Here is a 115,343-nt window from a genome sequence, read left to right as displayed (position 1 = left end):
ACGAGCGAGTGCGATTGTGGATAGGGGGGCAAAAGGTGCTCGACACCTGGGACGGTACTGGCCAGCTACAGCCACCGGCCTATATAACGCTGGCCGCCGGCGAAACCACAACAGTGAAGATGGAATACCACAGCGAAGAAGGGAACGCGCACGTGCAGCTGCAATGGCTGCCTCCTGGCCAGGCACGGCAGGCTATTCCAGGCCAATTTTTTTCTTCGGAGAGCGGTGATGTTGTAGCCGCAAAGGCACCGGGCACCGGCGCCAAGCAGCAGAATGCCGCTGCCAAACGCAAACCAGCCCCCGCTACGACTCAGCCAGCAAAGACGGCCCAAGCTAAAGCCGTGCCTACCACCATGCCGGCTCCCGCAGAGCTAGCAGGTATATTCACGCTGAAAGCTCGCACCACCGGTCAGCCACTGGCCGTTGCCGATGAGCACCAGCCTAGTACCGATGCGGCAGCGGCTGCGCACTGGCGTATCGAGCCAGCCGGCCAAGGCTACTACCGGATAGCAGTGCAAGGTGGCACTAAAGTGTTGGAGGTGCTAGGTAGCTCGTCTTCCAACGGTGCTGCCCTCAACCTATGGCCTTACTACAGTGGCAATAATCAGCTGTGGCAAATTAAGGAGGTAGGCGACGGCTACTACACGCTGGTGGCTAAGCATAGCCGGAAAGCCCTCACGGCCAAAGCGCCTGCCGAGGGTGGCGTACAGCAGTGGCGTGCAAACGGCCACGAAGACCAACAGTGGCGGCTGGATCCCGTGAAAGAGAAGGTAACCCAGCCGGCTACCACCAGCACACCGCTTATGGGCAATGGTACCTACAACGTGAGCTTGTCGCCTAACCCTGCCAACAGCCTCTCACAGCTGCGCTACCAACTGCCAGATGCTATACCAGTGGGCTGGGTACTCTACGATGCGCGTGGTATTGTGGTGCGTACCTCCGATTACCGCCGGGCAATCAGCGGTGTGCATCAGCAAACGCTAATGTTATCGGCCCTACCCAACGGTAATTACCAATTGCACCTCACTGTGGGTACCATCACCACCACTCAACCTATCCTGGTGCGCCATCCATTGGCCGAAACACAAGCTCAGGCTGAATAAGCAACCCAAGAAAAGGCCAACTGGCTACAATCGTAGCTGGGTAGCAGAAGTAGGGTAGCGTTTCACTGGATGTTATCCAGCTTGTATGAGCCATCTGCCGCTGGAATAGGTATAGCATCATATTATTAAATAAGCTATATCAAGCATATTTGTAATTAATAGTAAAATTATAAGCATTGAATTGTTGTATGCGACTTTGGCTTGGTTTTTATTGTGTTTGATAAGCTTTGAAATAGACGTAACAGAGGTAGTATTTATTAATAAAATACTATTTTAACCAAATTCCGTACATTCTTCTCCTATGATGCGACACTTACTCTACTGTTCCTTGGTGGGGATGCACCTGTTTAGCCATACCGAAGGTGCGTTTGCTTCTGCTAAAGGAGCGCCAGGCAAAGAATTTCAGCAGTTGGTAGCGCCAGCGCAAAACGGAACGCCGGGCCTCACGGGTTGGTATTTCGGTAACAGCACGCTGGCTGGTAAACCCATCCGCCAGCAGCAGGACGCCGCACCCAATTTCCAGTGGGGAAAAGACGCACCAGCCCCTACCATACCAGCCGATTATTTCTCGGTACGTTGGGAAGGCTTCCTGACGGCTCCTACCACTGGCTCCTACTCGTTTGCCGTGCGCGCTGGGGAACAAGTGCGGTTGTGGATCAACGGACAGAAAATTCTGGATACTTGGGATGGCCAGAGCCTCACCGAGTCGGATATTTACGTGAACCTGGCCGCTGGCGAATCAACGCCGATTAAGCTGGAATATCACAGCGAAGAAGGCGACGCGCACGTGCAGTTGCAGTGGACATCGCCGAAGCAAGCACGCCAGGCTATTCCGGCTGAAGCCTTCTCGGCCGAAGGATTTGTGATGGCCGCTGCTCCGGCGCCTGCACCAGCAGTATCGCAACCAAAAGCAACAGTAGAAGCTCCTAAGCAAACTGTAGCGCGTAAATCTGGCATGCGCCTACCCAAAGGCGCCGTAGCCGCTCCAGCGGTAGCCTCCATGTCGGGAGTATATCGTTTGAAGGCCCGCAACGATGGCCAAACGCTGGCCGTGGCAGAGCAGCAAGCGACCGGCAAAGCCGCCGCCGATGCCGCCGCACCCGAATGGATGATTGAGTCGGCAGGAAATGGCTACTACCGCGTGTTTGTACAGGGTAGCAACAAAGCGCTGGAAGTGCTCGGTAATTCCTCTTCCAACGGCGCCGCCCTCGACCTGTGGCCTGCCTATAAGAGCGACAACCAGCTATGGCTAATTCACGAGGCGGAAGATGGCTACTACTCGCTGGTAGCCAAGCACAGCAGCAAAGCCCTAACGGCGAAAGAAACGTCGGAAGGTGGCTTGCAGCAGTGGCGCTACAATGGCGGCGCCGATCAGCAGTGGAAACTGGAGCCCGTAGCGGGTGCCAAGGTTAGCACCAAAGCTACCCCGCTCGTGGGTAATGGCGATTATAAAGTGCACGTGTACCCCAACCCCTCCAATGGCATCTCACAGCTACGCTATCAGCTGCCTGGCAATATGCCCGTGGGCTGGGTGCTTTACGATACCCGCGGCGTGGCTGTGCGCTCTTCCGACGCTCGTCAATTGACCGACGGGGTGCACAACCAGACGCTGCCCTTCCTGGAACTGCCCAACGGTAACTACCAACTGCACCTCACGGTGAATGGCGTAACCACCACGCAGCCCGTCATGATTCGTCATCCCAAAGCAGAGCCCCAGGGCGAAGCACGGGTCCAAACAGCAGAACCGATGCAAATTGTACAGATGCAGGCTAGCCGGTAAGTCTAATAGTCTGCAAACGCTTGGAGGGGTAGCAATGGTCACAATATGCGTGACCATTACTACCCCTCCAAGCGTTTGCGGACTGCTGGGTTTTATTGAAGTTGTTTAGAGAATCGTGTGCCGGTCCGATGCCGTAGGCGTCCAACCGGCACACGATTCGTGCGTAAGTCCGAATAAAGAGAAACGAAAAAAGAACGTCATGCTTGATCTGGCGTCCGCTTGCCAAAGCATGACCGGCAGATTCTAGCGCCCATTTCTGATTTGGAAACAGGTCTATTAGCTGTAGTAATCTACTAACTGAGTAGCAAGGCGTGCGGGTGCAAATTGCGTGTGGGCGTATTGGTAGCCCTGTTCCCGCATGTGATTCGCATGTGCTGAATCGGTCAGGACTTTCTCTATAGCGTGCGCGAGCTGCTCGGGACTAGTGGGGTCTATATAGCACGAGGCTGGACCGCCTGCTTCTGGTAGAGCAGAGGTGGAAGAGGCAATAACAGGCGTTTTGCACAACAGTGCCTCGGCTATGGGTAGCCCAAATCCCTCGTACAGTGAAGGGTAGATGAGAGCCGAAGCCCCTTGGTACAGCGCCTGGAGTTGCCGAATATCCACTACGTTTTCCAACCAATACACTACATCTTCCAAATTTGCTTGACTTAGTAGCTGTTGCAACTGCTGTTTATGACGCTTCCCCTTACCCACCAAAACAAGCGGTACCCGCAAATCGACTGGCAAGTGTTGGTAAGCGCGAAGCAGTGTGGCAATATTCTTACGGGGCTCTAAGCTTCCTACCCCTAAGACATAAGGCGTTGTTACGCCCAATTGTGCAACCGTGCGAGCCGCCTGTTCAGTGGGTTGCCGCTGATAGTATACAGGGTCACAGGCTTGATAAATGACTTTGATTTTGTCTGGCTCTACCCGGTAATACTCTATCAAATCACGCTTCGTATGCTCGCTGATGGCAACTATTTTAGCCGCGTGCCGACAGCTGTAACGTACCTTCTGGTCGTAGATAATGCGCTCTACAGCACCGTACCACTCCGGATGAACTTTGGAAATGACATCGTGCATGGTGACCACGCCCGGAATGCCCGCACGCGTAAGGCCTACGGGTAATTCGTGGCTTAGCCCGTGGTATAGTTCAATACCGTCTCGTTTCAATTGTTTTACTACGCCGTAGGTGCGCCACAAGGACCGGATGAAGCCACTGGGGGGCACAAACGTGGTATACTGAGTGCTTTCCAGAAAGGGTTGTGTTACTGGATGTTGCCGGATGGCAGGCGTGTATAAATGGTAATCGTGTTCGGGATGAAAACGCGCCACATCCTGCACCAGAGTCCGGCTGTAGTTTCCTAAGCCAGTAAAATTGCCAAACAGGCGTTTTGCATCATATCCAATCCGCATACCGCAGGGGAAAAAGACTAGGATAGCAACACGCTTACTATCCATGAAAATACAGGCAGCGTACGCTTTCCTGGTAAGTGTTAGACATTGTAGCTGCTTATTTGGCTTTGCTACCCAGCCACGCGTTGCGGTAGGCTTTCATCTTCTTCGTGACGGTGCGCTTGTCGGCTTCGTAGGGTAGGACCTCCAAGATAGGATCTTCGGTGAGGGTTAGTTGAGCAGTGCGCTGTTGCCCCCGCGAACGGTACACTACTGGCACCACGTCGCCGGGCTTGTGACGGGCCAGTAGGGCGCCGTAGGCCGTACGGTTGGCAACGGGCTGACCATCCAATTTCGTGATGACGTCCTCGCGGTCGAGGCCGGCTTGGTAGAGCGGACTACCTACCAGAGGAGTAACTGGGATAGTGAGTGTGCTATCAGCGTTGAACGACAGCCGATTGGCGCCCAGGCTGGCTTGGCCGGCGTGGGCTTTGCGCACCAAGAGGCCAGCCGGAGCCAGCAGCTTTTCAAAATCGGGTAGGGTATGCCCGTAGATATGCTGGCGGAAAAACTGTCCGGCAAAAGCCGTATCGCGGGCTACTTCGCCCAGCACGCGTTGTAGGTCGGCGGTGGTGTAGGGGCGGGCAGGAGCATAGTTCTGTTGCTTGCTGCCGTACTGTTGCCAAAGCGCCCGCATGTAGGTGTCGAGGTCGGTTTTGTGGTCCTGGCGCAGCATCATATCCAACGCCAAGGCATTAGCCGCCCCAATGTAGTAGTAGGAGAGGTAGGTGTTTGCCCGGTTGTTGGGGTCGATGCTAACGGCGGCATCCACAAAGGGTGCCTGTTGGCTCATGTATACCGGCGAGTAGCGCGCCGCTCCGGGCGAGTTCAGCATGGCATTCACCACACCCGACAACGCCTCCTCGCAATACTGCTGGTCGGTGCTGAAGGCACCGGAGCGGCGCAGGAGTAAGTCGCCGTAGTACTGCGTAAAGCCTTCGGCAAACCACAGGTTACTGCTCATATTGGCCTGTTCAAAATTGAACGGCTCCAGGTCCTGCGGGCGCAGGCGCTCCACGTTCCAGCTATGGAAAAACTCGTGCGACACCGTGCCCAGGTTATCCAATGCTCCCTGCCCGCGCAATGGACGGCTGCTGGTGAGCGAAGTGGAGTTGCGGTGCTCCATACCGTCGCCGCTGGTTTGAGGCAGGTAGTTGGCAATGAAGGTATAGCGACCAAAATCGTAGTCCGGCAGCGTGCCGAACACGGCGGCGGCTTCCTTCACTACACCTTTAGTTTTGGTTGCAAAATCATCTAGTTCGGCGGCGGTGCCATCATGCAGTACCTGCATTTCAATGGTCTTACCCTGCTCCTGCCAGCTGCGCACCTGCTGCGCCCCCAGGGAGGTTGGCGAATCCATGAGGTACTGCAAATGAGGCGCATAGTAGGTGTTGCCGGTTGGCTCAGGACGCAGCTGGGTAGCGGCCTTCCAGTCAGCGGGCGCGTCAAACTTCACTTCTACCGGGCGTTGCTCCAGGCCTCGGGCAAACGCCAGGGTAGCGGGCATGTTCAAGTGGGCGTGGCGCCAGTCGATGCCGGCGTAGGTGCCATCGGTCCGGTCGCCGAACAGGGTATAGGTGAACGTGACGGTGCCATCGTGGCCGGCTACATCCCACCCGTAGGGGTCGGGGTGAGTCACGGTCAGCAGCTGGCCTTTGGAGTTGGTCGCACGCACATCGTACACGTTCTTGGCAAACTCATGCAGCGCATAGCGTCCCGGCGAGGAACGTGCCATCCGTACCTGCAAGGGTGTGGTAGGCAGGTTGGTAAACGTAGCAGTTATCTGGGCTTCGTGGTGCACGGCATTTGGGAAAGCCACAGTGTAGCGCACGGGGACCGAGGCAGTTTGCGCCGCCGCAGACTGGCATAGCGCCAGCGGAAAAGCCAGTGCCAGAAGAAGAGTAACGTGTTTTCGCATGAACGAATAGTCAGGAGTGGAGGTAGTAAAAGTAAGCGTTCCGCTCAGAACGGCGCTTTCTCAATCGGCATCCGGCTCCGAAAATACCGTTGCCTCCATCATCCGCCCAAAGAAGAAGGCCTTATGTTGTGGCCGCAGCCCCACCTGCGCCAGTGCCTCGTGCATAGAGGGTAGGGCACGGGCTGAGATGCCCGTGGTGAGCTGAAAGAAACGGTACATTAAAGCCAGCAGCCCGTGATGCCACCAGCGGGTAGGGGTCGTGAAATCGGCAAGCAGCCAGGGCGCGCCGGAGCGCCGGACTGTGTTAAGCTGTTGCACTACCCGCTGCAACTGGTTGGGTGCAAACAGGTCGAGAAAGAAAAAGGTGAGTACCGCATCAAACTGCTCCGCTGGACGCAATGCGGCTTCAGTACCTAACCGAAATTCCACTTGTATGGCCCGCTGCGGCTGATGGCGGTGTTGCCACGCGCGGGCCTGCACCAGCATCTGGCTTGAGGCCTCTAGGTAGAGCACGCGGGCCTGCGGACACTGCCGCCAGATGTCACCCAGAATCCAGCCCGTGCCGCCCCCGATGATGAGTACCCGCGGCGTGCCCACTGGAAGCCCCGCCAGAGCTGCTTGCTGGGTGCGGCGCAATGCCCGACCAAATACCAGCTGCGCCAGCGCATCATAAAACGGCGCCACGTAATCGAAGCCTTTCAGAAGGGTAGAGGTTGAAGGTGAAAGAAGGCGGTTTCCGACCAACGATTGGCGAGTGCCCGTATCTGCAATAAGCTATGGGCAATGCCAAGGGCTACCCTGTAAAGATGGTTCGAAGAAGCGTTACTATCTTCGATAGGGTTTAATTCTATTTGAATGACTACTTCACTCCGGCGCCTGCTGGCGGGCATTACACTGTTTATCACCGAGTTTACGCTTACTCTGGGACTGGGCGCGCTGGGCACTGTGGCGTTTCTGGCGATTGGGCGCGAGGTGTTCAACGAGCACGCTGCGCCCTTCGACGAGGCAGCTTTCCGTTGGACGCGCGACTTATTTGGCCCTACCCACCAGCAATGGGTAGAGGTGCTGACGTTTTTTGCCTCGCGCAACTTCATTGTGGCGGCGGCGCTGGGGCTGATTGGGTATTTTCTGTTGGTGCGGCGGCACCGGTGGTATTCGTTGCTGGTGCCGGTGGTGGCCCTGGGTAGCATCACGCTCAACTTATTGCTCAAAAATTTCTACCACCGTCCGCGGCCGCTGTTGCCGCTGGTATCGGCTTCGGGCCTGAGCTTTCCCAGCGGCCACGCCATGATTTCGGCTTCTTTTTACGGCTTGCTGATCTACCTAACCTATACTCACATAGCGCGGCCTGCCCTACGTTGGGGGCTGATGACGGGGTTAGCGGTGCTGATTCTGCTTATCGGCCTTACCCGTGTGTACTTGCGCGTGCACTACGCCACCGATGTGCTGGCAGGCTATGCAGCCGGTATTGTGTGGCTGCTTGTTGCCATTCCCTTGCTGAAACGCTTGGAAAAAATTGTAAAAAAGCGCTTTAAACATAATCCGCAACTCGTTGAAAAACAGCTTATGTGATGCGAAAACACGGTTTTTGACGAATTATTTTGAAGAAAATGTTGCGCAAAGCAAATTCACCGTTGTATCTTTGCACCATCAAACGACTACCAACAGGGTGATTTTCTGATAAACGTGTTGCGCTTGTGGCGAAATTGGTAGACGCGCTGTCTTCAGGCGGCAGTTCCGCAAGGTGTGAGAGTTCGAGTCTCTCCGAGCGCACTGAAAGCCGACCCCTCACCGGGTCGGCTTTTTTGTTTTCAGACCAAAGTGATTGCGCCCCAAAGTATCAAGTGCGGTGAGTGGTGCGTAGGATAGGCGATATGAGAAAACGTCTGCATAAGCGCCTGACTACGCTGGCCGAGCTGATTACGTTGGAAGTGGCCCTGGCTGGGTTATTCTTTCTACTAGCCTTCGGGGTGTTTTTTTACCTCACGCGCATCGTGTTTGTGCAGCATTCCGCTGCGTTTGACGATTGGGCGTTTGCTCAAATGGATGCCTTGCGGGCGGCCGCGCCGCGGCTCACAGCCTGGGTACGCGGCATCACGTTTTTCGCCTCTATGCCCTTTTTGGTAGCAGCTGCGCTGCTTATACCGGGCTTTTTGCTGTGGCGGCAGCAGCGGCGCGAGGCCCTGATGGTCTTTCTGGCCGTGGTAGGTGCTACATTGTTCAACCAATTGCTGAAGCTCCATTTCCAGCGCACTCGCCCCGGTTCGGCTTTAATTCCGCAGCCGGGCCTGAGCTTTCCCAGCGGCCACGCCATGATTGGCAGTTCCTTGTACGCGGCGCTGGCATGGCTAGCGTGGCGCCACGGTCAGCGCGGCCTTGCCGTGGGGCTTTTGGTATGGGCCGCCCTCATTGGCCTCACGCGTGTGTACCTGCATGTGCACTATGCCACTGATGTGACGGCCGGTTTTGCAGCGGGCGTAGTCTGGATGCTGGTTCTGCGTATTATCCTGCGCTGGCGCAAAGGGCTGGGGCAGCCTGGGTAAGAGGAAAAGGCGTAAAAAAGCCACCCCGGTATGTGTTCGGGGTGGCTTTCGTTTCTAAAACGGCAGCGCCGTTCACTTACATAGTGGTAGCACCTGTAGTACCAGCTGTGCCGGCGGTGGTAGTAGCCGTGCCAGTTGTGGTAGTGCCAGCCGTGGTGCCGGTGGTAGCGCCGTTCATGGTACCGCTGCTGCCAGTAGACATACCAGCAGTGGTAGTGGCCGCGCCAGCATCCGACATGGTAGAAGTGCCGTCAGATGGCATCGTCGACATGGTAGTATCGGCATTCATGCCCGTATCCGAGTTCATGGTCGGGTTGGAATCCATTGCGCCGCCGGCAGTAGTCGAGGTGTCGGTAGTAGTTGAATCGTTGCCACAGCTAGAGAGCGACAGGGTAGCAGCAGTAAGAGCCGCGGCAGCGAAAAAGAATGAGCGTTTCATGAAAAGAGAGTTTCTGGTGAAAGAGTAGATGATAGCGGGTAACAAAACTAAGTGGCCTACAAAGGCCGGTAGTCTTGCAGGTTGCAAAGCGCTGGCTTTTGTGGCCGTGCAAATCCGTAATCTTAACGGCTGGCAGGTAATTCGGTTACTCATTTGAAGTACATAATTGCTTCATTATGAATTTGTTGTTGAGCTACATGCCGTGAAAATACGTTTCCTGCCTATTCTAAGAGCATTATCGGCGTTTCAGCCAGTAGCTTTACAACTTCCTCTGCACCATGCGGAGTAATTTATTTTCGCCCATGTCCTACTCTCTGCTTTTGTTTGATTACGATGGTACGCTCTGCAACTCAGAGGCGGCTATCCTTCATAGTCTGCACCAAGTATTTACGCATTACCAAGTGCCGGTGCCGCCTCAAGCCGAGCTGGAACGAGTGGTAGGCCTGGGCTTACCCTCACCCGACGCCCTACAGGCATTGCACCCGCAGTTGGCCGGGGCCGAGCTAGCGGCGTGGCTGCTCACCTATCGGAGCATCTACACCAACGAGGGAGAAGAGTTGGTAAAGCCGTTTGCGGGCGCCCGCGAGGTGCTGGCCGCCGCCCGCGCCCGAAATATTGCCGTAGCCGTAGTAAGCAACAAAGGCGCTGTTACGTTGGAAACTTCCCTAACGCGCCTGGGCCTGCGCGCCGATGTGCAACTGCTCGTCGGCGATGGCAGCTACCCCGACCAGCAACTGCCTCTAAAGCCTAGCCCCGTGCTCTACGAGCAAGTTGTGCGGCCCTACTTCGCGCCGGTGCTGCCAGCCGCTACCCTCATGATTGGCGATACGGCCGCCGACCTGCTGTTTGCCCGTAACTGCGGTATCGACGCTTGCTGGGCGCGCTACGGCTTCGGCGACGCCGACGCGTGCCGGGCCTTGGAACCCAAGCACCAGATTGACAGCCTGCGCGACGTGCTGGGCCTGATGGTGCGTGAGAAAGCGAAGTAGCGAAACCAGTCCGTTTCCTCTTGTTGCGTTCATCACTGCCTGTATTCTACTTGATGCCTCTACCCGAAGAAAGTGCGCTGGAAGTAGCCGTAGTGCGCGGCCAGTCGGTGCTGACGACGTGCCGTAGCGTACAGCCGCTCAAGATTTTGCAGCCTCGTTCTGCCGCTCGGGCCTGCTACGCGGTGCTGTCGAGCTACGGCGGTGGCTTGGTTTCCGGCGATGCCATTCGGCTGCGGGTGGGAGTAGGGGAAGGGGCACATCTGTTTTTGGGTACGCAGGCCAACACCAGAGTATACAAGGCAGTAGGCACGCAGGAAACCCTGCAACACACCACCGGCACCCTGGCCGAAAACGCGCTGGCGGTGGTATTTCCCGACCCCTTGGTGCCCCAGGCCGGCAGCCGCTACCGCCAGCAGCAGCACTGGCAACTACAAGCCGGCGCTGTGCTCCTATTGGTCGACTGGTTCCACGCCGGCCGCACCGACAGTGGTGAACGATTCGCCTTCACGTCGTTGCACACAGAACTACGGGTAGAGCGACTGGGCAAGCTGGTGCTGCTGGACCGCTTTCAGTTTCGGCCTGAGGAGCACATTGCCGCCTCACCTGCGCACTTTGGCCCCTACCAAACCATGCTCTCGCTCTATCTGGTAGGCCCGCCCAACGACCCGCGTTTCCAACGGCTGGCCGAGGTGCTACTGGCCCAACAACTACCCGAGCGCCGCGACCCGCATTTCACGCTGGCGGCCCGTTCTTATATAGTATCCGTGGCGCAAGCCCGCGAAGATGTGTACGTGTTGCGCGCCCTGGGCCTAAGTCGGGCCGACTTGCAGCCGCTTTGCGAGGAAATAATGCGCGTGCTGGCCTCCAGGGAACTGCTGGGCTTCAACCCGTGGACGAGGAAATTTTGAGGAGGTGAAGTAGTGAACTATGCATGCGATGAGACGCATATTTGCGTCTCATCGCATGCGCCATGTGGACGAAATCGTTCAACGATGAGACGCAAGTATGCGTCTCTACATCCTTTTCAACGGCTCACCCGCCCCTAGCGGAACCGGCACGTATACGTAGCAACAGTCCAGCTTCGAGTGGATTCCTGTTTCATCTTCTCTCTTTTCCTGTGTCCGAGTTCCCTACTCCTTTCTACCGTTGGCCCTACCTGATGCGGCAGCGGTGGAGCCAACTGCTATTTGCGCACTGGCCGGTAGCGCCGGAAATGCTGCGACCCTACCTGCCGCCGCGCCTAGAGCTGGATCTGTTTGAGGGTCAGGCGTGGTTGGGCGTAGTGCCGTTCACCATGAGCAACATCCGGCCGTTGGGGCTACCCGCCGTGCCAGGCTTCAACCACCTGCACGAGCTGAACGTGCGCACTTACGCTACCCTCGATGGGGTGCCGGGCGTGTGGTTCCTTTCCCTTGATGCCACCCAGCCGCTGGGTGTGTGGGCGGCCCGCACGCTGTTTCACCTGCCCTACCTCCACGCTCGGATGCGCCTCACGCAGCAGGGCAACACGCTCCAAGCGGTGGCCGAGCGCACCCACGCCGGCGCTGCGCCCGCCACGTTTGCCGCCACCTGGACGGTAGGAGCACCATTGCCGGCCTCACAGCCGGGTTCCCTGGCGCATTTTCTCACCGAGCGCTACTACCTCTACACCGCCGGCCCCGATCTGCAATCCGATATCCACGGCCCCAACCTGTGGCGCGGCCAACTGCTGCACGCGCCTTGGCCACTCCGCGAGGCTACGATAAATAGCTGGCAGTCAACGGTAGTGGAAAGCCACGGCCTTCCTACCCCTACCGGCCAGCCGGTGCTCTACGCCGCCGACCCGCTCGACGTGTGGGTGCAGACACTCCGGCGGGTGTAGCTGAAAAGGCTTCCGCGCAAAGATGGTCAGCCTACCTTCGGTCTTCCCGCACGGAGGCTAGCGCTTTGGTTTTGGCCTCTTTGATGTGGTCGATGATAACATCGAGATTGTAGCCATCCAAGGCGCGGGCAAATACGAAGGGGCCGTCGCCGCGCATCTTCTTCGAGTCGCGCTCCATCACGCCCAGATCGGCGCGCACCAAGTGTGCAATATCTATCTTATTGATAACCAATAGATCGGCTTGCGTGATACCGGGGCCGCCTTTGCGCGGAATCTTGTCGCCGCCCGATACATCGATAACGTAGATGGAGTAATCAACCAACTCGCGGCTGAAGTGCGCGGCTAGGTTGTCACCGCCACTTTCCACGAACAGGAAGTCGAGCTTGCCGTTGAAGCGCTGCATTAGGCCTTCAAGGGCGTTCATGTTCAGGGAAATATCTTCCCGGATGGCGGCGTGGGGGCAGCCGCCGGTTTCTACCCCCACAATGCGGTCTTCGGTGAGGGCGCTGTGGCGAATGAGAAAGTCGGCGTCTTCGCGGGTGAAGATATCGTTGGTGACTACACCCAGCTCCAACTCGTGGCGCAGCCGCTCGCAGAGCGCTTTCAGCAGGGCCGTTTTGCCGGTGCCCACCGGCCCGCCAATGCCCACCGTGAAAGCTCGCTTGCGGAAGTTACGGTAGGAGGGTAAGCGGCGCGTCTCTCGCTCGTTGTAGTCGCCCGGCGACTCATAGGCTTCGTGCGGGTTGTGGCCGTGGAGGAGAAGAGCGAGTTTATCAACAAAAGCCATGGTGAGGGGCTGGGTGTGAGGGTAGGAGAGTAAGAGAGTGGGAAGTCTGTCATCCTGAGTGGAGCGAAGGACTTTCTCACGTGTGAACAAGTCGTTGTTGCGGCTGTCGTTCACGCGTGAGAAGGTTCTTCGCTCCACTCAGGATGACATTCATAACCCCTAGTTCTGAAATAATTTAGAGTAAATATCCTCGTGAAACAGTTGCGTTACCTCCAGCAAAAAGCCGGAACGCGTGGCCTCCTGGTAAGAAACGGACGTAGGCGCAGCCAGCAACTCTTCAAAAATAGCGTAGAAATCATGTTGTAGTCGATGACCTTCCATCGGCCCCAGCACGCCCAGCCGGATAGCCGCGCTGATTTGGTCGCGTAGGGCCATGTGCAGGTAGGCCGTCCGTGCTTCGTCCAGCCCAAACCCTACCCGCCGCAACGACAACGCAAACGCCGGTACGAAATGCAGCGGCAGCCCAGCAAACCAGCTGCTCAATTCCGCCAGGCCGGCTGTGGGGTAGAACGACACCAGTAGCCGCAGCCAGTTGCTGGCCTGCACCAGGCTGGCGCGGTGCAGCGGCGGCACCAGCAGCTGGGCATCGTACTCAGCGGCCAGATCGTGTAGCGCCTGCGTGTTTTCGGGTAGGTGAAAGCAGGAGTTGAGAAACGGAAATTCCAGGCTGACTACCTGTTGCAGAAACGAATACAAGTAGTTGCGCAAAGCACCGGAATCGGGCAACAGCCCAAATGTGGCGCTGCTCTCCAACCCGTAGGAGTATGCAAATGAACCCGTTGGCAGGGCCGAGTCCGTGAGGTGGAGCAAGCGGGCGAGGTGCATATGGGTACCCCACCCCCCGGCCCCCTCCCCTCCGGGAGAGGGGGAGCCTGACGGTAGGGGATGTTGAGCGTTAACTATTGAATGTTGTTCAACGGTCATTCATATTTCATAATTTCCATTAGGCTCCCCCTCTCCCGGAGGGGAGGGGGCCGGGGGGTGGGGTGCTGTTAAAACAAATTATACAGCTGCCCCAGCGGCAGCTTGGTGGCAGGCTCGCAGGTCAGATGCACGCCGTCTACCGTCACTTTGTACGTCTCCGGGTCTACCTCAATGTTGGGTAAGTAGTCGTTCAAGGCCATGTCGTGCTTTGTGACGGTACGGCAGCCACGCACAGGCACCACGCGCTTCTGCAAGCCGTAGGTGGCCGCCACGTGCTCAGCTGAAGCCTGCGACACAAACACCACCGACGACTGGCCCACGGCCCCACCCAGCGCCCCGAACATCGGCCGCGAGAAGGAGGGCTGCGGGGTAGGGATGGAGGCGTTGGCATCGCCCATCTGGTTCTGCACGATGATGCCGCCTTTCAGGATGGTTTCGGGGCGGGAGCCGAACAGGGCGGGTTTCCAGAGCACCAAGTCGGCCAGCTTGCCTACCTCCACGGAGCCAATTTCGTCGGCGAAACCGTGGGCGCGGGCGGGGTTGATGGTGTACTTGGCCACGTAGCGCCGGGCGCGGAAATTGTCGTGACGGCCGGGCGCGTCTTCGGGGAGGGGGCCGCGCTGCTGCTTCATTTTGTGAGCCGTTTGCCAGGTGCGCGTAATCACCTCGCCTACCCGGCCCATGGCCTGCGAGTCGCTGCTGATGATGCTGAGGGCACCCATGTCGTGCAGAACATCCTCGGCGGCAATGGTTTCGTTTCGGATGCGGCTTTCGGCAAAGGCCACGTCCTCCGGGATGTTGCGGTCCAAGTGATGGCACACCATCAGCATATCCAGGTGTTCATCGATGGTATTCACGGTGTAGGGCCGCGTGGGGTTGGTGCTCGACGGAATCACGTTCGGCTCCTCGCAAATCTTGATGATGTCGGGGGCGTGGCCACCGCCCGCGCCCTCGGTGTGGTAGGAGTGAATGGTACGCCCCTTGAACGCACCCACCGAGTTTTCCACGAAGCCGCTCTCGTTCAGCGTGTCCGTGTGGATACACACCTGCACGTCGTACTCCTCGGCCACCGAGAGGCACTGGTCAATGGCGGCGGGGGTAGTGCCCCAGTCCTCGTGCAGTTTGAAGCCTAACGCCCCGGCCTCAATCTGCTCGCGCAGCCCTTCGGGTTTGGACGAGTTGCCTTTGCCCAGAAACCCGAAGTTGAGCGGGTAGGCCTCCGTCGCCTTCAGCATCATCTCGATGTAGAACGCGCCGGGTGTACAGGTAGTAGCCGTAGTGCCCGCGGCCGGACCCGTGCCGCCGCCTACCATCGTGGTCAGGCCCGAGGCCAACGCCTCCGGAATCTGCTGGGGGCTGATGAAATGAATGTGGCAGTCGATGCCGCCAGCCGTAAGGATTTTGCCCTCGCCGGCCACCACCTCCGTCGTCACGCCCACGGTCATGCCGGGCGTCACGTTGGGCATAATGTGGGGGTTACCAGCCTTGCCGATACCCACAATCCGGCCGTTTTTGATGCCGATATCGGCCTTGTAGATGCCGATGTAGTCCAGCACTAGGGCGTTGGTGATGAGCAGATCCAGCGCCTCGGCCTGCGGAATGCCAGCGGCCTGGCCCATGCCGTCGCGCAGCACCTTGCCGCCGCCAAACTTGCATTCCTCGCCGTAGGTGCAGTAGTCTTTCTCTACTTCAATCAGCAAATCGGTGTCGCCCAGGCGCACCCGGTCGCCGGTGGTCGGGCCATACATATCGGCGTACGCGCGCCGGGAGAGGGGGTAGGGCATAGTATGAAAATGCTATTAGAAACGTTGCATTAGCTCAGCGATTAACTGCGCGGAATTGGCGCTCAAGCGGCGATAATGCCCTTGCAGCGAAACGACGGAGACTTTGCTATCGGCGCTAATGTTCAACGGCTTTTCCTGCCCGACTTTGGGGCCGAACTGTAGCTGACGAACCAGTTCTGATGGCACACCGAAATCAAACCGTAGGCCGGTACCTACGCCGGTAGCTACATGGTCAACGCAGGTGCGCGGGATGCGATGGCCCAGTGCCGGGTGCTGTTGTAGAAGCTGCGGAGCGGAAGTATCCCACATACCGTCCAGCTTTTGGATGGTGTGAGCAGTCAGATAAACTTCCGCTTCGTCGATATGCTCTACCTGTAAGCGGCCAAGAATGAATAACTCACCGCCTCGGATGGCTACCGGATAAATCAGGTCACCAGCCTTAACCTTACTAAGTGAAGGAACGGAGGTATGTGGTCCACCATACGCAACTTGCAGTGGACCTAGGTCACCGGCTTTTTGCAACCGCTTACACCAGTCGTTAGGCCAGAGAACAAAATAAGCGTTCATATTCATCGGCAAGTTCAGGACTGTATTTTTCCTAACGCCCTACCCTTATTCTCCTCCTCCACCTTCCCATCCGTCCAGCCATTGCCACCATACACAATCCTTTCCCCCGCCAGCGCCACTAGCGTCACGCGCTTTCGTTCGCCGGGCTCGAAGCGCACGGCCGTACCGGCCGGGATGTTGAGGCGGTAGCCAAAGGAGGCAGCGCGGTCGAATTCCAGCGCGGCGTTGGTTTCGAAGAAGGGGTAGTGCGAGCCCACCTGCACGGGCCGGTCGCCCTGGTTGAGCACGTCCAGCTCCACGGTGTCGCGGCCTTCGTTGAGAATGAGGTCGTCCTCGGCCAGCAGGTACTCGCCGGGCTGGGCGTTGATGACGGTATCGGGGCCGGCGAGGGGTGGGCGGCGCGTGAGGCCGGAGCCGTAGAGCGCCAGCTCCGGCGAGCCATGCTCGCGGCAGATGGGGTAGTGCACCGTCACGAGTTTGGTTCCGTCGGGGAAGGTACCCTCGATTTGCACCTCGGGTAGCAGATCGGCCACACCGGGCAGCACGTCGGCGTGGCCGAGGAGCTGCTTGCCTTTGTCCATGAGCACGGCCACGCTCTCGCCATCGCGGATGAACTCTAGTAGCTGAGTAGCGAGTAGAGCCGTGGCCTCGGGGTAGTTGAGGCGCAGGCCGCGGGCGTAGCGCTTCTGAGCCACAAAGCCGGCTTGGTGCAGCACCAGCTTATCAAGATCTTTGGGGGCGAGGTGCATACGGTGAGGGGTGAAGTTGTGAGATTGCGAATACGTCTGTCATCCTGAGCTTGCGAAGGACCTTCTCACCCATGAACGACAAGCGTACAAACGACTCGCTCATGCGTGAGAAGGTCCTTCGCTCCGCTCAAGATGACAATATAGGGAGGGTGGCAATGTATCCTAGTAAGCATAAACAAGCTACGTCAGCACGTTCGAATATATCATCCATCCCCCATACCCAATACTCAGCAGCGACGTGACGACCACCACCGAACTCGTGAGCACGCGGCTGATGCGCATGCGGGGCGTGAAGGGAATGTTCATGAGAGCCGCCGCGCCGAACATACCCACCACCGAACCTAGCCCGAACAGCAGGATGTAGGCCAGGCTGTGAAGCGGGTCGCGTAGCTCGCTCATCACCAGCAGAACCAGTGCGCCGCTACCCGCCAGGCCGTGCAGCAGGCCGATGGCGTAGGCGAGCTGGTGGCGGTTGCGGGCTACCAAAGTGGGTAGGGTATAGTTCTGCTTGTTCACCAGGCGGCCTATCCCCATCGTGATTAGGAGCACGCCCACAGCCGCCTCGAAATAGCCGCTGGACAGAAACGTGACTTTGCCCAGCAGCACCAGCCCGCCAAATACCACCAACGTAGTGGTGTGGCCCAGGCCCCAGTACAGGCCATCTTTCACAGCCAGCAGGGTAGAGTCGCGGCGGGCTACGAGCTGGCTGACGGCCAGCAGGTGGTCGGGCTCGAAGGCATGGCCGATACCGATGATGAATGCGAATAGAATGGGTAGGAAAGCATGCATAGATAGTGAATGCAAGGATAAAAGGAGGCTAAAGCTAGCAAGCTATTTCCCCTCCTTTTTTAAGGAGGGGTGGCCGCAGGCCGGGGTGGTAAAACCGTGAGAACGATTACTAGAACTAGAATGCTAAGAACTAAGAAAACTAACTCTAGATGCCGTTCAACGACTTTACCACCCCGCCCTGCGGGCACCCCTCCTTAAAAAAGGAGGGGAACTAGCTTGCTAGCGCTAGTTTCTAGTTTGTATATAGCGCTAAATATAGACAGCGCGACTATACAGCGGCAAAACAAGCACTGCCCCAACGGAGTATCTTTACCAGAAGTCCGGACGGTTCCGGATGCATCCTCCCGTTATTTAGCAGCTCTATGGCCTCGTTCCGTCAGAAACTCATGAAATTCCTGTACCCGCTGATTATGCGGCTGTCGAAGTCGAGCAGTAAGGGTAAGGTGGTGACCAGCAATCAACAAGCCGGCGCGCCGGTATCCTTTTATAAGCTGGCGGGCCAGCGCAACAATGGCGAGTCCCTACCCTTCGAGGAGCTGAAGGGCAAGAAGGTGTTGCTGGTGAATACGGCTTCCAACTGCGGTTTCACCAACCAGTACGAGGAGCTGCAACAGCTCTCGGAGCAGTTTGCCGACGAGCTGGTGGTGCTGGGCTTTCCGGCCAACGACTTCGCCGAGCAGGAAAAAGCCGACGATAAAGCCATTGAGCAGTTTTGCCAGATGAACTTCGGCGTATCGTTCCCCTTGATGAAGAAAAGCGTAGTAGTAAAAAATAGTGCGCAAAACCCGGTGTATCAGTGGTTGAGCCAGGCCCAACAAAACGGCTGGAACGAGCAGGCGCCCGACTGGAATTTCTCAAAATACCTCGTCAGTGAAGACGGCCGTCTATTGGGCTATTTCGGGCCGGCCGTATCGCCGCTGAGCGACGACGTTACCGGCAGTATCTGGGGCTAGCGGCGTGGTGGGCCGACCGCGGTGGCCCACGCAAAACCGCGTATCTTTTGGCCCTTGCTTGTTCAGCTTCCCTACCTTAGTATATGAAGAATTTTTTCCTGGCTGGTGCAGCGGCCTGCCTCTTATTCAGCTGCTCGGAGCAAAACAAGAAACCGGCCGAAACGGCCGATGCCTCTACCTCTGTGCCCAAACCAGCCAGTCTACGGGCGCTCTACAGTAATTACTGGGAGCAACAGTCGCGCTTTTTCCCGCTGGAAGCCACGGGCCAGGGCGACAACCGCTTCAACAACCGCCTACCCAACGACCAGACGCACGCCTTCCGCGACTCGCTGCGCACGTTCTACCAAACCTCCCTCGACCAGCTGCATTTGTTCCAGCGCGATTCGCTGGCCGAGAACGACAAAATCAGCTACGACATCTTTGAGTATGAGATGCAAACCCGCCTTGGTGGGTTGAAACTGAACACCTGGCAGATGCCCTTCCAGCAGTTTTGGGGCCTACCCCTCACGATGGGCCAGCTGGGTGCGGGCACTGGTAACCAACCTTTCAAAACCGCCCAGGACTACGACAACTGGCTGGGCCGTACCAAGGGCTTTGCGGTGTGGGCCGACTCGGCCATTGCCAACTTCCGGGTAGGGATGCGCACGGGCGTGGTGCTGCCCCGGCCATTGGTTGAGAAGATGATTCCGCAAATGCAGGCCTTTGTGGTGAGCGACCCCACCAAAAGCCTGTTTTTTGCGCCGGTGAAGCAGTTCCCGGAAGGTGTGTCGGAGGTAGACCAGCAGCGGCTGGTGGACTCGTACAAGGCGGCTATTCTCACGCAGCTGGTGCCTACCTACCGCAAGCTAGCCGATTTTCTGAAAAACGAGTACCTGCCCGTATCCCGCACCACCACCGGCATTTCCGAAATTCCGGACGGTGCCGACACGTACCGCTACTACGTGAAGTACTGGACCACTACCGACAAAACGCCGGAGGAAATCTACCAGACTGGTCGCGCCGAGGTGAGCCGCATTCGGGGCGAGATGGAGGATATCAAGCGCAAAGTGGGCTTCAAAGGCGATTTGGCGGCGTTTTTTGAACATCTGAAAACCGACAAGCAATTCACGCCCTACCAGAACTCCGAACAGGTACTCGACGCTTTCCGGGGCATTCAGGCGCGCATCGAGCCCAACCTGAAAAAGATGTTCGGGCGCACGCCCAAAACGCCGTTCGAGATTCGGCAGACGGAGGCTTTTCGGGCTGAGTCGGCCTCGGCTGAATACAACCAGGGTAGCCCCGACGGCGCGCGGCCGGGCATTTTCTACATTCCGATTCTGAACGCTCGCGAGTTCAACATCACCTCGGGCATGGAGTCGTTGTTTCTGCACGAGGCCATTCCGGGCCACCACTATCAGATTTCGTTGCAACAGGAAAACGACAGCCTACCCAAGTTCCGGCGTTTTGCCTGGTACGGCGCCATGGGCGAGGGTTGGGCGCTCTACACCGAAAGCCTAGGCAAAGAGCTGGGCCTCTACACCGACCCCTACCAGCGCATGGGCGCCCTGGGCGACGAGATTCACCGCGCTATCCGGCTGGTGGTTGATGTGGGCATGCACACCAAGGGTATGACCCGCGAAGAAGCTATTCAATACATGATGGAAAACGAGGCCATCAGCGAGCAGGGCGCCACCGCCGAAATTGAGCGCTACATGGCCATTCCGGGCCAGGCGCTTTCCTATAAGGTAGGGGCGCTGAAAATTCAGGAGCTGCGCGCCAAGTACCAGAGTCTACTAGGCGCTACGCAGAAGCTGCGCGCCCGCAACCGCCGCGAGCAAACCAGCCATTTCAGCCTCAGCGCCTTCCACGATGAGTTGCTGAAAGACGGCGTGATGCCGCTCTCGGTGCTGGAGCGCAAAATGGACGCCTGGGCCGAAGACGAGCGGTAGGGTAGGGGTGAAGGAGTACAGCACGCCAACCAGAACATTATTCTGACCAATCAGAACGTCATGTTGAGCGAAGGCGTAGCCGTGGTCGAAACATGACGTTCTTTTTTAACCTTTCTACCCATGCCCCACATCACCGCCGCCGATATCGAATCGTACGAGAAGATCTACCGGCTCAACCTCATCAATGCCATTACGGGCTACAAGCCCGCCAACCTCATTGGTACGGCCTCGCCCGATGGGCAGACCAACTTGGCTATTTTCAGCTCGGTGGTGCATTTGGGCTCCAACCCACCGCTACTGGGTATGGTCACGCGCCCTACCTCGGTGCCGCGCCATACCTATTCTAATATTCAGGATACGGGCTGCTACACCATCAACCACGTGCCGGCCGCCTACGTGGCGCAAGCGCACTACACCTCGGCCAACTTCCCGGCCGAAGAATCGGAGTTTGACGCGTGCGGATTTACGCCCTTGTACCGCGACGATTTTCCGGCGCCCTACGTGCAGGAAAGTCAGATTAGCATTGGCTTGCGCTTGCAGGAAGAAATCGAAATAAAAGCCAACGGCACGCGGCTACTGGTGGGGGCAGTAGAGCACATCTACCTGCCCAACGAGGTGCTACAGCCCGACGGCTCCTTGCACTTGGCCGCTGCCGCCGACATCTGCATTTCCGGCCTCGACGGCTACCACAGCGTGACGCCGCTGGCAGCCTTTGCCTACGCCCGCGCCGGGCAGGGCCCGCAGCCGAAAGAGAAGTAGCCACAATTCTTTGGGCAGGATATTCGTCCGGGTAAGAAGTTGCGCCGTTAAAGAAGGTAGGAAATAACTCCCTCCATCTTTCTACTGAATCATGAAAAATAAATTCTGGCAAACGCTGGGGCTGGCTACCGTGGCTAGCATGCGCAGCATGTTGGCTCCGGCCTTGTTGAGCAAATCGTTAGTGAAGCACAACTCGCCCTACCTGGGCAATTCGCCCCTACGCTTCATGCAGTCTCCCATTACGGCCAATGTGCTATCGGTACTAGCTGGGGCTGAGCTGATTGGCGACAAGCAGCCCGATGCCGCCGACCGCACTTCTGCCACCGTAATGCCCAGCCGGGCCGTAGCGGGTGCCTTGCTGGGCGCTACGTTGTACAAATCACAACAGGGCAGTGCCCTCGTCGGTGCCCTGATTGGTAGCGTAGCAGCCGTAGCCACTAACTATGCAACCCTGGCTTTCCGCAAACAGCTCATTGAAAGCACTAATCAGCCCATTTTGGCTGGTATTATTGAAGATGGTATTGCTGTAACCAGCGGCTTAGCCATCCTGAAAGGCCGCAAAGGCACCAAACTCACCAAAGCTGATAAGAAAGCCAACAAAGAAGCCAAGCAGGCCGCCAAGGCTAGGCAGATGGCTTAAAAACACTGTAATTCTATAACAGCAGAACGCCCCTCGGAACTGGTTCCGGGGGGCGTTCTGCTGTTATAAAAGGAGGCAGTTAGTTGCTGCCATTCATGGCGGGTGGATTCTGACCGCCTGGTGCGTCCATAGCGCCATTGTTGCTGGTAGGCGGCGTGTCTTTGGTGGCTTGGTCGGCGGCCGAGCCTAGGCCCTGGGGCTTGGTTACGGTTTGCTCGGCATTCACGCTATCGAGGTCCGTATCGGTGGCGCGGGCTTCGGGGGCTTCTGCGAAGCTGTCGGGGTAGCGCTGGGTTTCGTTGCCGGGGCCTTTGCTATAGTCGCAGGAAGAGAAAGACAAGGTAGCGGCTACCAAGGCCGCGCTTAGGAAGAAAGAGCGTTTCATCGGGAGTTAGTCATGTAAGTGGAGTCAGAAAGGCTATACGTAAACTACCCACGAAACGGCCGGCTTAGCCAGCAGAATTGGCGGGCGCGTATCTTCGGCCAATGGCAATTTCGATAACCATGAGCTGGAGCGGGGGTAAAGATTCGGCCCTCGCGCTCTACCACCTGCTGCGCGACGGCCGCTATCAGGTAACTCACCTGCTCACCAACGTAAACGCGCACTACGGCCGCGTATCCATGCACGGCGTGCGGGTAGAGCTGCTAGAGGCGCAAGCCCAACGCCTGGCCTTACCCCTACACCAGGTGCGCCTACCCGAAGCGCCCAGCATGGCCGAGTATGAGCACCAGACGCAAACAGCCTTGCAGGAATTGCAGGCGCAAGGCACGATGCACGTGGCCTTCGGGGATATTTTTCTGGAAGATTTGCGCGCCTACCGCGAGCAGCAGCTTACCCAGCTGGCTATGCAGGCACTGTTCCCGCTGTGGCAACGCCCTACCGCCGAGCTGCTCCACGAGTACCTGACGCTGGGCTTCCGGGCCGTGGTGGTGTGCGTAAACGAAGCCTATCTCGACCGCAGTTTCTGCGGCCGCCTGCTCGACGCCGACTTCCTCCGCGACCTACCCGCCAGCGTAGACCCCTGCGGCGAAAACGGCGAGTATCATACCTTCCTCTTCGACGCACCCTACTTCCAGCAACCCGTTCCCTTCCAACGCGGCGACATCGTGCGCCGCACCTACCCCGCGCCGGTTGGCGAAGCGCCACTGAGTGCGTTTTGGTATTGTGATATTTTGTTGGGAGAAATGGTGAAGTTGTGAGATAGTAAAATGGTGAGTTAAAAAGCCGTCTGTCATCCTGAGCTTGCGAAGGACCTTCTCACGTTAGAACGACAAGCGTAACAACGACTCGTTCAACTGGCATAAGGTCCTTCGCAAGCTCAGGATGACAGACGGTTTTTAATTCACTATTTCACAACCTTACCACTACGGCGCGCAGCCGCACAGCACCTCGCGGCTGGGCTTGGTGGTTTTATAATTGGGTAAGCTTACCTCCTTCATATAGATAACTTCCAGTTGCTTAAGCCGTGGATGCTTAGGATTTTCGCCCCAGATACGCATCAGATAATTGCAGTAATAAGGGCGCATAAACGCGTTGCTGACAAACAGATAGTTCTCAGAATACTTGCGCCACCGGTCATTGGGGAACAGGCTCACAACGGAAGCCGGCTTGGCATAGGTGAGTGGTGCCCCACCTCGGTTCAGGTCTATCTTACGACCTGCAGCAGTAGTGCCTTCCAGAATATACCAGCCATCATCCTTGAACACAGCCGGTGCAAACATGCCCCAGTGCTGATCGATGCGAAACAGGTAGCCTAGCCACTGCATTCGCTCCGGCATGGCCCAGCGCTTGGATGTAACAGTATCGAAATTCCACCAGCAGATATACACTAGCAGCACGCCTACCACGGTGTTGCGCACGGCCCGAAGCAGCGTTACGCTTTGTGGCGCGTGCTCGATGTGGGCAGCCAGATGCACCCGCACCGGGCTGCGCCAGGTAGGAGCCTTCCACCGCCAGCCGGTGCGCCATTGCCCGAAACGCGTGCCGAGGCGCTGGGCATGCGGCACCAGCTTTTGCTCCAGCCAGTCCATTGCCGCGGGCGGGAGCAGACCGGGTAGGGAAGCCCAGTTGATCAGGAAAAACAAGCCCACAAAAAGCGTGAGGCTGATTCCGAGATGAAACAACACGAGCACCCCAATAAACAACCCGCGCCACCACGCCACGCGCCACGGAATAAACAGCGCGAAGGGCAGCAATAGCTCGGTGTAGTAGGTGGCAAACGTTAGCCCACGCATCAGCTCGGGGTAGGGGTAGAGCAGCCGGCCAACCGGGAGCAGCATTTGGTCGAGGCTGAGGGCGTAGTAGAGCGCGGTGCCGGTCTGCGTCCATTCGGCCCCGCTTTTGAGTAGGGCCGTGCACCAGTAGAGCAAAGCCAGTTGCACGATGTAGGCAACGGTGGCGGCGCTGCACGTGGTGAGGCTGGTAGGTGGCGGCTGCCGGCGGCTATCCAAGGAGTACACGCGCCCCCAGGGAAGGAAAATTCCCCAAAAGAGCAGCATCCGCAGCAAATCGTCGCCGCCCTGCCCAATCAGTGGGTTGCGATTCTGCACCGATACCAGCAGCACCCACGAGATGATGGTTACTAGCCGGGTGCGGTAGCCCAGCAGCATGGCCACGGCGGCCGCGGCCGCCAGCAGAAACAACACCGCCTGCACCTGCCACAGCCCACTACTGGTATGAAACGAAAACTCGTAGGGGTTCCAGTTGTGCTCGTAGAGGACGTGCAGCGGCAGCACGCCCATGTTGGAATAATGCGCCTCCAAATCAGTTGCGCGAATGGCCAAGTCTACTACTACCACAGCCGCCAACGCTACCCGCAATAGCGCCAATGCCCGCAGATCCAACACAAACGGCTGCCGAATAACAGCTACTACACGATTCATAAGGGGAGTAAGGCTAATCAACACCACCGACCACATGCGTAGATGCTACCACGCAGGGCCGGCCCTACCATACGCAAAAGCGGCCGAAAGCGCTATCCAAGGGATAAAGCTTCCGGCCGCTTGTAGGCCATTAGGCCCACAAAGGTTGCATCGCGTCGGGGACTACTGGGGAGTGCCAGTCGTCGTGCCGGTTGTGGCAGTAGTTGTACCCGTTGTGGTGCCCGTGGTAGTCGTACCAGTTGTGGTGCCCATCGTAGTACCCGTCGTGGTACCCGTCGTGGTTGTGCCTGTGGTAGTCATACCCGTAGTGGTACCGGTAGTCGTTGTGCCCGTGGTGGTGCTCATCGTACCGGTGGTGGTAGCATCCGTGGTGCCGGTCGTCGTGCTCATCGTGCCCGAGGTAGTGGCATCCGTACCTGTGGTGGTAGACTCAGTGCCGGTGGTGGTAGTGCCGTCCGTCGTACCCATTTCCGAGGTCGTGTTGCAGGCACCTAAGCCCAGGCCGCTAGCCAGCACAGTAGCTGCCAACAAAGCGAAGCGATTCTTCTTGATCATCTTTTTGGTGAATTGGTGAAAGAGTGCGTGCGGTGCCATTCAAGGCAAATAGCTCCCTTGTACGCTTAGTAGTGGAATAGAGGTTACATAAATGGTAGAAAAAGCAGATATTTTATACATTTTGTAATATGACAAAGATAAATTTCAAGGAGTGATTACTGATGAGGTTGCGCCGTTTCACAAGCAGACATACTACCCATATTGTGTGATAAACAGCGTTTGCTGATGAGCGGAAGTAACCAAAGTTGCGTTTAACCGTGTCAGGAAGTACACTTAGGAAGACCCTGCGCCAGCCATGCCTCAACCACCCGCCGTTATTCTGTTTGATGGAGTCTGCAACCTGTGCAATGGCTTCGTGCAGTTCGTTATTGCCCGCGACGCGCAGGCTCGCTTTCAGTTTGCCTCCTTGCAATCGGAGGTAGGGCAGACGTTGCTGGCCGCGCACGGCATCGTGGTGGTGGCTACACCTGAGTCGGTGGTGTTGGTAGAAGATGGGCGCGCCTACACGCACTCGCAGGCCGTGCTGCGCATCCTGCGGCAGCTGCCCGGTTGGCGGTGGGTGTATGCTTTTCGGATAGTGCCACGCTGGCTGCGCGATGCGGCCTACCGGTGGGTGGCCCGCCACCGCTACCAGTGGTTTGGCCAGCAGGAAGAAGCTTGTTGGCTCCCTACCCCGGCGCTGCAAGCCCGCTTTCTGTAGGCATTTCCGCTATTTCTTTGTTCTCATAGCTCACCACAATCCAGTTTATGCAAGCTCTTGTCTTGGATGGGGTCAATCAGCCCCTACAACTTCGCGAAGTTCCTACCCCTACCCCAGGCCCCGGCGAGGTGCTCATTCGGCTGCACGCCGCCGCCCTCAACCACCGCGACGTCTGGATTCAGAAAGGCCAGTACGCCGGCCTGAAGTTTCCCTGCATCTTAGGCTCCGATGGTGCCGGTACTGTTGCGGAACTAGGCGAAGGCACCGATGAGAAGCTACGCAACCAATCCGTGCTCATCAACCCCGGCATGCAGTGGGGCGATAATCCCGCCGCGCAGGCCAAAGACTTCCAGATTTTGGGTCTACCACACGATGGCACCTTTGCCGAGTACGTGTGCGTGCCGGCCCGCTACGTGCATTCCTTGCCCGAGCATCTAAGTTTTGCGCAAGCCGCGGCGCTGCCGCTAGGTGGCCTCACAGCCTACCGGGCACTTTTCACCCGTGCCAATTTACAGGTCGGCGAGCGGGTGCTGGTGTCGGGGGTAGGGGGAGGAGTGGCCCTGCTGGCCCTGCAAATGGCCGTGGCCAGTGGCGCCGAGGTGTGGGTAACATCTAGTTCAGCCGAGAAAATAGAGCAAGCCAAGTCCTTGGGTGCCAAAGGCGGCATCAACTACCAAGACGAAAACTGGCCCGCTACCCTCACCAAGCAAGCCAACGGCGGTTTCGATGTCATCATCGATAGTGCGGCCGGGCCGGGTTTCAATAACCTGATTGATGCCGCCGCGCCCGGCGGGCGCATCGTGTTCTACGGCGCTACCCAGGGCGATATTCCAGAAGTGCCGGCCCGCAAGATTTTCTGGAAGCAGCTGTCAATACTGGGCTCTACCATGGGTACGGAGCAAGACTTTGCCGGGCTGTTGCAGTTAGTAAATGACAAAAAGCTAGAGCCCATCATCGACAAAACCTTTCCGCTGGCGGAAGGCGAAGCCGCCCTGCGCCACATGGACGACGGCGCCCAATTCGGCAAAATTGCTCTGCAAATCATACAAGAGTAACTGGTAGCCAGCAGCAAACGGTGCGTTTGCTTTATGTAAAAAATACTACTAAATGCCTTAGCAAAATCGAATGATTTGGCTAAGGCATTTGTTCTATAAGCAACCCAGAAAACGTACACACATTCCACTTACTATACCGTATGAAATCAGCTGCTGAGTACCTCGAAGCCCCGGTTTTCTATCTGACCTACCCCACTGGCGAAGAAGCCGAAAACGTACCGGTAGTAGCCTACGACGAAGCCGTGCGCGCCATAGAATCCGCCCTGGCCGACGCGGCAGAGTACAAATATTTTTTGCTGCGTGCGCTGCGCCGGCAAGCGACGCCCGAAGCCGAAATAGCACCTGCTACCGAAGCTACCGTGCGCCCCCTATTTCCAACAGACGACAACCAGGAGTTGGCCGCATAACTACAAAAGGCCCCGGCGATACGCGTATCGCCGGGGCCTTTGCTATTGAAAGTAGGTAGGCAGCAGGGTTACATATACTGGTTGGGCACCAGATAATTCTGCACATAGTCGGCAATGCCATCCTCCAGCCGCGTGAAAGGACGGTCGTAGCCGATGCTGCGCAGCTTCTCCATATTGGCCTGGGTGAAGTACTGGTACTTGTCGCGAATTACCTCAGGCGTATCCTGAAACTGGATGTCGGCAGTACGACCGAGGGCTGCGAAGGTGTTTAAGGCCAGATCGAGGAAGGTGCGCGCTTCGCCGGTGCCCAGGTTGTAGATGCCAGAGTGCTGGCGGGTCTGCATCAGGAAGTAGCAAACCTCCACCACGTCTTTCACATAAACGAAATCGCGCTTCTGCTCGCCATCGGCATAATCAGGATTGTGGGAGCGGAACAGCGTCATGGAGCCCGTTTGCTGAATCTGCTGGTAGGCGTGCAGAATCACCGAGGCCATGCGGCCCTTGTGGTATTCATTTGGGCCGTACACGTTGAAGAATTTCAACCCAGCCCAGAAAAACGGCTTTTCGGGTTGCGCCACGGCCCACTTGTCAAAGTCGTTTTTAGAGTCGCCATAGGCATTCAATGGCTGCAACAGGTGCAGTAGCGCTTCATCATCATCGTAGCCCACCGTGCCCAGGCCGTAAGTAGCCGCCGAGGAAGCGTATACCAACGGTAGCTGGTAGCGGCAGCACGCCTGCCACATTTGCTTGGAGTAGTCGAGGTTGAGTAGATCCAGCACGCTCCGGCTTTGCTCGGTAGTATCGGTGCGGGCACCCAGGTGAAAGATGAACTCCACCTGCTCGTAGTTCTCGTCCAGCCAGTCGAAAAACTCGTTGCGGTCCACATACTGCTTTAAGCGCTTGCCGCTCAGGTTAGGCAGCTTATGCTCCACGGCAAAATTGTCGACCACCACGATGTCGTTGAAGTTGGCGGCGTTGAGGCGGGTGACGAGGCAGCTGGCAATGAAGCCGGCCGCGCCAGTAACTACGATCATAAGAGTAGAATTTGCGACAAAAGTAAGAAAGTAGCGCAGAGTGCTACCGTAACGGAATCGGCGTCCCGAAGTTGACCTCCGCCGCGGGCTCCTTACTTTTACCGTATGTCCCGCTGCTTCCTGCTTTCGCTTCTGTTTCTGCTGGCCTGCCAGCCCGACCGGCCACCAGCCACTACCGCTGCTGCACCCCAGCAACTTCACGATGATTTGGGCCGCCCCGTTACAGTGCCGGCCCAGCCGCGCCGCATCATGTCCCTGGCCGCGTCCATGACCGAAATGCTGTTTGCCGTGGCCGATACGGCTACCATCGTAGCCCGCACGCAGGTGTGTGACTACCCCGCGGCGGCCCTACGCAAGCCCATTGTCAACAGCTACCCCCTGGATCTGGAGCGGCTGGTGGGCTTGAAGCCCGACGTGGTGTTCACCGTGGAAGGCATCACCTCGCTCGACGACGCGGCCCGCTTGGAAAAGCTGGGCATTCCCGTGTACTACCAGCGCTATGAGAAAGTAGACGACATTCTGCGCGGCCTGCGCGACCTGGGTCATATCCTGCACCGCGACGCCGCCGCCCGCCACCTCACCGACTCGCTCTCGGCCGCCCTGCAAGCCGTGCAACAGTTGCCCGCGCCTACCTTGCGCCCGGCCGTGCTGGCCATTACCTGGCAAGACCCCATCTACGTGTATGGCCAGAATACGCTATTCACGGATAAAATTCGACTAGCGGGCGGGCAGAATGCGGTACAGGAAAAGTTTGCGCAGCCCTACCCAGCCCTCACCCGCGAGTACATTCTGAAGCTGAATCCCGCTATGTTGCTGGGCGGCCGATTCGGGAAAATGGACAGCACCTTTTTCAAAAATTATCCCGAGCTGCGCCGCATCCGGGCCTACCAGCAAGGCCGCGTATACGACGCCACCGACGACCTGATGAGTCGGCCCGGCCCGCGCGTCGTAGAATCGGTGCGGGAGCTTCGTCGGCTGATCTGGGCGCCGCCTGCCGTATGAGCCGCCGCCCCATGCCTTGGCTGCTGGGTAGTCTGCTCCTGCTGCTGGTACTGATAACGGTGGGCCTTCGCATCGGCAGCTATGATACCAGCTACGCCCTTATCGGCCGCGCTCTACTCCACTATGACCCCACCGACCCCGCCCAACTAGTGCTGGTGCAACTGCGCCTACCTCGCATTTTGCTGGCTCTGCTAGCCGGTGGTGGTCTGGCCTTCAGTGGCTACCTCATGCAGGCCATGGTCAACAACCCCTTGGCTGATCCCTACCTGTTGGGCACCGCCTCTGGGGCTTCACTGGGAGCTATTTTGTGTTATGTGCTGGTGCCTACCCTCACGGTAGCTGGAGTTTATCTGCCACCTCTGGCGGCCCTAGTAGGCGCTCTGGCGGCCACCCTGGTAGTGGTGCTGCTGGGTACCCGCCGCGGACAGCTGCTACCCGCACAACTGCTGCTGGCGGGCGTAGCAGTGGGTTCGCTTACGACGGCTATTGGGGGCGTACTCACGTTTATGGCCAGCAGCCAGGAAAAGCTACGCACCGTTGTTTTCTGGGCGATGGGCAGCTTCGAGCGGGCGGGTTGGGAACTGCTTCCCTACCCGGCAGTGGCATTGGCCGGGGCCTTGCTGCTGTTCTCGTTCCGCCGCCACGAGCTGAATATTTTGCTGCTAGGGGAGGAGCGCGCCGAGGCGTTGGGTGTGCCAGTGGCTCGCACGCGTTGGTTGCTGCTACTCACAGCCTCAGGGCTTACCGGCTGTGTGGTAGCGCTTTGCGGGCCTATTGGCTTTGTTGGGCTGATGGTTCCGCATATCACGCGCTGGGTGCTGGGCGTCACGGGGCCTTTAAACCTCCTATTCTGTGCCATCATAGGGGCTGATTTTCTGCTGGCCTGCGACTTGCTAGCTCGCTTGCTCTACCCACCCGCTGGCCTACCTGTTGGGTTGGTCACGGCCCTGTTCGGCGTACCGTTCTTCGTATATTTGCTGCGAAAAAAAGGGTAGTAGAGTCTTGTTACGAATATTCTATTGCGTGTATTGCGCTTCGGATACGTCAGAAAAACCGTGCGCCCAGTTACACCGCGTCCAAGACCCTAAGCTTCCAAGAACCCAAACCCATGATATACATCAGCCGCCAGGAGCACTTCAACGCCGCTCATAAACTGTACAACCCTAAGTGGAGCGACGAGCGCAACCACGAGGTATTCGGCCCCTGCGCCAACGTAAACTGGCACGGCCACAACTACGAATTGATTGTGACGGTACGCGGCAACCCCGACCCCGATACAGGTTTCGTAGTAGACCTGAAAGCCCTGAGCACGCTCATCAAGCAGCACATTATCGACCAGGTCGATCATAAAAACCTCAACCTGGATGTTCCCTTCATGGCCGACAAAATGGCTAGCACCGAGAACTTGGTAATAGCCTTTTGGGAAATTCTGGCCCGTGAGCTACCCCGTATCACTACGGCTCAGCTACATTGCCTCAAACTCTACGAAACGCCCCGCAACTTCGTCGAATACTACGGCGAATCCGAGTAATTTTTAATTAAGAATTACTAATTAAAAATCGAGCTATTGTCTTTTCAATTACGGTCAGATTTTAATTAACAGTTCCTAATTAATAATGCCTAATCGTTAATTAAAACATGAAGTACTACCTAATTGCGGGTGAGCGTTCCGGCGATTTTCACGCCTCCAACCTAATGCGGCAATTGCAGCAGCAAGACAGTGCCGCAGACTTACGCTTTTGGGGCGGCGACCTAATGCAGGCTGCGGGTGGCACGATGGTGCACCATTACCAGGAGATGGCCATTATGGGCTTTTGGGAGGCCGCTACCAGCCTGCTTAAGTTTCGAGGCTACCTCAAGGAGTGCCAGCGTGATATGCTCGAATACAAACCCGACGTAGTAATCCTAGTCGACTATGCGGGGTTCAATATGCGCGTGGCGAAGTTTGCGAAGGAGCAAGGCATTAAGGTATTCTATTATATCTCGCCCAAGATATGGGCCTGGAACCAAGGCCGCGTGCACAAAGTGAAAGCCTTGGTCGACCGGATGTTTGTTATCCTACCCTTCGAGGAGGAGTTCTACCAACGCTTCGGATACAAGGTCGACTACATCGGCAACCCAACGGCCGATGCCGTAGCCGATCATCCTGCCGCCCCCGACTTCTATCAGCGCAATAACCTCGATCCGCAGAAGCAAATCATTGCTGTACTACCCGGTTCGCGCAAGCAGGAGATTGAGGAAATGCTCTACGAGATGGTGGCTATTCTGCCGCCTTTCCTCAACTACCAGTTCATTGTGGCCGGTGTTGATAACCTCGACCCCAATTATTACGCGCACTTCGAGCGCAACAACGTTCGCATCCTTTTCAACCAAACGTACGATTTGCTGGCGCATGCCACGGCTGCCCTTGTCACCAGCGGCACCGCTACGTTAGAAACGGCTCTTTTCGGCGTGCCGCAGGTAGTGTGTTACCGTACCAGTGCGGTAACCTATGCTATCAGTAAAGCCCTTATCAAAGTGCGTTACATCTCGCTAGTTAACCTCATTGCAGACCGCGAGGTAGTAAAAGAGTTGATCCAAGGCGAATTCAACTCCCGCAACCTCGTTACGGAATTAAAGAAAATTACGGCAGATGAGGAATTTATTGCTCAGCAGAAAGCCGGCTACGCCGAATTACGTGAGAAACTAGGCAGGAACAACGCAGCAGCAAAAGCAGCAAAGTTGATGGTAGGGTATTTGAGCCAGAAATAAGCTAAACCATATTCGTTACTAAAACAGTAGCGCTTCAGGTTCAAAAAACACCTGACAAAGAAAAAGCGAAGGTCGGAAAACAAGCTGTTTTCCGACCTTCGCTTTTTCTTTGTCAGGTGGCGTGTTAAGCCGCCCGCAATTGCTTCAACGGCGACTGCTCAAACTTGCTGCGTGCATAATCTGCGTCAATTACCAGCTCGCTTGCATCCGCATCCGATGGCATGTCGAACATAGCATCTGTCATGATGCTTTCGCATATGCTGCGCAGGCCGCGGGCACCAAGGCGGTACTCATCCGCTTTCACTACAATATATTCTAGGGCATCTTCCGAGAAGCTCAACTGAATGCCTTCCATCTCGAACAGACGCTGGTACTGCTTCACGATAGAGTTCTTGGGCTCCGTCAGAATTTTGCGCAGGGTAGCGTGATCCAGTGGGTTGAGGTGCGTGAGGACAGGTAAGCGGCCAATCAGTTCGGGAATCAAACCGAATGCTTTTAGGTCCTGAGCCGTTACGTAGCGCAGGAAGTTCTGCGTGTCGATATTCTCTTCTAACTGCGTTTTGGCAAAGCCAATCGGCTTGGTATTCAAGCGGTTTTTGATGATGCGCTCAATACCCACGAAGGCACCGCCGCAGATGAACAGAATATTCTCGGTGTTCACCGTAATCATCTTCTGCTCGGGGTGCTTGCGGCCGCCATGCGGGGGCACGTTCACCGTAGTGCCTTCCAGCAGCTTCAGCATGGCCTGCTGTACACCCTCGCCGCTCACATCGCGCGTGATGCTGGGGTTGTCGCTCTTGCGGGCAATCTTGTCGATTTCGTCGATGTAGACAATGCCGCGCTCGGCTGCCTCCACGTTATAGTCAGCGGCTTGCAACAGACGCGTCAGGATGCTTTCTACATCCTCGCCTACGTAGCCGGCTTCGGTGAGCACCGTGGCATCGGCAATGCAGAAGGGCACTTGCAGAATGTTGGCCAGCATGCGCGTCAAGAAGGTTTTGCCGGTACCGGTTTCGCCTACCATGATGATGTTCGACTTCTCAATCACCACATCATCCTTCTGCGGTTTCTGCATCAGGCGCTTGTAATGGTTGTATACGGCCACCGACATCACCTTCTTGGCCTCATCCTGCCCTACCACGTACTGATCGAGATAGTCCTTCATCTCGCGTGGCTTCACCAGATTGAACTTGGGTGCTTTGCTGTTCGAGCGAATCTTGTTTTCCTCGTTCAATATCTGCTGGGCCTGACCCACGCACCGCTCACAGATGTGCGCATTGATGCCGGAAATCATGACCGAAACTTCTTTTTTGGCTTTGCCGCAGAAGGAGCACGTTATATCTGCCATTGTAGGACTCTCAGAAATAGGGGGTAGAACCGGTAGAAATGCAACCGGTTATCAAAGGTACGAAAAGGCCAACGCCTAGCGAGCAAAAAAAAGTTGCCGCAAAAAGGAAATCTGCCCGAAGCAAAAAGCCCGCCGATTGACCCTGAGGCCAATAGCGGGCTTTTATTTCATGACGCCAATAGAACGTCAGGTTGGTAGAAAGTCATAGCATACGTGTCGGACCATCACTTTCTATGTAGTGCGAACCGGAAAAGTTAATCTTTCTTCTTTTCCAACACTTCGTCAATCAGGCCGTATTCTTTGGCCTCATCGGCGCGCATCCAGTAGTCGCGGTCCGAGTTATCGTGGATTTCCTGGTAGGTTTTGCCAGTGTGCATGGCCAGGATGTCGTACAGCTCCTTGCGCAGCTTCAGAATCTCACGGGCCGTGATTTCAATGTCCGACGACTGACCTTGCGCGCCACCCGAAGGCTGGTGAATCATCACGCGGGCGTGGGGTAGGGCCGAACGCTTGTCCTTAGCACCACCAGCCAGCAATACGGCACCCATCGAAGCAGCCAAGCCGGTGCAGATGGTAGCCACATCAGGATTCACATACTGCATCGTATCGTAGATACCCAGGCCGGCATACACCGAGCCGCCGGGCGAGTTGATATAGAGCAGGATATCCTTCTTCGCATCGGCCGACTCCAAGAACAGCAACTGCGCCGTGATGATGTTGGCGATATAATCGTCTACGCCCGTGCCCAAGAACACGATGCGGTCCATAATCAGGCGCGAGAAAACGTCAATTTCAGCGAAGCGGGTAGGACGCTCTTCAATTACTGAGCGCGTCATGCCGGTAGGCAACATCAGCCCGTTGCGGGTTTGGCCCTCTACGTGCTGGATGTATTGGTCAACGCCCAGGCTGCTCATGCCTTGGCCTTTCACAGCAAACTTGCGGAATTCTTGTTTATTCAGCATGGGAAAAATAAGGTAGTATGAGTTCAACGAAAACTAAGGGTCAACAAAAAAGCCCTCACGGCAAGTAAGGGCTTTTTTATTGACCTGAAAACCTAGAGCGGCAAATTAGCTCGCTTGTTGGTTTTGATTGCGGAAGTCCTCGGCCGTAATCGGTGTTTCGTTAACAACAACTTTGCCGCGCAGGTTTTCGAGTACTTTCTCTGCCAGAATGGCTTCATACTCGTCCACGTAGTTTTTACCGTTGTCTTGGCGCAGGTAGTTATCAGCAAAGCTGCGCATCGAAGCTTGCAACTCCTCGTTCACCTCGGGCAGGTTGAACTGGCCCATGATTTTCTGAATGGTACGGTCTACAATTTCGTCGTTCGACACCTTCAAGCCTTCCGTCTCCACTACCTTGTTGCGCACCATCGACCACTTCAGCTCACGCTCGTAGTCGTTGTAGTGCTCTTCTACTTGCTCAGCCGTCAGTTTGCCCTGATTGGCACGCACCAGCCACTTCTTGAAGAACTCTTTGGGTAGCTCAACTTGCAGGCTATCAATTACTTTGTCGATAATCTGACGGTTCACCAGGTTGTCGGATTCACGGTCGTAGTTCTCCTGAATGGTAGTACGCACCTTCTCGTCGAACTCTTCTTTCGAAGTCACAACGTCTTTGCCGAACACTTTATCAAACAGCTCCTGGTTGAACTCAGCAGCGTCGGTGCGGTTGATTTTCTCTACCGTTAGCGTATAGTCACCGCTTACCTCAGCAGCTTCGTCCTTGCTCAGACCCGAGAAGTTGGCAACAGCCGATACGTCACCGTCAAAAGCATCCTTCAGATCGAAAGTGATGCTGTCTTCTGGCTTCACACCGATGAAGCGCTCCACACCATTCTTCACCTTGTTGATGGGTAGCAATACCACATTGCCTTCTTCCTCAGCGTCAGCCTTTTTCAGGCGGCCATAGAGGTAATCGTTAGCTTCCGAAACCTCGGGGTTGGTGCTCTCGCCAAACTGGCGACCAATCTGGTCGTAGGTCTCAGTGAGGGTAGCCTCGTCGAGCGACACTTGGTTGCGGTCTACCGTAATGCTCTGATCAGCAGGTAGCTCGATTTCGGGCAGCAAGCCCAACTCAAACTGGAAGCTGAAATCTTTCTGGTTGTCAAAGTCAACATCCGTCGGCACTGGAATTGGCTCGCCCAGAATGCGCAGGTTGTTCTCCTTAATATACGCGTCTACCGATTTGCCCAACCGCTCGTTGATTTCATCGGCCAGCAAGCCTTTGCCGTACATTTTGCGCACCAAGCCAGCAGGCACCTTACCCGGCCGGAAACCTTTGATTTGCGCTTTTTTAGCGTAGTCCTTAATCTTTTGGTCTACGTTGGCAGCATAATCGGCTTCCGTCAGGTTTACTGTCAGGATGGCACTCAGCTGGTCGTCTTTCTTGTCGAGGGTAATGTCCAAAACAGGTCGTCGGTTAGAAGTGGGGTAGGAAGCCGTAGTATGCCCGGCCCTTTCCCCACGGCGGATGAATACGTGGTTGAAAAAGAAAAGCCCCCAACGGGTGGGTTGAGGGCTTCTGTTGTTGTTTCTAGTGCAAACCAGAAACGAATACTATAAAATAAGTGCGGATGGAGGGACTCGAACCCACACGCCTTGCGGCACCAGATCCTAAGTCTGGCACGTCTACCAATTTCGCCACATCCGCGTACCTCGGCCTTCTGCCTTGGGGGCGCAAAGCTACGCAACTGTTTTGAAAATCCAAAAGCAAAATAAAGTGTTTGTGTAATACGAGTGCAGACAAAAGCATCGCAAGCCGAAAAGACAACCTTTTACAGGCTCTCCGCTGTTGGTCTATGTTGTACCTTCGTTTCTTACTCTGCCTACCCGGAGCGGTGCTCCACTTGCATCTATGGCTACCCCTATCGACCCCGAAGCAGAACGTAATGAGATTCTGCGTCACTACCGTCGGCTATTACGCACGGCAAAGCCTATTCTCAAAGAAGGCGATGCCAAGCTGATTAAAAAGGCATTCAATACCTCGCTGGAAGCGCACAAAAACATGCGCCGTAAGTCTGGCGAGCCATACATTCTGCACCCGCTGGCCGTGGCGCAGATTGTGGTAGAGGAAATTGGGCTGGGTACTACCAGTATCGTGTCGGCGCTGCTGCACGATGTGGTAGAGGATACGCCGTGGGAAATCAGCGACGTAGAGCGCGAATTTGGCTTCAAAGTGGCGCGCATTGTAGACGGGCTAACCAAGATATCGGGCGTGTTCGACTATGGTACGTCTGAGCAGGCCGAGAACTTCCGCAAGATGCTGCTCACGCTCTCGGAAGATGTGCGTGTCATTCTCATCAAGCTCGCCGACCGTTTGCACAACATGCGCACGCTCGACTCGATGCCGCGCCATAAACAGCTCAAGATTGCTTCTGAAACCATTTACCTCTACGCGCCGCTGGCGCACCGCCTAGGCCTTTATGCCATCAAGAGCGAGTTGGAGGATCTGTACCTGAAATACACGGATACCGATATTTATAATGAGTTGCGCACGAAAGTGCGCCAGAGCCAAAGTGTCCGCAACCGCTTCATCAAAGAATTTGTAGCGCCTATTGATGAGGAACTGGATGCCCAGGGCTTTCATTACGAAATCAAGGGTAGACCCAAATCCATCTATTCCATTCTGCGGAAGATGCGCAAACAGAATGTCTCCTTTGAGGAGGTGTATGATTTGTTTGCTATCCGCGTGATTCTCGATGTACCCTATGAGCAGGAAAAAGCGGCGTGCTGGCAGGTGTATTCCATCGTGACGGACTTCTACCAACCCAATCCCGACCGCCTGCGCGACTGGGTGAGCACACCCAAAACCAACGGCTACGAGTCGTTGCACACCACCGTGATGTCGCGCTCCGGGCAATGGGTAGAGGTGCAAGTACGCACCAAGCGCATGGACGAAATTGCTGAGAAAGGCTATGCCGCCCACTGGAAATACAAAGACGCCGCTACCTCACAGGCTGAATCGAGCTTGGAGGCTTGGATAAACAAAGTGCGCGAAATGCTCGAAACCAACAACTCCAGCGCCTTGGAGTTCATGGACGAGTTCCGGCAGAATCTATTTGTGAAGGAGGTTTACGCCTTCACGCCGAAGGGTAAACTCATCATCCTACCCGACAAATCAACGGCGCTGGACTTTGCCTTTGAGATTCACACGCATATTGGCTTACAGTGTCTCGGTGCCAAAGTCAACCAAAAGCTGCAACCGCTCAGCTACCAGCTCCGCAACGGCGACCAGGTAGAGATACTTACCTCACACAAGCAGCGTCCTACCGAGGAGTGGCTGCAATATGTGACGACTTCCAAGGCGCGCTCCCGCATCAAAGAATACTTGCGCGATGATAAAAAAGCCAAATCAGAAGATGGGCGTTACCTCGTGGAGAAGCGCTTGGAGCTGCTTGGCGTTGCGAATACAGCTGAAAACCTACACCGGGTCCTGACACATTTTCACGTGCACAGTTTGCCAGAGTTGTACTACCGCATCGCTATAGGCAAGCTAGACGGCCGCGAAATCAAGGAAGAGCTATTTCATGAGGAAGCAACGCCGCAGCAGTCTTCCATACTCGCACCCAAGTCTTTCGACCACGAAGTGCAGAAAGCGCGTGGCGTACGGGCTGATATGCTCGTCATTGGTGAACATACCAATACTTTCAATTACACCATTGCTCCCTGTTGCAATCCTATCCCCGGCGATGATGTGTTTGGGTTCGAAACGGCTGACAAAGGCATTGTCATTCACCGCACATCCTGTCCACAGGCGGTTAAGCTTATGTCGAACTATGGCAACCGCATTGTGCGCGCCAAGTGGACGGATCAACTGGAGCTAGCTTTCCTGGCTGGAATTCATATTAAAGGCTCCGACCGCATGGGTTTGATTAACGATGTGACCAAGGTGATTTCCAACAGCTTGAAAGTAAACATGCGCTCCATTACCGTTGATAGTAACGACGGAATGTTCGAGGGGCAGATCATGGTGTTTGTGAATGACACAGATCACCTTAACAAAATGATTCAACGCCTCAGCAAAGTACGGGGCGTGCTGGGCGTCGAGCGGTTTGATACAGTTCGCTGAAAAGCGCATAAAAGCATAAATAAAAATCGAAAGTCTAAAAAGGTATAAAAGAAGTAGGGTTGAGTTGAGAAGTGGATGACGAATAGAATGTTGAAGTCATGTCATAATTATCAATTCAACCTACCTTCCTAAGAGGGCCATTCAATGCTTGACAAAGAAAAATTTGAGGAAGTGAAGAAAATCTTCACCGCCTACCTTGAAAATAAAGGATTGCGCAAAACGTCGGAGCGTTATGCCATTTTAGAGGAAATTTACTCCCGCACAGGTCACTTTGATGTGGAAGAATTGTTCGCGGGTATGAAGACAAGAGGACTGCAAGTAAGTCGCGCTACTGTCTATAACACACTGGATTTGTTGGTAGAACACGGTTTGGTGAGTAAGCATCAGTTTGGCCGCAACTTGGCGCAGTATGAGAAGTCCTACGGCTACCGCCAGCACGACCACGTCATCTGCACAGAGTGCCACAAAGTAGTCGAGTTCTGCGACCCACGTATTCACGGTATCCAGACAATGGTCGGCGAACTTTTGAATTTTCATATCTTGCACCACTCCTTGAACCTCTATGGGGTGTGCGGCGACTGCCGTGCAAAAGCCGCAGCCCACTCTTCAGCCGAATGAACAGTAGCTCTGCCGTCGAAGATGGCATTTTGTACCTGCGCCTCTCCGGCGACCTGCTTGGGAGTCCCGATTCCCAGCAAATCCTGCAAATCGTCAACGGATACCTGGGGGAAGCTATTCGCTTCTGTGCCATCGACCTGTCCGCCGTGCGTTTCATCAATAGCACCGGCATCGGTGTGCTGGTATCCGTTTTGACCAAATTTCGCAATCAAGGCGGCGAGTTGGTTTTAATAAAGCCTTCTGAGCAGCTGCAAAAGCTTCTGCTCATCACCAAGCTAAACGCCATTTTCACTATTGCAGCCGACGAAGAATCGGCCGCTGAACAATTGAAAGCTGCAAACTAATGCCAGTTGACGTACTCGTAGGACTACAGTGGGGAGATGAAGGGAAAGGGAAGATTGTCGATGTGTTGGCCCCCACGTACGATGTAGTTGCCCGTTTTCAGGGTGGCCCCAACGCAGGCCACACCCTATTTTTCGACGGTGTAAAGCATGTATTGCACCAAGTACCATCCGGTATTTTTCATCCGCACATTATTAATGTAGTCGGTAATGGAGTAGTGCTCGACCCAGTTGTATTCCGCGGCGAACTGCAAAAGCTGACGGATCGTGGTATTCAGTGGGGCGACAATCTCTTCATCTCACAGAAGGCCCAGCTTATCCTGCCCTCTCACCGCGCCCTCGATCGAATTTTAGAAGAGGCTAGGGGAGGGGGTAAGATTGGCTCTACCCTAAAAGGTATTGGCCCTACCTATCAAGATAAGGTAGGCCGCACAGGTCTGCGGGTTGGCGATGTATTGCTACCCGATTTCAAAGAGCGTTACACAGAAGCTGTTGCCCGTCATGCCCAACTGGCCGCATTCTACAAGCAAGACTTGGCAATAGAAGCTCACGAAGACGAATTTTTCTCTGCCATTGAGTTCCTGCGTACCCTTCAGTTAACGAATACAGAGTATTTGCTGAATGACTTGCTACAACAGCAAAAGCGCATTTTAGCGGAAGGTGCCCAAGGTGCTATGTTGGATATAGATTTTGGTACGTATCCCTTCGTCACCTCCTCTAGCACTATCGTGGCTGGCGCCTGTACCGGCCTAGGCATAGCGCCTCATCATATAGATAAGGTATATGGTATAAGCAAAGCGTACTGCACACGAGTAGGTAGTGGGCCATTTCCTACCGAGCTGCATGATGAAGTAGGAGAGCAAATACGCCAAGCTGGTCACGAGTTCGGTTCTACTACTGGGCGTCCCCGCCGTTGTGGCTGGGTCGATTTGCCTGCTCTACGCTATAGCATCATGCTAAATGGTGTAACAGAAATTCATTTGATGAAAGCGGATGTGTTAGACGAGTTCGATGAAATTCGAGTTTGCACGCACTACCAGCTACCAAATGGTGAGACTACCGATCAGTTTCCAGACTATGGCACATTACAAAATGTAACCCCAGTCTACCATTCACTACCTGGTTGGCGCACTACTCTCCAGGAAATCACAGAGCCAGAAGCGCTACCTCAACCTCTAAAAGACTATTTGCACTATCTCGAAGAAAACTTGCTAGTGCCAATCCGCATCGTGAGCGTAGGACCTGACAGAGTAAGTACGTTGCATCTGAATTAATAGCATCAGGCAAAAAAAGAGTGCGGCACAAGCTACATAGCTTGTGCCGCACTCTTTTTTTGCCTGATAAATAAGATCTTACAACTTGTATTGAGTTTTTTGAGTTAGTGTATTTGGAAAGTTGTGGGGCAAGCCGCACTTTTGCACTCCCAAACCGAAACGCGGTAGGGTTGAATCGAGCAGCACGTCTCCTGGCTTTGAGCGAAGAGCAGTCCAGACAAAAAAAAAGTTTTTGTCGGATGCTTGCAACTTCAAACAAGCTGCTTACTTTTGCACCCCGCTTCCACCGGAAGCGTCTGCTACGAGGACACTGAAAAAAAGTTGTCTTTAGTAGTTGGAAAGTAAGAAAAGGTTGTTACCTTTGCAGCCCGCTTCAACCGGAAGGGATAGCAAGCCAGAACGAAAAAAAAGTTTTTTCGAACGGCTTGCGAAGTAAGAAAAAGCAGTTACCTTTGCAGCCCGCTTCAACAGGAAGGCTGGTAAGCACAGCGAGTTACAAGCCACGAGAGTGGCGCAGGGTTTCACCAACAGGGTGAGGCACACGTTCTTTGAATGACAGGAAAAGACAAATGGTAAGGGCCGCCTTCGGGGGGTCCACGACAAGCGTAACAGACGAAGAGAACTCGTCACAACAACGAGTCGGATCAGCACTTGACATCAGCTAGGCTTCGGCCTAGTGTAGAAGATTTTTTACAATGGAGAGTTTGATCCTGGCTCAGGATGAACGCTAGCGGCAGGCCTAATACATGCAAGTCGAACGGAGGGTAGCAATACCCTTAGTGGCGCACGGGTGCGTAACGCGTAACCAACCTACCCTTGACTGGGGGATAGCCCGCCGAAAGGCGGATTAATACCGCATAAGACGATAGCGGGGCATCTCGTAGTCGTTAAAGATTTATTGGTCAAGGATGGGGTTGCGTAGCATTAGCTAGATGGCGAGGTAACGGCTCACCATGGCGACGATGCTTAGGGGAGCTGAGAGGCTGATCCCCCACACTGGCACTGAGATACGGGCCAGACTCCTACGGGAGGCAGCAGTAGGGAATATTGGGCAATGGCCGAGAGGCTGACCCAGCCATGCCGCGTGCCGGATGAAGGCCTTCTGGGTTGTAAACGGCTTTTCTCAGGGAAGAAAAAGGGGATGCGTCCTCAACTGACGGTACCTGAGGAATAAGCACCGGCTAACTCCGTGCCAGCAGCCGCGGTAATACGGAGGGTGCGAGCGTTGTCCGGATTTATTGGGTTTAAAGGGTGCGTAGGCGGCCCGTTAAGTCCGGGGTGAAAGCCCACTGCTCAACAGTGGAACTGCCCTGGATACTGGCGGGCTTGAGTCCAGACGAGGTTGGCGGAATAGATGCTGTAGCGGTGAAATGCATAGATAGCATCTAGAACCCCGATTGCGTAGGCAGCTGACTAGGCTGGCACTGACGCTGAGGCACGAAAGCGTGGGGAGCGAACAGGATTAGATACCCTGGTAGTCCACGCCGTAAACGATGGATACTCGCTGGTAGCGATATAGGGTTACTGGCTTAGCGAAAGCGTTAAGTATCCCACCTGGGGAGTACGCTCGCAAGAGTGAAACTCAAAGGAATTGACGGGGGCCCGCACAAGTGGTGGAGCATGTGGTTTAATTCGATGATACGCGAGGAACCTTACCTAGGCTAGAATGCGCGTGACCGGTTCAGAGATGAGCCTTTCCTTCGGGACACAAAGCAAGGTGCTGCATGGCCGTCGTCAGCTCGTGCCGTGAGGTGTTGGGTTAAGTCCCGCAACGAGCGCAACCCCTATGTTTAGTTGCCAGCGGATTATGCCGGGGACTCTAAACAGACTGCCTGCGCAAGCAGTGAGGAAGGCGGGGACGACGTCAGGTCATCATGGCCCTTACGCCTAGGGCTACACACGTGCTACAATGGGCGGTACAACGGGTTGCTACATAGCGATATGATGCCAATCTCGAAAAACCGTTCTCAGTTCGGATCGGAGTCTGCAACTCGACTCCGTGAAGCTGGAATCACTAGTAATCGCGTATCAGCAATGACGCGGTGAATACGTTCCCGGGCCTTGTACACACCGCCCGTCAAGCCATGGAAGTTTGGTAGACCTGAAGCTGGTGCTCGTCACAGAAGCCAGTTAGGGTAGAACAAGTAACTGGGGCTAAGTCGTAACAAGGTAGCCGTACCGGAAGGTGCGGCTGGATCACCTCCTTTCTGGAGCTGGATCCGACTCGGTGATTGAGTCATAACTCGCGCGGTGCGCTTGTACACCATTTGTCTTTTTCCTGCCGTTCAAGATATTGAATCGGATTCGACTGATCGAGTCGACCCGGGCTTGTAGCTCAGGTGGTTAGAGCGCTACACTGATAATGTAGAGGTCCCTGGTTCGAGTCCAGGCAGGCCCACTGCCACAGCGGGTGTTGCCGGCTGCGGACTGGAATGGGGGATTAGCTCAGCTGGCTAGAGCACCTGCCTTGCACGCAGGGGGTCAACGGTTCGAATCCGTTATTCTCCACCAAGTACTAGCGAGCCAATTGGGCTGCTAGGGTGAGAATACTAATAAACAGAAGCAGAATACGGTGACGTTTTCTCTTCGCATTGACTCCGAATGAGGAGTCAGATGTTCTTTGACGTAGTGTAACGAGTAAGAAGAAAAAAGAAAGTCGAATATGCCTTTAGGCGTATCTGACCGGAGCTCAACTTCTCTTTTAGAGGAGTTGTTACAGAAGTAACAAAGGGCACACGGGGGATGCCTAGGCTCTCAGAGGCGACGAAGGACGCGATAAGCTGCGATAAGGCGTGGGGATGGGCACATACCAGGTGATCCACGCATTTCCGAATGGGGCAACCCACTAGCATGCAGTGCTAGGGCCTATGCTTTTAGTAGTATAGGGGCAAACGCGGGGAACTGAAACATCTAAGTACCCGCAGGAACAGAAAATAACATATGATTCCCCAAGTAGTGGCGAGCGAACGGGGAGGAGCCCAAACCGGGTTGGTTACGGCCAGCGCGGGGTTGTAGGACCTCAACATCTGATTATTTGATCTTAGCTGAACGACGTGGGAAAGTCGATCATAGAGGGTGAGAATCCCGTAAGCGAACTGATCAAGTACGGTAGAGGATTCCTGAGTAGGGCGGGGCCGGAGAAACCCTGTCTGAATCCAGCGGCACCATCCGCTAAGGCTACATACTCCTGAGAGACCGATAGTGAACTAGTACCGTGAGGGAAAGGTGAAAAGAACCGGGAATACCGGAGTGAAAAGAACCTGAAACCGTGTGCTTACAAGCAGTTGGAGGGCTTTAGTGGCCTGACAGCGTGCCTTTTGCATAATGAGCCTACGAGTTACTCCTCTCTGGCAAGGTTAAGTGTCTGAAGGCACGGAGCCGCAGCGAAAGCGAGTCTGAATAGGGCGCAGAGTCAGAGGGGGTAGACGCGAAACTTTGTGATCTACCCTTGGGCAGGTTGAAGGTTGGGTAACACCAACTGGAGGACCGAACCAGTTTCCGTTGAAAAGGATTTGGATGACCTGAGGGTAGGGGTGAAAGGCCAATCAAACTGAGAAATAGCTCGTACTCCCCGAAATGTATTTAGGTACAGCGTCGGTGTAGAGTTACGTGGAGGTAGAGCTACCGATAGGACTAGGGGGTGTCACAGCCTACCGAATCCTGACGAACTCCGAATGCCACGTAATATAACCGGCAGTGAGGCCTGGGGTGCTAAGGTCCCCGGCCGAGAGGGAAAGAACCCAGACCATCCGCTAAGGTCCCTAAATTCGGACTAAGTTGAACAAAGGAGGTCCACTTGCTTTGACAGCCAGGAGGTTGGCTTGGAAGCAGCCATTCCTTTAAAGAGTGCGTAACAGCTCACTGGTCGAGCGAGAGGGCATCGATAATACGCGGGCATCAAGTCCGGTACCGAAGCGATGGATTTACGCTCAGCGTAAGTGGTAGGGGAGCATTCTAGCCGCGGTGAAGGTGTCCTGTCAGGGATGCTGGAGCAGCTAGAAAAGCAAATGTAGGCATGAGTAACGATAAGGCGGGTGCGAAACCCGCCCCCCGATAGACTAAGGTTTCCTGCTCAACGCTAATCGGAGCAGGGTTAGTCGGGACCTAAGGCTACGCCGAGAGGCTACGTCGATGGACAGCTGGTTGATATTCCAGCACTTATTTTATGGAGTGATGTAGTGACGCAGGAGTGAAAGTAGCGCGGGCGGACGGAAGTGCCCGTTGAAGGGTGTAGATATAGGGTTGGTAGGTAAATCCGCCGACTTTGTCGAAACCTGATAGTACCTAGCGGCTTCGGCCAATGGGATAGTCTACCTAACCAGACTGCCAAGAAAACCTACTAAGCGTTTACTGTAAGATAACCCGTACCGCAAACCGACACAGGTAGTCAAGGAGAGCATCCTGAGGGGCTCGAGTGAATCACGGCCAAGGAACTCGGCAAAATGGTCCTGTAACTTCGGGAGAAGGGACGCTTCCTGGTAGCAATACCAGAAGCCGCAGTGAAAAGGCCCAGGCGACTGTTTAACAAAAACACATGGCTTTGCGAACGCGTAAGCGGAAGTATAAGGCCTGACACCTGCCCGGTGCCGGAAGGTTAAGAGGGGGACTTAGTCGCAAGGCGAAGGTCTGAATCGAAGCCCCGGTAAACGGCGGCCGTAACTATAACGGTCCTAAGGTAGCGAAATTCCTTGTCGGGTAAGTTCCGACCTGCACGAATGGTGTAACGATCTGGGCGCTGTCTCAGCCGTGAGCTCGGTGAAATTGTAGTCTCGGTGAAGATGCCGAGTACCCGCCACGGGACGGAAAGACCCCGTGCACCTTTACTATAGCTTGCCATTGACGCTGGCTAACACATGTGTAGGATAGGTGGGAGACTGTGAGCCGGTATCGCTAGGTATCGGGGAGTCAACGTTGAAATACCACCCTTGTGTTCGTCGGTGCCTAATCTGGAAACGGAAACAGTGGCTGGTGGGTAGTTTGACTGGGGTGGTCGCCTCCAAAAGAGTATCGGAGGCTTTCAAAGGTCCGCTCAGGCCGCTTGGTAACCGGCTGTAGAGCGCAATAGTAGAAGCGGGCTTGACTGTGAGGCTTACAAGCCGAGCAGGGTCGAAAGACGGATATAGTGATCCGGTGGTTCCGCATGGAAGGGCCATCGCTCAAAGGATAAAAGGTACGCCGGGGATAACAGGCTGATCTCCCCCAAGAGCTCATATCGACGGGGAGGTTTGGCACCTCGATGTCGGCTCGTCACGTCCTGGGGCTGGAGAAGGTCCCAAGGGTTCGGCTGTTCGCCGATTAAAGTGGCACGCGAGCTGGGTTCAGAACGTCGTGAGACAGTTCGGTCCCTATCTGTGGTGGGCGTTGGAGATTTGACAGGACCTGTCTTTAGTACGAGAGGACCGGGATGGACCAGCCGCTCGTGCACCGGTTGTGGCGCCAGCTGCAGCGCCGGGTAGCGACGCTGGGATGAGATAAGCGCTGAAAGCATCTAAGTGCGAAACTCACCTGAAGATGAGATCTCCCAATATTAAGAGTCGTGGTAGACGACCACGTTGATAGGCGCCAGGTCTAAGGCTAGAAATAGTCGAGCTGAGGCGTACTAATGACTCGAGCGCTTCTGCAAACCAAGCTTCACTTCACTTCTTCTTACCCGTTACCTGCGTCAACGATTTTAGTTGTTGTGCTCACGAACACGAGCCAACCACACCAGTAATGGTGGCTGTAGCCCGGGTGTTCACCTCTTCCCATTCCGAACAGAGTCGTTAAGCCCCGGAGCGCCCATGGTACTGCCTTCACCGGCGGGAGAGTAGGTCGCCGCCAACTTATCAGCAGCGAGGCCCCGGTCCGCGTCCCCTCACCCGGGGATGCGGCCGGGGCCTCCCTCATTTATGCCCCTACACGTTGGCGGCATTAGAGTATCGTTTGCCATCTCCGTGCACTTAATAAAAGCAAAAGCCCAAGACCTATACGGTTCTTGGGCTTTTGCTTTATTAAGCATCGTTATCTAATTAGTCCAGTTGCTACTTCAATCATGTCTTCGAGATAAAGGTATTGCCCACCGAAGTGGTAGAAATGTTTAGACAAGCTCAGCATAACCGTATGACGACTTTCTAACAGCTTTATTATAGGTTGTTTACAACTAACCGAATCCGAAAGTGAGTAGAGGCTTTTACGAGATGTTGTTTCGTTAGAAATGGTTGTGACTTAGTTGAAGCACTCCAGTAATTTTTTGCTTAGGAAATCTTCTTGATTGAGAAACGTTAGCTTTGAGAAGCAAGCACGTTGCTGCTTTGATTAGTTTCTCGACAAGAATGACGTTAACCTACCCCTGGTTTTTAATAGGGTTGCTAGCACTAGCAATTCCAATTTTCATTCACCTTTTTGAGTTACGTAGGCCACAACGTATAGCTTTTACCAACGTTGGGTTTATCCGGGAAGTGAAGTTGGTTACGGCGAGGCAGCGTAAAGTGAAACATTTACTCATTTTGCTCTGTCGTCTGCTTTTCCTGTCTTTTTTGGTCTTAGCCTTCTGTCAGCCCTTTATTCCGGCAACAAAGGAGGGAAAAGCAAGCAGTGGGAATGTGCAAGTACTGTTAGACACATCGGCCAGTATGCAGGCGTTAGGTCAGGATGATCAACCTTTGTTTGAACAAGCTGTACAACAGGCGCGTGATTTACCTACCGCATATACTTCATCAGTACAGTTCTTTTTGAACAACACCCGGACTCCGCTGTCCACTGAAGCATTTCAGAGTGAAATAGAACAGTTGAGGCCAGTAGCTAATGGGAACACAACCTCAACATTATTAGCACAGCAACAAAGTAGAGCCGCGAATAAGGCTTCACAGGTATTTGTACTATCTGATTTTCAGAAAAACAATTTTTCTGCTAAAACTCTCAGTAGTTTAGACTCAAGCAAGCAAGTGTTTTTGGTGCCGTTGGCGGCAACTCCTACCCACAATGTATATGTGGATAGTGTCTGGATTGAGGATGCCTTTGTGCGGGCCGCGACTGATCTGCCTTTGCACATTCGGTTGCGAAATGGGGGTAGTGTTACGGCGCCAGCGTGTCGGGTGAAAGTGTTGATAGGAGAGCAGCAAGCGGCTACGTTGCAGATGACAGTGCCAGCAGAGCAAGACGTGACAGCCACTGTACAGATTCGACTCAAGAACAATGAGCAGCAGTTGTGTCGGGTAGAGGTGGAAGATTTGCCTGTGACATTCGACAACACTTATTTTTTCGTGTTACAAGCGTCTCCTCGAATTGCAGTACTGGATGTAGCCGGCACTGCACAGCCCCCTACCCAGCGGCTATATGCGAATGAGGTCTTGTTTGCTTATACCAGTACGCAACCTACGCGACTACAATATGGGCAGTTGGCTAGCGCTGATGTAGTGTTACTACAAGAGTTACCGCAGATAGAAGCCGGATTGCGTGACAATATTCGGCAAGCAGTAGCGCAGGGTAAATCGGTAGTGATTATTCCGCCTGCTATAACTTCGGGTAGGGCTTCCTATACTCAACTGTTTCAGGAATTAGGTATTGGCAACATTCAATGGGAGCCTGCGGCCACAGGCTTGCCGGTGTTACGGGACGTAGCTATGCCTGACTTACAAAATCCGTTTTTCCGGGGCGTATTCACTGGCCCCACACGGCAAACGGTGATGCCGAAGGCTGCACCAGTGCTGCGTTGGTCTCGCTCAGGTAATGAAATTCTGCGCCTGCGGGATGGAGATGGATACTTGGCGCAATTTGGAAGTGGTCGTGGCTCCGTGTATGTATTTGCGGCCCCCTTTAGCGGTGGTTATTCGGACTTTGCTAGTCAAGCGCTGTTTGTGCCGGTGATGTACCGGCTGGCTATGCAGAGCTACCGGCAGACTACACAGCCTGCTTACCGGCTCAACCAAGCGGTAGTAACCGTAGCAGTACCCAATAGCACACAGAGCAGCGCTGATCAGGTATTAAAGCTTACGAAAGACAGTCTGACATTTATTCCAGCGCAGCGGAGAATAGAAAACACGGTGCAGTTGGAGGTGCCGCCAGTCATGAGCCTACCAGGTTTCTACTCGCTCACGCGTAATGGACAGCCGATTGCCACTTTGGCCTTCAATGTAGACAAGCACGAGTCGGAATTGGCGAGCTACTCAGCAACTGAGTTGCGGCAGCTGATCGGGCCTAACCGCCCAAATATACAGGTGTACAGTGCCGCCAACGGTGAGTCGGTGGCGGCGCGTTACCGAACGGAACGGGTGGGCACGCCTTTGTGGCGCTACTGTCTGTGGGCTGCTCTAGCTTTTTTGCTGGCAGAGATACTAGCAGTCCGATTACTGGGAAAAAGAACGGTAGGTAACGCACCAGCCCGCGCCGTTGCGGCCTGAGGCTAATCGAAGATACAAACGGGCATTTCTTGCGAAAGACTTCTATCTTGCCGCTTTCCTACGAATATTTCCGTGCAATCCTCTTCTTCTCTTTCACATCCAGTGCTACGCACTGCGCTACGATTTGGAGTAGGTGCTGGCTTACTGAGCGTAGCTTGGGTGGCAGCGCTTTACTTGCTAGGTGTCAATCCATTTGGGGGTAAGAGACTTCCTACCATGTTATTCGTGGTAGGGGCAGTATTAGTAAGCCAATGGTGGGTGCGGCGCCATTTTCAGCCAGAGGGGCCAGGATTAGGCCGCTCGTTTGGGGTTGGTATAATGACAACTGTCTTATCTGCCGCTATATCAGCTACGGGGTTGTACGGTATTGCGCAGGTAGCAGGGCCAGAATCCATGCAGCGCCACCTAACAGAAATGCGGCAGTTGTTGGAGTCGAATAAAGAGGCGTATCTACAACAGCGCAACGGACAAGAACAGTATGAGCGTACGTTGCAAAATTTGGCCAGTACACCGCAGGGACTAGCCGCCGACGATTTGAAGAACAAGCTACTTTTTGGCTTGCTTATTAGTTTGCCAGGGGCAGTGTTTTTTCGCCGATAATACTATCACACCTATAACTGATTTGAACATGGAAAACAGCTCTACTTCCACTGTTACAACTGCCAACGCAGGCGTACGTTACGGGCTGCTGGCAGGTATTGCTAGCGCTATCTTATCCCTGGTGCTGTATGCTACCAATTTAGAGCAGAGCCCAGTGCGTTGGGTGAGTATGCTTGTACTGGCCGGTGCTATTTTCTTAGCGCAACAGTTCTATAAGCAGAATAACAGTAGCTTTATGAGCTATGGGCAGGGCCTTGGTATTGGTGCTATGGTAGGGGCAATTTCTGGTTTGGTTAGCGGTGTTTACACATTTGTCTATACCCAGTTCATCAATCCCGATTTCATGGCAACTGCCTTGAATAAAGCTCGCACTGATATGGAAGCGCGGGGCAATCTATCAGATGAGCAGATTGAACAGGGCCTGCAAATGTCGTCTAAGTTTATGGATGGGCCTTTCCTGTACATCGGTGCTATATTGGGCACGCTATTTTTTGCGTTTTTGTTAGCCTTGGTAATATCAGCCTTCACTAAACACAAGCGACCCGAGTTTGAGTAAGCGTAGTTCCTACTTTCCTGTTGAGCTTTCCATTGTCATCCCCCTGCTCAACGAGGCTGAATCTTTGCCAGAACTAACGCGCTGGATTCATCGTGTACTCACGCAGCACGGGCTTACCTACGAGGTACTGTTGATTGACGACGGCTCGACGGACGACTCGTGGGCGTTGATTGAGGAACTGGCTGAGACAGATTCGCACTTGCGGGGCATCCGCTTCAACCGCAACTATGGCAAGTCGGCAGCTTTAAACGTAGGCTTCAAGGAAACGCAGGGTAGGGTAGTGTGCACCATGGATGCAGACTTGCAGGACTCGCCGGAGGAACTACCTGAACTCTACCGCATGATTACCCAGGACGGCTACGACCTGGTAAGCGGTTGGAAGAAGAAACGCTACGACCCGCTCAGCAAAACCATTCCTACCAAGCTGTTCAATGGCGTGACACGCAAGATTTCGGGCATACAACTGCACGATTTCAACTGCGGTTTGAAAGCGTATAATCAGCGTGTGGTGAAGAGTATTGAGGTCTATGGCGAAATGCACCGCTATATTCCGGTCATTGCCAAGTGGGCCGGCTTCCGCAAGATTGGCGAGAAGGTAGTGCAGCACCAAGAAAGGAAGTACGGTACTACCAAGTTTGGGCTGGAGCGTTTCGTATATGGTTTTCTGGATCTGCTGAGCATCACTTTCGTGAGTCGGTTCCGGAAGCGGCCGATGCACTTTTTCGGCACCGTCGGGGCACTATCGTTTCTGATCGGTATGCTGATTACGCTATGGCTGGTAGGAGAGAAGGTGTACTTAGCTGCCTTGAACCTGCACGCCCGCGACGTAACCAGTCAGCCGCTGTTTTTCCTGGCATTAGTAGCCGTGGTGGTAGGTGTGCAGGTATTCGTGGCGGGTTTCCTGGCGGAGATGATTCAGTTGAACGGGCCGCGTAAAAATCAGTACCTTATTCGAGAGAAGCTGAATATCAATTCATAGCGAATGAACGTCGTCATCATTGGTCCGGCCTACCCCTTGCGGGGCGGGCTGGCTACTTACAACGAGCGGCTGGCCCGAGCCTTCCGCGAAGCCGGTGATGAAGTGCGGCTGGTCACGTTCTCGTTGCAATACCCTAATTTTCTTTTTCCGGGTCAGACGCAATTCAGCACAGAACCAGGCCCTGACGACTTAAATATCGAAGTCAGCATCAACTCCGTGAATCCGCTATCGTGGTGGCGGGTAGGGGAGAAGCTGCGCCGCGAGAAGCCCGATTTGGTCGTTTTTCGGTTTTGGTTACCGTTTATGGGGCCGGCGCTGGGCAGCATCGCCCGCCGCATTCGACGCAACCGCCACACGCGCCTCGTGGCCATCACCGACAACGTAGTCCCCCACGAAAAACGCACCGGCGACCGGCCCCTCACGCGCTATTTCCTGAAAGCCTGTCACGGATTTGTGACGATGAGCCGAGCCGTGCTGGCCGATCTGCGCCGCTTACACTTCCGCCAGCCGGCGCACTATCAACCCCACCCGCTTTACGATAATTTTGGTGCGCTCCGTACCAAGCAAGAAGCACTGCAAGCACTTGGACTTGCTCCAGAGTTCGGCTATTTATTGTTTTTTGGTTTCATCAGAGCCTATAAAGGTTTGGATATTCTGTTAGAAGCGTTTGCCGATGAACGATTGCAACAGCTACCCATCAAGTTGATTGTTGCGGGCGAATTTTATGAAGACGCTGCGCCATACGAGTCGCTTATTAAGCAACACAACCTGGAAAATCGCCTGGTTCGGGCTACTGACTTTATTCCGAATGAACAGGTAGCAAACTACTTCTGTGTGGCCGATATGGTGGTGCAGCCCTACAAGCATGCCACCCAGAGTGGCGTTTCGCAGATTGCCTACCATTTCGAGCGGCCTATGCTGGTAACCGACGTAGGAGGCTTGGCCGAACTGATTCCGGATGGGGAGGTAGGCTATGTGGTAAAGCCCACGGCCAAGGCTATTGCTGATGCGTTGGTCGATTTCTACCAGCACCAGCGGGAAACGGAATTTGCCGCGGGCGTATGGGCGCGCAAAAAACAATTTTCGTGGAGCGAGATGGTGAAGGCGCTGAAGCAGGTGGCTGTTGAGTAGGCTGATAGCAGCTGGCCGTTAGCTAATAACTTTTTTCACCGAATGATAGCTACTAGCTAACGACCAACTGCTATCAGCTAACCGTAATGCTTTCCTGTACCGCAGTAAACACCCTCTCCGCGGGCAACTCCTCCATGCAGCTGGTGCCTAGTTTGCAAGTGCCCCGGTAGAAGCACACGCACGGGCGGTCGGGTTGCACAATCTGGCCGCGGCCGTAAAGGTCAAACTCGTAAGGATTGAAGATATTGTTCATCAGCACGGTAGGCTTGCGCAGGGCAATGCTGATGTGCATGGCCATGGTCACCTGCGTCACGATGACGTCCATTTGGTGGAGCAGGTTGATGAACTGCTGCAACGGAAATGTGCCGGGGTAGGTGGCGCCGGTGGCAGCGTGTAGGCGGCGGTTGCGCTCGTCTTCGGCTTCGCCGCCGAGCAGCACGGGCGCGTAGCCGGCTTGTTGCAACTGCGTGATAAGGGCAATCCATTTCTCATCCGACCACAGGCGCGTGGTCCATCGGTCGCCGCAGCCGGTATTGAGGCCGATGCGCGGGCTACCCTGGGGTAGGGCGTTCCAACGGTATCCTTTGTCTTTGTGCGTGTCGAACACGTACTCTTCGCCCCGAAACTCAAAACCGCACAGCTCAAAAATTTCCTGCACGTAGGGCTTCCGGTTTTCTAGGCTCAACTGATCAAACACGCCCGTCAGAAATTTGTGATTGGCCAACTCGTTGCCGGGCCACGCCACGCCGTACTGCGGGTGTAGGCGGTAGCCGAATTTTTGGGTAGCACGAATGGTGTCGTGCAGCGCGCAAGCTTCTTTGTCCTTATCGAGATTGAAGAGTAGGTCAAACTCCCGCGCCTGCAAGTGAAGCGTAGCCGGTAGGTCGAGCTTCAGCACCTCATCAATTTCGCCCTGTGGTAGAATGGCGGGCGTGAGGGTGAGCCACGTAATCTTTGCCGCAGGATACTCCTGGCGTAGGCGCCGGAGCAGCGGCGTGGTACGAATCACGTCGCCAATAGCGCCGAGCTTGATGATGAGAATGCGCTGCTGCACGGGCGCATATGCCGGACAATCGGCGCACAGATAGCCGTGTTCTTTATTGGGACGGCAGGGAATATCACCCCGGAAATGGCGGCAGTCGGGACGTACCACAACGCCGGCTAGAAGCTCAGACACAGGAGAAAACAGGAGGTGGAAGCGGTAAAAATAGCAGGCGAAACTTGATAAACCGGCGCACAAGCCACGTGGTCAAATCAAATCAAAAGCCCGCGCATATTGCGACAGGTCGAAAAAGGTGTCGGCGTGCAGCTTTTGCTTGATATTGCGGCGGTGCGTTTCTACGGTACGTTCAGAGATAAACAGACGCTCGGCAATGTCGGCAGCACTGTGGCTTAGCGCCAATAGGTGCAGAATTTCCCGTTCGCGCTTAGTTAGTTGCGCAAAACGCTGGTGATGCTGGCGCAGAAAATCGCGCTCGTCCAACAGGCGCTGCATCTTGGGTGTCAGGTGCGTGCTGGCATCCAGTGGACTGGCAAAGCAGAGTAGCAGCAACGGAAGGCCATCGTAGCCACGCAACAACAAACGCATGGTAGTCAGGTGCCAGTGCCAATCGGTGCTGGGGTTAGGACGAACCTGCTGAAAGAACGTGATGATCTGGTTCGAGTCGTTTTTAGCTACCAACTCCGAAATACGCGGCACATACTCCAACGATTCCTGCTGATTGAAGAAACGAGTGTGATAGGCGGGGCCAATGGCTTGCAGCTCGGGTAGGGTAGTCTGCAACAGGCACAGCCCTGCCTTCGACATATACTCGACGCAGGTAGTCCGGGTATTGATAATAATGATAACACCCGGATACAAATCGGCCGAAGCAGCTATTTCGGCCACTTTTGCTTCTATCAACGCACGACACATGCTGGAAAGGGTATGGTAGAAGAACAAGTAGGCTATTACAGCACTCAACAGTAAGATGAAGCGCTATATTAACATACTTATTTTTATCTATATACCCACATAATTCGTCGGTGAAATAGCGCGCAATTCCTCCTTCACGCCCTCAGAGACTTCCAGTGTATCAATAAATTCGCGGATGGTATGCTCCGTGATGGGACCGTGGGTGCGGGTGAGAGCTTTGAGGGCGTTGTAGGGGTCGGGGTAATTTTCGCGGCGCAGAATGGTTTGGATGGCCTCGGCCACTACCGGCCAGTTGGCTTCTAGGTCGCGGTGCAAAGCGGTTTCGTCGAGGGCCAGCTTGTTGAGGCCGCGTTGCAGGGCCTGTAAGGCAATGAGCGCATGGCCAAGTGGCACGCCCAGGTTGCGCAGCACGGTAGAGTCGGTGAGGTCGCGCTGGAGACGGGAAATAGGCAGCTTGGCCGCCAAATGCTCCAGCACGGCGTTGGCTATGCCCAAATTGCCTTCGGCATTTTCAAAATCAATAGGGTTGACTTTGTGTGGCATGGCCGACGACCCTACTTCCCCGGCCTTAATAGTCTGCCGGAAGTAGCCCATCGAAATGTACTGCCACACATCGCGCGCCAGATCAATAAGAATGGTGTTGAGGCGCTTGAGGCCGTCACAGAGCGCGGCCAGGTGGTCGTAGTGCTCAATCTGGGTGGTAGGGTAGGAGCGCGAGAGGCCCAGCGACTCTACAAACTGGTTGCCGAACTGGTGCCAATCGGTGCCAGGGTAGGCCACGTGGTGGGCGTTGAAGTTGCCGGTAGCGCCGCCAAACTTCGCCCCAAACGGCACCTGCGCCAGCAGCGCTACTTGGGCATCAAGCCGAGCCACAAACACCTGAATCTCCTTGCCCAGACGGGTAGGTGAGGCCGGCTGTCCGTGGGTGCGGGCCAGCATGGGCACCGCGGCCCAGTCCTGCGCCCGCGCCGCCAGTTGGTTACGTACGGCCGCATAAGCGGGTAGTAGCGTTTCCAGCAGGCCTTCGCGCAGGCTCAATGGAATAGCTGTGTTGTTAACGTCCTGAGACGTGAGGCCGAAGTGGATAAACTCCAGATAATTAGCTAGTCCTAAAGCTGTAAACTGGTCGCGCAGGAAGTACTCTATGGCCTTTACGTCGTGGTTTGTCACCTTTTCGTGCGCTTTCACCGCTTCGGCATCCTCAGTCGAAAAATTCCGGTAGATGGCGCGCAATTGCTCGAATAATTGGCTATCAACCCCACTAAGCTGGGGTAGGGGCAGCTCGCACAACGCAATGAAATACTCTACCTCCACCAATACGCGGTAGCGAATCAAAGCCAGCTCGGAGAAGTAGGGTGCCAGTGGCGTCGTGGCGCGGCGGTAGCGTCCATCGAGGGGTGAGAGGGCCGTGAGGGGCGAAAGCGAGAGATAGGCAGAGGAAGTAGACATGCAGAAGAAAAATAACCCGGTGGGGCCAAAGGTAGTAAAGCCCATCAGGATGCCGATGCGGCACACCTGCCTTTTCGTACCTTTGTATCTTCCTTGTACCTGAGTCCGGCACGAATCTAGTGCGCCGGTCTACTCAGTTTATCTCTCCGAAACGGTCGCGTGACTCCAGCAACGAAGAAAAAAATCGGTATTGGTCTGGGCATCCTAGTGGTGCTATTGGCCGGTGCATTTGGCGTGTTCCTTCTCAAGCGTCAGCAGCTGCTACAGTATGCCATGCAGCAGGTGAAAAGCAAGGTAGAGCGCAAATATCCCCTCACGCTGGCCTTTGGTCCGGCCCGGTTCACAGACTGGAACTCAGTGCAGATTGATGGCGTGAGCTTGGTGCCCGTAGCCGGTCCGACAGTGGCTGCCGATACGCTACTGCAAGCACGCCTGATTAAAGCGTCGGTAAGCCTACGGTCGTTGTTTGCGCTACGGCCCGTGTTCAGCAACCTCGAAATCAATGATGCTCGCCTCACGGCCCGCAAAATGCCAGCTAAGGATAACTTTTCTTTTCTCTACAAAAAGAAGAAAGGAGAGCCAGTAGTGAAGCGCGACACCACCAAAGGCACGAATTACGGGCTGCTGGCCAATCAATTGCTGGAAGCCGCTTTCGATAATGTGCCCGGCCAAGCCAGCTTCCGGCGCTTTCTGGTTACCTACCGGAGCCCCAAGCACGATGCAACCATCGAAATGCCGCAGCTGGTGATTGAGGATGGCGACATCAGCGGGCAATTGCTGACAAATATCGACTCGGTAGCAAACCAATTGGGCGTACAGGGCCACATTGAGCCCGGCGACTATGAGTTGAATGCTTCGTTGTTTGGCCTGAATCAGCAGGCTGTCACGCTCCCCTACCTGCAACGGCGCTTCAATGCTCGGGTGCAGTTCGATACGTTACAGCTGAGCCTGGACGGCAAGGACTACAGCAGCGACGCGCTGACGGTGCGCGGCGCGGCATCGGCGGTCAACTTCAAAGTGTACCAGCCCAAAATTGCCGCGCGCGACATTGTCGTGCGTCACGGCGGCCTCAATTTTATTACGACGCTGGGGCAGGCCTCGTTTGAGTTGGAAAAGGGCTCCAAAATTCGGCTGAACCAAATGGAGCTGTATCCTGAGTTCAGCGTGCGCAAGCTGCCGCTCAAGCAGCGGGTAATTGGGAAGAAAGTAAACGGAGTAACCTCGCGTAACGACCTGCTGGCAGGCTTACAAGTGGCTATTGACGTCAACTCAGCCGAAACCAAAGCCAACGACTTCTTTGCTTCCCTACCCGAAGGCATGTTCGAATCCTTGGAAGGTATGCAAGGCGAAGGCACGCTTACCTACAGCCTGCACACAGCCCTGGACATGAACCAAGTGGATAGCCTGCAATTCAACTCGTCGCTGAAAGGGCAGAACTTCCGCATCACGAAGTTCGGCGCCGAAAACCTGAACAAGCTGAACGAGGAATTTGCCTACACTGCCTACAACGACAAGGGCGACTCCATCAAAACCTTCTTGGTAGGACCATCTAATCCCGATTTCACGCCCTACAATCAGGTTTCTAATTACCTGAAAGGCGCTATCCAGACGGCTGAAGACCCACGTTTTTTCTCGCACAAGGGCTTCATGGAGAAGGCGTTTGTGAAATCGGCTATTCAGAATATCAAGGAGCGGCGCTTTGCGCGCGGCGGCAGCACCATCTCCATGCAACTGGTGAAAAACGTGTTCTTGACGCGGCAGAAAACCGTGGCCCGTAAGGTAGAGGAGATGCTGATTGTGTGGCTGTTGGAAAATACCCGCATCGTATCGAAGGAGCGGATGTTTGAGGTGTACTTGAACGTTATCGAATGGGGACCGAAGATTTACGGCGTGAAAGATGCCGCCCGGTTCTACTTCGCCAAGCAACCCGCCAACCTCAACCTGTCGGAGAGCCTGTACCTGGCCAGCATCATTCCCAAGCCTAAGTTCTACCGTTACTCCTTCGACAGCTACGGCAACCTGCGCGGCTCGGCCCGCTACTTCTACCGCCTGATTGCGGGCCTAATGGCGCGCAAAGGCCTCATTCCGCAAGAAGACTACGACAACCTGTCGCTGGGGGTAGCGCTGAACGGTCCGGCCCGCAAATACATCGTAACGGCCGTAGACACCGTGCGGACCGTAGTGCCCGCTGATACTGCGCAGTTTGAACCGCTGGATCTCATCGATTTGCTCGGTGGCGGCACGCCCCGCACCCCCGACGAGGGGGCCAACACGGCGCCGCCTACGACTGCACCTCCGCAAGTTCCGTAAGGCTATCTATATACAAAAAAGGCGCGCTCTTCATTAGGAGCGCGCGCCTTTTTTGTGGTGCTTTATTGAAGTGGTTTTTCAGTCTTAGGAAACAGAACGGATAAGAGGACAGAGCCAAACAGAATGACGCCTACTGTACCCAGTGCCACGCCCATAGGAATATGCACATACTCACTAAGTAACAGCTTGCCACCAATAAAGACCAGAATAAGGGATAAGCCATAGTGTAGGTAGTGAAACAAACGCATCAGCCCAGCCAAGGCGAAGTACATAGCCCGCAAGCCTAATAGCGCAAACACATTGGATGTGAATACAATAAATGTATCACGCGATACGGCCAAAATAGCTGGAATAGAATCGGCGGCAAAGACTACGTCGGTGGTTTCTACCATTACTAGTACCACAAAAAGTGGGGTAGCAAACAGAACCCCATTGCGACGTAGAAAGAACTCAGGGCCATCGATGCGGTTGGTGATGGGAAGGTGGCGGCCCAGAAACTTAACGATGGGGTTGGATTCGGGGTCAATTTCGGGGTCGTTGGCACTGATGGCCATTTTGACGCCCGTGTACACGAGAAAAGCCCCCAGCAGGTAGAGCAAGAAGTGAAACTTCGCTAGCAACGCCGCGCCAGCCAGAATAAAGGCTGCCCGCAGCACCAGTGCTCCAATTATTCCCCAAAATAAAATCTTGTGTTGATACTGCGGCGGAACTTTGAAGTAGCTGAAAATCAGCAAAAAGACAAACAAGTTGTCGACGCTCAACGACTTCTCGATAAGGTAGCCGGTAAGGAATTCCAGGCCAGCCTGGTGACCCATTGTGCGGTACACCAGATAGTTAAAGCTTAGGGATAAGGCTATCCAAAAGGCGCTCCAGCCTAATGCCTCGCGCATGCGCACAACGTGCGCTTTGCGGTTTAGCACCAGCAAATCGAGCAAAAGCATAGCTAGCACGAATACAACGAAGCCGGCCCAGAATAAAGGAGAATTTTCCATGCGTAGCTCAAGATACGAGGCTGCGCATATTTTTATAGTTAGCTGGTTGGAATCGATCAGTAAGCATTAGCGACTTTTGGCGGCAGATGACAAAGCAACTTCCTCATCGTGCGTAGCTGCCTGGTCTGATGCTGGGTTGAAACGCCGAAACCAACTCGACGCTTTCATTTGCAACACCCCAAAAAAAGCTTCCTTGAAAATGCCCTTGCTCATTTTGGAGGTGCCCCGTGTGCGGTCGGTGAATATAATGGGCACCTCCTTGATGCGGAACCCATGTTTATACGCCAGCCACTTCATCTCAATCTGAAAGGCATAGCCCACAAACCGGATACGATGACGGACTACCGTACGCAACACCTTGGCTGAGTAACACTTAAAGCCCGCAGTTGCATCCATAATGGGCATGCCGGTAACAATGCGCACGTAAGCCGAGGCAAACCACGACATCAGTACACGATCCATGGGCCAGTTTACCACATTCACACCCTGAATGTAGCGTGAGCCAATAGCCAGGTCGTAGCCCTGGTGAGTGCAGGCTTCGTACAGCTGAATAAGATCTTCGGGATTGTGCGAGAAATCGGCATCCATCTCGAAAACGTAACCGTAGTTGCGTTGCAGCGCCCACCGAAAACCGTGGAGATAGGCCGTGCCTAGTCCTTGCTTACCCGCACGCTCCTCTAAAAACAACCGGTCTGGAAATTCCTGTTGTAACTGCCGGATCACATCGGCGGTACCATCAGGTGAGCCGTCATCAATAATGAGCACGTCAAAAGTTGTCGGCAGCGAAAATACTTTTCGCACGATCAACTCTGCGTTTTCGCGCTCATTGTAAGTAGGAATCAGGACAACCCCTTCGTTCATGCGGCAAAGGTAGGAGGATGCGGGAAATGGTAAGGTTATGCAGGGAAAAGTTGCGGATAGGGTAGCATTTTAGTGGAAAAGAGCTTGAGGCAAGCTAAGTGTTCTCCAACTCACGGCTCAATTTACGGGCGTGACGAATACAGTCGGGGACGCCTACTCCGGCCAGCCAGTTGGCGGCCGTGTAGATGTGCTGCTCAGCTAAAGTAACAGCGGCCGCGTGAGCTGGTACAATGCGGGCATCGAACTGCGGAATAGCCTGCTCCCAATAATAGCGGAATTGCCACGTGGGCTGGCCCTGAATGCCATACAGCTGGCTCAACTCCTGATGGACAGCGGCTTTTTGGGCCGCTTCAGGTTGGCGGGCTTGTTCTTCGTATTGAGCACCGCCCACAAACGTCGTGAAGAGCACTTCGTTGGCCGGCGCGCGGTCTGAAAACAACGAAGTAGTCCAGACGCTGCCGGCGGCGTAACGGTTTTCCTTCTTGGGGTGCAATGCCCCAAAGCCATCGAGCGGGTGCGTAACTGCCAAACGGGGGTAGGCCGAATAAATGGCGGCCATAGGCGGATAATACACATTAGCCAGGGCCGCAGCTTCCGGCGCAAACTGTGGTTTGAGCAGAGCCGCGGCGGCGTATGCGGGCAGTGCCAGTACTAAAGCCGAGTAGAGGGTAGGCAACGTCCCGGCCGACGTGCTTAGCTGATACGTGCCGTCGGGCTGCTGATTGATGCTGGTGATAGCCTGACCGCTATGATAATGGGTGAGGCGTTGCGTGAGCGTGTTGGTTAGTGTCTGCAACCCGCCTTGCAATGAAACTATACGTCGCCGTTGCCCACCACCGCTTTTGGCGAAGCCCTTCAACACGGAGCCGTGCGCTTGCTCCAGTGCTGCCAATTGCGGAAATGTCTTGTGCAGAAGCAACTGCTCCGGATCGCCAGCATAAATACCGGAGATAAATGGATTCAGCGCATAGTCAACCAGTTCCTGATCGAAGCGGCGCCGGATGAAACCGGCCAGCGTTTCGTTGGGGTCGGTAGGGGCAGCCGGACGGCTCAACTCCCGCAGGATGTGGTAGCGGGCTTTTAGGCTGAAAAACCCATCAAACAGCAACTGTTGGGGCTTACCGGGTAGCTTGCGGTAGCGGCCATTGCGCAGCACATAGCGGTTGGCACTCACGGCGGCCGTATCCTGAAGCTGCTCGGTGAGGCCGAGGTCCTGCACTAAGTCGCGCAGGTCGTCGCTGAGTTGCAGGGAGTTGGGGCCGGTTTCGAGCAGGTAGCCTTCTGTGGGCTGGGTGCGGATGGTGCCACCCGCCCGGTCGCTGGCTTCAAACAGGTCGTAGGCGACGCCAGCCTGTTGCAGATACCACGCTACGGTGAGCCCTGAGATACCGCCGCCGATAATGGCTATAGCCATAAAGTGAGAGGAGAAATGCTGAAATGGTCTAGTAAAACCCCGTTTCAGCATGCTTAGTTTAGAAGTACAGCAAGGTAAACCCCGTGGATTACCTGCTTCTGTGCAAAAGACGCAAATTTGTGCTTGTCTTTGCTTTCACCACGTACCATTCATCGCATTTCCTTATGTCGCCTACCCTCAACAAAGCCATTTTCCTGGACCGCGACGGCGTGCTGAACGATGAAATCGGCGACTATATTCTGGAACTGAATAAATTCGTCGTGTCGCCGGGCGTGCCCGAAAGTCTGGCCCGATTGAAAGCCGCTGGGTACTACCTTATCGTGGTTACTAACCAAGCTGGCATTGCCAAACAGCTCTACGATGTGCAGCACGTAACTGCCTGCCACAACAAGCTGCAAGATGCTTGCAATCAAATAATTGATGCGTTTTACTACGCGCCAGGTCATCCGTCGGTGAGTGAGTCGCTCTCGCGCAAACCCAACTCGCTAATGCTGGAAAAAGCCATGGCCCGGTTTCGCCTCGACCCCGCACAATGCTGGATTATCGGCGACCGGCTCCGCGACCTGGAAGCGGGGGCACGGGTAGGCGTGCGAGGCATTTTGGTTGGCCATTCCGAAGCTTATGCCGCCACGCCCTACGCTGTAGATCTGGCAGCCGCTACGGATCTTATTCTGGCTGCGGGGTAGGGGGGGCTTGGGCCGTGAGCACCACGGCCGGCGCAGCGCGCGGCGGGGTAGGCGGAGTATGTGTATAAGCAGGGCAACTGGATTTGCACGATGCCAACACCACCAACCCAACGAATACCAGAAGCGAAGCTTTTCTCATTTCCTGTAAGTAAAAAGAAGTAAATCAGGTTACTAACGGTGAGAAAGAGGTAAAATTGCGTGTCACAACTAGTTAGCAGAAGTCGAATTAACGGGACAAAAAAAGCGCCTTCCGCACGAGGCGAAAAGCGCTTTTTTTATCTAATAAGTAGGGTCTACTGACGCACGGCTGGGGTAGTAGCTTCTGAAGCCGTGATGGTCGAGGAAATCCGGTTGGCTGCTTTTGTGCTGGTGTATGCCGGGCACTTGGATTTGTTGCAGGCGCTCAAACCGGACAGAGCCACGAGGCTGAGCAGAAGTAGTTTTTTTGCCATGAGTGAAAGCGAAGCTGAAATCGTCTGATAAAGTTGAGGCACCAAGGCCTGAGCAACAAAGATACCAGAATGCAAGAAGACAAGAAGTCGTTCCAAGTGGAGCGGGAAATCTGGCAGACTTTCATTCAGATTTCTCGCTCCACTCGAAAAGACAATTACTCCTGATACCCAAGAATTTTCATCATCGTTTCGGGCTTTTGCTCATCGGCAAATACCCGGTCGGTGAGGGTGCCATCTTCGGCCCGGTCGAGGATGATGTGCTTGGGGGCCGGAATCAGGCAGTGCTTGATGCCGCCGTAGCCGGAAAGACTTTCCTGGTAGGCACCAGTGTGGAAGAATCCTACGTAGAGTGGCTTCTTATCGGCCTCCTTGCGTTCGGGTAGGAACACCTGGTAAATGTGCTTCTCGGCGTTGTAGTAGTCCTGCGAGTCGCAGGTGAGGCCGCCGAGCTGGGTGCGGCGGTAGTTCTTCTCCCAACCGTTTACAGCCAGCATGATAAAACGCTGATTCAGGGCCCAGGTATCGGGCAGGTTGGTGATGAAGGAGCCGTCAATCATGTACCACAACTCCTTGTCGTTCTGTAGTTTCTCGTCCAGGATAGAATACAGAATCGCACCCGATTCGCCTACCGTGAAAATACCGAACTCGGTAAAGATATCCGGCTCCGGCACGCCTTGCTCGCGGCAAATGCGCTGAATGGTGCGCAATACCTCCTGAATCATGTAGGGGTAGTCGTACTCCGGCTGGATGCTGGTCTGGATGGGCAGCCCCCCGCCGATGTCAATAGTAGTGAGGGTAGGGCACACCTTGCGCAGCTCGCAGTACTTGTGCACAAACCGGCTCAGCTCCGACCAGTAGTAGCTGGTGTCTTTGATGCCGGTGTTGATGAAGTAGTGCAGCATCGTTAGCTCGAAGCGTGGGTCTTCCTTGATGCGCTGCTCGTAGAGGGGAATTACGTCGGCGTAGCGCACGCCCAGGCGTGAGGTGTAGAACTGAAAGCGCGGCTCCTCGTCGGACGCTACCCGGATGCCTATTTTGCACTTCTCGCGCACGTGCTCGTGGTAGAAATCGAACTCGCCGAGATGGTCCAGAATCGGCACGCAGTTCACAAAGCCCTCGTTGATGAGCGCAGAAATTTCCTGCCGATACTCAGCCCGCTTAAAGCCGTTGCAGATGATATAGGTGTCCTTCGAAAGCTTGCCCTTGGCATGCATGGCCCGAATGATGCTGGTATCAAACCACGACGACGTTTCGATGTGCACGTTGTTTTTTAGGGCCTCTTCTACCACAAAGGAGAAGTGCGAAGCCTTGGTGCAGTAGGCATACGAGTAGCTACCCTGATATCCGATGTTCTCAATTCCCTGAGCAAACCACTCTTTGGCCCGCTGAATCTGGGAGCTGATTTTTGGTAAGTACGTGAGACGCAACGGGGTGCCGTGCTTCTCAATAAGCGCCATTAGGTCAATATCGTGGAACTGCAACTCATCGTTCTCGACGGTGAAACCCTGGCTAGGAAAGTCAAAAGTCTGACTGATTAGGTCGTGGTAAGTATCCATTGAGGAGGGTAGGGGATAGGTAAAAAGAACGTCATGCTAAGCGCAGCCGAAGCATCCCTACCGTTAAGTAGTCTCAACGGGTAGCAACAAAGCAAGGGAGATGCTTCGGCTGCGCTCAGCATGACAATTGTCAGCATGACTATCTAGTTGGTCAGCATAACAACCAAATGCGCGCTTTTCGCGAACTTTAGACTTGCAAAGATACCCCGCCCGCGGGGTTTTGGTTGTGCTTTGTTCGTTGGTCGCCGCGGAAGGTCCGCTGACGCCAAGCCTACCCCGGTCCCACCCCTGGCAATCGGCAAGCATTAGAACCACTTAACCAGTAGTTGCCCATGTAGTATGCGTCGCATTAAGTTGCTGGAAGTCCGCTCCGAGCTGGGAGCGGGTACCCGAGGTTCTAGCCTCGGCATTGATGCCCTGCGCATCGCCTGCCTTAACCAAGGCTCCGATTATTTTCGTCAGTTCAACGCCGTAGTCGTGCCCGACCAGAACCAGGCACTATTCGACGAAAACCAGTTTCCCTTCGCCAAGCACATTGATGCGGTGTACACGGTGCAAAAAGCTATAGCCAGCACCGTCGAGCAAACGCTCCGTTTCGGCGAGTTTCCATTGGTGCTGGCCGCCGACCACTCCAACGCCGCTGCCACCATTGCCGGCATCAAGGCGGCCTATCCCCACAAAACGCTTGGGGTGGTGTGGATAGATGCCCACGCCGATATTCACTCGCCCTACACCACACCCTCGGGAAATATGCACGGCATGCCGCTGGCCCTAGCCCTGAACGACGACAACCTACCCTGCCAGCGCAACCAAGTGCCCCCCGAAACCGAGTTTTTCTGGCGACGGCTGCAAAACCTGGGCGAGCCCGGCCCCAAACTCCTGCCTGAGCACCTGACATACGTGGTAGTGCGCGACACCGAAGCCGAAGAAAACGCCATCATCCAGCGCCACGGCATCAAGAACTTCACGTTGGAAGAAGTAACTGAAAAAGGCGCCCATCAGGTAGCCCGCGAAATCTACGAGCGGCTGCGCTTCTGCGATATGGTGTACATCTCGTTTGATGTCGATTCCCTGGATTCGCGCTTCAGCAAGGGCACCGGCACGCCCGTGCGCGCTGGCCTCGACGTGCCCCAAGCCACCGCTCTCTGCCAGGCCCTGCTTGATAACGAGCGGGTAGTGTGCTTCGAGATGGTGGAAATCAACCCTACCCTCGACTCCGAAAATACCATGGCCCAGAACGCCTTCACGATTTTGGAAGCAGCTACGGAGACGATTCAGGAGCGCCTGCGTGTGGACGCGGTGACCTCGCGCGGCCCGCGTGGGGAAGTGGCGGGAGGGTAGGGCAGAATAGTGGGCCTGTTGTAATACAATGTATTATAGGTAAATAGGTGATATACTTGCCGTACTATATTGTGTGCCAATAGGTCCATTAATTAACTCTCTGCTGATGAAGAATAGCTGCATCCTGTTCGTATTGTTCCTATTTACTACACTGGCAAAAGGTCAAACGGCGGTAGACCTCACGAAATTCTCTAAAAAGAATGGGGCCAGCGCATCAATAAAAGGCAATAAGGTAGAGATAGACTGGCCGGCCCAGGGCACTACCCGTGGCAAAGTCATCCTGAATCTCACCGAGAAAACACCTCTTTTTAGCAGCCTGCAAGTCAGTCAGGGAAAGCGCTTTCAAGTTATTGCTACCGATTTGCAGCCTGAGTTTATTCTGACAATTGGCAAGCGGGATTTAATCTCGCAAAACGGTTGGAATATCTTCTTCGATAAGGTGCCAAACAAGCCTTTCGCATCTCATCGGGTAGGGATGAGCAACCGGCAAGTGGCGGTGCGCAGCAGCGGTTCTAGAACAATCATTACCGTGGGTAGTCTACAGGCTGCCGATTTTAGTGGTAACCTGGAACTGACACTGTATCACGGTAGTACGTTGCTAAACGTAGCAGCCGTGGTATCCACCAAAACGGATTCGACTGCCATTGTATATGATGCCGGTTTGGTGAGCGAAAAGCCAGCGTGGCAGCGCATAAGCTGGTCGGCCACCAACAAAGAGTACCAAAGCACCCTAGTAGGCGTAGCTGATACCAGCCGAAATCAGGCAGTGAAATACCGGACTGTTTTAGGCGAAAGCGCTGGGGGCAGTTTGGCCGTGTTTCCGGCGCCACACCAGTATTTCTACCCCTTAGACGAAGCGTTTAACCTCAAGTTTGTATGGTTTGGCACCGATTATCGGAAGCTACTGCCTGGGTACGGCCTGGGTATCCGGCAGGATTTGTATGGGGATAAACGCTATGTACCGTGGTTTAACGCGCCACCTAGTACTGCGCAGCGCCTGAACTTTTACTGCTTGCTAGGACCCGGCAAAGCAGAGCCGCTACTGCAGGAAGTGAAGCGCTATACGCACCAAGATACCTATGCACAATTGCCGGGGTATAAAACTATGGCCAGCCACTTTCATAATGAGTACGTGATGAACGTGCTGCTGCCTGGGAAAGAGGCCGCCGGTACTCCGGAGTTTGTGAAGGTGTTCAAAAGCCTCGGCCTTGACATCGTGCATCTTGGCGAGTTTCACTACACCGCGCACCCAAAAGGACCTAACGAGCAGCGCTTGCGGGAGCTAGCTGCTTTATTCGAGCTGTGCCAAAAGGCATCAGACAAAGACTTTTTGCTGCTGCCCGGCGAAGAACCCAACGAGTTTTTGGGCGGCCACTGGCTGGAGCTTTTCCCGAAGCCTGTGTATTGGGTGATGGCAAAGAAACCGGGGACGCCGTTTGTGCAGGAAGACGCCACGTATGGCCGCGTATACCACGTGGGAGATAAAACCGAAATGCTAAAGCTGCTCGAAGCCGAAAACGGGTTGGCCTGGACGGCACACGCCCGCACAAAAGGCTCGACCGGCTACCCGGATGCCTACAAAAACGAAGCTTTTTTTAAATCGGACCACTTTATGGGAGCTGCTTGGAAGGCCCTACCCGCCGACCTGTCACAGCCTCGCCTTGGAAAACGTACCCTGGACTTACTCGATGATTTCAATAATTGGGGATTGAGAAAGACAGTTATAGCGGAGGCCGATTTATTTACGGTGAATTTCGAAAATGAGATGTACGCTCATTTAAACGTAAATTATTTACCCCTTTCCACATTACCTGATTTTAAAGCGGGTTGGCAGCCAGTAGTGGATGTCTTGAAGAAAGGCAGCTTTTTCTCTTCCACCGGCGAAGTATTGATTCCGCAATTCACCGTGAATGGAAAGGGCGCAGGGGAAACAGTCTCACTCATAACCCCAGCTAAAGCCACTGTTGACTTTGCCCTAAACTGGACATTCCCAATGGCCTTTGCCGAAATTATTTCCGGCGACGGCCAGAAAGTATACCGCCAGCGGATAGACTTACTGCAAACAACAGCTTTTGGGAAGCAGGTATTTCACGTGCCTGCAGATCTTACTAATCGCAAATGGGTGCGTCTGGAAGCCTGGGACGTAGCAGCAAATGGTGCCTTCACACAGACCGTTTATCTTAACTAATCGACGTCGCAGACTACGAGAACGTCTTCACGGTCTATAGGCCGCTACGGAGACGATTCAGGAGCGCCTGCGTGTGGACTCCGTGACCTCGCGCGGCCCGCGTGGGGAAGTGGCGGGAGGGTAGGGGATCTGTACTTTCTGACAGGAATATCCCAATCCCGTATTCTTTATCTTTGACGCAACGTACGGTAAACACCCCGCCAAAACGGTTGCCTACAAACGGCGACCCCCCGGCTGTGGGGACAACCGAGGGGTCAGAAGATTGGGTGCTGTAACACCCTCACTTCGACTGCAATGAAGAAGGTGCGTACAAACGTGAAACGTACTGACAAGGTCGGTTGGTTTCACCTTCTCTTAGAACTATCTAAAGCAGCACTAGGAGGAGCAGTTCGAGCCATGGTTAGCCACTGGCTCGGGCACTCGTAAAAGTAACGGCGGCCTGCGCGTTGGCGCAGGCCGCCGTTTTGCTTAATGGACCGTTCATCCATTCGGTTTGTTTCAGTACAAACTTACATAGTTTACAGAAGATTTGTACGAACCAAGTAACTGAACAAATTAAACGGCATTGCCAAAGTGTTGTTCTGCAAGAACTCGTATGACGTTATACCCCCAAACAGCCTGCGCGGGTAAAGTAGTAGGATTTGTTTGAAATTGGTATGTACTGCTATCTATAGTAATTCTCAGAGGGTGCTCCTCTCGCTGGCTGTTACGTATGGGAACATAACCCTGAAAAACACGAGCGTTTGGCCTCCAGCTTTGTGATTCGACTGTGAGTGGCACTACCATAGCATCAAGCTGTAAAGGGCGACATCCTATAATAGGTTGTCCCAACTTGATAATGCCTTTGACATGCATGAATCCATGCTCAAGGATTTGAGCGCCAACAATGGTTTCAAAGCAAGGCGGCTGTGAGTCGGTCCAATCCAGTAGACCAGCGTAAAACTCACGATAATTCTTTGTAGAAGCTGGTGGCACATCCAACACCCGACCACAAGCAAAGCAACCATTTGTCAAGGGAATAGCCCAAAACTGACCTGGCTGTAGCTGACGATTGGACTTGGGGAGAAACGGATAGGTAATCATAGCTAATGAGTGCTACTGCTACATCTGACACAAGATTCAACTTTTCCCCCAGCTTCCCCGCCACCTCCCTACCTTTGCAGCAGTAGAAACCGGCCGCGGCTTCTGCTGCTGCCCGTTGCGCCCTACCCGTGGCGTGGGTTAGGAGCAGCCGCGCCACCCCAGCAGCTCTCCCGTGCAACAACTCGAACAGACCCTCAAAGCCGCTCTCAGCGCGGCCATGCAACACGTTTTCGGAGCCGATGTGCCCGCCCAGCAACTCACGTTGCAGCCTACTCGCAAGGATTTCGCGGGCTCGTTTACGCTCGTCACGTTTCCCTTCACCAAAACCCTGGGCAAAGGCCCCGAGCAGATTGGGCAGGCGCTGGGCGAGTGGCTGGTAGCCAATGAGCCCAGCATCACGGGCTACAACGTAGTGAAAGGCTTCCTGAACCTGGAAGTGGCCGTGCAGGAATGGGTGAAGGTGTTTCAGCAGTTGCGCCAGCAGCCTGCTGATGCGCCGGTAGCAACCGGCGGTCCGCAGGAAGTGGTAGTGGAGTATTCGTCGCCGAATACCAATAAGCCCCTGCACCTGGGCCACTTGCGCAACAACTTCCTCGGCTACTCGGTGGCCGAGATTTTGAAAGCTACAAGTGCCACTGTTAGCAAGGTAAACCTTGTAAACGACCGGGGTATTCACATCTGCAAGTCGATGTTGGGCTACCAGATGTTTGGGCACGCTGAAACACCACAGGAAGCCGGCCTGAAGGGTGACCATCTTATCGGCAAGTACTATGTGCTGTTTGAGAAGCACTACCGCGAGCAAGTGAAACAGCTCGAAACCGACGGCGTGGCCGCTGATGTAGCCAAACGCCACGCACCCATGATGCTGGCGGCGCAGGATATGCTGCGGGCTTGGGAGGCAGGCGAGGAAGAGGTAGTAAATCTCTGGAAACAGATGAACGGCTGGGTGTACGAAGGGCACGATGCTACCTACGCGGCCATTGGCGTCGATTTCGATAAATTTTACTACGAGTCGGGTACCTATCTGTTGGGTAAGGAGCGCGTGGAGGAGGGCTTGCAGAAAGGCGTATTCTTTAAAAAAGAAAACGGCTCCGTGTGGGTTGATCTGAAAGAAGAAGGCCTCGACGAAAAGTTGTTGTTGCGTGCCGATGGTACCTCGGTATATATCACCCAAGACCTGGGCACGGCTGAGCTAAAATATCAGGATTTTCACTACGACCTGAGTATCTACGTTATTGCCGACGAGCAAAATTACCACATGCAGGTGCTGAAAGCTGTGCTCAAGAAGTTGGGTAAGCCGTACGCAGATGCTATTCATCACCTCAGCTATGGCATGGTAGATTTGCCTACCGGCAAGATGAAAACCCGCGAGGGCACGGTGGTAGATGCCGATGAATTGGTGAATGAGGTAGTGGAAGCCGCCAAAGCAGCTACCCTCGAAAAGGGCAAAACCGAAGGACTCTCAGAAGAGGAAGCGCAGCAACTCTACCACATGCTGGGTCTGGGCGCGCTGAAATACTACCTCTTGAAGGTAGACCCCAAGAAACGGATGCTCTTCAACCCCGAAGAATCGGTGAGCCTGGAGGGGCACACAGGGCCATTCATTCAGTATTCACACGCTCGGATTTCGGCTATTCGTCGCAAGGCGGCTGAGCAGGGCATCAGCGAAACCGCTGACTTAGGTAGCCTCGCCGAGCTGCACGCTACGGAGCAGGAATTGGTACAGGAACTGGCTCGTTATGCGGCTGTGGTGACGGAAGCCGCCCGCATCTATTCGCCCGCCATTATCGCGCAATACGCCTACGACCTCGCCAAAGCCTACAACCGCTTCTATACGGAGGTGCCGGTCTTTAATGAGTCGGACGAGACGAAAAAGGCCTTCCGCGTGGCGTTATCAGCGCAAACGGCTGGCGCTATCAAAACCAGCATGGGGCTTCTGGGCATCCAGGTACCTGAGCGGATGTAATACTTCGCGTTTCGCCCTATCTATAGCCCACGATTCTAAATCTAGGCTATAGAGCGAATAAAGCTTATACTAGTATAGTACCTATGAAATCAGTAGCAGTATACTGCGGTTCCAGCATTGGCCGCAACGACCTCTACCGGCAGCAAGCCCACGAAATGGGTCGCATACTGGCCGAGCGTGACCTGACGCTGGTATACGGCGGCGGGAAGGTAGGGCTGATGGGCACCATTGCCGACAGCGTGCTCCAGCACGGCGGCCGGGCTGTTGGCGTCATTCCCGAATTCTTGGCCAGTAAAGAAGTGGCGCACCTAGGCCTAACGGAGCTATACGTGGTGCAATCCATGCACGAGCGCAAGCTAAAAATGGCCGAGCTAGCCGATGGCTTTGTGGCCATGCCCGGTGGCTACGGTACCCTGGAAGAACTGTTTGAGGTGCTGACCTGGGGCCAGTTGGGTCTACATCCCAAGCCCATTGGGGTGCTGAACGTAGCCGGTTTCTATACCCACCTGCTCCGCGCCCTCGACCACATGGTAGACGAAGCCCTACTCCGCTCCGAAAATCGCCAGCAACTGTTGCAAGCCGAAACGCCCGCCGTTCTGCTCGACCACATGGCCGCTTATCAGCCTGCGCAGGTAGAAAAGTGGCTGACGCCCTCCAAAACGTAGGCGCAGAGTTGCTTTCCTCGAGAAAGCAGAACCGTTGTATCCAACAAATACGTACCTTCTCCTGCCGAAACCAATGAGCTAGTTTAGTGGTTTGTCGGTTGCATATCTTCCACTTCTCCCTCGATTACTCTCATGAAAATTTCGTCGCTGTTTCTGCTGGGTACCTTGGCTATTGCCGGTCTCTCGGCCGCCACGTTTGCCACCCAACCCACTTTTGCCATGACCGAAGCGCCCGCCGCCCCCGCCACTGTGTATGATTACACCGTGAAAACCATTGAAGGAAAAGACGTGAAGCTAAGCCAGTACAAAGGCAAAAAGCTGCTCATCGTGAACACGGCCTCTAAGTGCGGCTTTACGCCTCAGTATAAAGAACTGGAAGAGTTGTCGAAAAAGTACGCCGGTAAGGTCGTAGTGCTGGGCTTCCCATCGGATAGCTTCAACCAAGAGTTGGATTCTGACACGGAGGTAGCCGCGTTCTGCGAGAAAAACTATGGCGTTACGTTCCCGCTGTTCAGCACCGTAGCCGTGAAGGGCGACGATGCTGCGCCACTATATAAGTTCTTGGCTGATAAGTCGAAGAACGGAACTGTGAGCGACGCGCCTAACTGGAACTTTTGCAAATACCTAGTCGACGAGAAAGGACACGTGGTAGCGTTCTACCCATCCAAGGTGAAGCCCATGAGCGACGAGCTGGTAGCGGCTATCCTGAAATAAAACAGCATCTGATACAATCGTATTCCGGACAATAGGAGGAGGGTCTGCCGCTTCCTGTTGTCCGGAATATTATTTTATGCGGGTAGGCTGCCTACCTTCGCACCGCTTGCACTAACTGCTTTTCTCCTATGATACGCACGGTTATCTTTGATATGGATGGGGTGATTGTCGATACGGAACCCGTACACCGCTACGCTTTTTTTCGGCATTTCGAGGAGTTGGGTATCGACGTCTCGGACGAGGAATACGCTGGCTTCACGGGCTCTTCTACCAAAAACGTGTACCAGCAGCTAAAGCAACGTTATGGGCTTGCGGCGGAAATTGATGATTTGATGGCGCGCAAGCGGGAGTTCTTCAACCGGGCGTTTGACGAAAAGCCGGACCTCTACCTGCTGGGTACTGTTCGTGCCCTCATTGAAGACCTGCACGCGCACGATTTTCAATTGATTTTGGCTTCTTCGGCTTCAAAAGGAACGATAGGCCGGGTCATGAAGCGGTTCGACCTGTACCCGTATTTCGACCACGTGCTTAGCGGAGAAGACTTCACGTACTCCAAGCCTGATCCGGCTATTTTTGAACAGGCTGCATCCCTGGCCGTCGGCTCTAAAAAGGAGTGCATCATTATTGAAGACTCTACCAATGGTATTGCTGCGGGCAAAGCCGCAGGTATTTATTGCATTGGCTTCGATAGTGAGCACTCAGCATTGCAGGATCTAAGCCAGGCGGACCTGGTTATTCATGACTTCTCGGAGTTAAACGCCGCTTCTATAGCGGCCATTGAGCCGGCGTAAATCTGACTTTTCATCCTCTTATTTCCTTATCCTATATTTCTGCTTCGCAATGGCTGTCCCTGTTTCTGCCACGCCCTCTGGTGCCGTTAGCCCGGCTAAAGCCTGGATTTCAGCTTTCCGGCCGCGCACCTTACCCTTATCGTTGGCCAGTATTTTTACCGGGGGCTTTCTGGCGGCAGCTCACGGGCAGTTTCGGGGTAGCGTGTTTGCCATAGCCGTCCTGACTACCATTCTGTTGCAAATCTTAAGCAACCTGGCCAACGACTACGGCGACTCCCAAAATGGTGCCGACAGCATCCACCGCGAAGGACCGCAACGGGCAGTGCAAGCCGGCCATATCACGCCGGCTCAGATGAAGCGCGGTATGCTGCTTTTTGGCGCTTTGTCCCTGGCCTCTGGTATTGCGCTGCTGTGGGTTGCGTTAGGGCTAGCGGCTATGTGGATTACAATTAGCTTTTTTCTGCTGGGGCTGGCGGCTATCTGGGCAGCTGTCAACTACACAGCCGGTGCTAAGCCCTACGGCTACGCCGGACTAGGCGACATATCGGTATTCTTGTTTTTTGGATTGGTAGGCGTATGCGGTACCTACTACCTCCAAACGCAGACGTTGCCGCTGCTGGTGCTGTTGCCAGCTGCTGCGCTAGGGTGTTTTGCAACTGCTGTATTGAACGTTAACAACATCCGCGATATCCGCTCTGATAAGCTGGCCGGTAAAATTACGATTCCGGTGCGGCTGGGGCCGGTAGCTGCTCGTCGCTACCATTGGCTATTATTAGGGGTCGGGTTCTTGTGTGCTATAGTGTACGTTGCGCTCAACTATTATTCGCCCTGGCAGTGGTTGTTTGTGCTGTCAGCGCCGCTGCTGGTGCGCAATGGCTTATTGGTTTGGCAGCGTCAAGAATCTATGCAACTAGACCCGTTGCTGAAACAGATGGCCATGAGTACGCTGGCCTTTACTCTCTTGTTTGTGATAGGGCAGGTAGTAGGCAGTTAATAAATTCTACTTATAGTATATAATGATTGAGAAGCCCTATTTCAATTTCGCAAACGATTTCGTAAAAACAGATAATTATGTAGATGGCTGTTCATCTTATCGTTGTTTTTTAACTGCAATGTGTAAACATTCATCTGGCAATGGCGGCTAGTCTAAGAAGTCGGCAAACCTTGTCACGTGTGTGGTAAACGTATAATAGGGGTTGTGCAACACCTGAAAAAGCTGATTTAAACGTATTTAATGGGTCTTTAAAGTTTGCATTTAGTGACCATGCCGCTCTATATTTGGTTGCCTTTCCACACTGAGGTCACCCGTTAGAAGCCCATTCATCCAAATGGCGCAAACGTTATAGTAAGGATGTGGTCGTACAGTAGACTTCACAAGCCTAGCGCATCTGCTAAATAACCTATAGACGGGTGCTAAGAGTGGACCAGGTACTTCCGATCCTACCCACAATCCCACTCTGTATGGTGTTACGTTTCCACCAGTTCTTCTTATTGAACAGGAACTGGACTTATCTGCTTATAGGAATGCTTTTGCTGATTTCCAGTAATAGTGAAGGGCAGAACCTGCTACGAGCAAAAGGCGCTTCTATTGTAGATGGACAAGGAAAAGAGGTTATACTGAAGGGAGTAGGGCTAGGAGGCTGGCTGCTGCAAGAAAGCTACATGCTGAGTACCGACACGCTGAACGCGCAAGGTCGTGTCAAGCGAGCCATGCGCCGTACCATGTCAGCAAGTGAGGTAGAGAGATTCTACCAGCAATACCGCGACGGATTCATAACAAAAGCTGATATTGATTTTATTGCCGCTCAGGGGTTTAACTGCGTGCGCCTCCCTATGCACTACGACCTATTCTTAACGGCTGCCCAGCGTCGTGTGCGCGAACAGGCCTTAGACCAGGCCAGTGCTGTGCCGGCTTATGTAGCGGCGCTGGCGAAATGGTACGATGCAGACCAGCTTTTCACGAATCCAAAGGAGTTGGATGGGTTCCGTTACATTGATAATCTGCTGGCATGGTGTAAGGCCAATAAGCTATATGTAATCCTCGACCTGCACGCGGTGCCCGGTGGTCAGGGCGCCGACCGCAACATCAACGATGGTATCGTGCCGCTGGACCTGTGGAAACGGCGCGACGACAAAAAACGACTTATCTACCAGGACGTAACCGTGCGGCTGTGGCAAAAGCTGGCCGTCCGCTACCGCAACGAACCTTGGGTAGCAATGTATGATGTTATAAATGAGCCACATGGTATGGATGCCGCTCATGACATGGCAGGCGACAACTCGGAGGCGCAAACGCTGTATAGTCGTCTGATTACGGCCATTCGGGCGCAAGGCGATAAGCACCTGATTATGCTGGAAGGCAACGGCTACGGCAATGAATACACCAACCTAACGCCCGATAAGCTGCCAATAAAAGACAAAGCCAATCTGGTGTACAACGCCCACCGCTACTGGTGTACCAACGACCCTACCGTAGGAGATGCAAACCCCAATCAGATCAACCTGATTCACAACCTGGTAGCTTTCCGGGGGCGGTGGCAGGTGCCGGTGTGGGTAGGGGAGACAGGCGAAAACTCAAACGAATGGTTAACTGCTGCCGCGCAGGCGCTGAACGAACAGCACATTGGGTGGTGCCATTGGAACGTGAAGCGGGTAGCCGGCACTACCAGTCTGCTCAACATCAAGCCATACGGCTCTATCCTGACACCTGAGGGTAGGGGTAACCTACTGCGTAACATTCAGTTCCGTAACTGTGAGCCTAACCGCGACGTGCTCGACGCGCTAATGCGGCAGCCCGGCACGACGGCTACCAAGGCCTATACATCGCTAACGCTACCCGGTACCATAGCTGCTACTCATTATGATATGGGTAGGGCGGGCACTGCTTATCAGGACAGTGTGTATCAAAAAACGGATTACCGCCGGCCCGACCGCTGGAACCTGGGCGGCGCCAGCCGCAACGACGGTGTGGATGTGGGCCTGGCCCACGATGGTGATAACACCGCGCTGGCCGTGCAGCACATGACTGGCGGAGAATGGTTTCAGTACACAGTAAACATCAAGAAAGCTGGCCGCTATGTGATGCAAGCGCGGGTAGCAAACGAAGGTGCCGCCCCTGCTGAGCTACAGCTACGAGTAGCCAACAAACCCATTGCTACCCTGGCCGTTCCGCCAACCACCAACGCCGGCACCTGGACTACCTTGACAACGATGACAGCTGCTCTGCCAGTTGGGCAACATACGCTACGGGTATACGTGGTGGAGCCGGGTGCCCGGCTGGGCTGGCTACAGTTCAACTTGGTAGCAGCTTCAGCGCAGGGTGGTCAGTAAGCGGGTGCTACGTCGTTTTGTATCCTGAAAAAAAGACGGTATGAGTCTACCCTACACCCTATTGCGGCATTCCACCAAGTGGTTTTTTCTGTGTATAGTATTGATAACAAGCCTGTTGGGTGGTTCGGTGTGTCGTGCTGCGTTGCGGGAAGACACGCTCCACATCACAACGAATATAGATGAACTGCTTCTTACCCCTGCTTCCTATAGTGTACTGGAAGACCCCACAGGCCGGCTCACTATTCAGGATGTACATAGGCCAGAGTGGTTGCGCCGCTTTACAGTTGCAAGTCAGGCGTTTACTAGTATCCAGCATCCATCGGCTACCTATTGGCTGCGCCTGACGCTCCACGATGCTGAACAGGCGGAGCGCCACTGGTACCTGGAACTGCTGGACTCACATATTAACAGCATCTCGCTCTACCAAGACGAAAACAATGCCCCTATTGTGCATACAGGGGCAGATTTGCCTTTTAACAGCCGGCCGTATTTCTACAAAAATTTTCTATTCCGACTTCCACTGACCCCTGATCAGACGCACACGTATTACATCCGGCTACAGTCGAGCTCTAAAACGTCCTTCCTGGCCCGCATACGCACAGAAACAATCTTGGCCAGTCATTTTCAGCGCGAGTATGGTCTGCTGGGTGGGTTCTACGGTGTGCTACTGATTATGGTCATCTATAATCTGTGCATTTACCTGTTTATCCGTGAGCAGATGTATTTGCGCTACGTGGCCTACGTGCTGAGTTGTAGCCTAGTGTTTCTGTCAGAAGATGGGTTGGGCTTTCAGTATCTGTGGCCTACGCTGCCCTGGCTGAACCAACTGGTGAATGCTGTGGCCCCGGTACTGCTACTGCTCACATTCAGCTACTACGCCCGGCAATTCATGGATTCTGCGGAGCGACTGCCGCAGTACGATGCGTGGGTGCGGCGCGTGGTGCTGGGCAGTGCGGTGCTACTGTTGCTCGATGCCTTGGTGCTGCGCTCCGGGTTGGGATTCTGGCTCTACCCACTACCCTATACCATGGTGTGCTACCTGGCTGTACGGGTATACCAGCGCGGATTTCGACCGGCAATATTCTTTCTGGCGGCCCATAGCTTTGTGGCTATCAGTGTGTTATTCCTGGTTTTGCGAAAGCTGGGTATTCATACGCTCACCAACACTTTCACGGTATACAGCATGAACGTGGCCTTCGTGCTGGAAATAGCCGTGCTGTCCTACGCGTTGGGTGACAAGATAAAGGCCATCAAAGACGCCACCATTCGAGCACAAGAACGGCTGGTGAAGCAATTACGCAAGCGGCAGCACGCTCAAAGTCAACTGCTTGAGCAATTGCAGCAGAATCAGCAGCTAAAAGATCAGCTCAACTCGGAGTTGGAGGCCCAGGTGGCGCGCCGGACAGAAGAGTTGCGCCATCAGAGCGAAACGATTGCCGGTCAGAACCGCGAGTTGATGCAGGCAAACCGTTTGCTAGCGCTCCAATCGGCTGCCATCGAGAAATTGAACGCTGAGCTACAGCACGATTTGCAACAGGCCCAGGAAGCGCGGGTGCTTTCTCGAGAGGTGGATTTTGGAGAGTTCAGCCAAATCTATCCGGATAAAGAAGCGTGCTTGACTTATCTGGCCGAACTGAAATGGAGCAATGGTTATCAGTGTCGCCGTTGTGGGCACGAAAAGTACTGCGATGGGCGCGAGGCCCATTCCCGGCGTTGCACCCGTTGTCGGTACGTGGAGTCAGCCACTGCTTACACACTATTCCAAAAGTGTAAGTTTTCTATTGTAAAAGCTTTTTACGCAGTGTTTTTACTGCACACGCACCACGGTAATTATTCTTCTCAGGAGTTATCGCGGGTATTGGATTTGCGGCAGGGTACCTGCTGGAGCTTCAGTCAAAAAGTAGCCGAAGCAATGCGACGGCGAGAACAAGCTCCTGAGTATGACGACCAGGAAAGTTGGACAAAGCTATTGCTAGATACGCACGAAGCAGGTATAGATGACTCGCTAGTGGAGCAGAATTCAGTACGATAGTAGCTAGTTACATGTTTTTGCTGCAAACGATTTCTGTATTTCATGATTAGTGTGAAAAATATTCTATTAAACCTTCCCTAGTGACGTTGTTTTTTAACTGCGTTAGTCAGCCAGACTATACTTCGAAGAACGTTATCTAAACTATGGATTGATATAAATAATGTGTGTAGTAAGTGTATAACTTACGTGTGTAGTAATTGAAAAACGGTCGTTTTAGCGCTGTATGAAGGGTTTTGAGGCTTGCATTTGCCGAACAAGTCAAGATATCTTTGAATCGTTAACTACTCGCTTTACAAGGACAAGCATTTCCTCTCAACTAGTGAGTTAACCGTTGTGCTGCTGAGTGTTGCTGTAAAGGCTTCCCAACAGGATATCTGCTTACGAATTCCTAAATCGATTTCTGAAAACGCCTTCAGTATTCAATATTTCCTAATTCCCACACCATTTTCTTCATGAAGCACAACTCCTACTCACTCTTTTTCAGGCGGCGGGTAGTACTGCTGGCCGCCTGTGGACTGCCAGTAGCAGCGCTACCAGCAGCAGGAGCCAAGGCGCCCATTGGTCCGTTCTCAATGCTGCCGGGGAAGTACTTGGCAGATGTTCCCGTATCAGGCCGCGTAACGCAGTCCAACGGCGAAGGGCTGCCCGGTGTCACTGTTATTGTGAAAGGTACTACCCTAGGTACCTCTACGGGCGCCGATGGGTCTTTCTCATTGACTGTTCCAGAGGGAAGTACACTGGTCATTAGCTCAGTGGGCTATATCAGAAAAGAGGTGCCCATTACTGGCGCAACTAGTAGCATCAACGTTAGCTTGCTGGAAGACCGCCAAGCATTGGGCGAAGTGGTGGTAGTCGGATACGGCACACAGGAGCGCGGTAGCGTAACGGGCGCTATTTCGTCGGTGAATGGGCAAGAGTTGGTACGCCAGCCGGTGGCCGATGTGACGCAAGCCCTGCAAGGCAAAGCGGCCGGTGTGACCATCACTTCAAACGGGGGCGCCCCTGGTGGTGCGGCCGGTACGTCGGTGCGGATTCGCGGTATAACGTCGGCTGGTAATAATGCACCGTTGTACGTAGTGGATGGTTTTCCCCTGCCCTCTGGCAACGAAAGCCAACTCAACGCTATCAGCCCTAATGATATCGAGACGATTGACGTACTAAAAGATGCTTCGGCCACGGCTATCTATGGGGTGCGTGCTGCCAACGGGGTAGTAATTATCACTACCAAACGAGGCAAGGCTGGCAAGACTACCTTCAACGTAGATGCCTACCGGGGTGTGCAAACCGTAGCACGTAAGCTGGACCTACTCAACGCGGAAGAATACGCTACCATCAACAATGAGAGCCGGATAGCCGCTGGCAAACCCATTGTGGTAGACCGTCTGCGCGACCCCGCAGCACTTGGGGAAGGAACCGATTGGCAGGACTTGGTTTTCCGCCGCGCCAAAATCCAGAACTATGCTCTCTCGGCCACGGGAGGTAGTGAGAAGGCCCGCTTCGCTTTATCAGGAACTTACTTTCAGCAGGATGGTACCATCGTGGGTTCGCACTTTGAGCGCTTCACGTTGCGAGCCAACGGCGATGTGCAGGTAAACAAGATATTGAAGCTGGGCAACAGCATTCAACTTACGCACCTAAATGACCGTCAGATCACATCGAATGACGGGGAGTACGGCACAGTACAACAGTTGCTGCGCATCCCGGCTATTGTGCCAGCCTATCGGCCCGATGGCTACTGGTACCAGCCAAACGGTGCCGCAGACAACTTCACGGAGGAAAACCCACTGGCTACGGCGCAACGCGTTAACCAGAAGTTCACACGCAATCGTGCCCTGAGTACATTTTTTGCGGAACTGGAACCTCTGACCGGATTACGCTTCCGGACCAACGTAGGCTTCGACTTTATCTTTGATAACTTCAACTCCTTCGCGCCAGCAGGTCCCGTTTTGGCAGGTTACACGCAGCGCTACAACACGGCCGGTGCCTCGGCTACGGCCAGCTATGCACCTAGTTACCTGATCGAAAACACCCTGACATATGATCACCTCTTTGCTGATAAGCACCAGGTAACGCTTCTGCTTGGTCAATCGGCGCAGGAATTCAATTATAGCAACGTAGAGGCCTACCGCTCGCTTTACCTGCGCAACGATTTGCAGGTTATCAATGCCGGCCCCATTAATACGCAACTGAGCAATGCGGGCTCAATCAGCCCGCCACAGCGACTGGCCAGCTATTTTGGGCGTCTCAACTACGAGTTCTCCGGAAAATACCTGCTGTCGGCAGTGGCTCGTTACGACGGCTCCTCCGTATTCCCTCCCGGTGATAAGTTCGGTTTCTTCCCCGGTATTTCGGCGGGCTGGCGTATTTCGGAAGAGGAATTCCTGAAAGGCAACCGTGTTATCAGCAACCTGAAGCTGCGTGCTGGCTACGGCAAGGTAGGTAACCCCCTGAATGCCGGCCGCTTCGCCTACCTTTACGCTATCAACTTTGGTGTTACCTACCCCTTCGGACCAGATGGTACCATCAATACGGGTGGGGCTCCCACGCGCCAGGCAAACCCCAACCTGCGTTGGGAAAACAACAACCAGACAAACGTTGGTCTAGACGTAGGTTTGTTGGATAACCGCTTGGAAGCCAGTATCGATGTGTACAACCGTAACTCGCCGAACCTGATTGCCGGCGTGCCGGTGTCCTACGTATCGGGTACGTATGAAAACGTGAATACCAACGCGGCCTCGGCGTATAACCGCGGTATCGACTTCTCGCTGACCTCGCACAACTTCACCGGCGCGGGTCAGGCACTAAGCTGGACTACTACGCTGAACGTATCGGCCTACAAAACCAAACTGGAGTCGCTGGGTGCAGGTCTACCTTATAACGGTGGGAGTACGTTGAGCGGCAACAGCATTGTGCGTTACGATGAAGGCTACGCCTTTGGCTCATTCTATGGCTGGGTAGCCGACGGCTTGTTCCAGACGCGGGAAGAGGTAGATGCACACGCCACGCAAACAGCCCAGACGAGCCCAGGTGATATTCGCTTCAAGGATTTGAACGAGGATGGTATCATCAACGCTGATGACCGGAAGTTTATCGGTAATCCGAACCCGAATTTCACCTTTGGCATCACCAATACGCTGAACTACAAAGGCTTCGATTTGAGCTTCTTTATTCAGGGTGTGCAGGGCAACGATGTGTACAACTTGAACCGCTACCTGCTGGAAAGCGCACTGTACGGCTCATTTAGCGGTGGCACCCGCGTGCTCAACCGTTGGACTGGTCCCGGCACCAGCAACGACGTGCCCCGCGCCATCGACAGCGACCCGAACCAAAACCTGCGGGTATCTACGCACTTCATTGAGGATGGCTCGTACGTGCGCCTCAAAAACCTGACGCTGGGCTATTCGCTGCCGCAGAGCATCACCAACCGCTTCGGCTCCTCGCAGCTGCGGGTGTATTTCACGGCGCAAAACCTGTTGACGCTGACCAAGTACAGCGGCTTCGACCCAGAAGTAAGCGCCAGCGGTGTCGACCAAGGCATCTACCCGCAGTCGCGGGTGCTGATGGGCGGTATCAACATCGGTTTTTAATCTGTTCCAATTCCCACGAAAATGACTATCACAAAATATACTTGCGGCGCTTTCCTGTTGTCGCTGGGCCTGCTGACCACCAGTTGCGGGGAAGAATTCTTGGAGGAGTCGCCCTCTGACCAGATAACGGACGCTAACTTTTACAAAAACCAAACCGACGCCATTCAGGCCGTAACGGCCGCGTATAGTGAGCTGACCAAAGCCGGTCAATACAACAGCGCACTCTGGGGCATGGATATCATGGCCGATATCTCGACCACGGGCGGCGGTGGCGGCAGCGATGGTATTGAATACACCCAACTCGACGACTACAACATTCCAACTACCAATGCGATAGCGCAGCAGCTGTGGCAAGGCAGCTACATTGGGGTAGGGCGGTGCAATATTGTGCTACAAAAAGTGCCGCTTATCACGGAAATTGATCCAGCAATTCAAAAGCGCAGCTTGGGCGAGGCCCAGTTTCTGCGGGCAAAGTATTACTTTGACCTAGTGCGGGCGTATGGCGACGTGCCACTGGTGACAGTGCCACCCGCCAGCGCGGCGGAAGCCAATGTTGCTCGCTCACCGGCTGCTGACGTGTATAAGCAGATTGAACAGGACTTAAAAGATGCTATCGGGAACCTGCCTGCATCGTACAGCGGCGGCGACCTGGGCCGAGCTACCAAATGGGCCGCAACGGGCCTGCTGGCAAAAGTGTATATCACACAGGGCAACAAGGCCGGAGCTGCCGAGCAAGCGCGTGCGGTAATTACAGGCTCGGGCAAAAGCCTGTGGGCCAACTACGGCGACAACTTCAAAACGGCCAACGAAAACGGCAAAGAGTCGTTGTTTGAGGTGCAGTACATCAACGGCCGCAACGAGTACGACCGCAACAACGTGGGCTCGGCACTGAACGAGTTTTTGGGGCCACGTGGTCAGAACCAGACGCCGGGTAGCGGTTACGGGTTTGATATTCCAGAACCGGATTTCGTGAACGGCTACCTAGCCGGTGACACGCGCAAGCCCGTCACCATCTGGATGCCCGGCGACACCTACCCCGATGGTACCAAGAACCCTGCTACGCTAGGCGGCTCTCCGTTTGGGTACAGCTGCAGGAAGTGGTTTGTAGGTAAAGTAAATACCAACATCTGGGACTCGCCTCTCAACGTGCCGGTACTACGCCTAGCTGAAATGTACCTGATTCTGGCTGAGGCAGTAGGACCCACGCCGGAAGGCTTTGAGGCTATCAACAAAGTACGCCGTCGTGCGCTTGGAGTAGACTATAACACGGCCAATGCTACCGCCGATCTGAATGCTAGTAATACACCTGATTTCACCGCTGCTGTTTTGCGCGAGCGTAAGTACGAGCTAGCGTTTGAGTTTGATCGGTGGTTTGATCTGAAGCGTTACGGCGGTACCCCATACGGCCTGGTAGCGGTAATGACCGCGCAGAGTGCCTACCTCAAAACACTTGGTATCAACAGAGGGGTGCCCACGGCCAACAACCTAGTGCTGCCCATCCCGCAGTCGGAGCGCGACGTGAACCCCAACCTAACCCAGAACCCCGGCTACTAAGCCGCTTTTACGGACGCTTTCAGCCTATTTGATATGAAAATTACCAGGAACAAAGCAGTGTGGGCGCTACTGGCGAGCCCACTGTTCTTCACGGCCTGCGACAAAAACGATGAAGGGCAACTGGAAGGCGCATTGCCGTCGCCCAGCTTCACCAGCACCGTCAACTCGACGCAATTTCCCGTGAAGGTTACGTTTAATAACACCAGCGAAAACGGCTTCATTAACGAGTGGGAATACGGCGACGGCACTACCGGAACCGGTTCACCTTCCACGCATACTTACAACACGCCTGGCACTTATAAAGTACGCCTGCTAGTATCGGGAAAGGGTGGTTTTGCCCAGACATCGCAAACCGATGTGGTAGTGCCTTCGGCCTGCGGCAACACCGGCTTTTCGGCGCTGGTAGCCTGCAACGGCAGCGCACCCTCAGCGCGCGTATGGACATTTTCTAGTGCAGCCGGCGCCATTAAACGGCTGGATGCCAACGACAACGTTACGTCTTCATCGGCCGCCAACGCCCTGGCTTCTTGCCAGGCCGATGACCAGTTCAGCTTTAGTGGTAGCTCTTTCACCTACACGTACACAGCGAATAATAAGTGTGGGAATGCTGAAGCCAACGCCTCGACCAGCTTCGTGTATAAGCCGGGTAGCAATGGGCTAGGCCAGCTGACTCTGGGTAGCAGCAAAGCCTTCATTGGTGAGCAAGTGGCCCTGAGAGACAGCACCTATACCATCGTAGAAGCCAGCAGCACGGTTCTACGCTTGCGTGGTACGCTGGCAAATGGCACCAAAACAGAGGTAACGCTGGTACCCTTCGATGCCGTAACCCGCGTGAAGCAGTTGCTGACGGGTGGTACCCAGAAAACCTGGATGCTCGACAACTCGGTGGAAAAGACCATTACGGTAGGTACAGAGGCCAAGCCAACTGACTACTACGCGGGTGGTGCGGCTGGGGCTTTGCCCGCCTGCCAGGCCGATGACGAGTTTACGTTCTCTGCTACCGATGCGTATACCTATAATGCCAAGGACGAAACCTTTGTGGCTGGGAAAGATGGTGTGCCCGGTAGCTGCCAGGCCGCTCGCTCGGGTACTTCAGCCTACACCTTTGGCCCGGCCGATGGTGCAGGATTAGCCCAACTGGTATTTGCCAAGGCGGGTACGTTCATAGGTATCACCGATGCGCCGGATCTGACGTACCGCATCCTATCTATTACGGATAAGAACATGGTAATACGCGCCGGTACGGGCAAAAACAACGGCACCGTATTCGACATCAAGTTGATTGCCAAATAGCTTCTTGTGCCGGATGAACTTGTTCATCCGGCATTTGCTTTTCTCTTCGTATGAAAAACCACCTGATTCCCACCCGCTCTTTCCATTTCTGCAAAGCCGGGGCCAGCGCACTGCTAGCCCTGAGCTTACTGGCCTGTACGGAAGAAAAAAAACCGGATATTCCGGCGCCTACCCCTGATCCAACCAGCACCACGGCCAATGCGGAGGCCAAGGACTACACGCAATACACCGAGTTGATTTGGAGTGATGAGTTTGACGGTGGCGGCGCTGTGGACCAGACCAAATGGACCCAAGAAACCGGTGGTAATGGTTGGGGCAACAACGAGCTACAGTATTACACCAACTCTACGGAGAACTCCTACGTGTCGAGTGGTAACCTGATCATTGAAACCAAGAAGCAGGCGATGAGTGGCCGCGACTATACCTCGGCCCGCCTCATCACCAAAGGCAAGCAGAGCTTCACTTTCGGCCGCATTGATGTGCGGGCGAAGCTGCCCAAAGGGCAAGGCATTTGGCCCGCCATCTGGATGCTGGGTAGCGACATCGACCAGAACAACTGGCCGGCGTGTGGCGAGATTGACATTATGGAACTGCGAGGGCACGAGCCAAACAAGGTGCTCTCTACCATGCACTATGGTAGCAACACCGCTACCCATCAATACAAAGGTTCGGAAACCACACTCGCCAGTGGCGATTTCGCCAACGATTTCCACATTTTCAGTGTGGTGCGTAGCAGGGATAAAATCCGTTCTTACGTGGATGGACGTGAGTTCTATTCCTTTACGGCTAGCGATGTTTCGCCTTATGCATATCCGTTCAATAATCCATTTTTCGTGATTCTGAACGTAGCAGTAGGAGGCAATTTCTTGGGCAATCCTACCCCGGAGACTATCAATACAACCTCTTTCCCTCAGCAGATGCTAGTGGATTACGTGCGCTTCTATCAATACAAATAAGGTGTAGGGTAGCCCACTTGATAGTAGAGGTAGGAGCGAGGCTTATTATTCTATAGAAATGTTTAGCCTGCATTGTTATATGTCATCATTAACAAACAGATTATTAATGACTTATGAGGTTGTGTCTGCTTGTTTAGCCATGAAGCAGGGTGACTGTAGCAAAAATAGGCACCGTTACTACATGTAGAAATATCCGTGGTGTGGCATGTCTACACTGGGTTTCCGGGAGCCGGTTCCGCTTGTTGTTAGGGTAGCGGGCCGGCTCTTTTGGAGCTGGCTTTCTGCGTTATTCAGCGGAAATGTTGGAAAAAACCGGGTAATTGCGTCATTCTTCCAATTATTCTTTCATTCATGGCTGGTCTTCCACAATCCAATTCACCAACCCTTGCTGTTGACAACCTCCCTGATGGAGGTAAAAGTTACACCTCAGCACTAGCTTCTCTAACGGTCCTGTTTTTCATGTGGGGATTTATCACCTGCCTGAACGACATCCTGATTCCCTTTCTCAAAGTCATCTTCGGACTCAGCTACGCGCAGGCCAACCTGATCAATTTATGCTTCTTCGGGGCATACTTTCTGGTGAGCATTCCAGCCGGTAAGCTGGTAGCACGGGTAGGCTACAAAAACGGCCTATTGATTGGGCTGGTGATAGCAGCCATAGGTTGCTTCTTGTTTTATCCCGCAGCTGGCAGCAGAGCCTACGCGTTGTTCCTGGGGGCATTATTTATTCTGGCCTCTGGTATCACTGTTTTGCAGGTAGCCGCCAATCCATACGTCGCTATTCTGGGCAAGCCGTCGCTGGCTTCGGCCCGCCTCACGCTCACGCAGGCGTTCAACTCGCTGGGGGTGTTCATCGCTCCGTACATCGGCTCCATCCTCATCCTATCGCATTTGCCGGAGCTGGACAACGTAGCCCCCGAAACGATTGACATTGGAGCGTTGCAGATTCCCTACCTGGTATTCGGTGGTATTTTGCTGTTTGTGAGCATCTTACTGAGCCGGCTTAAACTACCGGTTATCGCACACACTACGCCCGATGGCTTCTCTGCTGCCGACATGGGCCGGGCATGGCACCGCCGCCACCTAGTGCTTGGGGTGATTGGTATTTTCACCTACGTAGGTGCCGAGGTAGCCATTGGCTCGCACATCGTCAACTACCTCAACCTGCCCGATGTGATGAATATGACGCCGAAAGAGGCGGGCATTATGCTGATGTTCTATGGCGGTACGGCTATGGTAGGACGTTTCCTAGGCGCGTATCTGTTAGGTCGCTTCCCTACGGGTCGGTTGCTGGCCATCAATGCAGTAGGAGCAGTACTATTGATATTGCTTTCCGTAAGCTCGACCGGCGAGGTAGCCATGTGGACGCTACTAGCCGTAGGCTTTATGAACTCCCTGATGTTCTCGGCTATTTTCACGTTGGCAGTGGCCGACTTGGGCTCACTCACAGAAGAGGCTTCGGGCTTATTGTGCACTGCCATTGTCGGTGGCGCGCTCATTCCGCCGTTGTTTGGTCTAATAGCTGACTACCAGAGCCTGCGCTTAGCTTTTATCCTACCTGCGTTATGTTACGCCTACATTGGATGGTACGGCTTGAGCGGCCACAAGCAAAAATCTGCTTAACGCTTTGCTAAAACGAATTAGCTGTACCCAAAAGAAAATCCCCGGAGCCATTGGCACCGGGGATTTTCTTTTGGGTAGGAATAGCGTTACTCCGCGCTAGTAGGAGCCGGAGCCGGGGTGGACGCAGCCGAAGCATCCGGGGCCTGACCTTCTGGCCGCGGCCCACGGCCGCCGCGGTTGCGGCCGCCACGCTTCCGGCGGCGTTGTCCCTCGCGTGCCGCCTCATTAGTGCCGGTAGCGTCTGTAGTAGCTCCTTCCAGGCGGGGTGCGCGGGAAGGGCGGCTACTGGTGGCTTGTGTCGGCGTGGTGCCATCAGCAGCCTGGGTAGGGTTGGCCTGATCTTCCCGGCGCGGGCCACGGCCGCTGCGGTTGCGCCGCTCTGCACCTTCGCTGCGGGGCCGGTCGCCTTCACGACGAGGGCGGCCACCGTCGCGGCCGGAGCCGCCACGTCCATCGCGCCCACCTAGTTTGCCGCGCAAGCCGCTGAAGCGCTTGGGGTCAAACTCGGGCGCTTCGCCCAGGCCCAGCTCTTCCGTGATGTTCTGTTTCTCTACCTCGCGCTCCAGCAGCTTCTCAATCTTCACTACACGGTCTTGGTCTTGGTCGGAGATGAAAGTGATGGCCGTGCCAGTGGTAGCAGCGCGGGCCGTGCGGCCAATGCGGTGCACGTAGTCCTCGGCAGCGCGCGGGATGTCGTAGTTTACCACGTGGCTCAGCGAGTCGATGTCGATGCCGCGGCTGAGCACGTCGGTGGCTACTAGGATGGGGAACTGCTTATTTTTGAACTCGCGCATGATCTGCTCGCGCTCCTCCTGCGTGCAGTTCGAGGAAATACCCTGCGCCACGTAGCCCAGCTTATTGATGCTACGCACAATGCCGCTCACGGCCGCCTTCTGCGATGTAAACAGCACCATGCTCTGCACTTGCTGGTTCTTCAGGATATGCTCCAGCAGGTAGATCTTCTGGCGGTCGAACGCCATGTAGAACTGCTGATTGATGCCCTCCGCCGGCTTCGATACGGCCAACCGGATTTCTTCCGGCTCTTGCAGCAACTGCTTCGAGAATTCCTTGATTTTGTTGGGCATGGTGGCCGAGAACAGCAGCGTCTGCCGCTCCTTGGGCAAGTGCCGCACAATGCTCAGAATGTCATCAGAGAAACCCATGTCCATCATCTTATCGGCCTCGTCGAGCACCAGATAATTGAGCTGGTCGAACTTCACGTAGCCCATTTGCATGTGGGCAATCAGGCGGCCGGGGGTAGCAATGATGATGTCGGCGCCGCCGGTGAGGGCGCGCTTCTGCTGCTCCCAGCCCTCGCTTTTGCCACCGCCATAGATGGCAATGCTGCTGGCCTCCACAAAGTAGCCGAAGCCCGTCACCTGCTCATCAATCTGGGTAGCCAACTCGCGGGTAGGCACCAGAATCAGGGTGCTGGTGTGCGTGTGCTTGGCGTGCGAAATCTTGTCGAGCAGCGGAATGAGGTAGGCAGCAGTTTTGCCGGTACCCGTCTGAGCGCAGGCAATCAGGTCTTTGCCTTCAATAATTTTGGGAATGGCCTGTTCCTGAATGGGCGTGGCCTGTAGGTAATTCATGGCATCCACGCCGGCCAGCAGGTCTTCGTGGAGATTGAAATCGTGAAACGTCAAGGGACAGCAAATATGAAGTGAAAAACAGGCTGACCTTGCGTTTCCGGTCAGCAAACAGCGGGTATTGTGGTAAAGGTACGGCATTTGTGCGGTTGGGCGCGTACACAAAACCAGGATGCTACGCTTGTGAAACGCGGATAGCTCCGCAGAAATTCCTCCTATTCAATACCATGGTATGTCTCCGCTCGACCGCTTCTCCACACAAGCCGCCCAATACGCGCAGTACCGTATCGACTACCCTCAGGAACTATACACCGAGCTTTTGGCTGGCCTGCCGTCCCGGCAGCGTGCGTGGGACTGCGCCACCGGCAACGGCCAAGTAGCCACCGAACTCGCCGGGTATTTTGCGCACGTAGATGCCACCGATAGCAGCGCGGCCCAACTGGCAAATGCTACCCTGCGCCCCAACATTACCTATCAGGTAGCTGCCGCCGAAGCAACGCCCTTCGCCGACAATACCTTCGACCTGGTAACCGTGGGTCAGGCCGTGCATTGGTTTGATTTCGAGCGGTTTAATGCCGAAGTGCAACGCGTAGCCCGGCCGGGTGCTACCCTTGCAGAGTGGGGCTACCAGCTGGCTCAGCTGCAGGCCGATCTGAACCCTGTACTGACGCATTTCTACGCCGATACGATGCGCCCGTATTGGGACGACAACCGCTGGCACATCGACGACCAGTACGCCCGCATTCCCTTTCCATTTGGGCAGGTGCAGCACCGCACCTACCACGTGCGCCGGCACTGGACGGCCGCTTGGTTTTTGCAGTACTTGCGCACGTGGTCAAGCGTGGTGAAGTACGAGCAGCAACACGGCACCGACCCCGTGCTATTGATCGAAGAAGAAGTGGGGCGGCGCTGGGGCCAAGGGGAGCGAGAAGTGGTTTTTCCGGTGTTTCTGCGGCAGGGAGTGGTAGAGAAATAGAGGTGGAGAAAGGAAGAATTTACCGAGGTTTATACAGAACCGGTGCGCATAGATTAGCTTGATTTTGTATACTAGCAACTCGTGCCTACCTGTTTTTTTACCGCTGTGCGGTATTTTTCATCCTAACGCGTCGTTCGGTCGGCGCTTTCTCTTATGGACGATACGCCCCGCCCTACCCCGCCTGCTGCCTTTAGCCCCGAGCAACTGCCTACCCCTGCTGTCACCGAAAGCGCCACTGCGCCTACCCCCAACACCACGGCCGCAACGGAAGAAGAAACGCCCGACCGCCTGGGTCAGATTTTTGACGGCCTCAAGCAGAAATCCTCAGCCAAGCAGCTCATCTACCGCAATACCATTGCTACATTTGATCTGCTGCGGCAGGTATCGCAGGAGCTGGTGGTGGAGCTGAGCCGCAAGATTTCGCCCCTCGATTCGAGCGTGGTGGTGGAGTACCGGCCCATCAACGACATGGAGTTCCATATCAAGTTTTCGGGCGATTTGCTGGTGTTTGTGCTCCACTCCAACATCGTCACCTTCCCCGACGACTACGGCCCGATGAACACGGCCTACGTGGAGGCCGATTTCCGGCGGCGCTTTTTTGGGCACATCATGGCCTACAACTTCATGGCCGACAGCGTGAAGTACCAGCGCATGAACGACCCCGGCTACCTCGTTGGGCGCCTACTCGTCAACATCGACAATCATTACTTCCTGGAAGGTGTGCAGCAGCTGGAGCTACCCGACCACGACATGGCCGCGTCGCCCATCACCCCGGAAATGCTGCGCCTGTTCGTGGAAAGCGCCATGATTGCGGCCGTCAACAACGACCTCATCGCGCCTCCCATGAATGAAATTAAGAAGATTACGGTCAAGCAAAAGATTGAAAACCAACAAGTAAGCCGTGGTAGCAAAGTCGGCTTCAGCTTCTCTCACCAGCAGCATCTCGGTGAGGGATTAGTGTACTAAGTAGTGAGAGAGCGAAGTGGTGAAGTAGAAAAACGCCTGTCATCCTGAGCGCAGCGTAGGATGACAGGCGTTTTCCTACTTCACAAACTCTACACTTCACTATCTCACCTGATATCCTACCTTCTCGCGCACTTTGTTGAGGATGGTGCTGCCGTAGGCCTGCGCTTTGCGGGCACCTTCAGCGAGGCGGGCGTCTATTTCGGGAAGGTTGTTCATGTAATAGGTGAACTGTTCCCGCTCAGTGGCAAACCGCTCCCGAATTAGCTCGTACAGAGCCGTTTTGGCGTGGCCGTAGCCGTAGCCGCCGTTCAGGTAGTTGACGCGCATGTCGGTAACTTGCTTTGGGGTGGCCAGCAAGGAGTAGAGCTTGAAGGTGGTGTCGTTGTCGGGGTCTTTGGGGGCTTCTAGGGGCGTGCTGTCCGATACGATGCTGCGGATGGTTTTGAGCAGCGCTTTGTCATCCACAAAAATGTCGATGATGTTGCCGTAGCTCTTGCTCATTTTCTGGCCATCGATGCCGGGAATGGTCATCAGCTGCTGATCGACGCGGGCCTGGGGTAGCACGAAGGTTTCGCCGTAGCGGCTGTTGAAAGCGCTGGCAATGTCGCGGGTGATTTCCAAGTGCTGAATCTGGTCTTTGCCCACGGGTACTACTTCCGCATCGTAAAGCAGAATATCGGCCGCCATCAGCACGGGGTAAGTAAACAGGCCCGCGTTTACGTCGGAAAGCCGGTCCGATTTGTCCTTGAACGAGTGCGCGTTTGCCAGCATAGGGTAGGGGGCAAAGCACGATAGGTACCACGTCAGCTCCGTTACCTGCGGTACGTCGGACTGCCGGTAGAACAGGTTTTTCTCCGTATCGAAGCCGCAGGCCAGCCACGCGGCCGCCACAGCGTAGGTGTTCTGGCGTAGCGTGTCAGCGTCGCGCACGGTAGTAAGCGAGTGCAGATCAGCAATAAACAGCAACGACTCGTTGGTGCTGGTTTTCGACAGCTCGACGGCCGGAAGAATGGCGCCCAGCAGGTTGCCCAAGTGCGGGCGGCCGGTGCTCTGGATGCCAGTGAGAATACGGGACATAGAGTTTAGCTATTAGCTACTAGCTGTTGGCTGTTAGCTTTTTCAGGATGATGGATGTGTTAGCTAAGAGCCAACAGCTAGTAGCTAACAGCTCAAAAATTACACGCTCACGTCTGCCGCGGCTTCTTCTTGTAGCTCCTCGGTTTTTTCCTGGCCCAGGTATCGGTCGATGAGGCTGTGGGCCAAGTAGAGCACCGGCGTGAGCAGAATGGCTGCTGCAAATTTATACCAGTAGTTGGTGTTGGCAACGCGTAGCACCTGCGCAAAGCTCCAATTACCGAACAGGTAGAACGCCACATACAGCACCACAAACGAGTCAACGAGCTGCGAAACGAGCGTGGAACCAGTAGCGCGCAGCCACACGTAGCGCCCCTTAGTAAGTCGCCGTAGCCACGCAAAAATGGTGGCGTCCAGCACCTGCCCAATTCCGAAAGCCACTATAGAGCCCGTGATGATGCCCAGGCCCTGCCGGAAAATACTCTGATAGGCAAAGTCGATATCAAATGGCCTACCCTGGGCGTCGGTGCCGTTCACCTCCAGCCAGAACTTAGCCGGTGGCAGGTAGGTGGTAGCCAGAATGATGAAGAACGCGTACAGAATCAGCCCCATCGTGAGGAAGCTCACGCGAAGCACGCCCGCCTTGCCGAAGTACTCGTTGATGATATCGGTGGTGATGAAGACCACCGGCCAGATGAGTACGCCGGCCGTGAGGTCGCCGGGCAGGGTAGGGGGTAGACCGAATAGGGCATTGGCAGAAAATATCTTGACGCCAATAATTTCTGCCAGCAGAGCATTCACAATGAAAATGCCGCTGAGAACCAGGTACAACTGTTGTTTCTTCTTCGCCATAACGGCGGGCAATAAGGTAGAAATCAGTACGGGAATTCTGTAGCGAGACTATTCGCCCGGCTACTTCGACAAAAATATCGTTTTGCCTTCTTTGGCTGATTGCCGGGCCGCATCCAGAATCTCTACCACGATGAGGTTGGCATCCAGCGACGATAATTTATCTTCCTGAATATCGCCCCGCACCACGGCGGCCAGGTAGGCAAACGGCTCATCGTACGGGGCCTTCGGGGCTGCAATAGTCAGCTCCTGCGGTGCGGCTTTTTCGGTAGGGCGCACGCGTAGCTGACGACTGTCGAGCGCGAAGACGGCGCCGGTCTGCCCGTAAATTTCGATGTCTTTGCGGGAGTAGGGCCAGTTCCAGGATGCCTGAATGATGCCTTGCGCGTGCGGGTAGGTAACCACAATCGTGGCCTCGTCATCCACGCGCGGATATACCTGCGGCTGCAAGTGCTGGGTCACGGCCGTCACCGACTGGGGCCGCTGGCCCTGCATCAGCCAGGTCATCAAATCGGCGCCATAGCAGCCAAAGTCGATTAGCGCCCCGCCGCCGTTTTGCACTGGGTCAGTCAGCCACTCTAGGAACTCTGGGTTCACGTTGATGGCTTTTGGGCCCTGGTGGCCGTCGTGTACCACCATTTTGCGGATGTCGCCGATGGTTTTTTGCTGCGTTACCAGCTCGTAGGCCCGGTGGTTGGTGCCGTACCAGCTGGTTTCGTAGTTGGTGAGCAGATGGATGTGGTGCTTGTTCGCCAGAGCAGCCATCTGGCGGGCGTGATCTACGCTCACAGCCAGGGGCTTTTCTACCATCACATGCACGCCACGGGGCGCACAGGCCTGCACCACGGCTAGGTGGTCGTAGATGCTGTTGAAAGCCGTTACGGCCTGGGGCTTGGTCTTCACCAGCATTTCTTCCAGGGTAGGATACACCAGCTTCATGCTCAGACCATATTGCTTGGTGATGCGCTGGGCCAAGTCGCGGTTGGGCTCCGCAATGCCCACTATCGTCACGTCGCCGCGCTGGGCGCGGCCCAGCAGCACGTGCACGTGGGCGTGCGTGAGGCCCGCAATGCCTACGCGTACGGGTGCAGGGGCAGAGATAGTGGCATTAGCGGCGGCAATGGAGCCGAGCAGCAGCAACACAACTAAAAGAATGGTTCTGGGCATGGGTGGGATAGAAAGAGGGTGCTTATGAATACATTAGAACGTCATGCTGAGCGGAGTCGAAGCATGACGTTCTTGTTCGCTTTTCAAATTTTATAAGCTCACTGTTTTGCCTTCTACACCCAATTCCGTATTCGGGAACACCGCCTGAGCCTCAGCAAGTAAAGGCGCCAAATCGCGGTAGCGCGACGAAAAGTGCCCAATAAGCAGCTGTTTTACTTGTGCCTGTTTGGCTAGCAAAGCGGCCTGATGCGCGGTAGAGTGGTGGGTAATGGCCGCTCGCTCCCGCATCTCATCCGAAAAGGTAGCCTCATGATAGAGCAAGTCCACGCCGTGCAGCAGCGGCGCTAGGCCTGGTAGGTAGAGCGTGTCAGAGCAGAAGGCGTAGCTGCGCGAGGGGGTAGGGTCGGTGGTAACGTCGGCGTTGCGAACGAGCAGGGCGTTGGTGGCCGGGTCGTACACGTCTTCGCCCTGCGCGAGAGCCGCTAGTTGGGCCGGCGTGAGGCCAGCCGGCAATTGCTCCTTGATAAGGTGGCGGCGCTTCGGCTTCTCCCGAAACAAATAGCCGCAGCACGGAATGCGGTGCTGCATGGGCAGCGTGTGTACCGTCAGCTGCTTGTCCTCAAAAATCTGCTGGTGCTGGGTGGTATCTACCGCCGTAAACAGCAACTCAAAATTAAGCCGCGTGTGTGAGTAGCGAAACTGCGTGGTCAGAATCTCATCGAGGCCGGGCGGGCCGAAGAGCTGGAGCGGCTCGGTTCGCCCGTGCAGGTGCATGGTGCCCAGCAGCCCGAACAATCCGAAAAAATGGTCGCCGTGCAGGTGGGAGATGAAAATCGTGTGGATGCGCGGGTGCCGGATTTTATACTCCAACAAGCGGCGCTGCGTGCCCTCACCGCAATCGATCAGGTATTGGCTAGCGCCTACCGTCAGGAGTTGCGCCGTGTGGTGGCGGTCCATCACGGGGGTGGCCGAAGCACTACCGAGTATTTTCAGTTCGAACTCCAAGGAATAGCTGGTAGCTGATAGCCGCGTTGGCAGATAGCTGCGGCCAGAGAGTTAAAAATACGAAAGCTGCTGGCCGTTAGCTGTCAGCGGAAAACTAACAGCTAGCAGCCAACAGCTATCAGCTAAAAAACGCGCTATTCTTTGTTGGTCAGGTCGCGCTCGATGGCGTGCAGGAAGATGCGGTCAATGCCTTCCTCTACCGTGGGCAGAATATGCAGTACCGATTCCAGCTTGGATATGGTGATAAGCTTCATTACGTGGTCTTGCAGGCCGGTGAGCACCAGCAGGCCACCCGTAGAGTTGCACAAGCGGTTGGCAATCAGAATGGAGCTAAGGCCCGACGAATCGGTGTATTTCACGTTGGCCAGATCCAGAATCAGGTTGTTGGTGCCTTCGGCATTCAGCTTCACAAATTCCGACTTCAGATCGGGCGCAACAGTAGTGTCGAGCTTCTTCTCGTCAATCGTAATTATGGTGTAGGTGTCCTTTTTATCAATCGAGTACTTCATACCGCGTGTTTCGGTGGTTAAGGGAGTTGCGAAGGTAGGAAAAAAATGTTCGAGACGGAGAGAAGAAAGGTACGGGAAAGATAGCAGAATTTTAATACCCAGTTGGACCTGCCGTACCAAATGTGAGGGAGGCCCACGTGCTATGCCAGTCAGCGCGGGTGTGGTCGGGGATGGCGGCCATACGCACCGTGCTCAGCAGATAGCTACCGGGAGTGGATAAGCGTAACAAAATTCGGCCGCTAAGGTTGCTGTACAGGCGCGAAGCTTTGGGTTTTTGTCCGGGCTGGCGCTGCCACACCTGCACCAACGCGCCGGTTACGGGCTGCCCGTCCTGCACCACGCGCACCGTCAGCACGGCTCCTGGCCGCAGCAGGTAGGGATTTTGCTCGGGTATCAGCTCCAGCGGCAAGCCCACGGGGCGGGCGTAGGCGCGAGCCGTATCGCGGGAGTTTACTTTGCCTACCTGTATCAGCGTTTTGGCACACCGCCGGTAGGCCTCCCGCGCGGGTTTGGTTAATTCGTTGCGTTGCTGGCGCAGTACTAACACGTTATCGAGACCTTCTTCCTTGAGGTAGGTATTGAACTGCTCGGCCGTTTGCTCCAGGTAGGCGTCGTTGGTAGCCAGCGCCACTACGTGTGTGCCCGGCTGGGCGAATGTGAGGGCCGTTTGCAGCGTGTCGGCCTGGGTGGCGCTGGTAGTAAGATCTTCAGTACCGGCCGGACCGGCGTGGACGAAACGCGTAATGCGGCTGCTTTTGCCTGCCCAGCGCTGGCCAGTGAAATTTTCGCCTACCCAGGTTTGCAGGTTGATTTTCTGACCAGCTGCCACAAAATAGTGCGGCGGCGCTAACCAAAATTCATGCGCAGCCGCCAGAAGCGCCGGCGTGCCGATAACTACAGTTAGAACAATGCTTTTCAGCGAAGGCCGCATACGGGCAAGTAGAGAGAAGTGAACACTACCGCCTAGGCAGCGCTCCGAAGAACGCGTGCCACCTAGGCGGTAGTGCATCTAAGTTTGTAAAAAATGATGTGCAGGAGATGAAGCTACCCTACTTGTTCTTTAAAGCGTCATTTCTCTCGCTGGTTGAAATGACGGTTTAGCAGTCGAAAGGACTACTCGCCTAAAACCGCTCCAAGGCCAGCGCGTAGGCGCGGTCATAATACACCCGCAGGTTTTTCCAATCGAACAGCTCCGAGGAGTTTTCTACGCGGTTGCGCTGGGCAATTCGCTCGCGGCGGTTTTGCAGCACGAAGTTCCAGAGCATATCCGTCAACTCTTCGGCGGCTTCGTGGAAAGAGCGCTCTTGGCGGTGCACCACATAGATGCCCTTGTCTTCGTGGTCGGATACGTGCTGCATCACGTAGTCGCCGAAGCCGGAGAGGTCGGAGGTAATGGCCGGCACGCCGCGCGCAATGCACTCCAGCGGCGTGTAGCCCCAGGGCTCGTAGTAGCTCGGGAACACGCCCAAGTGGCAGCCGCGCACAAACTGCCCGTACTCCATGCCAAATAATGGTGAGGTAGGCGACACAAAATCGGGGTGATACACCATCTTCACGCGGTCGTGCTGGTAGTTGAGCAGGTTGGCGCGGCGCATGAAGTTCAGGATATCATCATTCTGGTCATCAATCAGGTTGTGGGTGATGATGGAGGGTAGGGCGTTGGTTTTCCAGCTTTGCAGGGTGCGGCGGTAGCGCAGGCGCCAGTAGTCGTCTACCATGGCGCTGAGGTCGGGGAGGCGGTGGTCGGTACCGGCGGCGGCGGCGTAGAACAGCCGCTCGCCTACTTGCTCCTGAATGGCCTCGCACGTCTCGCGCACCTCATCCAGAATAGCACGGTTCTGCAGCACCAGCGGGTTGATGCTGGTGAAAGGCCGCTTCGTGATAAAGAACATCACCACGTTGCCCTCCAGGCCGCTTTGTTGCAGGCGGTAGTTGAGGCGGGCTAGCGCTTCCAAGGTCAGGTCGAAACCCTTGTTGTGGTACTCGTAACGGCCCGAGGTGAACAGGTACAGCGTGTTATCCAGATCAAAAGAATAGCTCTGGAAAAAGTGCGCCATCACAAACTCGTTGATCTTGTCCTTGTACTGCTTATGCAGGTTCTGGAACTCGTGCAGGGCCACAAACCGCTCAATGTTGAGGCCGTTGGGCAGCACCGCATCGGGGAACCGGTCGAGTAGGTAGATGCACTCGCGCACCGTCAACTCGCTCACGGTGGTAAACACATGCGAGCCGTGCGCGGCGGCGCGCTCGATGCTCACAGCCGTTTCAATGTTGAAATGCCGCGCCTCGGCCAGCCAGTCTACCTGCATCAGGTGCTCGTAGAAGTTGGGGTCGTTCATGGCCAGGTAGCGGCCCAGCAGGGTAGCGTGCGTGGTAAATACGATGTGCACCGGCACCTGGTCGCGGCGCAGATCGGGAATGGCCACGCCGGTCATCCACTCGTGGAAGTGCGCAATCACGCGGCGTGGCGGCACCACTTCAGCGGTCAGAATTTCAATGAAAATCTTCGCCAGATGCCCAAACGCCTCTACCTGGTGCAGGAGGTCGTCGTTGTCGGGAGTAGGGATGCCGTGGTGGTGCCACAGGTCGCTTTTAATGCTGCCCAAGTGGCCGTATACTTGGAAGGGGTTGATGAGCACCGTGCGCGGCCTACCCGTCACCAGCCACACGCCGTACTGCACATCGTAGCCCCGCTGCCGCATCTGGCGCACGGCCCCGGCAAAGGGGTCGGAAAGGAGCGTCAGCTGCATATCATCGAAGGGCTCAAACTCGCTCTGGGCCTGTTGCGGAAAGTAGGGCCCTAGCAGGCAGTACCGGTCGCCCCATCCCTGCACGGCGGCGGGTACCTTGGAGCGAATTACGGTGTAGATGCCACCTACCTGGTTACAAACTTCCCAAGCAGATTCGACAAGCAGGGCGTCTAGGGCAATGGCATTGGAATTGGTACGGGTGGGGTATTGCATAAAAGGAAAGAGTAGCAGGGAGGTGTATGGTAGGAGTACGGGCAATATAGCGGGGAGAGTTGGCAGAAGCGGCAACAATTTCCCAATTCCGAACAGATTATCTACTCATCAGCAACCATTGGCGCATTGGATTGTGGCATTCGACAGAATGTAAGCGACTCCAGTACAGGTAGAGCTACACAGGAAAAGTAGCCTGACTTTCTATCTACTTACAAAATGCAACGCAAAACGCCTACCCCAACATTGAAGCAGGGTAGGCGTGTTGCGTTGTAGAAAAGGCCGCTGACTACTGCGGGTTTTGCGAGATAATCAGCACGGAATAGGGCGCCAAGCCAAAGGTGCCATAGTAGGGTTGGTCGTCGTAAATTCCTTCCTCCGCGTGCGTGCCGGTGCTCTGGAAATTGCCGAATTCTTCGTCATACCCTTCCCAGTCAGAGTTGAAGCGCACGTGCCATTCGCCGTTGCGGGGTAGGCCGATGGCGTAGGCATCGTAGCCTTGATTGGCGAAATTGGCGAGTACGATGGTTGTATCGCCGGGGCCGCCTTGGTCGCGGCGTGCAAAGGCAATGACTTTGTTCTCGTTGTTGAGGTGAAACACATCCACGTACTGTCCCATCAGGCCGCGCGTGTTGCCGTGGAAGTTGCGGCGCAGCGCTGCCATGTCGCGGTAGAGCTGCACCAGGCCGCTGTGCTGCTCGGCGTGTTCCCAGTTCAGGGGGGCATCGTCGGAGAAGAAGCCGTCGGCCAGCATGGCCTGCCCCTGAAATACCATGGGAATGCCCGGCGACGTGAACACCAGCGCGGCGCCCAGGGTAGCGCGTTTCTTCGGAAACCACGTGTGGGCGTTGCCCGGCATAATCTCCTCGGTCACGCGCGATTTGCCGTTGGCTACCTCATCGTGCGACTCGGTATAAATAACGCGCTGAAAAGCGTCGCCATTATACACTTTGGTAATGGCCGCGGCCACGGCGTGCATGTCGCGCTCCTCATCGGAGTAGGCCGTGATGGCGTGGCGAATGGGATACACAAAGGCCGAATCCCACTGCGTGGAGAAGCCCTGGCCGCCGTCCTCGGGCATGCGCGTGATGTAGTCGTTGCCTAGCAAGTCCTCGGCAATGGTAATCTTCCAGGGCATGCGCTGGCGGATTTCCTCGTTGATCCACTTCATCAACGACCAGCCATCGGGTAGGTCGCGGGAGGGGTCCTCGGAGCCGTCTACGTTGCGAATGTGGGAGATGGAGTCGGCCCGCAGCCCGTCTACGCGGTAGTCTTCCAGCCACATCAGAGCGTTGTCGCGGATGTAATAGCGCACGGCGTCGCGGCCGTAGTCGGGGCGGTTGTGGCCCCAGGGCGTTTGGGCGCGCCAGTCGTTGTAGAAGTAGATGCCGCCGCCGTTGTCTTCCGACCAGCCATCAAACTGCCACAAATCCAGGTCGCCGGGGCCGAAGTGGTTGTACACCACGTCCAGAATCACGGCAATGCCGTGGCGGTGGGCCTGTTTTACCAGCTCTTTGAAGGCTTGCGGTCCGCCGTAGTCGGTTTCCAGGGCAAAGGGATGCGCGGGGTTGTATCCCCAAGAACGGCCGCCGGGAAACTCGGTGGCCGGCATCACCTCAATGGCGTTGATGCCCATCTCGCGCAGGTAGTCCAGCTTGTCAATCACGTCGTAGAACGTGCCTGGCTTCTCAGGGTCGGGAGCATTGAAGGTGCCCACGTGCAGCTCGTACACAATCAGCTCGTTCCAGGCGGGCATCTGGAAATTGTCATCTTCCCAATCGAAATTCGGGTCGAGCACCACCGAGTTGCCGGCCGAGTGCGTCACCTGGCGGGCGTAGGGGTCGTTGCGCTGTAGCTGGCCGGTAGGCGTATCCAGCCAGAATTTGTACTCTGTGCCGGGGCCGAGGTCAGCAAAATCGGCGGCCCAATAACCGTCAGTTTCGTGGCTAAGCGGGTGCGACTCGTGGTTCCAGTCGTTGAAGGGGCCTACCAACGCAACAGCCTCCGCCGAAGGTGCCCATACGCGGAAGGTGGTGCCGTGCTCGTGCGGAATGGCGCCCATGCCGGGCTGGAGGGGGGTAGGAGTAGAGGTTGGAGCGGGAGAAAGGTCAGTTTCAGGCATAATGGTTCGAGAGAAATCCCAAAGGAAATGTGAGCCTTTAACTGTCCAATTTTCGTTTAGGTTGTGCTGACGAGGTTGGCGGCCCAGCGCGTGCGTCAGAAATGCTGCTTGCAGCCTAATAGGCGAGGGTTTGGGGCGATTTCCAAGCGCGTGCATTGTTTGAGCGACGTAGGTTTGAACGGCTGCTTTAGGAAGGGTAGGCGTGCCCGTTCTTTTCACAAAATTGGCCGGGAATGAACAAGGCCGTTTTGGTGTTGGTTTACTTTCGCCAGATCAACCCACCCGCTGCGACGCCTATCTTTGCGGCTTCACTACCTGCTTTTCTGTGCCCCGACCAAAACCTGTTGTATACGGCCTCTATGGCTGGACGCCCGCTTACGGCTACCGCTACATTCACCCCTCCAACCGTCGCACCTTTGAGTGGCTCGAGCCGGTAGGCAAGCTGTTCGAGAAGATTGACGAAACCGACGAGTGGCTGCTGCTGCGCTACGACGAGCAGCAGTTCAAAGTCAGCCCCGAGCTGTTCAAGGAACTTTACAACCGCCCTACCTTCAGCTTCGGCGACTTGGTGGAGGAGGTAGACCCGCCCGCTGGCCGGGCCGCTCACCGTGGCCTCATCTCCGACGTGTTTTGGGACGAAGCCACCGACCGCGCCACCTACCAGTTGGTAGAGCGCAAGCGCAAAGTGCGGCAGGTGTTTGAAGGCGATGAACTGCGGCTGGTATAGGTATTCTGCTGTTTTTCAGTTTTGTAACGAAGGGTGGTTTCTGTTTGACGCGCTTCGGTAGGGCGCCTTGCTGGATTCTCTTGTGGTCTATTTCTATCCAGAATGACGATTATATACCATGAAAGAGAGAGATTTGCCCACCGCGGCGGTGCAACTTCGCAAACGCAACCGTAGTAAATAGACAACTTGACCGTATAGTCTGATTAGCGCCGCCTCTATCACAGGGTATTAAGTATGATAAATCCGTCGGCTTTTCTACAGACTATGGTAGAGGAGATGCCGCACTTCTTCTTCATTTATCAGGTGAATACCAAGCAGGTGGTATACGCTACTCCCGCCTGCGAGCAGTTGTTGGGGGTAGGGCCCGCACAAGCCACCGAGCAACTACCGGAGCTGCTGAGTCGCCTGCACCCCGACGACCAGCCCTACCTAGCACGGTGCTGGAACTTGTGGGTACGCGGCCATTTGCACGACGAGCTGGAATTCCGGGTGCGCCGCACCGAGGTCCCTGACCAGTGGATGTCTCTGGTATTAAGCCCTCATCAACAGCGGCTTGCAGACGGGGAGGTGCTGATTGGTGGCTTCCTGCGCGATGTCACCACGGAGCGCGATAACCTGGAAAATGCGAATAGGTTCAATGCCAAAAAGAACGCCACACTGGAAATCCTCTCGCACGATTTGGCGGGGCCTTTGGCGCTGGTGCAGCAAATCAGCGCAGCCATGCAGGCGCAAGTGCTACCCCTGGGCAATGCTAAACTCACGGAGGCCCTGAGCATTATGCAAACCATCTGCCACGACAGCGTGAACCTGATTCGTGACTTCGTGGACAACGAGTTCATGACATCGGCCAACGTGGAGCTGAAGCTGGACCGGGTAGACCTGGTGTGGCGGGTGAACCTGACTATGGAGGAATACCAGCGCGCGGCGGCGCAACTCAACAAGCAGTTTCTCTTCCTGCCTGCTTCGGCTCCGATCTACGTCAACCTCGACGAAAATAAGTTCTTGCAGGTGCTCAACAACCTGCTCAGCAACTCCATTAAGTTTACGCACGAAGGCGGCCACATCACCGTGCGGATAGAACAGCAGCCGGGCCAAGTGCTCCTGACGGTGCAGGACGATGGCATTGGCATTGCGCCGGAGTTACAGCCGGGACTGTTTGAGCGCTTTACGAAGGCACGCCGCCCTGGTCTGCGAGGCGAGAAAACCACGGGTCTGGGTATGTCCATCATCAAAACGATTGTGGAGTTGCACCGCGGGCAGATATGGCTGGAGAGTGCCGAAAACCAGGGAACTACGTTCTACATCACCCTACCCTCGCTCGATTCCTGATGGCGTAGGCTGCCCGGTTTTCGGGTCTGAATGCTGCGTTGCCACAACCGAAAACCGGGCAGCGTAGGGTGGTAGTAGGCGCGGGTTGGTAAGCTGCGCACTAGCAACTCTAGGGCTTGGGAAGCCGTTTTGAAGGTTGAATTGCGGCGTAAACCGTCGCTGCTGACCTTAACAACCAAACCCTGATGGAAAACAAACCAACCTCCCTACCCCCGCAGGCCCAGGACCAACAGCCCGGCCTGGAAACCGAAATGACCCCGCAGCCGGAATACATCCGGGCCAACTACAAGGGCAGCGAAAAGCTACAAGATAAAGTGGCCCTGATTACAGGCGGCGACTCCGGCATTGGCCGGGCCGTAGCCATCCATTTTGCTCGCGAGGGTGCCGACGTGGCCATTACCTACAAGCCCGAAGAAGAGCAGGACGCCTACGACACGCGCCAGCTGGTAGAAGCCGAAGGCCGCCGCTGCCTCACGCTGGCTGGCGACCTGCGCGACAAGCAGTTCTGCGAAGACATTGTGCAGCGCACTATAGATGAGCTGGGCAAGCTGAACATTGTGATAAGCAACGCCGCCGAGCAATTCGTGAGTACAGATGTGTCGGAGTTGCCCAACGAGCAATTCGAGGATACCTTCAAAGTGAATTTCTTCCCGATGGTATACGTGGTGAAAGCCGCCTTGCCGCATTTGCACGAAGGCGATTCTATCATTGCTACCTCCTCGATAAACGCCTACAAAGGCAATGAACAACTGGTGGATTACACCTCTACTAAAGGTGCCATCACGGCCTACATTCGCTCTATCTCGCAGCAGTTGGCCGATAAGAAAATCCGCGCTAACACGGTAGCCCCCGGCCCCATCTGGACTCCGCTGATTCCGGCTAGCTTCTCACCCGATAAAGTGGCCAAGTTTGGCCAGGACACTACCATGAAGCGTCCCGGACAGCCTTCGGAAGTAGCCCCGGCCTACGTATTCCTGGCCTCGGAAGACTCCTCGTATATCACTGGTCAGGCCATTCACCCCAACGGCGGCTCAGTGCTGAATACGTAAGCCATAGCATTTATTCGACGGTAACTGGGTGCAATCAGGTAGCAGTACGCTACCTGATTGCACCCAGTTGTTTTTAGCCCAGTCCCACGGCAATGCCCACTACCACCGCCACTGCCCCTAGTGCCAGCAGCAGCAGGTAGAGCGGGAAGGCAAACCGCCACCACGCATCAAACCGCACGCCGCAGGCAGCTACAATGGCCATTAGGGCGCCGTTGGTAGGCGTTATCAGTTCGCATAGGCCGGCGCCGTATTGGTAGGCCAGCACTGTTACCTGCCGGGGTAGACCCAGCAAATCGGAGAGGGGAGTGAGGATAGGCATGGTGAGCACCGCCTGTCCGCTCACCGAGGGAACTGGCAAGTGCAGAGCGGTGTGCACCCCCATCATACCCAGCGCGGAAAGCGTAACCGGCAAGTGCGCTAGTGGCGCCGATAGGCTATTGACGATGGTATCGACTACCTGCCCCTGCTCCAGCACCACGAAAATGGCTCGCGCAAACCCAATCAAGAGCGCCGAGAAAGCCAGGTCGCGGAAGCCGGCGATGAACGCCTCGGCGGTGCCGTTGAGACCCAGCCCACCGATCAGCCCAGCTGCTACCCCCAGCCCAAAAAATAAGGCGCCCATTTGCTCAAACTCCCAGCCCAACCGGAGTACCCCGTAGGTGAACACGCCAAACGCCACTAGCAGCAGCGCCAGCACCAGCCCGTGTCGGCCGTGGCTGGTTTCGGCTAGGGCGGCTTCCTCGGTGGCCACTTCCACCACCGGCTCCTGGCGGTGGCGCCGGGCAAAGCGCATGGTGCCGCCAATCCAAATCAGCAGCGCGCCAGCCAGAAACGCCAACCGAAACCCCGCCCCGGAGAGCAGCGGCAACTGCGCCAGTTTCTGCGCAATGCCTACCTGAAACGGGTTCAACGGGCTGAACGCGGCCCCCACGGCAGCGGCCCCCAGGCTCACCGCCGCGGCCGTAATGGTAGGGTAGCCCAGCCGGCGCATCAGCACCAGCAATACCGGCACCAGCGGAATGATTTCTTCCTGCATATTTTCCAGAGCGCCCATAGTGGCAAACAGCAGCGACACGATGGGAATAACCAGCGCTTCGCGCCCGCGCAGGCGCACCAGCAGCCAGTCTACCCCGTGGCGCAACGCCCCCGTCTGATCCACTACGGTGAAGGCGCCGCCCGTCAGGAACACAAAGAAAATAACGCTGGCCGCGTCGGCCATTCCCTTCGGAATATCCACAATTGCGGCCAGCGGATTTACTGGTGTGGGCGGCACGTGGTGGTAGGAGCCCGGCACCACTACGTCCCGGCCGGTAGCCGGGTCGGGCAGCCGGTCGAAGACGCCAGCCGGCAACAGATAGCTTAACAATAGCGCCAAGAGAATGAAGCCAAGCAGCAGCACCAGCGGATGCGGAAAACGAAGAGTTTTTTTCATGCCTAACGGCGGTGTGGGTAAGATAAAATTCAGAAAATCAAAGGATAGTGTACTGGCAGAAGAGCCGCTATCTTGCAAAGAATTCGCTTTTCAATGCTGCTGCCTACATACGGTATGGTTTGCCGCCTACGTTGGTTGGGAACCTGTTCTGGTAGTGTTGTAGTTGCTGCTATCATCGTCCTGCTTATGCAATTTACCGCTTTCAAGCTCCTACCTCTTCCTCAGCAAACCACCTACTTGGTGCAGCACGGTCGTTTTTTGGCTGGGCAGCAGCAGGATAGTTTTGAGTTGCAACTATTTGCCTGTCACGACTTCTACGCGGAGATGTGGCGGGTGCAAGGGGAGGAGCGAGTTCTGTTTATTCATATTTTCCAGAATCCGGATTGTCTTTTCCATTATCTGGAAAAAATCATACTGCCGAGCATATAAAATCCGAAACAACTTAGGTAGCTTTGCTCAGAAGGAAAACGAAAGGATACGATGTCAACTATAAATGAGGCGGAATACTGGAAAACGCGCAAGCAAGTGCGCGAGGATATTCTGACTATTCGCAACGAATTACTGGACATAGTAGCTAGAAAGAGCGTTATAGAGCGTCGGTTGGAGCAGATGCAGAACGAGCTGGCAGTGCTCAACAGCGCCCTGCTCAACGAAGCGTACTATCTGCGCCTTGGCTACGCAGACTACGCGCTGGATGCCCCTAACATCTATGATACGCCCCTGATTGTGCATACCGTGCCCGTGCCGTTTGGCTCATATCGGGACGCCAGTACAGAAGGGGAGCAGCCAGTCCAACTATTCGGCCACGAGCGCACCGTGGAAGGCTTCCAACGGGTAGCCATGCCCGAGACAGTGCCCGAACTGACGCACCACACCGGCCGCTACATCACCGATGCCCTCGGCAAAACCCGCTACCTGCTCGACGACCGCGTGCTGGCGGCCTTGCTGCAACAAGATCCGGAGTCCTTCCGTCGCATCACCCGCAAAGACGCCGAAGGACAAATTTTGATTCAGGGTGAGTTCGGAATAGTACCATCCTACCAGGAAGCAGCGCCCGGCCGCATCTACGCCGATGAGGCGGAATATTATGGCGCCCTGGCCCGCTACTACACCGATATGTCGAAGCTGGCCGGCCTGAAAGGACGCGAGCAGCACACCGCCGCGTAAGCAGCAACCCGGCAACTTGTAGGTAATTCATTTCCACTTACATAAAGTCTTTAACATAACACGCCCTCCACGGCTCAGGCCTGGGGGGCGTTTTGTTTTTGCTCTATCTTCCGGCGCTGGTGTTAACAGAAGACCGGGGCTATCAATTACTACAACCGTCACCGCAGTATACCACTGGCGCAACGCTTCAATGGCAGCTCCTTGTTCTGGTTGCCGCAGTAGCTTTCGGGGTAGCAATACGTTATCAATATCAACGACGAACCGGACGACTTGGCGGCATACTTTACGAGTTACCAGCGGGTAGGGGAAGTGCTGAATCCGTACGCCCGCGAGCAGGGTACTACCATTATGGTAGGCTCTAGCCCCACAACGGCCTTGCTAACGCGGGTGAGGCAGTAGCATCAGGCGGCACTCGAAGTATGGGAGGGTGCTTCTGCCAAATAAGGAAGTAGCCAACGGTGCGGGTAGCATGTAGTTTTAGATAAAAAGCAAACTTGTTTCAGCAGTTAGACATTGTATTTTGCTTATTTATTATTGATTGAAAGTCAAAGCAATAGCTTTTTTATTCTCTGATTTAGAAATAGTAGCGCCTCGCCTGCTCAGCTTTTCGGGTGGCAGTAGAGCCTGTTAGTTTTGAGACAGTGAAGGGCAGCAACCAGCTTGCCGGCTTCGCTGCAAATTCTACTGTTGCCTCCGTCAGTTGCTCTTAATTATGTGCGTCGTTCTGGTCATTATTCAAAGCCTGTGGGGCTGCTAGGAACCGCTACTTATTGCTGCGCATAAGAAGCCTTTCTAAGCCCCGCTCAGAAAGGCTTTTTGTTGACGAACTTCTCTCTTACCCTCTGCCTGCTTATGTACTTCACCAACCAAACGCTCGTTTTTCACGACGGTCAGTTTATATCAGCCGAGCAGGCGCAGTGCAGCCTGTATTCGCCTAGCCTGCACTACGGCCACGCCGTCTTTGAAGGCATTCGCGCCTACGATACCGCCAACGGTACGCGCGTTTTCAAGATAAAAGAGCACTACGAGCGTCTGGCATATTCCTGCCGCGCCACCTGCATCCCGCTGGCCTACTCGGTGCAGGAGCTGACGGACATCACCTACCAGCTGCTCGAAAAAAACAACCTTTCCAATGCCTACGTCCGGCCGCTGGTGTACGCCCCCGACCCCATGATGAGCATCAAGGCGCCTACTGCCAGCAGCCTATTTATGGCGGCGTGGGAGTGGGGCAACTACTTTAGCAATCAGCTCACGCGGCTCACCATTTCGCCCTACCAGCGGCCCAACCCTAAGTCGGTGCCCATTGAGGCGAAGGTGAGCAGCCACTACGCCAACTCCATCATTGCCAGCCACGAAGCCAAGCAGCGCGGCTACGATGAAGCCCTACTTCTAGACATCAACGGCTATGTGGCCGAGGGTCCCGGCGCCAACTTCTTCTACGAGTGGGACGGGGCGCTGTATACTGCGCCGGCCGGCAACATCCTGCAAGGCATCACCCGCAACACCATCATCGACTTGGCCCGCAGCCTGGATATTCCGGTGTTTGAGGAGTTCTTCACGCCCGAAACGCTGCACCACGCCACTGGCGCCTTCCTTACCGGCACTGCCGCCGAGGTAGTCGGCGTAGCCTCCATCGACGACCACGTGTTTACGACGCCCTACGAGGAGACGATTGGCGCCAAGCTGGCTACTGCCTACTCGGCGCTGGTGCGGGAGGAGGTAGGGGCGCGTCGCACGCGCCCAGCCGTTGAACAGTCTGCTTAAGTATTCCAACCACGAACACGGGCGCGTGCAACGCGCCCCTACCTGCAACCGGTAACAACAACCATGATTCTCAATAAATACAGCCGCATCTACACCCAAGACGATGGCCTGCCGGCCTCCCAGGCCATGCTCATCGGGGCAGGCCTTTCGGATGCGGATTTGCGCAAGCCTTTCGTGGGCATCTGCTCCACGGGCTTCGAGGGCAATACCTGCAACATGCACCTCAACGGCCTAGCCGACGAGGTGAAGCGCGGCGTGGCGGCGCAGGGTCTGGTTGGGCTGCGCTTCAACACCATTGGGGTGAGCGACGGTATTACGAACGGCAATCCGGGAATGCGCTACTCTCTGGTTTCCAGGGAGATTATTGCCGACTCGATTGAGGCCATGGCGGGCGCGCACTACTACGATGGGCTGGTGACAGTGGTAGGCTGTGATAAGAACATGCCCGGTGCGATGATAGCCATGGCGCGGCTCAACCGGCCTTCGTTGATGGTGTACGGCGGCAGCATCCGGGGCGGCGAGTTCAAGGGGCAGCAGCTCAACATCGTGTCGTGCTTCGAGGCGTACGGGAAGAAGGTAAACGGGCAGATTTCGGAGGAGGACTACCAGGGCATCATTCATAATGCCTGCCCCGGCCCCGGCGCTTGCGGCGGCATGTACACGGCCAATACCCTGGCCGCAGCCATCGAAACGCTCGGTATGTCGGTGCCCGCGTCGTCGTCGCTGCCGGCTGAGAGTCCCGCCAAGGTGCAGGAGTGCCTCGATACGGGCGCCTACCTGCGCCGCCTACTAGAACTGGATCTGAAACCCCGCGACATCCTCACCCGCGAAGCCTTCGAGAATGCGCTGGTAGTCGTCACGGTGCTGGGCGGCTCTACCAACGCGGTGTTGCACCTCATTGCCATTGCCCACGCGGCCGGCGTGCACCTCACCATGGACGACTTCCAGGCTGTGAGCAACCGCGTGCCGGTGCTGGCCGACCTCAAGCCCAGTGGCAAGTACCTGATGGAAGACCTGTCGAAGATAGGAGGCGTGCCCGCCGTGCAGCGCACCCTACTCGACCACGGCCTACTCAACGGCGACCTAATGACCGTAACCGGTCGCACGCTGGCCGAAAACCTGGCCGACGTGCAGCCCCTCGGCGCCGAGCAAGACTTGCTGCGTCCGTTTAACAATCCCATCAAAGCCGATGGGCACATTCAGATGCTCTACGGCAACCTCGCCACCAAGGGTAGCGTGGCCAAAATCAGCGGCAAGGAAGGACTGCGCTTTGAAGGGCCGGCCATTGTGTTCAACTCAGAAGAAGAACTGAACCAGGGTATTACGGAACACAAAATCAAAGCTGGTCAGGTAGTGGTGATTCGCTACGTGGGGCCAAAGGGCGGACCCGGCATGCCGGAAATGCTGAAGCCTACCTCCGCCATCATGGGCGCTGGCCTGGGCGACAAAGTAGCGCTGATAACCGACGGCCGCTTCTCGGGTGGTACGCACGGCTTCGTTATCGGCCACGTGTGCCCCGAAGCCTACGACGGCGGCGGCCTGGCCCTGGTGCAAGACGGCGACTGGATCATCCTCGACGCCACCGAAAACACCATCAACGTGCAGCTCTCCGACGACGAACTGGCCCAGCGCCGCGCCGCCTGGCAGCGCCCGCCGCTACCCGTGCGCCAGGGTGTGCTGCTCAAGTACATCCGCACCGTGAGCGATGCCAGCCACGGCTGCATCACCGACCTACTCGAAGAAGACCAGACGGGGGCACCGCACCCCTCTACCTCTTCTCCACAGGAGAGGGGAAGCCTAACGACTTCCAACGCCTGATTGCAACCATTTTATAAGTAATGTCTATCCGCGCCGCCTTGGCTCCCCCGCAAATGCTTGACACGCATTACCCGGCGGAGAGGGGATAGGGGGGTGAGGTTAACAACCCGCTTATGCAAACTCAATCCGCAACCGCTTCCGCTACCATCGCCCCCGAAACTACGCCTACCTCCGGCGCGGTAGCCACGCTGCAAGCCTTGATAGCCGAGGGCGTGGACACGATTTTTGGCTACCCCGGCGGCGCTATCATCCCCATCTACGACGCGCTCTACGATTTCAAGGAGCAGCTGCACCACGTGCTAGTGCGCCACGAGCAGGGCGGTATTCACGCGGCGCAGGGCTATGCGCGGTCGTCGGGTAGGGTAGGGGTGGTGTTTGCCACCAGCGGCCCTGGGGCTACCAACCTGGTGACGGGATTGGCTGATGCCCAGATTGATAGCACGCCGCTGGTGTGCATCACGGGACAGGTGTTTGCTAGCTTGCTGGGGACGGATGCGTTTCAGGAAACCGACATCATCAACATCACCACGCCCGTTACGAAGTGGAACTACCAGGTGACGGATGCCAACGAAATTCCGGAGGTGCTGGCCAAGGCGTTCTACATTGCTCGCAGTGGCCGGCCCGGCCCGGTGCTCATCGACATCACCAAGAACGCCCAGATTCAGCAATTCGATTTCGCCGGGTACATGCCCTGCCAGCACATCCGCAGCTACCGGCCCAAGCCCATCGTGCGCAATGAATATGTGGAGCAGGCCGCCGCGTTGATCAATCAGGCCAAAAAGCCGTTCATCATCTGGGGGCAGGGCGTGATGCTGGGCGGAGCCGAGCAGGAATTCAAAACGTTTGTGGAGAAAAGCGGGATTCCGGCCGCCTGGACCATCCTGGGCGTGGACGCCCTCCCCACCGACCACCCGCTGAACGTGGGCATGCTGGGCATGCACGGCAACTACGGTCCCAACGTACTCACCAACGAGTGCGACGTGCTGATTGCCATTGGGATGCGCTTTGATGACCGCGTGACCGGCCGCCTCGACAAGTACGCCAAGCAGGCCCAAATCATCCACCTCGACATCGACCCCACGGAAATTGGGAAGAACGTGCCCACGGCCGTGCCGGTGTGGGGCGACTGCAAGGAAACCCTACCCTTGCTCACGGCCTTGGTGGAGGAAAAGCAGCACACCGCCTGGCGCCAGCACTTCGACGAGTTCCGGGACAAAGAGGTGGAAGCCGTCATCCAAAACGAGCTGTTCCCTACCTCCGAGGAGCTGACGATGGGCGAGGTGATTCAGCAACTGAACGAGCTGACCGGCGGCAACGCCATTGTGGTAACCGACGTGGGCCAGCACCAGATGGTGGCCTGCCGCTACACCAAATTCAACCAGAGCCGCAGCAACATTACTTCGGGCGGCCTGGGCACTATGGGCTTCTCCTTACCCGCCGCCATCGGTGCCAAGTTCGGTGCACCCGACCGCACCGTGGTGGCCATCATCGGCGACGGCGGCGTGCAGATGACCATTCAGGAGTTGGGCACCATCATGCAAACTGGTGTCAACGTCAAAATCATCATCCTCAACAATCAGTTTCTGGGGATGGTGCGGCAGTGGCAGGAGTTGTTCAACGACCGGCGCTACTCCTTCGTGGATATTGCCAGCCCCGACTACGTGCAGGTAGCCAAGGGCTACTACATTGCTGGTCAGCGCGTTTCGGAACGTGCCGCCTTGCGCGAGGCCCTGCGCACCATGTTGGAACACGACGGTTCCTACCTGCTAGAAGTGATGGTGACCAAGGAAAACAACATCTTCCCGATGGTGCCGCAGGGGTGTAGCGTAGCGGAAATTCGGTTGAAATAGAAATGACGGTTTGAATACCAACGTTATGAATCAAGAACCCATCGACCGCCAGGAATATAACATCACGGCTTACACCGAAAACCAGATTGGCCTGCTCAACCGCATCGCCATCATCTTTTCGCGTCGCAAAATCAATATCGAAAGCTTGAATACCTCGCCTTCGGAGATTGAGGGCATCCACCGCTTCAACATCGTGATTGTGGAAACGGAGGAGGTAGTGCGCAAGATTGCGGGGCAGATTGAGAAGCAGGTGGAGGTGCTGAAGGTGTACTACAACACCAACGAGGACGTGATTTGGCAGGAAATGGCCCTCTACAAAGTGCCTACCGATGTCATTGCCGAAAAAGCTTTGGTAGAGCGCCTGCTGCGTGAAAACGGCGCCCGCGCCGTGGTGATTCGCAAGGATTACACGGTGTTTGAAACGACTGGACACCGCGAGGAAACTGACAACCTCATCAAGGTTTTGCAGCCTTATGGCTTGATCGAATTTGTGCGCTCGGCCCGCATTGCCATCATCAAGGATAGCGAAGGTTTCAACAAGAAACTACGCGAGTTTGAGCAGCGCGAACCGGGCTCGGAGGTAGTCGAAAATGAGTACCTGAACAGCCGGGAAAAGGTCTTCACGATGTAGCGGCACAACATCTTGTGTTACTACCCCGCACCAATTGAAATTCACTAGAAATCAACACTCAACCTTTAAACACTCAACCCTTCATTATGGCAACCATCAACTTTGGCGGCGTCGACGAAACTGTAATCACCCGAGACGAATTTCCGCTGTTTAAGGCGCAGGAGTTTCTCAAAGACGAAACGATTGCCGTACTCGGCTACGGCGTGCAGGGTCCCGGCCAGGCCCTGAACCTGCGCGACAACGGCTTCAACGTGATTGTGGGCCAGCGCGAAGATTCGGCGTCGTGGCAGAAGGCGGTGGAAGACGGCTGGGTGCCCGGCGAAACGCTGTTTGGGCTGGAAGAAGCCGCCGAGCGCGGTACCATTGTGTGCTATCTGCTCTCCGATGCCGGCCAGATTGCGCTGTGGCCCACTATTAAGGAAAAGCTGACGCCCGGCAAAACGCTCTACTTCTCGCACGGTTTCGGTGTGACCTTCAACGACCAAACCGGCATCGTGCCGCCCAAGGACATCGACGTGATTCTGGTAGCGCCCAAGGGTAGCGGCACCAGCCTGCGCCGCCTGTTTGTGGCCGGCGGCGGGTTGAACTCGTCGTTTGCTATCTTCCAGGATGCCAGCGGCGAAGCTTTCACCAAAGCCACTGCCCTGGGCATTGGGGTAGGCTCGGGCTACCTGTTCCAAACTGACTTTAAGAAGGAAGTGTACTCCGACCTCACCGGCGAGCGGGGCGTGCTGATGGGTGCTTTGGCTGGCATCATTGAGGCTCAATACCAGGTGCTACGCCAGCGCGGCCACTCGCCCTCTGAGGCCTTCAACGAAACCGTGGAAGAACTGACCCAGAGCCTAGTGCCGCTGGTAGGCGAAAACGGCATGGACTGGATGTTTGCCAACTGCTCGGTAACCGCCCAGCGCGGTGCCCTCGACTGGAAAGGCAAGTTCCGCGAAGCCACTCTCCCTGTGCTCAACGAGCTGTACGACAGCGTGGCCTCGGGCGCCGAAGCCAAGCGCACTATTGAGCGCGGCTCTACTCCCGACTACCGCGAGAAGCTGCAAGAGGAGCTGAAGGAAGTACGCGAGTCGGAGCTGTGGCAGACCGGCGCTAAAGTGCGCGAGCTGCGCTCTAATACGACCAACGTAGAGGCGTAAGACAGGACCCCACCCCCCGGCCCCCTCCCCTCTGGGAGAGGGGGAGCCGTGACAGGAGCTACTAGCTGATGGCTGTTAGCTTTTCGTTGAACAAGAGCTATCAGCCAACAGCTATCCGCTAACAGCTAAATCATTTGGCACCCCCTCTCCTAGAGGGGAGGGGGCTGGGGGGGCGGGGTTAAAGTCAGAACTCATGCAGTGGAACGCCGATACCTACACCCAAAAGCACGCCTTCGTCTTCCAATATGGTGCGGGGCTGATTGACTTGCTGGCCCCGCAGCCGGGCGAGTTGATCTTGGATTTGGGTTGCGGTTCCGGCGAGCTGACGCAGCAACTAGCTAATGCCGGTGCCGAAGTCGTTGGCATAGATGCCTCGGCGGAAATGATCGATAAAGCCCGGGAGCAGTTCCCTACCCTCGATTTCCGGGTAGGCGATGGAGCTAGCTTCGAGCTGCCGGAGCGTTTCGACGCTTTTTTCTCCAATGCCGCGCTGCACTGGATGCCCAACGCCGCCGCCGTGGTGCGGCAGATGCATCGGCACCTGAAACCCGGTGGGCGGCTAGCAGTGGAGTTCGGCGGGCAGGGCAACGTGGGACAGATCGTACGTGCGCTGTTGCGCCACTTGCACCAGCGTGGCCACATGCATATTCAAGCCGAGTGGTGGTATTTTCCCTCACCCGGTGAATACGCAACGCTGCTGGAGCAACAGGGCTTCCGGGTGCAGCTGGTGCAGCACTACGACCGGCCTACCTCGCTTGCCGACCCTGAAACCGGCCTAACGGATTGGATTCAGCAATTCGGTGCCAACTTCTTTGCAGAGGTAGGGACTGAGGAACAGGCTGCTATCTTGGCCGCCGTGGAAACGGAGCTACGGCCCGCACTATTTCAGAATGGCCAATGGGTAGCCGACTACAAACGGCTGCGCGTGGTAGCACAGAAATGACGCGTTGCTGCTGGCGCGGGGCTGTGCCCCGTGCCGACGATGCGCAGGCCTCTGGCCTGCCATTGGCTGCGCCGGTAGGAACGTTCGAGCAAGTCGTTCTGGCGGGCAGGCTAGAGGCCTGCACATAGTCGGCACGGGGCACAGCCCCGCGCCATAATTCACCTATTGATTCCCCATGCAAGAACCAGCCACTTCCACCCCCGCCGCCGTTTCCCTCGACCAGGTAAAACAGGCGGCGCGCACGCTGGAAGGCGTGATTCTGAAGACGCCGCTGCTACAAAATCTGTGGCTGTCGCGCACCTACGAGGCCGCCGTGTATCTCAAGCGGGAGGATTTGCAGGTAGTGCGCTCCTACAAGATTCGGGGGGCATACAACAAGATGGCCACGCTGCAGCCCGCGCCTGGGGGTAGAGAAGTTGTGTGCGCGTCGGCGGGCAATCATGCGCAGGGTGTGGCCCACGCTTGCCAGCTGCTGGGCGTGCGTGGCTATATTTTCATGCCTGCCCAAACGCCCGCCCAGAAGGTAGATAAGGTGCGTCTGTTCGGCAAAGAGCAGGTAGAGGTAGTGCTGGTAGGCGCTACGTTTGATGATACCTACCACGAAGCCAAGGCCTTCTGCGATGCCCACGACTACACCTTCGTGCACCCGTTCGATGACCCGGCCATTGTGGCGGGCCAGGCGACGGTAGGGCTGGAGGCGTTGCAACAGGCTACTTTCAACATCGATTATTGCTTTATGCCCATTGGCGGTGGCGGGCTGGCCTCGGGGGTAGGGAGCGTGTTTCGGCAGCTGAGTCCGCATACTAAGCTGATTGGCGTGCAGCCAGCCGGCGCCCCATCCATGCACGATTCCATCAAAGTGCACCAGGAGCGGCGGGCACTGG

The 115,343-nt window shown here is 55.3% G+C and carries 96 protein-coding genes, 4 tRNA genes and 3 rRNA genes (2 of these 103 only partly in view); 65 read left to right on the top strand and 38 right to left on the bottom strand.

The features are described from left to right. Nucleotides 1–1,103, top strand: the 3' portion of a protein-coding gene (locus tag F1C16_RS11510) for a PA14 domain-containing protein (protein WP_185280796.1). The gene continues 214 nt to the left of window position 1, outside the view; only the last 1,103 of its 1,317 coding nucleotides appear in the window; the start codon falls outside the window, past its left edge; it ends in the stop codon at nucleotides 1,101–1,103. Between the two features lie 301 nt (nucleotides 1,104–1,404). Further along, entirely contained in the window at nucleotides 1,405–2,883 is a 1,479-nt protein-coding gene (locus F1C16_RS11505) for a PA14 domain-containing protein (RefSeq protein WP_185280795.1), read from the top strand. Between the two features lie 276 nt (nucleotides 2,884–3,159). On the opposite strand, the gene F1C16_RS11500 is transcribed toward F1C16_RS11505, so the two are convergent. From F1C16_RS11500 to F1C16_RS11490, 3 genes are all read right to left on the bottom strand, one after another. Then, entirely contained in the window at nucleotides 3,160–4,281 is a 1,122-nt protein-coding gene (locus F1C16_RS11500; protein ID WP_185280794.1) for a glycosyltransferase family 1 protein, read from the bottom strand. A 97-nt stretch (nucleotides 4,282–4,378) separates the two neighbouring features. Then, nucleotides 4,379–6,238 carry a M61 family metallopeptidase gene (locus F1C16_RS11495; RefSeq protein ID WP_185280793.1) on the bottom strand — a complete coding sequence of 620 codons (1,860 nt, stop codon included), beginning with the start codon at nucleotides 6,236–6,238 and terminating at the stop codon, nucleotides 4,379–4,381. A gap of 60 nt (nucleotides 6,239–6,298) precedes the next feature. Next, the gene (locus F1C16_RS11490; protein ID WP_185280792.1) at nucleotides 6,299–6,982 is read right to left on the bottom strand and encodes a class I SAM-dependent methyltransferase; all 684 of its coding nucleotides are present in this window, start codon (nucleotides 6,980–6,982) and stop codon (nucleotides 6,299–6,301) included. A gap of 111 nt (nucleotides 6,983–7,093) precedes the next feature. Between F1C16_RS11490 and F1C16_RS11485 the strand changes: the two genes are divergently transcribed. The 3 genes from F1C16_RS11485 (at nucleotide 7,094) to F1C16_RS11475 (ending at nucleotide 8,781) form a co-directional block, all read left to right on the top strand. Continuing rightward, on the top strand, nucleotides 7,094–7,810 hold the full coding sequence (locus F1C16_RS11485) for a phosphatase PAP2 family protein (protein ID WP_185280791.1): 717 nt from the start codon (nucleotides 7,094–7,096) through the stop codon (nucleotides 7,808–7,810). Nucleotides 7,811–7,929: 119 nt separating this feature from the next. Further along, a tRNA-Leu gene (locus F1C16_RS11480) sits at nucleotides 7,930–8,011 on the top strand. Nucleotides 8,012–8,112: 101 nt separating this feature from the next. Next, nucleotides 8,113–8,781 (top strand): phosphatase PAP2 family protein, encoded by a 669-nt coding sequence (locus F1C16_RS11475; protein WP_185280790.1) that lies wholly within the window; start codon nucleotides 8,113–8,115, stop codon nucleotides 8,779–8,781. 76 nt (nucleotides 8,782–8,857) lie between these two features. Here the strand turns inward: F1C16_RS11475 and F1C16_RS11470 are convergent, their stop codons facing one another. Continuing rightward, nucleotides 8,858–9,220, bottom strand: a complete 363-nt coding sequence (locus F1C16_RS11470) for a hypothetical protein (RefSeq protein ID WP_185280789.1) — start codon at nucleotides 9,218–9,220, stop codon at nucleotides 8,858–8,860. A 302-nt stretch (nucleotides 9,221–9,522) separates the two neighbouring features. Here F1C16_RS11470 and F1C16_RS11465 point away from each other — a divergent pair, with 302 nt between their 5' ends. The 3 genes from F1C16_RS11465 (at nucleotide 9,523) to F1C16_RS11455 (ending at nucleotide 12,070) form a co-directional block, all read left to right on the top strand. Then, the gene (locus F1C16_RS11465; protein ID WP_185280788.1) at nucleotides 9,523–10,209 is read left to right on the top strand and encodes an HAD family hydrolase; all 687 of its coding nucleotides are present in this window, start codon (nucleotides 9,523–9,525) and stop codon (nucleotides 10,207–10,209) included. 53 nt (nucleotides 10,210–10,262) lie between these two features. Then, nucleotides 10,263–11,117, top strand: coding sequence for an urease accessory protein UreD (locus tag F1C16_RS11460; protein ID WP_185280787.1), 855 nt, complete (start codon nucleotides 10,263–10,265; stop codon nucleotides 11,115–11,117). Between the two features lie 209 nt (nucleotides 11,118–11,326). After that, nucleotides 11,327–12,070 (top strand): YqjF family protein, encoded by a 744-nt coding sequence (locus F1C16_RS11455; protein ID WP_219733329.1) that lies wholly within the window; start codon nucleotides 11,327–11,329, stop codon nucleotides 12,068–12,070. A 31-nt stretch (nucleotides 12,071–12,101) separates the two neighbouring features. Here F1C16_RS11455 and ureG read toward each other — a convergent pair whose 3' ends face one another. From ureG to F1C16_RS11425, 6 genes are all read right to left on the bottom strand, one after another. Beyond that, entirely contained in the window at nucleotides 12,102–12,857 is a 756-nt protein-coding gene (gene ureG / locus F1C16_RS11450; protein ID WP_185280786.1) for an urease accessory protein UreG, read from the bottom strand. A gap of 159 nt (nucleotides 12,858–13,016) precedes the next feature. Beyond that, nucleotides 13,017–13,682, bottom strand: coding sequence for an urease accessory protein UreF (locus F1C16_RS11445; RefSeq protein WP_185280785.1), 666 nt, complete (start codon nucleotides 13,680–13,682; stop codon nucleotides 13,017–13,019). 167 nt (nucleotides 13,683–13,849) lie between these two features. Continuing rightward, entirely contained in the window at nucleotides 13,850–15,565 is a 1,716-nt protein-coding gene (ureC, locus tag F1C16_RS11440) for an urease subunit alpha (RefSeq protein WP_185280784.1), read from the bottom strand. 15 nt (nucleotides 15,566–15,580) lie between these two features. Continuing rightward, nucleotides 15,581–16,132, bottom strand: a complete 552-nt coding sequence (locus F1C16_RS11435; protein WP_185280783.1) for a hypothetical protein — start codon at nucleotides 16,130–16,132, stop codon at nucleotides 15,581–15,583. Nucleotides 16,133–16,146: 14 nt separating this feature from the next. Next, on the bottom strand, nucleotides 16,147–16,881 hold the full coding sequence (locus tag F1C16_RS11430) for an urease subunit beta (protein WP_185280782.1): 735 nt from the start codon (nucleotides 16,879–16,881) through the stop codon (nucleotides 16,147–16,149). Nucleotides 16,882–17,061: 180 nt separating this feature from the next. Further along, the gene (locus tag F1C16_RS11425) at nucleotides 17,062–17,670 is read right to left on the bottom strand and encodes an urease accessory protein (RefSeq protein ID WP_185280781.1); all 609 of its coding nucleotides are present in this window, start codon (nucleotides 17,668–17,670) and stop codon (nucleotides 17,062–17,064) included. Between the two features lie 386 nt (nucleotides 17,671–18,056). Here F1C16_RS11425 and F1C16_RS11420 point away from each other — a divergent pair, with 386 nt between their 5' ends. From F1C16_RS11420 to F1C16_RS11405, 4 genes are all read left to right on the top strand, one after another. Further along, on the top strand, nucleotides 18,057–18,623 hold the full coding sequence (locus tag F1C16_RS11420; RefSeq protein ID WP_258048883.1) for a glutathione peroxidase: 567 nt from the start codon (nucleotides 18,057–18,059) through the stop codon (nucleotides 18,621–18,623). A gap of 83 nt (nucleotides 18,624–18,706) precedes the next feature. After that, a complete protein-coding gene (locus F1C16_RS11415) occupies nucleotides 18,707–20,551 on the top strand; it encodes a DUF885 family protein (RefSeq protein ID WP_185280779.1) in 1,845 nt (614 codons plus the stop codon). Nucleotides 20,552–20,671: 120 nt separating this feature from the next. Beyond that, nucleotides 20,672–21,310, top strand: coding sequence for a flavin reductase family protein (locus F1C16_RS11410; RefSeq protein ID WP_185280778.1), 639 nt, complete (start codon nucleotides 20,672–20,674; stop codon nucleotides 21,308–21,310). A 91-nt stretch (nucleotides 21,311–21,401) separates the two neighbouring features. Next, nucleotides 21,402–21,950, top strand: a complete 549-nt coding sequence (locus tag F1C16_RS11405) for a DUF4126 family protein (RefSeq protein WP_185280777.1) — start codon at nucleotides 21,402–21,404, stop codon at nucleotides 21,948–21,950. Between the two features lie 79 nt (nucleotides 21,951–22,029). Here the strand turns inward: F1C16_RS11405 and F1C16_RS11400 are convergent, their stop codons facing one another. Further along, nucleotides 22,030–22,335, bottom strand: a complete 306-nt coding sequence (locus F1C16_RS11400) for a hypothetical protein (RefSeq protein ID WP_185280776.1) — start codon at nucleotides 22,333–22,335, stop codon at nucleotides 22,030–22,032. Between the two features lie 101 nt (nucleotides 22,336–22,436). Between F1C16_RS11400 and F1C16_RS11395 the strand changes: the two genes are divergently transcribed. Beyond that, a complete protein-coding gene (locus F1C16_RS11395; RefSeq protein WP_258048882.1) occupies nucleotides 22,437–23,150 on the top strand; it encodes an adenine nucleotide alpha hydrolase in 714 nt (237 codons plus the stop codon). A 165-nt stretch (nucleotides 23,151–23,315) separates the two neighbouring features. Here the strand turns inward: F1C16_RS11395 and F1C16_RS11390 are convergent, their stop codons facing one another. Together F1C16_RS11390 and F1C16_RS11385 are read right to left on the bottom strand one after the other, a co-directional pair. Next, the gene (locus F1C16_RS11390; RefSeq protein ID WP_185280775.1) at nucleotides 23,316–24,833 is read right to left on the bottom strand and encodes an HTTM domain-containing protein; all 1,518 of its coding nucleotides are present in this window, start codon (nucleotides 24,831–24,833) and stop codon (nucleotides 23,316–23,318) included. Between the two features lie 162 nt (nucleotides 24,834–24,995). Continuing rightward, nucleotides 24,996–25,388, bottom strand: a complete 393-nt coding sequence (locus F1C16_RS11385) for a hypothetical protein (protein WP_185280774.1) — start codon at nucleotides 25,386–25,388, stop codon at nucleotides 24,996–24,998. 295 nt (nucleotides 25,389–25,683) lie between these two features. Here F1C16_RS11385 and F1C16_RS11380 point away from each other — a divergent pair, with 295 nt between their 5' ends. The 3 genes from F1C16_RS11380 to F1C16_RS11370 all read left to right on the top strand — a co-directional run bounded on the left by F1C16_RS11380 (nucleotide 25,684) and on the right by F1C16_RS11370 (nucleotide 27,550). Further along, complete coding sequence (locus F1C16_RS11380; protein WP_185280773.1) at nucleotides 25,684–26,088, top strand: thiol-disulfide oxidoreductase DCC family protein; 405 nt, start codon at nucleotides 25,684–25,686, stop codon at nucleotides 26,086–26,088. 47 nt (nucleotides 26,089–26,135) lie between these two features. Beyond that, nucleotides 26,136–27,143 carry a zinc-binding dehydrogenase gene (locus F1C16_RS11375; RefSeq protein WP_185280772.1) on the top strand — a complete coding sequence of 336 codons (1,008 nt, stop codon included), beginning with the start codon at nucleotides 26,136–26,138 and terminating at the stop codon, nucleotides 27,141–27,143. Nucleotides 27,144–27,283: 140 nt separating this feature from the next. Beyond that, entirely contained in the window at nucleotides 27,284–27,550 is a 267-nt protein-coding gene (locus F1C16_RS11370) for a hypothetical protein (protein WP_185280771.1), read from the top strand. Nucleotides 27,551–27,618: 68 nt separating this feature from the next. On the opposite strand, the gene rfaD is transcribed toward F1C16_RS11370, so the two are convergent. Then, nucleotides 27,619–28,584 carry an ADP-glyceromanno-heptose 6-epimerase gene (rfaD, locus tag F1C16_RS11365; protein WP_185280770.1) on the bottom strand — a complete coding sequence of 322 codons (966 nt, stop codon included), beginning with the start codon at nucleotides 28,582–28,584 and terminating at the stop codon, nucleotides 27,619–27,621. 105 nt (nucleotides 28,585–28,689) lie between these two features. Between rfaD and F1C16_RS11360 the strand changes: the two genes are divergently transcribed. From F1C16_RS11360 to lpxB, 4 genes are all read left to right on the top strand, one after another. Beyond that, a complete protein-coding gene (locus F1C16_RS11360; protein WP_185280769.1) occupies nucleotides 28,690–29,586 on the top strand; it encodes an ABC transporter substrate-binding protein in 897 nt (298 codons plus the stop codon). Then, on the top strand, nucleotides 29,583–30,581 hold the full coding sequence (locus F1C16_RS11355; RefSeq protein WP_185280768.1) for an iron ABC transporter permease: 999 nt from the start codon (nucleotides 29,583–29,585) through the stop codon (nucleotides 30,579–30,581). The genes F1C16_RS11360 and F1C16_RS11355 overlap by 4 nt, the downstream gene beginning before the upstream one ends. A 113-nt stretch (nucleotides 30,582–30,694) precedes the next feature. Then, a complete protein-coding gene (locus F1C16_RS11350; RefSeq protein ID WP_185280767.1) occupies nucleotides 30,695–31,117 on the top strand; it encodes a 6-carboxytetrahydropterin synthase in 423 nt (140 codons plus the stop codon). A gap of 107 nt (nucleotides 31,118–31,224) precedes the next feature. Then, the gene (gene lpxB, locus F1C16_RS11345) at nucleotides 31,225–32,337 is read left to right on the top strand and encodes a lipid-A-disaccharide synthase (protein ID WP_185280766.1); all 1,113 of its coding nucleotides are present in this window, start codon (nucleotides 31,225–31,227) and stop codon (nucleotides 32,335–32,337) included. Nucleotides 32,338–32,461: 124 nt separating this feature from the next. Here the strand turns inward: lpxB and clpX are convergent, their stop codons facing one another. From clpX to F1C16_RS11325, 4 genes are all read right to left on the bottom strand, one after another. Then, a complete protein-coding gene (gene clpX, locus F1C16_RS11340) occupies nucleotides 32,462–33,685 on the bottom strand; it encodes an ATP-dependent Clp protease ATP-binding subunit ClpX (protein WP_185280765.1) in 1,224 nt (407 codons plus the stop codon). Between the two features lie 254 nt (nucleotides 33,686–33,939). After that, a complete protein-coding gene (locus F1C16_RS11335) occupies nucleotides 33,940–34,647 on the bottom strand; it encodes a ClpP family protease (RefSeq protein WP_258048881.1) in 708 nt (235 codons plus the stop codon). 105 nt (nucleotides 34,648–34,752) lie between these two features. After that, nucleotides 34,753–36,090, bottom strand: coding sequence for a trigger factor (tig, locus tag F1C16_RS11330; RefSeq protein WP_185280764.1), 1,338 nt, complete (start codon nucleotides 36,088–36,090; stop codon nucleotides 34,753–34,755). A gap of 162 nt (nucleotides 36,091–36,252) precedes the next feature. Next, nucleotides 36,253–36,334, bottom strand: a tRNA-Leu gene (locus tag F1C16_RS11325). A 204-nt stretch (nucleotides 36,335–36,538) separates the two neighbouring features. Between F1C16_RS11325 and F1C16_RS11320 the strand changes: the two genes are divergently transcribed. The 14 genes from F1C16_RS11320 to F1C16_RS11255 all read left to right on the top strand — a co-directional run bounded on the left by F1C16_RS11320 (nucleotide 36,539) and on the right by F1C16_RS11255 (nucleotide 52,629). Further along, a complete protein-coding gene (locus F1C16_RS11320; protein WP_185280763.1) occupies nucleotides 36,539–38,752 on the top strand; it encodes a bifunctional (p)ppGpp synthetase/guanosine-3',5'-bis(diphosphate) 3'-pyrophosphohydrolase in 2,214 nt (737 codons plus the stop codon). A gap of 144 nt (nucleotides 38,753–38,896) precedes the next feature. Next, on the top strand, nucleotides 38,897–39,370 hold the full coding sequence (locus F1C16_RS11315; RefSeq protein ID WP_185280762.1) for a Fur family transcriptional regulator: 474 nt from the start codon (nucleotides 38,897–38,899) through the stop codon (nucleotides 39,368–39,370). Then, nucleotides 39,367–39,714, top strand: coding sequence for an STAS domain-containing protein (locus F1C16_RS11310; RefSeq protein ID WP_185280761.1), 348 nt, complete (start codon nucleotides 39,367–39,369; stop codon nucleotides 39,712–39,714). Before F1C16_RS11315 ends, F1C16_RS11310 begins: the two co-directional genes overlap by 4 nt. Further along, nucleotides 39,714–40,985 (top strand): adenylosuccinate synthase, encoded by a 1,272-nt coding sequence (locus tag F1C16_RS11305; protein ID WP_185280760.1) that lies wholly within the window; start codon nucleotides 39,714–39,716, stop codon nucleotides 40,983–40,985. Before F1C16_RS11310 ends, F1C16_RS11305 begins: the two co-directional genes overlap by 1 nt. Nucleotides 40,986–41,677: 692 nt before the next feature. Continuing rightward, nucleotides 41,678–43,192: ribosomal RNA gene (locus F1C16_RS11300) — 16S ribosomal RNA — on the top strand. Nucleotides 43,193–43,309: 117 nt separating this feature from the next. Then, nucleotides 43,310–43,383, top strand: a tRNA-Ile gene (locus F1C16_RS11295). Nucleotides 43,384–43,419: 36 nt separating this feature from the next. Beyond that, a tRNA-Ala gene (locus F1C16_RS11290) sits at nucleotides 43,420–43,496 on the top strand. 203 nt (nucleotides 43,497–43,699) lie between these two features. Continuing rightward, nucleotides 43,700–46,609: ribosomal RNA gene (locus F1C16_RS11285) — 23S ribosomal RNA — on the top strand. Nucleotides 46,610–46,696: 87 nt separating this feature from the next. Further along, nucleotides 46,697–46,808 (top strand): 5S ribosomal RNA (gene rrf / locus F1C16_RS11280). The 16S, 23S and 5S rRNA genes sit together here with 2 tRNA genes alongside, the layout of an rRNA operon. Before the next feature lie 488 nt (nucleotides 46,809–47,296). Continuing rightward, nucleotides 47,297–49,363 (top strand): BatA domain-containing protein, encoded by a 2,067-nt coding sequence (locus F1C16_RS11275; RefSeq protein ID WP_185280759.1) that lies wholly within the window; start codon nucleotides 47,297–47,299, stop codon nucleotides 49,361–49,363. Nucleotides 49,364–49,435: 72 nt separating this feature from the next. Further along, nucleotides 49,436–49,963, top strand: coding sequence for a DUF4199 domain-containing protein (locus F1C16_RS23345; protein ID WP_374940579.1), 528 nt, complete (start codon nucleotides 49,436–49,438; stop codon nucleotides 49,961–49,963). A gap of 28 nt (nucleotides 49,964–49,991) precedes the next feature. Further along, entirely contained in the window at nucleotides 49,992–50,519 is a 528-nt protein-coding gene (locus F1C16_RS11265; protein ID WP_185280757.1) for a DUF4199 domain-containing protein, read from the top strand. After that, nucleotides 50,512–51,498, top strand: a complete 987-nt coding sequence (locus tag F1C16_RS11260) for a glycosyltransferase family 2 protein (protein WP_185280756.1) — start codon at nucleotides 50,512–50,514, stop codon at nucleotides 51,496–51,498. The genes F1C16_RS11265 and F1C16_RS11260 overlap by 8 nt, the downstream gene beginning before the upstream one ends. Before the next feature lie 3 nt (nucleotides 51,499–51,501). Further along, the gene (locus F1C16_RS11255) at nucleotides 51,502–52,629 is read left to right on the top strand and encodes a glycosyltransferase (protein ID WP_185280755.1); all 1,128 of its coding nucleotides are present in this window, start codon (nucleotides 51,502–51,504) and stop codon (nucleotides 52,627–52,629) included. A 73-nt stretch (nucleotides 52,630–52,702) separates the two neighbouring features. On the opposite strand, the gene F1C16_RS11250 is transcribed toward F1C16_RS11255, so the two are convergent. The 3 genes from F1C16_RS11250 to purB all read right to left on the bottom strand — a co-directional run bounded on the left by F1C16_RS11250 (nucleotide 52,703) and on the right by purB (nucleotide 55,993). Then, nucleotides 52,703–53,806 (bottom strand): glycosyltransferase family 9 protein, encoded by a 1,104-nt coding sequence (locus tag F1C16_RS11250; RefSeq protein ID WP_185280754.1) that lies wholly within the window; start codon nucleotides 53,804–53,806, stop codon nucleotides 52,703–52,705. 72 nt (nucleotides 53,807–53,878) lie between these two features. Further along, complete coding sequence (locus F1C16_RS11245) at nucleotides 53,879–54,544, bottom strand: helix-turn-helix transcriptional regulator (RefSeq protein ID WP_185280753.1); 666 nt, start codon at nucleotides 54,542–54,544, stop codon at nucleotides 53,879–53,881. 87 nt (nucleotides 54,545–54,631) lie between these two features. Further along, on the bottom strand, nucleotides 54,632–55,993 hold the full coding sequence (gene purB, locus F1C16_RS11240; RefSeq protein WP_185280752.1) for an adenylosuccinate lyase: 1,362 nt from the start codon (nucleotides 55,991–55,993) through the stop codon (nucleotides 54,632–54,634). 159 nt (nucleotides 55,994–56,152) lie between these two features. Between purB and F1C16_RS11235 the strand changes: the two genes are divergently transcribed. Further along, nucleotides 56,153–58,303: a transglycosylase domain-containing protein gene (locus F1C16_RS11235; RefSeq protein WP_185280751.1), complete on the top strand. Its 2,151-nt coding sequence runs from the start codon at nucleotides 56,153–56,155 to the stop codon at nucleotides 58,301–58,303. Between the two features lie 62 nt (nucleotides 58,304–58,365). Here F1C16_RS11235 and F1C16_RS11230 read toward each other — a convergent pair whose 3' ends face one another. The 3 genes from F1C16_RS11230 to hemG all read right to left on the bottom strand — a co-directional run bounded on the left by F1C16_RS11230 (nucleotide 58,366) and on the right by hemG (nucleotide 61,570). After that, nucleotides 58,366–59,295 (bottom strand): TerC family protein, encoded by a 930-nt coding sequence (locus F1C16_RS11230; protein WP_185280750.1) that lies wholly within the window; start codon nucleotides 59,293–59,295, stop codon nucleotides 58,366–58,368. A 66-nt stretch (nucleotides 59,296–59,361) separates the two neighbouring features. Continuing rightward, nucleotides 59,362–60,156, bottom strand: coding sequence for a polyprenol monophosphomannose synthase (locus F1C16_RS11225; protein WP_185280749.1), 795 nt, complete (start codon nucleotides 60,154–60,156; stop codon nucleotides 59,362–59,364). A gap of 94 nt (nucleotides 60,157–60,250) precedes the next feature. Further along, nucleotides 60,251–61,570: a protoporphyrinogen oxidase gene (gene hemG / locus F1C16_RS11220; RefSeq protein ID WP_185280748.1), complete on the bottom strand. Its 1,320-nt coding sequence runs from the start codon at nucleotides 61,568–61,570 to the stop codon at nucleotides 60,251–60,253. A gap of 164 nt (nucleotides 61,571–61,734) precedes the next feature. On the opposite strand from hemG, the gene F1C16_RS11215 reads away from it, so the two are divergent. Then, complete coding sequence (locus F1C16_RS11215; protein WP_185280747.1) at nucleotides 61,735–62,256, top strand: HAD-IIIA family hydrolase; 522 nt, start codon at nucleotides 61,735–61,737, stop codon at nucleotides 62,254–62,256. Here the strand turns inward: F1C16_RS11215 and F1C16_RS11210 are convergent. The 3 genes from F1C16_RS11210 to F1C16_RS11200 all read right to left on the bottom strand — a co-directional run bounded on the left by F1C16_RS11210 (nucleotide 62,237) and on the right by F1C16_RS11200 (nucleotide 64,264). Beyond that, nucleotides 62,237–62,395, bottom strand: coding sequence for a hypothetical protein (locus F1C16_RS11210; protein ID WP_185280746.1), 159 nt, complete (start codon nucleotides 62,393–62,395; stop codon nucleotides 62,237–62,239). The genes F1C16_RS11215 and F1C16_RS11210 overlap by 20 nt on opposite strands. 154 nt (nucleotides 62,396–62,549) lie before the next feature. Next, a complete protein-coding gene (locus F1C16_RS11205; protein ID WP_185280745.1) occupies nucleotides 62,550–62,804 on the bottom strand; it encodes a hypothetical protein in 255 nt (84 codons plus the stop codon). Nucleotides 62,805–62,863: 59 nt separating this feature from the next. Beyond that, on the bottom strand, nucleotides 62,864–64,264 hold the full coding sequence (locus F1C16_RS11200) for an arginine decarboxylase (protein WP_185280744.1): 1,401 nt from the start codon (nucleotides 64,262–64,264) through the stop codon (nucleotides 62,864–62,866). 339 nt (nucleotides 64,265–64,603) lie between these two features. Between F1C16_RS11200 and F1C16_RS11195 the strand changes: the two genes are divergently transcribed. Together F1C16_RS11195 and F1C16_RS11190 are read left to right on the top strand one after the other, a co-directional pair. Further along, nucleotides 64,604–65,605: an arginase gene (locus F1C16_RS11195; RefSeq protein ID WP_185280743.1), complete on the top strand. Its 1,002-nt coding sequence runs from the start codon at nucleotides 64,604–64,606 to the stop codon at nucleotides 65,603–65,605. A 106-nt stretch (nucleotides 65,606–65,711) separates the two neighbouring features. Next, on the top strand, nucleotides 65,712–67,793 hold the full coding sequence (locus tag F1C16_RS11190) for a hypothetical protein (RefSeq protein WP_185280742.1): 2,082 nt from the start codon (nucleotides 65,712–65,714) through the stop codon (nucleotides 67,791–67,793). A gap of 555 nt (nucleotides 67,794–68,348) precedes the next feature. Here F1C16_RS11190 and F1C16_RS11185 read toward each other — a convergent pair. Next, nucleotides 68,349–68,876, bottom strand: coding sequence for an Imm26 family immunity protein (locus F1C16_RS11185; protein ID WP_185284419.1), 528 nt, complete (start codon nucleotides 68,874–68,876; stop codon nucleotides 68,349–68,351). A gap of 172 nt (nucleotides 68,877–69,048) precedes the next feature. On the opposite strand from F1C16_RS11185, the gene argS reads away from it, so the two are divergent. From argS to F1C16_RS11125, 12 genes are all read left to right on the top strand, one after another. Next, nucleotides 69,049–70,842, top strand: coding sequence for an arginine--tRNA ligase (gene argS / locus F1C16_RS11180; RefSeq protein WP_185280741.1), 1,794 nt, complete (start codon nucleotides 69,049–69,051; stop codon nucleotides 70,840–70,842). Between the two features lie 83 nt (nucleotides 70,843–70,925). Continuing rightward, on the top strand, nucleotides 70,926–71,507 hold the full coding sequence (locus F1C16_RS11175) for a TIGR00730 family Rossman fold protein (RefSeq protein WP_185280740.1): 582 nt from the start codon (nucleotides 70,926–70,928) through the stop codon (nucleotides 71,505–71,507). A 132-nt stretch (nucleotides 71,508–71,639) separates the two neighbouring features. Then, nucleotides 71,640–72,221: a glutathione peroxidase gene (locus F1C16_RS11170; protein ID WP_185280739.1), complete on the top strand. Its 582-nt coding sequence runs from the start codon at nucleotides 71,640–71,642 to the stop codon at nucleotides 72,219–72,221. 128 nt (nucleotides 72,222–72,349) lie between these two features. Next, complete coding sequence (locus F1C16_RS11165; protein WP_185280738.1) at nucleotides 72,350–73,012, top strand: HAD family phosphatase; 663 nt, start codon at nucleotides 72,350–72,352, stop codon at nucleotides 73,010–73,012. 49 nt (nucleotides 73,013–73,061) lie between these two features. After that, nucleotides 73,062–74,006 carry a 1,4-dihydroxy-2-naphthoate polyprenyltransferase gene (locus tag F1C16_RS11160; protein ID WP_185280737.1) on the top strand — a complete coding sequence of 315 codons (945 nt, stop codon included), beginning with the start codon at nucleotides 73,062–73,064 and terminating at the stop codon, nucleotides 74,004–74,006. Between the two features lie 530 nt (nucleotides 74,007–74,536). Next, the gene (locus F1C16_RS11155; RefSeq protein WP_185280736.1) at nucleotides 74,537–76,342 is read left to right on the top strand and encodes a cellulase family glycosylhydrolase; all 1,806 of its coding nucleotides are present in this window, start codon (nucleotides 74,537–74,539) and stop codon (nucleotides 76,340–76,342) included. A 40-nt stretch (nucleotides 76,343–76,382) separates the two neighbouring features. After that, nucleotides 76,383–78,374, top strand: coding sequence for a 7TM diverse intracellular signaling domain-containing protein (locus F1C16_RS11150; RefSeq protein ID WP_185280735.1), 1,992 nt, complete (start codon nucleotides 76,383–76,385; stop codon nucleotides 78,372–78,374). 452 nt (nucleotides 78,375–78,826) lie between these two features. Beyond that, nucleotides 78,827–81,961: a TonB-dependent receptor gene (locus tag F1C16_RS11145; protein ID WP_185280734.1), complete on the top strand. Its 3,135-nt coding sequence runs from the start codon at nucleotides 78,827–78,829 to the stop codon at nucleotides 81,959–81,961. Between the two features lie 21 nt (nucleotides 81,962–81,982). Continuing rightward, nucleotides 81,983–83,515, top strand: coding sequence for a RagB/SusD family nutrient uptake outer membrane protein (locus F1C16_RS11140; RefSeq protein ID WP_185280733.1), 1,533 nt, complete (start codon nucleotides 81,983–81,985; stop codon nucleotides 83,513–83,515). Nucleotides 83,516–83,548: 33 nt separating this feature from the next. After that, a complete protein-coding gene (locus tag F1C16_RS11135; protein ID WP_185280732.1) occupies nucleotides 83,549–84,808 on the top strand; it encodes a PKD domain-containing protein in 1,260 nt (419 codons plus the stop codon). A 50-nt stretch (nucleotides 84,809–84,858) separates the two neighbouring features. After that, nucleotides 84,859–85,764: a family 16 glycosylhydrolase gene (locus tag F1C16_RS11130; RefSeq protein ID WP_185280731.1), complete on the top strand. Its 906-nt coding sequence runs from the start codon at nucleotides 84,859–84,861 to the stop codon at nucleotides 85,762–85,764. A gap of 459 nt (nucleotides 85,765–86,223) precedes the next feature. After that, complete coding sequence (locus F1C16_RS11125) at nucleotides 86,224–87,387, top strand: sugar MFS transporter (protein WP_258048880.1); 1,164 nt, start codon at nucleotides 86,224–86,226, stop codon at nucleotides 87,385–87,387. An 86-nt stretch (nucleotides 87,388–87,473) separates the two neighbouring features. On the opposite strand, the gene F1C16_RS11120 is transcribed toward F1C16_RS11125, so the two are convergent. Then, nucleotides 87,474–89,033, bottom strand: a complete 1,560-nt coding sequence (locus F1C16_RS11120) for a DEAD/DEAH box helicase (RefSeq protein ID WP_374940578.1) — start codon at nucleotides 89,031–89,033, stop codon at nucleotides 87,474–87,476. Nucleotides 89,034–89,208: 175 nt separating this feature from the next. On the opposite strand from F1C16_RS11120, the gene F1C16_RS11115 reads away from it, so the two are divergent. Next, the gene (locus F1C16_RS11115) at nucleotides 89,209–89,952 is read left to right on the top strand and encodes a class I SAM-dependent methyltransferase (RefSeq protein ID WP_185280728.1); all 744 of its coding nucleotides are present in this window, start codon (nucleotides 89,209–89,211) and stop codon (nucleotides 89,950–89,952) included. 153 nt (nucleotides 89,953–90,105) lie between these two features. Next, the gene (locus tag F1C16_RS11110) at nucleotides 90,106–90,918 is read left to right on the top strand and encodes a hypothetical protein (protein WP_258048879.1); all 813 of its coding nucleotides are present in this window, start codon (nucleotides 90,106–90,108) and stop codon (nucleotides 90,916–90,918) included. A gap of 99 nt (nucleotides 90,919–91,017) precedes the next feature. Here the strand turns inward: F1C16_RS11110 and trpS are convergent, their stop codons facing one another. From trpS to F1C16_RS11070, 8 genes are all read right to left on the bottom strand, one after another. Further along, the gene (trpS, locus tag F1C16_RS11105; RefSeq protein WP_185280727.1) at nucleotides 91,018–91,995 is read right to left on the bottom strand and encodes a tryptophan--tRNA ligase; all 978 of its coding nucleotides are present in this window, start codon (nucleotides 91,993–91,995) and stop codon (nucleotides 91,018–91,020) included. A 99-nt stretch (nucleotides 91,996–92,094) separates the two neighbouring features. After that, complete coding sequence (locus F1C16_RS11100; protein ID WP_185280726.1) at nucleotides 92,095–92,844, bottom strand: queuosine precursor transporter; 750 nt, start codon at nucleotides 92,842–92,844, stop codon at nucleotides 92,095–92,097. A gap of 60 nt (nucleotides 92,845–92,904) precedes the next feature. Continuing rightward, the gene (locus F1C16_RS11095; protein ID WP_185280725.1) at nucleotides 92,905–94,008 is read right to left on the bottom strand and encodes a Gfo/Idh/MocA family protein; all 1,104 of its coding nucleotides are present in this window, start codon (nucleotides 94,006–94,008) and stop codon (nucleotides 92,905–92,907) included. A 90-nt stretch (nucleotides 94,009–94,098) separates the two neighbouring features. Continuing rightward, nucleotides 94,099–95,013, bottom strand: coding sequence for a ribonuclease Z (locus F1C16_RS11090; protein WP_185280724.1), 915 nt, complete (start codon nucleotides 95,011–95,013; stop codon nucleotides 94,099–94,101). A 134-nt stretch (nucleotides 95,014–95,147) separates the two neighbouring features. Next, nucleotides 95,148–95,522: an STAS domain-containing protein gene (locus tag F1C16_RS11085; RefSeq protein WP_185280723.1), complete on the bottom strand. Its 375-nt coding sequence runs from the start codon at nucleotides 95,520–95,522 to the stop codon at nucleotides 95,148–95,150. 91 nt (nucleotides 95,523–95,613) lie between these two features. Then, nucleotides 95,614–96,453, bottom strand: a complete 840-nt coding sequence (locus F1C16_RS11080; RefSeq protein ID WP_185280722.1) for a DUF4198 domain-containing protein — start codon at nucleotides 96,451–96,453, stop codon at nucleotides 95,614–95,616. A 190-nt stretch (nucleotides 96,454–96,643) separates the two neighbouring features. Continuing rightward, nucleotides 96,644–98,485: a glycosyltransferase gene (locus F1C16_RS11075; RefSeq protein WP_185280721.1), complete on the bottom strand. Its 1,842-nt coding sequence runs from the start codon at nucleotides 98,483–98,485 to the stop codon at nucleotides 96,644–96,646. A gap of 286 nt (nucleotides 98,486–98,771) precedes the next feature. After that, complete coding sequence (locus tag F1C16_RS11070) at nucleotides 98,772–100,604, bottom strand: alpha-amylase family glycosyl hydrolase (protein WP_258048878.1); 1,833 nt, start codon at nucleotides 100,602–100,604, stop codon at nucleotides 98,772–98,774. A 325-nt stretch (nucleotides 100,605–100,929) separates the two neighbouring features. Between F1C16_RS11070 and F1C16_RS11065 the strand changes: the two genes are divergently transcribed. From F1C16_RS11065 to F1C16_RS11055, 3 genes are all read left to right on the top strand, one after another. After that, entirely contained in the window at nucleotides 100,930–101,331 is a 402-nt protein-coding gene (locus F1C16_RS11065; RefSeq protein WP_185280720.1) for a DUF6960 family protein, read from the top strand. 234 nt (nucleotides 101,332–101,565) lie between these two features. Beyond that, nucleotides 101,566–102,660: an ATP-binding protein gene (locus tag F1C16_RS11060; protein ID WP_185280719.1), complete on the top strand. Its 1,095-nt coding sequence runs from the start codon at nucleotides 101,566–101,568 to the stop codon at nucleotides 102,658–102,660. Between the two features lie 185 nt (nucleotides 102,661–102,845). After that, the gene (locus F1C16_RS11055) at nucleotides 102,846–103,709 is read left to right on the top strand and encodes an SDR family oxidoreductase (RefSeq protein WP_185280718.1); all 864 of its coding nucleotides are present in this window, start codon (nucleotides 102,846–102,848) and stop codon (nucleotides 103,707–103,709) included. Between the two features lie 73 nt (nucleotides 103,710–103,782). Here the strand turns inward: F1C16_RS11055 and F1C16_RS11050 are convergent, their stop codons facing one another. Continuing rightward, nucleotides 103,783–105,141 carry a YfcC family protein gene (locus F1C16_RS11050; RefSeq protein WP_185280717.1) on the bottom strand — a complete coding sequence of 453 codons (1,359 nt, stop codon included), beginning with the start codon at nucleotides 105,139–105,141 and terminating at the stop codon, nucleotides 103,783–103,785. Nucleotides 105,142–105,327: 186 nt separating this feature from the next. On the opposite strand from F1C16_RS11050, the gene F1C16_RS11045 reads away from it, so the two are divergent. The 10 genes from F1C16_RS11045 to ilvA all read left to right on the top strand — a co-directional run. Continuing rightward, complete coding sequence (locus F1C16_RS11045; RefSeq protein WP_185280716.1) at nucleotides 105,328–105,570, top strand: hypothetical protein; 243 nt, start codon at nucleotides 105,328–105,330, stop codon at nucleotides 105,568–105,570. Nucleotides 105,571–105,621: 51 nt separating this feature from the next. Next, nucleotides 105,622–106,308 carry a hypothetical protein gene (locus tag F1C16_RS11040; RefSeq protein WP_185280715.1) on the top strand — a complete coding sequence of 229 codons (687 nt, stop codon included), beginning with the start codon at nucleotides 105,622–105,624 and terminating at the stop codon, nucleotides 106,306–106,308. Between the two features lie 270 nt (nucleotides 106,309–106,578). Further along, nucleotides 106,579–106,707 carry a hypothetical protein gene (locus F1C16_RS23000; RefSeq protein ID WP_258048877.1) on the top strand — a complete coding sequence of 43 codons (129 nt, stop codon included), beginning with the start codon at nucleotides 106,579–106,581 and terminating at the stop codon, nucleotides 106,705–106,707. Between the two features lie 453 nt (nucleotides 106,708–107,160). Then, nucleotides 107,161–108,072 (top strand): branched-chain amino acid transaminase, encoded by a 912-nt coding sequence (locus F1C16_RS11035; protein ID WP_185280714.1) that lies wholly within the window; start codon nucleotides 107,161–107,163, stop codon nucleotides 108,070–108,072. Between the two features lie 63 nt (nucleotides 108,073–108,135). Beyond that, the gene (ilvD, locus tag F1C16_RS11030; protein WP_185280713.1) at nucleotides 108,136–109,890 is read left to right on the top strand and encodes a dihydroxy-acid dehydratase; all 1,755 of its coding nucleotides are present in this window, start codon (nucleotides 108,136–108,138) and stop codon (nucleotides 109,888–109,890) included. 113 nt (nucleotides 109,891–110,003) lie between these two features. Then, nucleotides 110,004–111,740, top strand: coding sequence for a biosynthetic-type acetolactate synthase large subunit (gene ilvB / locus F1C16_RS11025; protein ID WP_185280712.1), 1,737 nt, complete (start codon nucleotides 110,004–110,006; stop codon nucleotides 111,738–111,740). A 25-nt stretch (nucleotides 111,741–111,765) separates the two neighbouring features. Beyond that, nucleotides 111,766–112,371, top strand: a complete 606-nt coding sequence (gene ilvN, locus F1C16_RS11020; RefSeq protein WP_185280711.1) for an acetolactate synthase small subunit — start codon at nucleotides 111,766–111,768, stop codon at nucleotides 112,369–112,371. Between the two features lie 86 nt (nucleotides 112,372–112,457). Continuing rightward, complete coding sequence (ilvC, locus tag F1C16_RS11015) at nucleotides 112,458–113,516, top strand: ketol-acid reductoisomerase (protein WP_185280710.1); 1,059 nt, start codon at nucleotides 112,458–112,460, stop codon at nucleotides 113,514–113,516. Nucleotides 113,517–113,709: 193 nt separating this feature from the next. Then, on the top strand, nucleotides 113,710–114,459 hold the full coding sequence (locus tag F1C16_RS11010) for a methyltransferase domain-containing protein (RefSeq protein WP_185280709.1): 750 nt from the start codon (nucleotides 113,710–113,712) through the stop codon (nucleotides 114,457–114,459). A 175-nt stretch (nucleotides 114,460–114,634) separates the two neighbouring features. Then, nucleotides 114,635–115,343: the 5' portion of a threonine ammonia-lyase IlvA gene (gene ilvA, locus F1C16_RS11005; protein ID WP_185280708.1), read on the top strand. It continues 566 nt past the right edge of the window; the window shows 709 of its 1,275 coding nt (coding positions 1–709); the start codon lies at nucleotides 114,635–114,637; its stop codon lies beyond the right edge, outside the window.

This window comes from Hymenobacter sp. NBH84, assembly GCF_014217645.1.
In the GTDB taxonomy this organism is placed as follows: domain Bacteria; phylum Bacteroidota; class Bacteroidia; order Cytophagales; family Hymenobacteraceae; genus Hymenobacter; species Hymenobacter profundi.
The sequence above is the reverse complement of the archived record's forward strand: the minus strand, read 5'-3'. Positions and strand labels throughout refer to the sequence as shown.

Excerpts from the sequence above, each read along its gene's own strand:
- F1C16_RS11140 (WP_185280733.1), top strand. The coding sequence starts at position 81,983 with ATGACTATCACAAAATATACTTGCGGCGCTTTCCTGTTGTCGCTGGGC.
- ilvD (WP_185280713.1), top strand. The coding sequence starts at position 108,136 with ATGATTCTCAATAAATACAGCCGCATCTACACCCAAGACGATGGCCTG.
- trpS (WP_185280727.1), bottom strand. The coding sequence starts at position 91,995 with ATGTCCCGTATTCTCACTGGCATCCAGAGCACCGGCCGCCCGCACTTG.
- F1C16_RS11435 (WP_185280783.1), bottom strand. The coding sequence starts at position 16,132 with ATGAACGCTTATTTTGTTCTCTGGCCTAACGACTGGTGTAAGCGGTTG.
- F1C16_RS11135 (WP_185280732.1), top strand. The coding sequence starts at position 83,549 with ATGAAAATTACCAGGAACAAAGCAGTGTGGGCGCTACTGGCGAGCCCA.
- F1C16_RS11350 (WP_185280767.1), top strand. The coding sequence starts at position 30,695 with ATGATATACATCAGCCGCCAGGAGCACTTCAACGCCGCTCATAAACTG.
- F1C16_RS11050 (WP_185280717.1), bottom strand. The coding sequence starts at position 105,141 with ATGAAAAAAACTCTTCGTTTTCCGCATCCGCTGGTGCTGCTGCTTGGC.
- F1C16_RS11230 (WP_185280750.1), bottom strand. The coding sequence starts at position 59,295 with ATGGAAAATTCTCCTTTATTCTGGGCCGGCTTCGTTGTATTCGTGCTA.
- F1C16_RS11385 (WP_185280774.1), bottom strand. The coding sequence starts at position 25,388 with ATGATCAAGAAGAATCGCTTCGCTTTGTTGGCAGCTACTGTGCTGGCT.
- F1C16_RS11320 (WP_185280763.1), top strand. The coding sequence starts at position 36,539 with ATGGCTACCCCTATCGACCCCGAAGCAGAACGTAATGAGATTCTGCGT.
- F1C16_RS11370 (WP_185280771.1), top strand. The coding sequence starts at position 27,284 with ATGAAATCAGCTGCTGAGTACCTCGAAGCCCCGGTTTTCTATCTGACC.
- F1C16_RS11185 (WP_185284419.1), bottom strand. The coding sequence starts at position 68,876 with ATGATTACCTATCCGTTTCTCCCCAAGTCCAATCGTCAGCTACAGCCA.
- F1C16_RS11380 (WP_185280773.1), top strand. The coding sequence starts at position 25,684 with ATGCCTCAACCACCCGCCGTTATTCTGTTTGATGGAGTCTGCAACCTG.
- F1C16_RS11400 (WP_185280776.1), bottom strand. The coding sequence starts at position 22,335 with ATGAAACGCTCTTTCTTCCTAAGCGCGGCCTTGGTAGCCGCTACCTTG.
- lpxB (WP_185280766.1), top strand. The coding sequence starts at position 31,225 with ATGAAGTACTACCTAATTGCGGGTGAGCGTTCCGGCGATTTTCACGCC.
- F1C16_RS11035 (WP_185280714.1), top strand. The coding sequence starts at position 107,161 with ATGTACTTCACCAACCAAACGCTCGTTTTTCACGACGGTCAGTTTATA.
- purB (WP_185280752.1), bottom strand. The coding sequence starts at position 55,993 with ATGTCTACTTCCTCTGCCTATCTCTCGCTTTCGCCCCTCACGGCCCTC.
- F1C16_RS11470 (WP_185280789.1), bottom strand. The coding sequence starts at position 9,220 with ATGAAACGCTCATTCTTTTTCGCTGCCGCGGCTCTTACTGCTGCTACC.
- F1C16_RS11125 (WP_258048880.1), top strand. The coding sequence starts at position 86,224 with ATGTGGGGATTTATCACCTGCCTGAACGACATCCTGATTCCCTTTCTC.
- F1C16_RS11410 (WP_185280778.1), top strand. The coding sequence starts at position 20,672 with ATGCCCCACATCACCGCCGCCGATATCGAATCGTACGAGAAGATCTAC.
- F1C16_RS11495 (WP_185280793.1), bottom strand. The coding sequence starts at position 6,238 with ATGCGAAAACACGTTACTCTTCTTCTGGCACTGGCTTTTCCGCTGGCG.
- F1C16_RS11405 (WP_185280777.1), top strand. The coding sequence starts at position 21,402 with ATGAAAAATAAATTCTGGCAAACGCTGGGGCTGGCTACCGTGGCTAGC.
- F1C16_RS11080 (WP_185280722.1), bottom strand. The coding sequence starts at position 96,453 with ATGCGGCCTTCGCTGAAAAGCATTGTTCTAACTGTAGTTATCGGCACG.
- rfaD (WP_185280770.1), bottom strand. The coding sequence starts at position 28,584 with ATGATCGTAGTTACTGGCGCGGCCGGCTTCATTGCCAGCTGCCTCGTC.
- ilvB (WP_185280712.1), top strand. The coding sequence starts at position 110,004 with ATGCAAACTCAATCCGCAACCGCTTCCGCTACCATCGCCCCCGAAACT.
- F1C16_RS11075 (WP_185280721.1), bottom strand. The coding sequence starts at position 98,485 with ATGCAATACCCCACCCGTACCAATTCCAATGCCATTGCCCTAGACGCC.
- F1C16_RS11165 (WP_185280738.1), top strand. The coding sequence starts at position 72,350 with ATGATACGCACGGTTATCTTTGATATGGATGGGGTGATTGTCGATACG.
- F1C16_RS11055 (WP_185280718.1), top strand. The coding sequence starts at position 102,846 with ATGGAAAACAAACCAACCTCCCTACCCCCGCAGGCCCAGGACCAACAG.
- F1C16_RS11430 (WP_185280782.1), bottom strand. The coding sequence starts at position 16,881 with ATGCACCTCGCCCCCAAAGATCTTGATAAGCTGGTGCTGCACCAAGCC.
- clpX (WP_185280765.1), bottom strand. The coding sequence starts at position 33,685 with ATGGCAGATATAACGTGCTCCTTCTGCGGCAAAGCCAAAAAAGAAGTT.
- F1C16_RS11500 (WP_185280794.1), bottom strand. The coding sequence starts at position 4,281 with ATGCGGATTGGATATGATGCAAAACGCCTGTTTGGCAATTTTACTGGC.
- F1C16_RS11150 (WP_185280735.1), top strand. The coding sequence starts at position 76,383 with ATGAGTCTACCCTACACCCTATTGCGGCATTCCACCAAGTGGTTTTTT.
- F1C16_RS11010 (WP_185280709.1), top strand. The coding sequence starts at position 113,710 with ATGCAGTGGAACGCCGATACCTACACCCAAAAGCACGCCTTCGTCTTC.
- F1C16_RS11420 (WP_258048883.1), top strand. The coding sequence starts at position 18,057 with ATGAAATTCCTGTACCCGCTGATTATGCGGCTGTCGAAGTCGAGCAGT.
- F1C16_RS11155 (WP_185280736.1), top strand. The coding sequence starts at position 74,537 with ATGCTTTTGCTGATTTCCAGTAATAGTGAAGGGCAGAACCTGCTACGA.
- F1C16_RS11415 (WP_185280779.1), top strand. The coding sequence starts at position 18,707 with ATGAAGAATTTTTTCCTGGCTGGTGCAGCGGCCTGCCTCTTATTCAGC.
- F1C16_RS11200 (WP_185280744.1), bottom strand. The coding sequence starts at position 64,264 with ATGGATACTTACCACGACCTAATCAGTCAGACTTTTGACTTTCCTAGC.
- F1C16_RS11195 (WP_185280743.1), top strand. The coding sequence starts at position 64,604 with ATGCGTCGCATTAAGTTGCTGGAAGTCCGCTCCGAGCTGGGAGCGGGT.
- ilvN (WP_185280711.1), top strand. The coding sequence starts at position 111,766 with ATGAATCAAGAACCCATCGACCGCCAGGAATATAACATCACGGCTTAC.
- ilvC (WP_185280710.1), top strand. The coding sequence starts at position 112,458 with ATGGCAACCATCAACTTTGGCGGCGTCGACGAAACTGTAATCACCCGA.
- F1C16_RS11100 (WP_185280726.1), bottom strand. The coding sequence starts at position 92,844 with ATGGCGAAGAAGAAACAACAGTTGTACCTGGTTCTCAGCGGCATTTTC.
- F1C16_RS11375 (WP_185280772.1), top strand. The coding sequence starts at position 26,136 with ATGCAAGCTCTTGTCTTGGATGGGGTCAATCAGCCCCTACAACTTCGC.
- F1C16_RS11335 (WP_258048881.1), bottom strand. The coding sequence starts at position 34,647 with ATGCTGAATAAACAAGAATTCCGCAAGTTTGCTGTGAAAGGCCAAGGC.
- F1C16_RS11060 (WP_185280719.1), top strand. The coding sequence starts at position 101,566 with ATGATAAATCCGTCGGCTTTTCTACAGACTATGGTAGAGGAGATGCCG.
- F1C16_RS11045 (WP_185280716.1), top strand. The coding sequence starts at position 105,328 with ATGCAATTTACCGCTTTCAAGCTCCTACCTCTTCCTCAGCAAACCACC.
- F1C16_RS11040 (WP_185280715.1), top strand. The coding sequence starts at position 105,622 with ATGTCAACTATAAATGAGGCGGAATACTGGAAAACGCGCAAGCAAGTG.
- F1C16_RS11485 (WP_185280791.1), top strand. The coding sequence starts at position 7,094 with ATGACTACTTCACTCCGGCGCCTGCTGGCGGGCATTACACTGTTTATC.
- F1C16_RS11305 (WP_185280760.1), top strand. The coding sequence starts at position 39,714 with ATGCCAGTTGACGTACTCGTAGGACTACAGTGGGGAGATGAAGGGAAA.
- F1C16_RS11095 (WP_185280725.1), bottom strand. The coding sequence starts at position 94,008 with ATGCCCAGAACCATTCTTTTAGTTGTGTTGCTGCTGCTCGGCTCCATT.
- F1C16_RS11070 (WP_258048878.1), bottom strand. The coding sequence starts at position 100,604 with ATGCCTGAAACTGACCTTTCTCCCGCTCCAACCTCTACTCCTACCCCC.
- F1C16_RS11425 (WP_185280781.1), bottom strand. The coding sequence starts at position 17,670 with ATGCATGCTTTCCTACCCATTCTATTCGCATTCATCATCGGTATCGGC.
- F1C16_RS11310 (WP_185280761.1), top strand. The coding sequence starts at position 39,367 with ATGAACAGTAGCTCTGCCGTCGAAGATGGCATTTTGTACCTGCGCCTC.
- F1C16_RS11145 (WP_185280734.1), top strand. The coding sequence starts at position 78,827 with ATGAAGCACAACTCCTACTCACTCTTTTTCAGGCGGCGGGTAGTACTG.
- F1C16_RS11390 (WP_185280775.1), bottom strand. The coding sequence starts at position 24,833 with ATGAATCGTGTAGTAGCTGTTATTCGGCAGCCGTTTGTGTTGGATCTG.
- F1C16_RS11275 (WP_185280759.1), top strand. The coding sequence starts at position 47,297 with ATGACGTTAACCTACCCCTGGTTTTTAATAGGGTTGCTAGCACTAGCA.
- hemG (WP_185280748.1), bottom strand. The coding sequence starts at position 61,570 with ATGGCTATAGCCATTATCGGCGGCGGTATCTCAGGGCTCACCGTAGCG.
- F1C16_RS11265 (WP_185280757.1), top strand. The coding sequence starts at position 49,992 with ATGGAAAACAGCTCTACTTCCACTGTTACAACTGCCAACGCAGGCGTA.
- F1C16_RS11085 (WP_185280723.1), bottom strand. The coding sequence starts at position 95,522 with ATGAAGTACTCGATTGATAAAAAGGACACCTACACCATAATTACGATT.
- F1C16_RS11360 (WP_185280769.1), top strand. The coding sequence starts at position 28,690 with ATGTCCCGCTGCTTCCTGCTTTCGCTTCTGTTTCTGCTGGCCTGCCAG.
- F1C16_RS11245 (WP_185280753.1), bottom strand. The coding sequence starts at position 54,544 with ATGTGTCGTGCGTTGATAGAAGCAAAAGTGGCCGAAATAGCTGCTTCG.
- F1C16_RS11175 (WP_185280740.1), top strand. The coding sequence starts at position 70,926 with ATGAAATCAGTAGCAGTATACTGCGGTTCCAGCATTGGCCGCAACGAC.
- F1C16_RS11475 (WP_185280790.1), top strand. The coding sequence starts at position 8,113 with ATGAGAAAACGTCTGCATAAGCGCCTGACTACGCTGGCCGAGCTGATT.
- ureG (WP_185280786.1), bottom strand. The coding sequence starts at position 12,857 with ATGGCTTTTGTTGATAAACTCGCTCTTCTCCTCCACGGCCACAACCCG.
- ureC (WP_185280784.1), bottom strand. The coding sequence starts at position 15,565 with ATGCCCTACCCCCTCTCCCGGCGCGCGTACGCCGATATGTATGGCCCG.
- F1C16_RS11210 (WP_185280746.1), bottom strand. The coding sequence starts at position 62,395 with ATGAGAAAAGCTTCGCTTCTGGTATTCGTTGGGTTGGTGGTGTTGGCA.
- F1C16_RS11225 (WP_185280749.1), bottom strand. The coding sequence starts at position 60,156 with ATGAACGAAGGGGTTGTCCTGATTCCTACTTACAATGAGCGCGAAAAC.
- F1C16_RS11115 (WP_185280728.1), top strand. The coding sequence starts at position 89,209 with ATGTCTCCGCTCGACCGCTTCTCCACACAAGCCGCCCAATACGCGCAG.
- F1C16_RS11465 (WP_185280788.1), top strand. The coding sequence starts at position 9,523 with ATGTCCTACTCTCTGCTTTTGTTTGATTACGATGGTACGCTCTGCAAC.
- F1C16_RS11190 (WP_185280742.1), top strand. The coding sequence starts at position 65,712 with ATGAAGAATAGCTGCATCCTGTTCGTATTGTTCCTATTTACTACACTG.
- F1C16_RS11505 (WP_185280795.1), top strand. The coding sequence starts at position 1,405 with ATGATGCGACACTTACTCTACTGTTCCTTGGTGGGGATGCACCTGTTT.
- F1C16_RS11255 (WP_185280755.1), top strand. The coding sequence starts at position 51,502 with ATGAACGTCGTCATCATTGGTCCGGCCTACCCCTTGCGGGGCGGGCTG.
- F1C16_RS11445 (WP_185280785.1), bottom strand. The coding sequence starts at position 13,682 with ATGCACCTCGCCCGCTTGCTCCACCTCACGGACTCGGCCCTGCCAACG.
- F1C16_RS11160 (WP_185280737.1), top strand. The coding sequence starts at position 73,062 with ATGGCTGTCCCTGTTTCTGCCACGCCCTCTGGTGCCGTTAGCCCGGCT.
- F1C16_RS11170 (WP_185280739.1), top strand. The coding sequence starts at position 71,640 with ATGAAAATTTCGTCGCTGTTTCTGCTGGGTACCTTGGCTATTGCCGGT.
- F1C16_RS11130 (WP_185280731.1), top strand. The coding sequence starts at position 84,859 with ATGAAAAACCACCTGATTCCCACCCGCTCTTTCCATTTCTGCAAAGCC.
- F1C16_RS11460 (WP_185280787.1), top strand. The coding sequence starts at position 10,263 with ATGCCTCTACCCGAAGAAAGTGCGCTGGAAGTAGCCGTAGTGCGCGGC.
- F1C16_RS11355 (WP_185280768.1), top strand. The coding sequence starts at position 29,583 with ATGAGCCGCCGCCCCATGCCTTGGCTGCTGGGTAGTCTGCTCCTGCTG.
- F1C16_RS11110 (WP_258048879.1), top strand. The coding sequence starts at position 90,106 with ATGGACGATACGCCCCGCCCTACCCCGCCTGCTGCCTTTAGCCCCGAG.
- F1C16_RS11315 (WP_185280762.1), top strand. The coding sequence starts at position 38,897 with ATGCTTGACAAAGAAAAATTTGAGGAAGTGAAGAAAATCTTCACCGCC.
- F1C16_RS11215 (WP_185280747.1), top strand. The coding sequence starts at position 61,735 with ATGTCGCCTACCCTCAACAAAGCCATTTTCCTGGACCGCGACGGCGTG.
- F1C16_RS11395 (WP_258048882.1), top strand. The coding sequence starts at position 22,437 with ATGGCAATTTCGATAACCATGAGCTGGAGCGGGGGTAAAGATTCGGCC.